Source organism: Ensifer sp. Root31, assembly GCF_001424825.1.
In the GTDB taxonomy this organism is placed as follows: domain Bacteria; phylum Pseudomonadota; class Alphaproteobacteria; order Rhizobiales; family Rhizobiaceae; genus Ensifer; species Ensifer canadensis.
Genome location: NZ_LMCO01000065.1, coordinates 171,775 through 287,117, shown reverse-complemented (window position 1 = coordinate 287,117; position 115,343 = coordinate 171,775). Strand labels below are relative to the sequence as shown.

Here is a 115,343-nt window from a genome sequence, read left to right as displayed (position 1 = left end):
GTCGAAGAGGAAAACCTGCGGGTTTCGCACGAGCGCCCGGCCGATGGCGACGCGCTGTCGCTGGCCGCCAGAGAGCTGGCTCGGCTTGCGCTCAAGCAGGTTTTCGATCTGCAGCAGCTTCGCTGTCTCAATGACCGCCTTTTCCCGTTCCGGCGCCGGAACTTTACGCATTTCGAGGCCGAAACCGATGTTGCGGGCAACGCTCATGTTTGGGTAGAGCGCATAGGATTGGAACACCATGGCGATGTCGCGATCCTTTGGGTGCATCCCGATGATCGACCGAGGCCCGATGCGGATATCGCCACCGCTCGGCTCGGCAAGGCCGGCGATGATATTGAGCAGGGTCGACTTGCCGCAGCCCGAAGAGCCGAGCAGCACGAGAAACTCGCCGCTTTCCAGCGCGATGTCGATGCCCTTCAGCGTTTCGACTTCGCCGTAGCGCTTGTGGATGTTGTGGATCTCAAGCGCGCTCATGCGATCGTCTCCTGAAGAAAGGCGGACAAGGGTTTTCCATAGCTGCGCGGCAGCGTCGAGATTGCCTCAGAGGCGATGGTGACGCCGGTGCGAAGGCAGTTTTCCAGCGGCATTCCGGCGGCAAGGGCTGCAAGGAACCCGGCGTTGAACACGTCGCCCGCGCCGATCGTGTCGATCACTTTGACCGTGGGCGCGACGATGGAGACGATGTCTCCGGTCGGGCCGAGGGCAAGGGCGCCGTTCGGCCCGCGCTTGACGACGACGATCGCGTCGGCCGGCATGTGGGACTTGAGCGCGCGCGCTGCCTCTGCCGCATCGACAAGGCCCGTCAGCGTCGTCGTCTCGACCTCGTTGAAGAGCGCGAGCCGACAGCGTTTCAGCCAGCCGATCGTCGCCGCGCAGTTGGCATCCGTCCAGCCGTCGAGCGGCCAGCCGGTGTCGAGTGCCACGGCGATGTCATGCGCCTCGGCCCAGTCGAAGACATCGTCATAGGCGGCGGTCAGCGCGTCGGTGAGGAAGGAGCCGGCAAGCAGCGCCAGACCGCCACGCAGGTGCTCGCCGTCGAGCATTGTCCGGATTTCGTCGAAATTTAAGAGCGGTAGGTGTCCACGGGTGGTGAAGAAGGTGCGCTCGCCGTCCGGATGGGTAATGCCGACCGACAGCGTCGTGCCGACGTTTTCGACCGGCCAGCCACTGGCCCGCTCGGCAAAGGCGTCTTTCAGCCAGGTGCCGAACTGGTCGTTACCGATGTTGGCGGCGATCGCATAATCGACACCGAGCGAATCCCAGGCAAGCGCGCTGTTGCCGGCGCAGCCGCCGACGCGCAGCTCATCGTGATCGACGATGACTTCGGTGCCGGCCTTTGGCCAGGGTGCGGCCGGCCCGAGGATCAGATCGACGTTGACGTTGCCGATGACGACAAGAGGACGCATGCTTCATTCGCTCCGGGTAATCTTGGTCGATCGGACCGGCGTTCCGGCATCGACGACACGCGCCTCGGCAAAGGCGATCATGAACAACTGCGCCACCGGCAGCATCGCAAAGATCGCGGCCATGCCGGCGGCCGGTTTGAAGGAAAGCGTGGTCACGCCAGCGATTGGTGCCTCGCCGGAGGCATCAAAGACGACAACCGGAGAACCGGCTTCGGCTGCGGAAACCGCCATGACGCTGACGAGGCCGGCAGTTGCATCGGCGGCGCGAAACAAGACGACGCCGACCGACGGGCCGAGCATTTCCATTGGCCCGTGCCGCAGCTGCCCGCCTTCGAGCGAGAAGCAGGGCAGCCGGGACAACTCGGTCAGACCGAGCCCGATCGCTTCGGCAAGTCCCTGAAGTTGGCGGCCGGACGTTACCACGGCGCGGACATCCGCAAGCGCTGCGAGCGCCGACGTTGTGTCGGGCGTCTGCGGTGCTTCGATCGCCTGCAGTGCCGCGGATGCGTCGTCTCCGAGGGCGGCAAGGATCGAGAGGTGCAGCGCGAAGCTGATCGTCAGGCTGCGTGTCGCGGCAAATGCCTTTTCGGTGCCACCGACCCCGACCAGCGATGGGGCGCTGCGGGCCAAGAAGGAACCCTCTTCGAGGGTCAGGCCGAAGGTGTCGCCGGTCGCCCCGTTGGTCTCGGCGAACCAGCGCAGAACTTCCGCACTTTCACCGGACTGCGATGTGACGAGGATCGTCTTGCCTTCGATCGCCAGCGGCTGGCCCAGCTGTTCGGACAGCGGCAGCGCGATAGCATCGATGCCGTGGGCCCGGTAGAGCGGTTCGAGCGCGCGACCAACCGCATGCGAGCCGCCCATTCCGAGCAGTAGCAGCTTGCCGGTCGATCTGAGCGATGCAGCGATCCTGCCGGTGAGCGCCTGTGCGGCGTGGAACGAGGCGACGGCGTCTGAAGCCTGACGGGCCATTTCACGGTCGATTGCAATGAGCCCGGCCGGGCGGTTTCTGGTATCGCTCATGGTCATCCCTTGACGCCGCCACTGGTGAGCCCGGAGATCAGGGCTTTTTGCATGATGAGGCCGATCAGCACCGGAGGCAGGGCGGCTAGCACGCCGGCGGTCGCAATCAGTCCGTAGTCGGAAACGCGGCCGCCGGCGAGATCGGCGATGGCGACCGTCAGGGTTTTTGCGCGCAGGTCCGAGGTGAACAGCAGCGCATAGAAGAATTCGTCCCAGGCAAGCAGAAAGGCAAAGAGTGCCGAGGTCGCCATCACGGGGGCGGCGAGCGGCAGGGTGATCAGCCTGAGGATCTGATCCAGCCTGGCGCCGTCGATCATGGCAGCGCTCTCGATCTCCTTGGGAATGGAATCGAAGCCGGACTTCAGCAGCCAGGTGGTGAAGGGCGCAAGGATGGTGAGATAGACGAGTGCAAGGCCGAAGACCGAATTCAACAGGCCGAGAGTGGCAAGGCCCATATAGAGCGGCACCGCAAGCGCCACCGGCGGCAGCATGTAGGTGGCGATCACCGCGTAAAGCGACCAGGAGACGGTGGGCGTGCGCGACACGGCCCAGGCCGAGGGAATGGCAACGGCGATGGCGGCAAGCGTCGCCATGCCGGCGACCTTCAGGCTGTTGAAGAGCGAAGCGACGAAGGCCGCGCCGGCGGTGTTTTCGAGCGTGGTCAGCAGCAGCCCATAGCGCGACAGATCGATCTCATCAGGCCACCAGTTGAGCGGCTTTGCCGAAAGGTCGGCCGCAGACGAGATGCTCATGACGAAGAGCCACACAACAGGCGCCAGGATGACGGCCGTCAGCAACAGGGCGCAGGCGTAGATGAAGGCAGTGAACAGTGGGCTCTGGCGTTCCATCAGGTGGCTCCCGCGGCTTTGCGCACAAGTGCGGCATAGGCGACCGCAAGTACGGTCACCAGCAGTGTGACGATCAGCGCCAGCGAGGCGCCGGACCCTGCCCGCTGAAACGAGAAAGCTTCCTGATAGACGAGGATCGACAGCGTGCGCGTGCTGTTGGCCGGGCCGCCGCGTGTCATGACCCAGATGAGGTCGAAGACCTTGAAGGCTTCGATCGTGCGCAGCACCAGCGCCACGAGCAACGGGCCGGCGAGATAGGGCATGATGACATAGCGGAAGCGGTTGAACGGGCCTGCGCCATCGACGAGCGAGGCGGCCGTGATGTCGCGCGGCACCGCCTGGAGAGCTGCAAGCGCGATCAGGGCAACGAGCGGAAAGTTCTTCCAGCAGTCGGCGACGATCAGGGCTGTCAGCGCCGAGCCAGGCTCGCCGAGCCAGGAGCGATAGCTGTCGATCAGGCCGATCTGCGTCAGGGCCGCGTTCAGTGCACCATATTCCGGATTGTAGATCAGCCGCCACAGCGTCGCGTTGACGACCGTCGGCAGCGCCCAGGGCAGGATCATCAAGGCGCGCAATGCCGTGCGGCCGCGGAATTGCTGATTGAGCAGCAGGGCCGCCAGCACGCCGATCACCATTTCGGCGGTCACCGAGACAACCGCAAACCATGTGGTCGTGACCAAGGCCCGCAGGAAGTTCGAACCGCCGAGCACCTTGGCATAGTTGTCGAGGCCGACGAAGCTGCCTTCGGTGCCGACGAGCTTTGCGTCAGTGAACGAAAGCCTGACGGTGTCGACCAACGGCCAACCGATGACAGCGATCATGACTGCGAGCAGCGGCAGCATCAGCAGCCACGCGCGTGTTGTTATCCAGGTACCGGACATGGGATGGAAACCTTTTAGGCCATCTACAGCGCCGCGCATCAGATATGACGCGCAAAGCACGCTGTAGCGCTTTAAACCTGCCGCATAATTCCTTAAGTCGATTCCGATTTAAGGAATTATGCCGTGGGCTCATGCTATTGCCGGTGAAACCGTTCCGGCAAGTCCCGGGCGGCAGGGCCACCCGGGAGGTCGAAGCCGTGGGATCAGAGACCGCTGTTTTCGGCGGCGGTCTTGAGTGCATCCTCGGCGGAGGCCTGTCCAAGCAACGCTTCCTGGATCGCCTGCTGCAGGGCTGTCGAAAGCTCCTGGTACTTCGGCGTCGTCGGGCGCGGATACATGGCGGCAAGGCCGAGCTTGGCGGCGGCGATCAGCTCTTCCTGGCCCTTGGTGACATTGGCGTCTTCATAGGACGAGGCCCAGATCGGCAGGCTCAGCTTGGCATAGGCATTCTGCGTCGGCTGCGATGTCATGTGGACGATGTACTTCCACGCTTCGTCCGGGTGCTTGCTGGTCGAGGTGATGCCGAGGCCCATCGACCCGTTGACGGCCGACACCTCGCTCTTGCCCGCAACACCCGGTGCCGGCACGACGCCGACCTTGCCGGCAACCTTGCTTTCCTTCGGGTCGTTGGCGAGGTTGTACATGTAGGTCCAGTTGAGCGCGAAGGCTGCTTCACCGTTCTGGAAGACCTTGCGAACGTCTTCCTCGAGGAATTCCTTCGAGTTCGGATTTGTCAGGCCCGAAGAATAGCTCGTGACCATGTAGTTGAGCGCGTCGAGACCGCCGCCGGACGTGAAGGCAGGCTTGCCGCCGTCGATGAACTTGCCGCCATAGGCGCTAACAAGCGTGGTGTAGTCGCAGATAGCGGCTTCGGCCTGCGACCAGCTCCAGGCGATAGGCGTTGCGAGCAACCCCTTGTCCTTGATGATCTTGGCCTGTTCCGTCAGTTCGTCCCAGGTTTTCGGCGGCGCCTTGATGCCGGCCTTCTCGAGGATTTCCTTGTTGTAGAACAGGTATTTGGTATCGAGGATCCACGGCATGCCGTAGCGCTTGGCGTCATATTCGACCGTGGTCCAGGCGCCCGGCAGCACGCCGGATTTCATCTCGTCGGTGATCCGGTCGGAGACATCGACCAGCACCTTGTTGGCGGCGTATTCGGCCGGCCAGATCACGTCGAAGAGCACGACGTCGTAACCGCCGCCGGAGCCTTGGGCCAGCACGGTCTTGTCATGCAAGCCTTCGTAAGGAACGAATTCGAGGTTCACCTTCACATCCGGGTTGGCCTTGGTGAAGGCCTCGGTCATCGCACGCACGTCGGCTTCGCTATAGGCCGCCTGCGCCATGAACAGCGCATTGAGTGTGGTTTCAGCATAGGCGTGGCCGGCAAAGGACAAGCCGAGCAAGGTTGCGCTGAGCAACGTGGTTTTAATGGATTTCAACATTCCTGCCTCCAATAACTGAGCGGTTCAGTTTTGCCGATACACCTCCCCGGTGCACCGAATATAAGAAATCCGCCCGCTTGCGGACGGCCGTCGACATATCTATCGGAGCGCTGGTGACGACCTTTGGCCATGACCTTCGTTCCCCTGGAGCTCTTTGCGGCTCTCAATTAAGTCAATTGTCTTGACTTATTTCTTGTTCAATATTCTAACAGTGTCAAGAGGGTTTTGAGGATGAATGATTTACGCCCGATCCGGGCAAAGAGCGGCACCAACCAGGAAGGGGCGAGCGCCCACAACCGTCGTGTCATGATCGACGCGTTGCGGTTGAACGGGCAGCTGTCCCGCGCCGATCTTGCCCGTGCGACGGCGCTGACGAAGCAGACGGTTTCAAACATCATCGAAGAGCTTGAGCGTGACGGGCTGGTTCAGTCGCTGGCAGTCGTTCGCAGCGGCCGGGGACAGCCGTCAACGCCCTATCGTCTGGTTGCCGAGGGCGCCTTCGCGATCGGCCTGCAGATCGACAGGCACGTCACACGCACCATCGCCGTCGACCTGGTGGGGACGGTCCTGGCGCGCCGGGAGGCCAACCTTCCGGCGGGCGGGCCGGCGACCGGCGTGAAAACCATTCTCGACCTGATCGAAAAGACCCGAAGCGACCTGGCGTCGATCGCGCCGCAATCGGAGGATCGCCTCGTCGGGCTCGGTGCGGCGATGCCCGGTCCCTTCGGTATCGACGCCGACGCTGACGATCCCTGGATGATGGCGGCGTGGCAGAATTTCCCGCTGCTCGAAACGCTTGCTGCAGGCACAGGTCTCGATGTCGGCCTGCAGAACGACTCGGCCGCTGCAGCGACGGCCGAGCGCCTGGTCGGCGCCGCCCATGGCGTCGATCACGCGATCTGCATCTATCTCGGCTACGGCCTTGGCGCGGGGCTGATCCTCAACGGCGAGCTTTATCGCGGTGCCAATGGCAATGCCGGCGAGATCGGCATGATTCTCAGCCTGCCGCGCGGTGCTGCCGAGCATGAGCGCACCCCGCTTGAATACCGCGCGTCGATCGCCTCTCTGTGCAAGCTACTCGCGCTCGATCCTGCCGATCCGGACCTCTATGCCCACATTGATGCGGCCGTGGAGAGTGAAGATATCAGGTTGCCCGGTTGGCTGGATGCGGCCGTCTACGAACTGCGCGCGGCTGTCCAGGCACTCGAAACCATCTTCGACCCGCAGACGGTGATCCTGTGCGGCGGGCTTCCGCCCGGCCTGGCGCGGCTGGTCACGGATGCGATGCAACCGCTGCTTCCGTCACTCGCCGATCGCCGTGATCGCAGTCTGCCGCGCCTGCAGGTCGGCTTCACCGATCCCTGGGCGGTCGCGATCGGCGCTGCCGCCGAGCCGATCAGCCGCACATTTGACCCGCGCTTTTCGGCAATCCTGAAGACCCGCGCCGCCGACCATTCCTGAGGCTGCTGCTTGCGGCGCGTCATCGGCGCCGATCAGGTCCCCGGCTCGTCAAGGCGTGCAAGTTCGGCATATTCGGCCGCGAGAAAGTCGAGCAGAGCCCTGACCGAGGGAAGCAGGCCGCGCCGCGATGGAAAGGCTGCGTGAATGATGCCTGATCGGGGCGCCCAGTCGGGCAGCACGTCGACCAGCGTTCCGTCCTTCAGGTCCTGCCTGACGACCATGGTCGGCAGCTGGGTGACGCCGACGCCTTTCAGGGCGGCGAGGCGCAGGGCCACCATATCTTCGGTGACAAGCCGCGGGTGATGGCGGACAATGGCATTGGCACCATCAGGACCGTCCAGACACCACTCATGCTCCTGCCGGTTGGAATTCCATGCCAGGCTCGGAAGGGCCGTGAGATCGGCGGGCTTCAGCGGTCGTGCATCCTGACCGAGCAGTCCGGGGCTGGCGACCAGGCGCTGCCCGCTTTCAGCCAGCCTCTTGATCACGAGATCGCTCTCCTCGAGCGGTGGAAAACGAACGCGGATGGCCACGTCTATGCCTTCGCGCAGCACATCCACTTGCCTATTGGTGCTTTCGAGCACCACCTCGACCTTCGGGCAGCCGGCCATGAAGCGGGCAATCATCTCGCCGACCTGGAAATAGAGGACCGAGGAGGGACAACTGACATGCACGACGCCCTGCGGTTCGGAGCGCATACGGTCGATCACCTCCTGCGCGGCTTCCGCCTCGACCAGCATCGCCACACAATGGCGATAGTACTCCCTGCCGATATCCGTCACGACGAAGTGGCGCGTCGAACGCTGAACAAGGCGGACGCCAAGCTGTTCTTCCAGCAAGCCGATGCGGCGGCTCAGCCGCGAACGCGGCATATTGAGCTTGCGCGCGGCCGCAGCAAAACCGTTCTGCTCGACGACATCGACGAAAAGCTTAAGATCGTTCAGGTCCTGCATGGCGGATGATTGTCCTATTGATAGGACACTATAGTCCGATTTGGCTGTCTACCGCCAGATTTGTCGCGAGAATATGTTCCTCCCAACGTCATCGCTTGCAAGGCGATGCACAAGGAGAAACACCAATGCGCAAGATACTCGGCATTTTTGGAAACGCCCGGCAGCACTGGGTTGGCGATGGTTTTCCGGTCCGTTCGCTGCTGTCCCATGACAGCGTCGGCGAACATGCAAGCCCGTTCCTGCTGCTCGACTATGCAGGCCCGACAGAATTTGCACCGGACAGCCGGCCGCGTGGCGTCGGCGTGCATCCGCATCGCGGCTTCGAGACGGTGACCATCGTCTATCGCGGCGAAGTGGATCATCGCGACTCGGCAGGCAATGGCGGCCATATCGGTCCCGGCGACGTGCAATGGATGACGGCCGGCGGCGGCATCCTGCACGAAGAATACCATTCCGACGCCTTCACCAAACAGGGCGGGACGCTGGAGATGGTCCAGCTCTGGGTCAACCTGCCGGCGCGCGCCAAATCCGCAAAGCCTGGTTACCAGACGCTGGTCAACGGCGACATTCCGACGGTGACGCTGCCGGAGGATGCCGGGACGTTGCGGGTGATCGCCGGCGCGTTCGACGGTCGCAATGGACCTGCGAAGACATTTACCCCGATCAATCTTTGGGACCTCCGCCTGAAACGGGGTGGCTCTCTTGCACTCGACCTGCCTGAGAGCCATTCGGTCGGCCTGGCGGTGCTACACGGCACCGTGCTGGTGAACGGCAGCGATCTGATCGGCGAAGCCCAGTTCGGCCTCCTCGGCCGCGAAGGCGGCGCCATTACGCTCGACGCCAGCTCCGATGCGACCGTTCTCGTCTTGAGCGGCGAGCCGATCGATGAACCCGTGGTCATGCACGGCCCCTTCGTGATGAACACGGTCGACGAAATCCGCCAGGCCTTCGCCGACTTCCAGAACGGGCGCTTCGGCGCTGTGTCCGAACCGGCACTTTGAGTTCTCGGGGGCTCGGAACTCCGCGCCGAGCCCATGACGGCCGATCAACGGCCAGAGCACGCGGACATGACGAAAGATGAAGGAGTCTTCACTATGGCAAAAACCTACAAGCGTCTCGACAAGGATCAGGCTGCGGTTCTGCTCGTCGACCACCAGGCGGGCCTGCTCTCGCTGGTCAGGGATATCGATCCCGACAAGTTCAAGAACAACGTCCTGGCACTCGCGGACCTCGCGAAATACTTCAAGCTGCCGACGGTTCTGACGACCAGCTTCGAGGATGGCCCGAACGGCCCGATCGTGCCGGAACTGAAGGAAATGTTCCCGGATGCACCGTTCATCCCCCGCCCCGGACAGATCAATGCTTGGGACAATGAAGACTTCGTCAAGGCGATCAAGGCCACCGGCAAGAAGCAGCTGATCATTGCCGGCGTCGTCACCGAGGTCTGCGTTGCATTCCCGGCCCTGTCCGCCCTCGAGGAAGGTTTTGACGTCTTCGTCGTCACTGACGCGTCAGGCACGTTCAACGAGATCACCCGCCATTCGGCCTGGGATCGCATGTCGCAGGCCGGTGCCCAGCTGATGACCTGGTTTGGTCTCGCCTGCGAGCTGCATCGCGATTGGCGCAACGACGTCGAGGGGCTGGGAACGCTGTTCTCCAACCATATCCCCGACTACCGCAACCTGATCAGCAGCTACACCACCACCAAGGCTTCCCGCTAATTGCGGTCTGGCAACAGGAGAATACCCATGACGAACGTCAACAATGTCGCCAACTTCAACGGCGCTCGCCCGGTCATCGATCCCGATGATGCGGTCATGCTTCTGATCGATCACCAGAGCGGGCTGTTCCAGACCGTCAACGACATGCCGATGCCGAAGCTGCGCGCCCATGCGGCGGCCCTTGCAAGCATGGCGACGCTGACGAAGATGCCTGTGATCACCACGGCGTCGGTGCCGCAGGGGCCGAACGGTCCGTTGATCCCGGAAATCCATGCGAATGCGCCGCATGCCACGTACATTGCGCGTCGCGGCGAGATCAACGCCTGGGACAATCCGGACTTCGTGGCCGCCGTCAAGGCGACGGGCCGCAAGACGCTGATCATTGCCGGCACCATCACCAGCGTCTGCATGGCATTCCCGGCCATCAGCGCCGTCCATGAAGGCTACAAGGTCTTCGCCGTCGTCGATGCTTCGGGTACCTACTCGAAAATGGCGCAGGAGATCACGCTTGCCCGCGTCGTCCAGGCGGGCGTTGTCCCGATGGACACGGCGGCCGTCGCATCCGAGCTGCAGCGCACCTGGCATCGTGACGACGCGCAGCAATGGGCCGAGATCTACACCAAGATCTTCCCGGAATATCAGTTGCTGATCGAAAGCTACCTGAAGGCACAGCAGGTCGAGAAAGAGCACGAGCAATTGGATTCAGCCCGCGGCTGAACCAGCACGCACTGAGAAAACGTCGCCGGCGGGAAAATCCCTGCCGGCGACATCTGTCGTTATTTCAGGTCGATCTGCAGTACCGTCTGCAGCAGGACGTCGGTACCGCGCGCGCATTCCTCAGGCGAGGAATATTCCGCCTCGTTGTGCGACAGCCCGTCCTTGGAAGGCACGAAGATCATGGCCGTCGGGCAGATGCCGGCGATATGGGCTGCATCGTGACCGGCACCGGAGACCACTTCGGTTGCGGAATAGCTGAGTGCCTCGGCGCTGGCACGCACTGCATCGACGATATCGGGATCGAAGACAACCGGCTGCTTCGACCAGATGTGTTTGAGCCCGATCTCGGCATCGATCGCTGCGACAGCCTGCTCCAGCGCGGCCTGCATTTGGTTCAGGCCTGCTTCCGAAGGGTGACGCATATCGATCTGCAATTGCACTGTGCCCGGCACGACATTGCGGGAATTGGGGCCGACCGTGGCAAAGCCTGTTGTCCCGACACCGGGCGAATGACGGCGGGCGATGTCGCGCACGGCAAGCACGATCTCTGAGGCCGCGACCAGCGCGTCGTCGCGCTGCGCCATCGGGGTGCTGCCCGAATGCGCCTCCGTCCCGGTAATGGAGACGTCGAACCAGCGCACGCCCTGCACGCCTGTGACGATGCCGATTTCCGTCGCCGCCGCTTCCAGGAGCGGGCCCTGCTCGATGTGGAGTTCGACATAGGCGGCAAAGCCCACATGTCCGACAGGGATTTCGCCGCGATAGCCGATCGTTTCGAGCGCCGTCTTCACGGTCGTCCCGTCCCGGTCAGTCAGGGCCTCGATCGCTTCCAGGCAGGATGCGCCGGAAAAGACGCCGGACCCCATCATCGCCGGCGAGAAGCGCGAGCCTTCCTCGTTCGTCCAGTTGACGACGGTCAGGCCATGCCGCAGCACTGTGCCGGTCTCCTTCAGCGTGCGGATCAGTTCAACCCCGGCAAGAACGCCGAGGACGCCATCGAACCTGCCGCCCTGCGGCTGGGTATCAAGGTGGCTGCCGACGGCGATAGGCGGCAGTGATGGATCTTCGCCGGGGTAGGTGGCGAAGATATTGCCGATCCCGTCGACGTCGATCGTGCAACCAAGCGAGCGGCATTCGCCGACGAACCAGTCGCGGACCTGCCGGTCCTCTTCCGTCAGTGTCAGCCGGGTGACGCCGCCCTTGTCGGTGCCACCGAAGCGAGCGGTCGTGACGATATCAGCCCATAGCCGGTCGCCGTTGATCCGGGGCATGTTGGTGCCGGCGGCCGGGGTTTTGCTTGGCTGTCCCGCCGTGGTCATTTCTGCTCTCCGGTTGCTTCAGCATTCAGGCGGTAGCGGAAATCGCAATGGGACGCGCCCTGCATCACCGTTTGCGTGCGCTCGAGCGTGATGCGCGGATCGTAGCCGGTGCAGAACACGCCGTCGCGGTTGCAGGAAAGCAGGTGGCCGATATGGCCGAGCCCCATCTCGCGATAGGTCTCGGCGTAGCGACAGCGCTTGACGTTGTAGTGGAATTCGTCGTCGGTCGCCTTCGTCACCTCGATCGTCAGGGCATCATCCTGCGTCCAGAGATCCTGCAACTCCTGGAATGTCCGCAGGTTGGTACCGCCAGGCGTTTTCGCCGCAAACGCCTTGCCGGCCTCGATCGCGGCGCGGCTGACGGCCTTGTCGAGAATAGCCTGGGCGCGCTCCTCGCCGATCTCTTCGCGCATTGCCTCATAGATCGGCGCGATAATGCCCGCCTCTATGCGTCGCCGTGCGAGAATGCCCAACTCGCCTTCCATCGCGGCGCGTGATGTCGCCGCGTCCCCGGTCTTGTCCTCGTTTGTCATGAAGATACCCTGCCTCCCTGTCCAACAGATGGTTGGTTCGATTGAGCGACAGAGTATACCGTGACCGCGGAGACAGGGTTGCAAATCCGTCCCATTCACAAGGGCTGTTGCGCAAATATTTCGCGCCCAGCTGCATTTCTCGCGGAATTATTCTTGGTCGGTTGCGGTTGGCAGCGCGGCTTGCAGGTGCCGACGCAGGGCTTGGAGCCGCATCGATCACCTCAGCCAATCGGTCATCGCTGACTGTTTGAAACGAACCATTTGTAATAGGGATTGGCCGGCTCGACCTGCATCAGCAGCTCCATGTCGCGAGCCCATTCGGCGCGGTAGCCGGCATAGGCATTGAGCGAGGCCTGGTAGAAGAGCAGCAGCCGGTTGTGCGCCTCGGCAATCGATGCTTTCGCTGCGGGGTCGGCGGCAAGGAGCGGGAGTTCCGTCCGCAGGGCGATCAGCGCCGGAAGGGTGCGCTGCAACTCGTCGGGGCGCACCCAGCTTGCATATTCGATCCGAGGCTGGTCGTCGGTCACCGGAAGTGCAGAACCCGCGTAACGTTCCAGCCCCGTGCGGTCCATCATCCAGGTCGCCAGCAGATCCGCGGGGCTGGAAATGCCGACCTCGCCGAGGGCTGCGGCAATCGAGCGCTCTTTCATCCGGTCGGCAATTCGTGTCGCGTCGAGCTGTTGCGGTTCGAGCGAGCCGATGAGCAGCATCTCGTGCAGTTCCGTCGACCAGAGCGTAGCTTCGGGGAAGGTGTCGAGGAAGCTCCTGACGAGGGAGCGGGTGTCTTCGTCGTTCTGGGTTGCGATCGGCAGCCATTGCGCGACCATGCCATTCTCAGCCAGGCGGTCGCGCGCGAGGCGGTAGAAGTCCGACGAGTAGAGATTGACGACGCCGGCCGCCGATGGCGGCGGCGGCTCCAGGGTGATGAGGTCGTAGCGTTCCTGGCTGCGCAGCAGTTCGCGGCGCCCGTCGCGCAGCCGGACCTCAAGTCGGGGATCCTTGGCTGCGTCATAATTGCCCTTGAACAGGCTTGTTGCACGCGCAACGGAGGGCAATAGCTCCGCTGCCACGCGGCGTTCCAGCCCGGGATAGGCGAGCAGCGAGCCGGCGGTAATGCCGGTTCCAAGCCCGATCACCAGCGCCGACTTCGGTTCGCCCTTGTGGATGAGGAGCGGCAACAAAGCCTGCAGCCGCATGTAGCGCAGCGACGGCATGGCATCGCCGGTGTTGGAAACACCCTGGATATAGAGCCGGCGGAAGCGGCGGTCGGCTTGCCCCTGCTCGATAACCGCGACCGTGGCGCCGAGGCCCTCTTCGTAGGAAATGATTCTACCGTCGCTGCGCGACTTCGTCAGCAGAGTGGCGAGCCGGTCCGATGGCACGAGGACCGCAAGCAAAAGCGTGAGGGCGCCGAGCACGGGCACGACCAGGCGAGAGCCGGCAAGCACGCTGCCTTTGCCCCTGAAGATTGCGACAAGGCCGATCACGGCGGCGACGACCGCCAATATGGCAAAGCTGCGGATGATGCCGAGTGCCGGGATCAGCAGAAAGCCCGTGACCAGGGTTCCTGCGATGCCGCCGAGCGTGTTGAACGCCAGCACACGGCCGGTATCGCGCCCGACATGGGCGGGGTTGACCGCAAGGCGCAACGCGACTGGAAAGGCAGCACCGAGGATCAGCGTCGGAACGAAAACGATGCTCAGCGCCGCCACGACAAACCGCGCGCTCATGCCGGCAAAGATGCTGCCCGTCATGGCTGCGACCGTAGCTTCGGCATTCGTCTGCCAGGCGGTGAGCCAGGTGCCGAGCACAGCCAGTTCGAAAAGGGCGACGAGGCCGGCGGCGGTAATCAGCAGGCCGAACGCGGTCCAGGGATCGGCAAGCCGATCGGTCCGCCGCGCAAAGAGTGCTGCGCCCAGCGCAAGGCCGGCAAGGTAGGTGGCAAGCACAACGGAGAAGGCAAAGGAGCGGGTGGAGATAAATTGCACGATCGCCTGCGACCAGGCGACCTCGTAGCCGAGCGCGACGCCGCCGGCGAGCGCGTAGAGAACAAGCGCCAGGCGAGACCCACCTTCGCCAGTGGACGATGCCGGCGATGCGTCCGGCGCGGAGACGGCGAAAGCCGAACTGCGCAAGAAGCCGATAGCAGCGGCGGTTAGCCCGAGAGCGGCGGCGGCAAGGCCGGTGGCCTGGACCCCAAGCGCTGGAATGATGACGAAGGAGACGGCGAGGCAGCCGACGATCGCGCCAAGCGTATTGGCAGCGTAGAGGCGTCCGCCTTTGGTCCCGATCCCGCCGGGAGCCGACTGCAGGCCGCGCAGAAGAACAGGCAGCGTGCCGCCCATCAGAAAGGCTGGTGTGGCGACGAGCAGGATCAGCATCCCCCACGCGACAACAGGCAAGCTCGACTCGATCGAGACGAAGAGAGGCGCGATCCGCGCCAGTGCAAATGTGGCGACAACGCCGAGCAGGGCGACGCCGGTCTCAAGCAGCGCATAGAGGCGCAAGGGACGGTGGGCACGATCACCGAAGCGACCAATGGCGAAGCTGCCGAGGGCAAGGCCGAGAAAGAAGGCGCTGACGCCGGCGCTGACCGCATGGACATCGACACCGGTGACGAGCGAGAGTTGCTTGATCCAGAGAACCTGAAAGATCAGCGCGGCCGCGCCGGAAAGGAAAAGCATGAACCCGGCCACTGCGGGGCTGATGGCAAAGGCCCGTTGCTGCATGCCCTGTCTCTCGTTAGCCCCGTCGACATCGACCGAGCGTACGGGCGCGGAACTCTTTGCGGTCAATCCGGCTCACCATAGATTCTAAATGCAAAGAAAGAAAAGGCGGCGCTCGGGTGAGCGCCGCCTTCGTCAGCTTATTGGGCGGCCGGGGCCTTTTTCATGATTTCGTCGATCTTGGCATGCACGCCTTCCTCGACCTGGTCGACCGAGAAGCTCGCTGGCTTCTGGCTCGGCGGATACTCGATGAAGGTTTCCAGGAAGGTTGCGGCCTTCATGGTGGCTATCCCTGCAAGATAGACGTTCTTCGTCCTCCAGTCGTCGTACTGGTCGGAGACGATGTCGGCCCGCTCATAGGGGTCCATGCGCAGGTTGAAGATCTTCGGCACACGCAGGCAGGTGAACGGATCCTGCCAGACGTCGAAGCCACCGGGCTTGCGCATTTCGCAGAAGACCGCTTTCCAGTTGTCCCAGCGAATGGCCACGAGCTTGGCGTCGTCGTTGAAGTAGAAGAACTCGTTGCGCGCGCCCTTCGGCTGCTCGCCTAGAAGGTAGGGAAGCTGGTTGTAGCCGTCGAGGTGAACCTTGAAGTCCTTGTCGCCGAGCTTGGTGCCCGTCAACAGCCGGTCCTTGACGTCCTTGTCACCGGCAGCGGCAAGCAAGGTCGGGAACCAGTCGAGACCGGAAACCATCTCGTTGGAAACACCGGGCTTGATCTTGCCCGGCCAGCGCACCATCGCCGGCACGCGGAAGGCGCCTTCCCAGTTGGTGTCCTTCTCGCTGCGGAACGGGGTTGTCGCCGCGTCCGGCCAGGAGAACTGATTGGGCCCGTTGTCGGTGGCGTAAACGACGATGGTGTTCTCGGCGATCTTCAGGTCGTCGAGTGCCTTCAACAGCTTGCCGACATCGTTGTCGTGCTCGATCATGCCGTCGGCATAGTCGTTGCCCGGCATGCCGCTCTGTCCCTTATATTCCGGCCGGATATGGGTGAACAGATGCATGCGCGTCGTGTTCATCCAGGTGAAGAAGGGCTTGCCTTCCTTGACCTGCTTTTCTATGAAGCCGATGGCTGCTGCCGTGGTCTCGTCGTCGATCGTTTCCATGCGCTTGGTGTTGAGTGCGCCGGTATCCTCAATCTTGCCGTCGGCGAACGAATGCAGCACGCCGCGGGGCGTGGCCGCCTTGACGAAAGGATCATTGGGATCCTTCGGCCAGTAGGGGCGCTCCGGCTCTTCCTCGGCATTGAGGTGATAGAGGTTGCCGAAGAATTCGTCGAAACCGTGCGCTGTCGGGAGGAAACGATCCTGGTCGCCCAGGTGGTTCTTGCCGAACTGGCCCGTCGCATAGCCGAGCGGCTTCAGCGCCTGGGCGATCGTTACGTCTCGGTCCTGGATGCCGACGGGCGCTCCGGGAACGCCGACCTTCGACATGCCGGTACGAAGCACCGACTGGCCGGTGATGAAAGTGGAGCGGCCGGCGGTGCAGCTGTTCTCGGCGTAGTAGTCCGTAAACATCATGCCTTCAGAGGCAAGCCGGTCGATATTGGGCGTCTTGTAGCCCATGACACCCATGGAATAGGCGCTGATGTTGGTCTGGCCGATATCGTCGCCGAAGATGACGAGGATATTGGGCTTGGCCGCATCCTGGGCCATTGCTGGCATTACCGATGCCGATAGCGTCGACATCAGCACGGTGCCCGCAAGCGCAAGCGCTTTCGGCTTGATGGACCTTCGAACTGCTGAAGCAGCCAGCAGTCCGATGGCATTCTTCATATCAATGGGCATCTCATGTCTCCTCGAGGCACGATGGATTGCTTTTAGTCAGGTAGGCAAAGTCTCGGAATGTACCGTTGAACTTTGGGTTGAAGCGGGTGTTACGGGCAAGTACGTAACAGTTACGAAGGATCGTAACGCCCGGTCCGGCAGCGCTAGCGACTGGTTGGTAAATCGGCGTCGAACGCCGGATTGAGATCGGGGAGTTCATTGGCCGGCACCGGCTCGTCGTCGAAGATTTGCTCGAGCCAGCGGCTTCTGGCTTTGCCAAGGCCGGCTCTAAGCGGCAGGAGATTCGGCTTCTGCGCCGCGTCCTGCTGGTCTCGATAAAGCGACTGCTGGTGGTTGGCGAAGGCGGCCCTTGTCTCCGGGTCGGCGAAGCGATCGAGCCACTGGGTCATTGGAACATTCCCCGTCTTGCGCGACCATGCGTCGATCGCCGCCTCGAACCGCTCTGCGTCGCCGCTGCGGCATCCCTCGTCGACGCGATGGAAAGCCGTTGCCTCGGACTGCGCCTTGCGCGTCCGTATTTCGTCAAACCATGCCTGGATACGGCCGGCCATAACGGCGGCAAAGTGGATCAGGAGCGCCAGTGCCACCACCACCAGGCCTGCGCCGACCCACCACTGCCAGTCGAATGGCGCATTCTCAGGCGGCGGGTGCGGCGGGGCAAGGGCGGTCGCATCTGCAGGTGCTGCCGCAACCGAAACCTTGGCCAACGGCGCTTCGGCCGTTTGCGTCTTGCCGAGCGACGGATTGAACCACTGTAGGCTGATTGCGGGGATCGTGTAGGTACCGGCTTTCGCGAAGACATAGGTGGCCGTGTCCTTGCGGACGCCGCCCAGGAACACGCCGCGATCCGACCTATGCTCGGAGAGCAAGGGGTCGTGGACATAGACTTTGACACCCGCGGGTGCTTCGAAGGACGGCTCCGGGATCATCATCGCCGCCAGTCCATCCGCTTCGAAGGTAACGGTGCGAACCAGAGCGTCGCCGGCACGCAGGCTTGCCGGATCACGATCAAAGACTTGCGTGATCGTCACTTTCTCGGCGGTGACGCCGGCCTTGCCGTCAGCGCCGCCGGGCACCTCCGTCACTGTCAGCCGCAGCGTCGGCAATTTCACCCGCCCTTGCGTGGTTTCGCCGGGAACGGCCGCATAACCGAACGGGATATCGACAGGCGGCAAAGTGTAGTCTCCCGCCGCCTGCGGGGCGATGACGTAGGTCTTGCGGATACCGGAGAAATCGACACCATCGATTGTCTCGTTGAGGTTCAGACCGCGATCGTCTGGCATCGTCACGATCGTGCCGGGAAGGTCGAACAGCGGAAACTGTGGCGGCGACAGAAAGTAGTTCGGCGCGAAAACGTCGACGTCGACCTCAACCTGCTGTCCGGCGTAGATCGTTCCCTTGGTGGCGAGCGTGGCGCGGGCGAATGGATCGGCTGCCAGCGCGACGTTCGCCAGCGACAGCCAGAGCGCGAAAATCCCCAGGAGAATCGCGTAGATGCGAAGCTTCATGGTTTCGCATCCTTCGCTTCGATCGCGAACTTCCTTGCCAGCAGATCGGCCGGGGAAACCTGGATATTACGCATCCACATCTCGGCGGTTTGCGGCGCTCCCGCCACCGTGCCCTCCTTGCCCTTCTTGCCCTTGTCGTCGAACTGGATCTGATCCGGATCGAGCCCGGCCGCCTCCTGCTGGGCATCCTGATCCTGCTTGTGCTTGTCTGCCTTGCGTTTCTCGGCCACTGCCAGGTTCTGCCTGGCTTCGGGCCAGTCTGGGCGGCGTTTGAGCGCCTGCTGGTAGGCGGCAATCGCCTCCTCAGCCTTGTCGAGATGCATCAGGGCGTTGCCCTGGTTATAGTAGCTTTCGGCCGTATCGCCCTGCGCAAAGGCATCGATGGCATCCTGATAGCGTCCGATACGAAAGAGGGCGACGCCCTGCCAGGCCGGGTCCTGGAAATCGCCGGCCGCTCCCTGGAAATCGCCGCGATCGATGGCCCGCTGGCCCTGCTGGTCCGGGGTGAACCAGAGATCGGCAAAGCTGCGATCGGCTGCCTCGGCCTTTACCCCTGGCAGCACCGTGCCGACGGCTATCAGATAGACCGCCCAACGGACTGTCCAGCCGCGGCGGAACCACAACGCGGCAAGGAGTGCGATCGGGATGGTCAGCCACCAGCCGGCATCGTACCAGCGCGTCAGGCCTTCGGCGGTCTTTTGCGCGAAGCTGCTCTGGATCCGCCTGATGATCCAGCGCACGTCGCTATCGTCGGGCGTGACTGTTGCGACCTGCGCTTTCGACGCCGCCTGCAATGCTTTCAGCGCATCGACGTCGAGTTTGGCACGGACCCGCGCACCCGTCGCGTCGGTGAGGAACTGGCCATCGGCCGTCTTCACCGGGCCGCCATCGGCGGTGCCGATGCCGAGCACCATCAGGTCGTTGCGGCCCTGGTATCGCGCAAAGGCGTCGAATGCCGTGCGCTCGACGCCATCGGTCATGAACAGGATCGTGCCCGGTACGGTCTCGCTGGAAAGCGCATCCTCGGCGACCTGCAGCGCCCTGCCGGTGTCTCGGCCGGTTACCGGCATGATGCTCGGCGAGAGGGCGGCCAGATAGGTCTTGATGAGGTTTGCATCGTCGGTGAGCGGCAGCACCATGTGTGCTGTGCCGGCATAGGCAAATAGGGCAGTACGCGCGCCCTTTCGCAGAGAAAGGATATCCTGCACCTTCAACTTGGCTCGCTCGAGCCGCGTCGGCGAGACATCAGTGGCGTTCATCGTTTCGGTCAGGTCGATCGCGATCGCCAGCGGCGCCGTATCCTCGACGAAGGGCGGCTTTTCACGCTGCCATGTCGGCCCGGCAGCCGCAATCGCGGCGATCGCGATCAGCACGGCCGTCAGGTGAACAGGTTGCAGCCGTCGCCTTCCGCCTTTCTCGATCAGCAGGTGGTCGAGAAGATGTGGCGCGATCATGCCCTGCCATTGTGAGCGCACGTCGGTGCGACGGCCGATCAACATCACAAGCAGGGGCGCCGCCAGCAGCGCCAGCAGCCAGAGCGGCCTGAGGAAATGGAAGTCGGCGATCATGCTCCCGCCTCCCTTTCGCGACGCCGGTCTGCGCGGGCCGACAGCAGCCACATGATTGCGTGATAGACGAGGACGAGGATCAACGCCGCGCCCAGCGGATAGTGGAACAGTTCGATGCGCGGCCGCCAGGACAGGGTCTTCTGGTTTTCCGGCGTCAACTGATCGAGAAGCTCGTAGATATTCTGCAGCGAGGCCTGGTCCTGGCCGAAGAAATATCGTCCATGTGTCGCCGTCGCGATCTGTTGCAGGACTGACGTGTCGAGCTTCTGTTCCCCTTGCGCATTGGGATCGCCGATGCCGACCGTGTGGATGACGATGTGTTTTTCGGCGGCAATGCCGGCGGCCTTGTCGGGCGGCATCTTGCTCGCGGTGTCGTTGCCATCGGTCAGTAGGATCAGCACCTTGTCCGGTGCCGTGCTTTGGTCGAACATCTTGATCGCAAGGCCGATCGCATCGCCGATCGCGGTGCGTGGACCCGCCATTCCCGGCAGGCTGTCGGCCAGCATCGCCTTGACCGTCTTGTGGTCGAGCGTGAACGGCACGAGCGGGTAGGGGGCATCGCCAAAGGCGATGAGGCCGAGACGGTCTTCGGGGCGCTTGTCGATAAAATCGGCGACGACCGTGTGCACGGCATCGACCCGGGCCTGCAGATTGCCGGCCGGATCGTGAAAGTCGCGCGTGTCCATCGATTGCGACAGGTCGATTGCCAGCATGAGATCGCGTTGCGGTTCGGTCTTTTCGATCGGCGGCTCGATATATTGCGGCCGCGCCAGTGCCAGTACGATCAGGCCCCAGCAGATCGGCGCAATCAGCTTCTGCCCAAAGTTCGACTTGGGCACGACCGATCCTTCGGTCGCGCCGATGCCCGCCGCTGCGGTGATGTCCTTGAAAAATGGGATCCGGACCGCCGCCGATTGCTCGCGATAGGCCGGAAGCAGCCACCAGATGACGGCCGGAAGTGGCAGCAGGACGAGCAGCCAGGAATGATCAAGGACGTACATGGTGCGCCTCGATCCAATATCGTGCCGCCGCAACATGGGCTTTCGCTTCGGCCTCGGGAACAGATGCCAAAACCACCGGCCCGCGGTACTCAGCCTCTTCGAAGAAATGCGCCGCGGTTGTGGGAAAGACAGGGCCACCGGAATGGGCGTCGAGGAAGCCGGTCCAGCCCTTGCCGCTCAGATTGGCGATCGTCTCGCGTGGCCAGACCGCAAGCGCCGTGCGCTTGAGAAGGGCGGGCAGGGCAGCGAGCGCATCGCCACGTGTTTGAGCAGCACCAATGCGCTGTTCTATCTGGCGAAGCTCGCCAAGCGCCTCGCGGCGGTAACGATTGAGCTCGCGGTGGCGATACCAGCGCCGGAGCGCGAAGGCGATTGCCAGCAGAACAAGTCCGGCGAGTACCGCCCAGGCCCAGGTCTGCGGCAGCATCGAGACGGGCGGTGGCAAGGCGATATCGGCAAGGCCGCGGAGCGCTGCAGCGAGGCCGGGATCGACCGCTGGCGTGGTCCCTTCCATCGCTACCGTCTCCGCTGACGCCAGGCCAACTGGCCGAGCATGGTGCGCAATTGCGGTGCAATCTCTTCCGCCGAGGAAATCGGCAGCATCGGCAGCCCCAGGTCCTCCTGCCATGCCTGAAGCGCGCGGCCGCGCTTGCGCGCGAAGCTGTCGATCGCCTCGCGGACGTTTGCATGACCGAATTGAAGCTCTGCCTGTTGCGCGCCGCCGCTGACGACGATGTCGCCCTTGCGCGGCAATTCCAGCATGAACGGGTCGTAGATCAGGATGGCGATCACGTCATTGTGCGCAGACAGCTTGAGCAGCATGTCGCGCGTTTCCAGGCCGTGGCCGTCGAAATCGCTGATGACGATGATCAGATGGTCATGCTTGGCGATGTTGGCGACGGTCGAAAGCACGAGGTCCAGTTGCTCGTCGCCTCTTGCAACTTTGGAGGTCGCGGTGAGTACGGTGTTGTGGCGAACGATGACGTCGGCAAAACGAATGACGGCCTCGCGGCTGCGATAGGGCCTGATCTCGTCGACGGTCTCATCTCCGAATACAAAGCCGCCGACCCGATCGCCAAGCGCCGTGATGCGCCAGGCGCAAAGGGCGGCCACTTCCGCCGCGGCAACCGACTTCATGGCGCGACGGCTGCCGAAGAACATGTTGATGCGCTGGTCGACGATCACAAGCGCCGGCCGATCCTTCTCCTCGTCATAAACCCGCACGACCGGTTTGCCGGTCCGCGCCGTCACCCTCCAATCGATGGTGCGGATATCGTCGCCAGGCAGGTATTCGCGAAGCTCCTCGAAGGAAAGCCCACGACCACGCATGCGCGATTCATGGCGTCCTGCCAGCAATCGCCGGACCGGCGCCTTACGCAGGAAGGTCAGGTCACGGGCTGTCGCCTCAAGGCCGACCAGTTCGTCGACGGAGGTGTAAGCGCCCGATGCCTCCACCTTCGGAGGATGGGCAATGCCTTTCGACCGGGCGAATGCGGACAGGGATATTGCCATCGGGCCTCTCCATCTCTCAGGCGACAGCGACCTGCTGCACGATCCGGTCTATGACCTGGTTGGCCGTCGTGCCGCCCGCATGGGCTTCATAGGAGAGGACGAGCCGGTGGCGGAAGACGTCGTGCACAGTCGCCTGCACGTCATCCGGCGTCACGAAGTCTCTTCCCTTCAGCCAGGCATGGGCGCGCGAGACCTTGTCGAGACCGATGACGCCGCGCGGACTGATGCCCACCTGGATCCATTTGGCCACGTCCTTGTCGAGCTTGTCCGGGTAACGTGTCGCCATAACCAGGGCTACGATATAGTCCTCGATCGCGCTCGAGACGGTCACTGCCGAGATTTCCTTGCGTGCCGTAAACACCGCATCCTGAGCCAGCTTTTCGTTGGACTTCACTTTCGAGGCGGCAGCCGTTTCTTCCGACCGCACCAGCCGCATGATCTCGGCCTCCGATTTGGCGTCGGGATAATCGACCTGGATGTGCATGAGGAAACGATCGAGCTGCGCCTCAGGCAAGGGGTAGGTGCCTTCCTGCTCGATCGGGTTTTGCGTTGCCATCACCATGAAGAGGTCGGGAAGCTCGTGACTGTCGCCACCGACAGTCACTTGCCGCTCCTCCATCGCCTCGAGCAGGGCGGACTGCACTTTCGCCGGTGCGCGGTTGACTTCGTCGGCAAGGATGAGATTGGCGAAGATCGGGCCTTGCTGAAAGCGGAACTCGCCCTTGCCGCCTTCGGTGAAATAGACCTCCGAGCCGGTGATGTCGGAGGGCAAAAGGTCCGGTGTGAACTGGATGCGTGACAGCTCGGCGTCGAGGTTCTTCGCCATGCTCTTGATGGCCCGCGTCTTGGCAAGCCCGGGCAGGCCTTCGACCAGCAGATGGCCGTTGCTCAGGAGACCGAGTAGCAGGCGTTCGATCATGCCCTGTTGACCAACGATGGCTTCGCCGATCCGCTTGCCGAGCTGTTCGATGTCGTCACGTGTACCCATTGAGATTTAGCCCCTCCCGCCGGCCCGGCGGCGCCAACCCTTGTGAACTCTCATTTGTGAACTCTGAGGGAGATTAAGGTTACATGCGGCCCGTTGGAAAGAACGTAACAGTAACGAAGCGGGCGATTGTGGTTCTCGATCAATCCACGGGCGGGGCAAACGGGCCCGAATTCGATTCGTGCGCCGTCGTAACAGTTACGTACTTTGGAGTCGGAAAGTTTGCGTCTAGACTTCGGGCTATCAGGATGGACGCGACATCCGCCCGGGAGATCGAAGCCGCATGCAAACACTATCCACAAGGCCGACCCTCGACGAAACGCCAATGGCGATCAGCGCGCGCGAGCCGATCTGGATCGAAGGCGGCACCTTCACGATGGGGTCCGACCATCATTACCCCGAAGAGAAACCGGCTCACCCGGTGAAGGTCGACGGATTCTGGATCGACGTCACGCCTGTCACCAACCGGCAGTTTGGTGCATTCGTCGAGGCGACCGGCTACGTCACCGTTGCCGAGAAGGCGCCTGACCCGAAGGAATACCCGGGTGCACTGCCGGAAATGATGCGGCCGGGGTCGGTGATTTTCGATCCGCCGAAGCGCGTCACCAGCCGTGACCCCTCGCAATGGTGGAACTTCAAGTTCGGTGCCGACTGGAAAAGGCCATATGGCCGGCAGAGCAACATTCGCGGCAAGCTCGACCATCCCGCCGTGCAGATTTCCTATGTCGATGCCATGGCCTATGCGAAATGGGCCGGCAAGGATCTGCCGACGGAAGCCGAGTGGGAGTTCGCCGCCAAGGGCGGCCTGAATGACGCGGAATATGCGTGGGGCGCCGAACTTGTTCCGGAGGGCCGCTTCATGGCCAACACCTGGCACGGTGCCTTCCCGACCGAGAACCTGCGCCCTGACGGCTTCGAGCGCACGTCGCCGGTCGCCAGCTTCCCGCCCAGCGGCTATGGCCTTTACGACATGATCGGCAATGTCTGGGAATGGACAAGCGACTACTGGTCGAGCAACCACCCGGAGCCTGCGCAAAAAAGCTGCTGCATCCCCTCCAATCCGCGCGGCGGCGGCGCTGAGGCAAGCTACGACCCACGGCAGCCGGAGATCCTGATCGCGCGGCGGGTGGTGAAGGGCGGATCGCATCTCTGCGCGCCGAACTATTGCCGTCGCTACCGCCCCGCGGCCCGTCACGCGCATGAGGAAAATGCGGCAACGACCCATATCGGCTTTCGCTGCATTCGCCGGCCGTAGACGTCTAACACCGACAGTCTTGTTTCAGTTGAGGAGGACACCCGATGATTTTGAGGGCAGGAGAGTTCGCGTCGATTGATGTGGATACGCATCGGAAGGGCTGGTGGCGGACCTTTATGGGAGTTGCGGCATCATTCGCATTGATGCTGGCCGCGCCGGCGCTTGTGGTGGCCGCTGATGCACCTCCGGCTGGCCTTCCTTCCTGGAACGACGGTGAGGCGAAATCGGCAATCATCGACTTCGTGACGCGGGTGACGACCGAAGGCGGCCCTGATTATGTCACTGAAGTGGACCGTATCGCCGTGTTTGACAACGACGGTACGCTCTGGACCGAGCAGCCGATGTATTTCCAGGGCATGTTCATCAACGATCGCATCAAGGCTATGGCCCCGGATCACCCGGAATGGAAGGACAAGGAGCCGTTCGCATCGCTGCTGAAGGGCGACATTGCCGGCGTGGCTGCGGCCGGCGAGAAAGGTCTTGTCGAGCTCGCGATGGCGACACATGCAGGGATGACGACGGACGAATTCACGAAGATCGTCAAGGATTGGTTCGCAACCGCGAAACACCCGCGTTTCGACCGGCCCTATAACGAGATTACCTACCTGCCGATGAGGGAGGTATTGGATTATCTGCGGGAAAACGGCTTCAAGACCTATATCGTTTCGGGCGGCGGCATCGAATTCATGCGGCCGATGACCGAGCAGATGTACGGGATACCGCCGGAACAGGTTGTCGGCAGCACCATAACCACCAAGTATGAACTTCAAGGTGACACCCCGGTGCTCATGCGCGAACCGAAGGTGGATTTCATCGACGATGGCCCCGGCAAGCCGGTCGGCATCAACAAGTTCATTGGTCGCCGCCCGATCTTTGTCGCCGGCAATTCCGACGGCGACTACGAGATGCTGCGGTGGGTTACCTCTGGCGCAGGGCCGAGCTTCGGGATGATCGTGCACCACACCGACGACGAGCGGGAATGGGCCTATGACCGCCAGTCGCATGTCGGCAAGCTCGACAAGGCGATGAACGAGGCGGAGCAGCGGAAATGGCTTCTCATCGACATGAAAGCCGACTGGAACAGGATCTACGCGTTCGAGAAATAGACAGTGTGCCGGGGACATCACTCGCCGCCAGCACGGCCGCGAGGGATGTCAATTATACCCGCTATTTCGATGTAAGCTGCGTGAAGGCGATGCCATCGATGTGGCCGCCTTTCAGCCGATAGACAAGCATTTGCATGACCGTCGTGTTCTGTTCGCCCTGTTGCTGGTGGGTGTAACGCACCATGCCTTGCTTCGGAGCTGCGCCGAAGCGTTCCTCCAGGGCTTCCGTGCCGTCCATCAAGGTCGGAACCGGCAGCAACAGCGGCGCGAGCGCAACGGTTGGGGTGTCACATTTATCGGCTTCGTCGGCAACTTCTTCGGTGGAGATGAATGTCACCGGTTTCTGGGCGGGCGTGGCTGCGTCAGATCTGTCGTTCGCGACGAACCAGATCCGCCGCGGCAGATCTCCGGTCGCAAGCTCGTAGCACAGCCAGCCGACCGTTATGCCCTCCACCGTCCGGCTGCGGATATTGCCTCCGAACGTGGCCTTGACCTCGTCGAGTGTCGTCTTCTCGAGCGTGATCGCAAGCGAGCCGGCATTGATGAGATTGTTGAAAGGCGTCTCGAACTGGAGTGTCTGCGCTGTCGCCGTCAGCCCACCAAGGACGAGTGAGGGCAGGCCGCTCAATTTGTCGTCGCTTGCCGCAAGCTCGGTGCTCAGCAGCGTCAGGCCGGTCGCGGCGATCCCTGCAGAAAGGAACGCTACCAAACGTCCGCAATGAGATGTCTTGTCCAAGGATCGCATGGAAATCTCTCCGTTGTACTCAGCACGCGATACGGCCTGTCGCCGAATGTCATCGCGGGCATTCTAAGCATCGCAGTATTCCGCATCGAAGTACGTAACAGTTACAATCGGCGATGAACCGCTGTGGAGAAGCGCAATATGTCAGCTGTGTCACCCCGTGGAAGCCAACTGTAGCGCAATGCCCATGCCAAGCAAGCCGTCGCGATTACGGTAAGCTGCACGTCGTTGGCCTGTGGAGTGGCGGTTGCGATTAACGTGCCCTGGCCTGGCTATCAATGCCGGATCCGACGAGGTGTCATCGGTGCGTTTTCGGGGACGGGATCGCTTCGCCGTCAAGCCAGCGGCGGCAATGTTACTGTTACGTACTTCCGGAAACGGACGGTTCCTGCGATTTTGCGGGGGCAGGAGAGGGATAGGTAGAAGTTGGTCGTTTAGCTGACCCGAGGCTGCACCCGTCAGGTAGGCATATCTCAACGAGACGCTGGCAATCAGAGTACCGGTGGCATTCCGGATCTGTACTGAGGCGCGCGAACGCTATTTTCGCGCGCAGGCGTGGCATGAAGCATCGATCGTCGTTCAAGCGGATAGAGCACAATGCCCAACGAAGCCAAACAACGGGGACTTTTGAAGCTGATGCTCAAGCTTCCGGTGTTGCGCGGCCAGTTGCAACTGCTGAGCGCCAAGAACATGCCGCTCGCCAGCCTTTGCGAGGCATATGACGAGGCAACCTCCATGCTGGATCGACAGCGTCGGCGTGATCCGCAGGATGCGTCGATGGTGGCGGAGTACGAGCTGATCTGTCTAGAGATCGAAGAAGAAGTGATTTCCATCTGCCTCTCCAGTGCAAGCAGTGAATCTAATCCATAGTGATCAGTTGTTCGTTGGTCTGGAATTTTCGGTTTCTATCACTCAGCCCCTGTAATCTTATTGGATTTCCAGTTCACTGGCCGTTTCATTTTGGGGCTGCGGCATTTGTTAGAAAAATGTTTTGTGACTGCCCTACATTTCTCTTTCCGCTCCCGGCTCTGTGATCTAGAGTTCACCTCGCATTTGCACTCTCTCTCGGGTTGTAGGTAAATGGGGGCGCGCTATGAACACAAGAGAAGACGCGGACCGAGCGGCTTACTGCCCAGTTGCCGAGCGCCCGGCGCGAGCCGAACTCGACCGTATGTTGGGCGACCCGCGCTTTCATGGGACAGAGCGACACCGCAAGCTCTTGCGATACCTGGTTGACGAGTTCTTCGCCGGTCGTTCAGCCTCGGTGAAGGCCTATACAATCGCGATCGATGTCTTCGCCCGGCCGAGTTCCTTCGACCCGGCGACCGATCCGATCGTGCGCGTCGAGGCGTCGCGGCTTCGAGCGGCCCTGGCACAATATTACGAGGCGCTTGGCGATGAAGCCGCCCTGCGCATCGAACTCCCCAAGGGCAACTACGTCCCGCTCTTCGTCAGGGCTGACGGAAAACCGTCACAAGCCGTCCTCGCTCCACCGACGATAGCGCCTGATGCCGCCGAGCCACCGCCGCCATCGCCTTCGGCCGTCGCCGTCGGGCGCCGCATCTCCATGGCGAATGTTGCCATTGCGAGCGCCGGGGTTTTGGCGATGGCTGCAGCGTTCTACGTTTCGATGGCCGACCATTTCCCGTGGAAACCGATCCTGTCCGAAAAGCCGACCGTCGTTGTCGACGTGCAGCCGCAACGGGTGAAAGACGGCGAAGAGCAGAGGAAGATTGGCGACTATCTGGTGCATGCCCTGTCGCAGTTCTCGTCGGTACGGACGCTGGCGCAGGAGCAGCCTGCCGGCATCGACGTCGCATCGGTGACAGGTTGGGTTGCACCCAGACCGGCTGTCCGCCTTGCCGGCAGCAAGGAATATAGACTGTCGATCAGCTACAGCATGGCGAACGATGCTCACGAGCTCGCCTGGCAGGTGGTGGACCCACAGAGTAGCGAGGCTTTGCGCTCCGGTGTCTCGAAGCTGCCACTAGAGAGCGGTGATGCCCACCAGATTCAACAAACGCTTCTGGTGAGACTTGCGCGCGCACTTGCGGGCGAAGACGGCGTCATCACCAGCCTGGAGGCTGCACGCCAGGTCAGTGCGCCATCCCTCGGTTATGGCTGCGTGTTGCAGGCCGATATGGCTTTGGCACGAACCGACCCCGAAAATCTCGCAAGCGCGCTTGCCTGCCTCGAGCGGTCGCTTGCCTACAATGCAAACGACGCGGATGTATCGGCAAGCCTGGCAATGATCCTGGTGGTGACGGGCGAAGCGGATACTTCGCCGATCGCTGGCAACAGGGCGTTGAAGCTGGCAGACAAGGCAGTCGCGCTCGCCCCCCAGGCAAGCCAGAGCTATGTGGCGCAGATGATGGCGCGCTTTGCGGCGGGGGATACGGAGGCGGCCTTTCTTTCAGGGCAGCGCGCCAGCGCGCTCAATCCGCTGGACGAGGCCATTCCGGCGAGGTTGGGGCTGTTGCAGTACATCTCCGGCCACTGGTCCGAAGGTGTAAGATTGGCGCGGCTGGCGGAGGCGAATGGGGAGTATGTGCATCACGATGCAGCGCTGACGCTGGCGCTCGACGCCTATCGCGGGCGCCGTTACGAGGAGGCCCTGCTTCGTGTGCGCCAGCTTGCAAACACATCGGACCTGGCCGTCAACCTGCTGCGGCTGGCCGTCGCCGGCCAGCTCGGATTGACGCAGGAGGCGGCCAGCGCTCTTGACGAGGTGCGCGCGCCGACGGGACCTGCGGATATTTCTCTTTTGGCGAAACCGGTGACAAGGAGCTATGCGCCGGAACTGGCAGCGATGATCGAAGACGGCCTCGGCAAGGCCGGTGTCCGACCGGCCGAAAATCCCTAAAGCGCGTCGCGATCTTTCAGATTCGCTTGCTGCGCTTTAAGTTCTTGTTTCTACGCAAAACCGGGGCACACTTTTGCGCGACATGCTCCACTGCATGTTTCCTTAAATCGTACCCGATTTATGGACAAAAACATGCAGCAATTCAAAGCGCTACAGCGACCTTTGCGCGTCTGAAAAGACGCGCGGCGCTGTAGGCGGCGACAAAGCCTGGCCGCCGCGCCAGGCGTTAGTTCTCGTCGGCGACGCGAATGACGAGCTTGCCGAAGTTGTGGCCCTCCAGCAGCCCGATGAAGGCTGCCGGCGCATTATCGAGGCCGTCGACGATGTCTTCCCGGTAGCGGATCTGGCCCGATGTAATCCAACCGGCCATTTCCCGATAGAAGTCGGGGCGCTGGTCGACAAATTCCCTTTGGATAAAGCCGCGAATTTGCAGGCTCTTGCTCAAGACGTCACGCATGACGAGGGGCAGGCGGTCGCCGCCCGTCTGTTCGCCGGGGCGGCTGTTGTATTGTGCGATCAATCCGCAGACGGGAATGCGGGCGAAATCATTCAGCAGCGGAAATACCGCATCCCAAACATGTCCGCCGACATTCTCGAAATAGACGTCGATCCCGCCAGGGCAGGCGGCTGCCAGTTGCTCGGGAAAATCGGCTGCGTGGTGATCGATCACCGCGTCAAAGCCGAGTTCGTCGCGAACGAAAGCGCATTTTGCGGCACCCCCTGCGATCCCGACGGCTCGCGCGCCTTTGATGCGGGCGATCTGCCCGACCACCGAACCCACAGCGCCGCTTGCCGCCGCAACCACGACTGTTTCGCCCGGCTTCGGCTTGCCGATCGTCAGCAGGCCGGAAAAGGCGGTAAAGCCGGGCATGCCCAGGACCCCGAGAGCGGTTGACAGCGGGGCCGCCGATGGGTCGAGCTTGCGCAGGGCTGCGCCATCGGAAACGGCGTAAGCCTGCCAGCCGGAATGAGAAAGCACGAAATCGCCCTCGGCGAAATCCGGGTGACGCGAGCGCACGACGCGGGCTACCGTCCCACCCTCCATCACATCGCCGATCTCGACGGGCCTGGCATAGGATTTCCCGGCATTCATGCGACCGCGCATATAGGGATCGAGCGACAGGTAGACGATCTTCAGCAGGACCTGGCCATCGGCAGGTTCCGGGATGGCGGAATGACCGATCCTGAAATTGTCTTGTGTCGGCTTGCCGTCCGGGCGGGAAGCAAGAAGGATCTGGGGGTTTTCGGAGGTCATGGCATTTCCTTTCGCCGCTGGCGCATGCGCTCTGTGGCAGCGTAGCGGGTAAGATGTTTCTGGTTGGCTACCTTCGCGGGCGTCACTCAAGACGGCAAGCCGCGACTTCTGGCCCTAGGCTCGGTGCCGAACTTTCGAAGCTTTGGCCGATAATCGAATATGACAATGGCCCAACCGTTGCCGACGGTTGGGCCATTGAACCCATTGTTGATTTCGCCGGGTTACGCCGCGTCGATCGCCTGCTTCAGGTCGGCGATAATGTCGTCAGGATGCTCGATGCCAACAGACAGTCTGACATAGCCGGGGGTGACACCGGTTCTGAGCTGGTCCACCTCGGAGAGCTGCGAGTGGGTGGTCGTAGCCGGGTGGATCGCCAGCGACCGCGCGTCACCGATGTTGGCGACGTGGTAGAGCAATTGTAGTCCGTCGATGAAGCGGCGTCCGGCCTCGCGTCCCTCCTTCAACTCGAAACCGACCAGTGCACCATAGTGGCCGTTGCGCAGGTATTTCTCGCCGCGTGCCTTGGCGTCGCCGTCCTGAAACTTCGGAAAGATCACACGCGCCACTTTTGGGTGCGCGCGGAGGAAATCCGCGACCTTGATGGCGTTTTCGCTGTGCTGGCGGATGCGCAGCGGCAAGGTTTCCAGCCCCTGAATGAACTGGAACACATTCTGCGGGCTGATGGCAGCGCCGAGGTCGCGCAGGAGAACGGCGCGGGCACGCAAGATATAGGGGTGAAAGTCGATGGCGGCGGCTTTTTCCAGCCAGGTCTTGCCCTGATAGCTCGCATCCGGCTCGTGCAGATTGGGATGGCGCTCTGCGTGTTCGTGCCACGGAAAAGTGCCGCCATCGATGATGGCGCCGCCGATGGAGGTGCCGTGTCCGCCGATATATTTCGTGGTGGAATAGACGACGATAGCGGCCCCGTGATCGAAGGGGCGGATGGTCAGGGGCGCCGCCGTGTTGTCGATAATCAGCGGAATGCCGAACCGACGGCCGATCTCGGCGACTTCGCCGATCGGGAAGACTTCGAGGCTCGGATTGGGAAGCGACTCCGCGTAATAGGCCCGTGTCCTCTCGTCGGTCGCCTTCGCAAATGCCTCCGGATCGGACGCATCGACGAAACGCACCTCGATGCCGAAACTCTTCAGCGTTGAGGCAAAGAGCGCCCAGGTCCCGCCGTAGAGCCCGGCGGCGCTGACGATATTGTCGCCGGATCGAGCAAGATTGAGCACGGCGAAGGCCGACGCCGCCTGGCCGGAGCCAAGCGCGAGGGCGGCGGCACCACCCTCGATTTCGGCGAGGCGCTGTTCGAATGCGTCCTGCGTCGGATTGGACACGCGGGTGTAGAGATGGCCGGCCGCCTCAAGCGCAAACAGCTTGTCTGCGCCATCGGTGCCCGGCAGCTGATAGGACGTCGTCTGGTAGATCGGCACGGCGACGGCGCCGCTCACCGGATCGAAACGGTAGCTGCCGCCATGAAGCGCCAGCGTTTCGGGCTGAAGCGGTCGCGACGTATCGCGCAGGCCGCTCGGAGCCTTGATTTCGACTGCAGGCTCCTCAGGCTTTTGATGGATCGTCATGGATTGCTTCCTTCAGCGTTCGAGTGGTTGCAGTGGGATGGATCAGGCCGGCACCGGCGCCTTCAGCTGCTCGACAAGATCGGCATGGTGGGCAGCGGCGACGTCGGGGTGCGACCTGAGGCGTGATTTCAGGACGTTGCGCCCGACCTCGTGGAACAGCGGGTTGAGCGGGTCCTGCGTCACGCCGCGAACCTCGGCCGCAAGTTCGGGCGGCAGATCGAGCACCGGGATGGTCGAGGCGAGGTTGGCGCCAAGGAAGAAGGCGACCGAGCGGCGATCGCCGCCGGCGGGCGGCGTGATGACGCGGTGGATATTGGCGAGCAGGTAGCCGTTCGATGCCAGTTCCAGCAGTTCACCGACATTGATGACGAAGGTGCCGCGCTTCGGCGGCGCATCGATCCAGCCACCCTTGCCGTCATCGACCTGAAGGCCGCCGACTTCATCCTGAAGCAGGATGGTTACGAAACCGCCGTCCTTGTGTGCGCCGACGCCCTGGTCGCTTTCGGTCTTGTCGCGGCCGGGATAGCGGATGATCTTCAACAGCTGGTTGGGGCCGTCGCGATAGATCGGCTCGAACACGTCGGCGCGCTGTCCGAGCGCCTCGGCGAAAACCTCGATCAGGCGGATGCCAAGTCGGGTCACCGCCTCGATCCAGGCGAGGATCGCCGGCTTCAGTTCGGGCAAGCCGTCCGGAAACTGGTTGGGGCCGACCAAGCGCTTCCACGGTGCATCGTTTGCGTGGATCGCGAGGGGCGCGCGCTCGGGTCCGAAATCCACCTGCTCGCGCCAATCCTGCGTCCCGCGGGTATATTCGAGACCTGCGCGATTGTAGCCGCGAAAGTGCGGCGACTTGCGCATTTCGATCGCCAGCTTGTCCTGTTCCGACAGTGCGAAGAAACGGCGCGAGAGATCGAGGACGCCATCGATCTGTTCCTGCGGGATGCCGTGTCCCTCAAGGTAGAAGAAGCCCACCGAGCGGGCGACGCTGCGCAAGTCTTCAAGCGCCGTCGCCCGCTCGGGATGGTCCGCCGCAAAGCGTTGCAGATCGAGAATGGGCAAGGATGAGTTGGCGTCAGTCAATGGTGGCTCCCTTCATTTTCTAGGCTGCGGCGGGTGGCGATGCCGTCCTCTCCTGTGTGAAGCCGACACGGCGCTGAAATGGCAGGCCGCAGATGCTGAGGGAAGCTTACCTGTCGGCGCCGGTTATTCAATATTGTCTATTGAAAATATAGACTAAATACGGAGCCGCAGGCGCAGAAGCATTTGGGCAACAATCCCATTTGCGAGAATTTCTATTCTGCTCCGGATTGCTGGGGGAACGCCGGCCGTCGCATTGATGCCTCATGACCGGCATTGATCACTGCGATCGCCATGCGCCGGGCGCGGTGGACAAGCGAAAAATGCGACCTCGGCCGTGGTGGAGTGTGGAGAGGGCGGCAGTTCTCTTCAGTCGCATCATTGTGGGAATGGTGTTGGCGTGCTGGGAGCAGCCAATCAGCGGCTGCTCCCAGCGGCTTCGTCAACGCAACGCAAAGCCACCGTCGGGATAGAGCGTCGAGCCGTTCATGAAACCATTCTCCATGAGGTAGATGACGGTATGCGCCACCTCGTCGGTGGTGCCGACCCGTTTCAGCAGCGCGGCCTCGGCGTAGCTCGAGAACGAGGCCTCCCTGATGGCGTCGGGCTGGCGGCGCCATAGGTCGCTATCGATCGTCCCTGGTGAAATGACGTTCACCCGGATCGGCGCCAACTCGACGGCGAGCGCCCGCCCGAGACCTTCGATCGCGGCATTGCAGGCGCCATAGGCGGCACCTTCTGCCGCCGGCCTGACGCTATAGGCGCCCGCCATCAAGGTGACGGACCCGTTCTTGTCGAGATAGGGCAGGGCGTGCTTCACCGCGTAATACTGGCCCCAGAACTTCGATCGGAAGGAGCTTTCGGCGACGTCGTCGGACGCCTTGTCGATTCGGCCGCGCGAATAGGATGCGCCGGGTGTGAAGAGATGATTGATCGGGCCGGATTGTTCGAAGAAACGGCGCAAGGAGTCCTGATCGATATTGTCGACAACGATGGCGCGGCTCTTCGGACCGAGCTTGATCGTTGCGCGCTGCAACCTTTCCGGATCGCGCCCGCCAATGACCACCTCTGCGCCAAGGTCGATGGCGCGCTCGGCAACACGCAGGCCGATACCGGAACTGCCGCCGATGATTGATACTCTCTGCTTTCTCATTCTGTCGGATCCCTGAGATGTGAATGACTGGGTGGCACTATATCCGCGATTGAAAATCGCTTATGAGAACACGTCTCGCAGTACCTGCGATTTAAATTCTGGAGTGTGCCATGCTTCCCGGCGATCATCTCAGTGCTGTCAGGGCCTTCATGCAGGCCTCGCGGTCCTCGAGCTTTTCAGAAGCTGCGGAGCGGCTCGGCCTTTCCACCTCTACGGTGGGCAAGGCGGTTTCGCGGCTCGAGGGGCGGTTGGGCGTGCGGCTCTTCCAGCGCAGCACACGTCACCTTGCGCTGACCGAAGAGGGCAGGGTGTTCCTGGAGGGTTGCGAACGCGCCGCGGCGGAACTGGCCGCCGTCGAGGCGGCGCTCGCCTCGCGCATGGAGGAGCCGGCCGGCCGGCTCAAAGTGAGCTTGCCGGAGCTGCTCGGTCGGCGCATTGCCGCGCCTAGTCTGATCGCGTTGGCAGTCGACTATCCGAAGCTGGAACTCGATATTGCCTTTACCAACCGGCTTGTGGATCTGGTCGAGGAGAATATCGATCTATGCGTGCGCGTCGGCGAGCTCGCTGGTGGGGGTGACCTGATGGTCAGGAAGCTCGGCCAGCAACGCCTGACGGTTTGCGGCGCGCCGGACTATCTGGCAAGGCACGGGACGCCGTCGCGCCCCTCGGGGCTCGCTGCGCATCTCTGCGTAACACAATCCCGAGGGCCTGTAGCCGAGAGCTGGCGGTTTACTGAGTCCGGGCAGACGAGGCACATCAACGTGCGCAGCACCCTCAGCATCGCTGATCACGCATTGATGGCGGACGCCGCCTGCCGTGGACACGGGTTGGTGCAATTGCCGGGCTGGATCGTTGCCGACGCGATCGCAGATGGTCGTCTGGCTCCCGTCCTCGAAGCCTATGCGCCGACACCTCTTCCCGTCTACGCGCTCTGGCCGCACCGGCTCGGCACGACCCCGCGCTTGCGCATCGCGGTCGACGCATTGGTCGATTGTTTTCGCGATTTCTGAAACGGCGTGGCGGATAAAGCGGTCGCGACGCAAGTCGCCCGGTCCATTCGGTCTTTCTAACCCGAGCATCATTGACTAGGTTTCGGCGATAACCGGGCCCAGATCCCGACGGGCAGATAATGAATGGCTGATACGTCCCACAAAGCGATCGACATCCGGCGAGATGACCTCCTGCGGCGCATCGCAACGGCAGCGGAGCCGATCGTTGTTCTGGACGCCGTTGCGGGCATGGGGAAATCGACGCTGTTGTCTCAGCTGGCGTCGAAGCTTCAATGTCCCATATGGCGATCGGTGCTTCCGCCTGGCGAAGACACCTTCGGCGAGGTGCTGCTCTGGGACGTGCCGTCGGACGTCCATGAGGCCGAAGTTGCTGCCGGCTGGCAGGACGGGGGCCGACGTGTCGTGATTGCCAAACGACCGCGAACCCGGCTTCTCGGCCTCGATCGGGCGATTGCCTATGGCAAGGCGCTCTGCCTCGGTACTGACGACCTCTGCTTCTCGCTCGACGAACTCGAGACATCTTATGGTAAGACCGAGGCGGCCCGGCTGCTGGCCGAAACAGGAGGATGGCCGTTTCTGGTTAGGCTGCTGGGCCGGCAATCGCGAGGCGAGGCGGCGGTCATCCGCTTTCTGGCAGACGATGTCCTGCGCGAAATGGCAGATTCCGAGCTCGTCCAGCTCAGCCTTGGCCAGCAGGCGGCAAAGCCGTTGGCCAGCGCTGCCTATCTGCAGGCAACCGGCATCGGCGGTGTGCTTGCCGCAGCCGTTGACATGGTGCTGGCCGAACGGCTCGAGGATGGCGCCCGCGTACCAGTGATCTCGGCGGCCTATTCCGCGCACGGCATGCAGACGGAAGCGATCCTTGTCTTGCAGCGCGCCGGGCTTCACGAACTGGCAGTTCGCGCCTTCGTTGCGGCCTTCGGGCGGTATTACATCTTTTTCCACGGTTCCGAGGCGTTCGACCGGGTTCTCGCCGGGTTTCCGGCCGAGCTGGCGGCGCAGAACGAAGGCATCGTGACGGCGCTTGCCTTGCAGGCGCTGAAGCGCGGCGAGGTCCTGCGCGCGCAGCGGCTGCTTGCCGATTGTTACGGATCGCGCGCCAACAATGTGCAGAAGGTGCTGAGCGACCGTGCAGCGTTCTCGGCGGCCTTCCGCTCCTTCCGCCTGGTGATGCTCATTTACGAGGATGTCGTGCTTGGCGACGACCTGCTGGAGCAATCGACCACGCTTCTGTCGGAATTTCCGCTCGACGCCGATCTGGAGCGCGGCAGCATCTACAATTCGATCCTGGAGTTCTACATCCGGCGACGGCGGTTCGCTGTCGCGCAGGACATCGCCGACCGTGCGCTCTTCCACTATGAGCGTGCTGGCGTGCCGCTCCTGTGTTTCTACATCAACCTGCACCAGGCGATGATGCATCTGATGAGCGGTGACGCGGTGCGGGCGCGCAAGAATGCTGTCGATGCCGCTGAACAGATGTCGCGCGTACCGTTCGACAGCCCCATGGACAAACGACTGCTGGCACTGCTGGAGGCCTGTGTGGAATATGAGGACGGCAAGCCCGAGCCGCTGGCGCGCTTCCTGACCTCCGAGATGGATGATTTCTCGCATGGGGAGATCTGGCCGAGCCTGATCGAATTCGCGCTTCAATACGGCAGCCAGGCGCTGAGCGAGCATTTTTCGATGATTGCGGCACGAGGCTTCCTCGATCGCTGGCGTGCCTATCAGGTCTACAACAGGCAGTTCCGCCTGATGATCGAGGTCCGGGACGCCGTCATTCTTCAAAACGGCAACCGCTGGCAGGAGGCTGCGGAAAAGCTCGCTTCCGTGCAGGCTCGCATCAACAGAACCTGGGTGGAGGCGGCCGTCGACGAACTGACCCGCCTGCAGGACCGCGACGAGATCGCGCTGGCCGTCGTCTGGCTGCGCCACATCGTCTTCGAAATGCCGGGTCGCGTCCATCTCGACCGACAGCTCTCCGCTATGGCCGGCAATCTCAACCTGACCGGCCGTCAGCGATTGTGCATCGAAGTCTGGCAGGCCTATGTCGCCCGCCGCCGGCGCAATCTGACAAGTGCGCGCTCCATCCTGCAGAAGACCTTCGAGAATGCAGCCCGGCTCGGCACCATCGCGCCACTCTCGGAGGAGCGCCAATTCCTGCGCGAGCTGACGGGCGACCGGCGCATCAGCGATTTCCTGCAGACGACGCCCACCGCGCAGCAGATCATGCGGCGCCTGCGCGATACCGGCCTGCCCAACACGACGCTCGGCGAAAAGAATGGCCTGACTCGGCGCGAGACGCGTCTGCTGCTGATGATTGCGGAGGGAGCGTCGAACAAGTTCATCGCCCATGCTTTGGGCTTGAGCGAAGCGACGGTGAAATTCCATCTCGGCAATCTCTATCGCAAGCTTGGCTGCGGTCGTCGGCGCGAAGCGATTACCGCGGCAAAGGCACTCGGCGTCATTTCCTGACCAGGTTGCAGCCGGCATGATATGCGCCATTCCTTCGTGGGCCAGAACAAAACCTATACCTTTCTTGTCAAAACCTATCCTTTCAAGCCGTTGTGCAAACGACCCTTTCGGCTTGAAACTGCCCTCGACCGCAAAAAGCGGCAGACAGGCCGGGCGATAACCGGCCGAGGGGAAAGGGTTGCCAATGGGCAATTATTACGTCGCATTGTTTGCGCGGCGCGCGGTCGGCTTCCTCATGGTGCTGTTCGTGTTGTCGCTGATGATTTTCGTCCTCGCCCGCATCGTGCCGGGCGATCCGGCGCGCATGGCGCTCGGTCCGAGCGCAACCCAGGAGCAGGTCGACCAGCTCCGGCAGCGCATGGGGCTCGATGAGCCACTGGTCACCCAGTATGTGAGCTATGTCAGCCATGCGGTGACCGGCGATCTCGGGCGCTCGATCGTATCCGATCGGGAAGTCAGCGCCGATATCGCCACCTTCCTGCCGGCGACGCTGGAGCTTGTGATCGCCACCATCGTCATCATCTTCGCAGTGGCCGTGCCACTTGGCGTATTGACGGCGCGCTACAGAAACAGCTGGATCGACAATAGCGGCCGCTTCTTCTCGCTCATCGGCGTCACCATTCCGAGCTTTCTCTTCGCGGTTACCCTGCAGATCATTGCCGCGGATCATTTCCCTTCCTGGCCCACTCTCGGCCGGGTCGATTTCCAGCTCGGCGCGCCCGCTGGCCCGACAGGCTTCCTGTTGGTCGACAGCCTGCTTGCCGGCCGCCCGGATGTGTTTCTGAGCGCGCTTCAGCATCTGGTCTTCCCGGCGCTGGCGCTGGCAATGGCCGGTATCGGCCAGATCACCCGCATCACCCGCTCGGCCATGATCGATCATCAGCGTCGCGATCATGTGCTGACGTTGAAGTCCTTCGGCGTGCCGGACCGCGTCATCGTGTTTCGCTATCTGCTGAAGCTTTCGTCGATCGCGCCATTGACGATCATGGGGCTCGAATTTGCCTCGCTGATCGGCAACGCCTTCGTCGTCGAAATGGTCTTCTCCTGGGGCGGCTTTGCCTCCTACGGTCTCGACGCCATCCTGCAGAAAGACCTCAACGCCGTCATGGCGGTGGTCCTCGTCTCGGGTATTTTCTTCATCGCCGCCAATCTCGTCATCGACCTGATCATCAGCATCCTTGATCCGCGGCTTCGCTTCAAGGAGGCCCGCTGATGCAGGATACGACCCGCCTGTCCGCCGGCTACATGACCTGGTACCGGTTCAGCCGAAATCCGGCCGCCGTGATCGGCGCGCTGATCGTGCTCTCGGTCATCGCCATGGCCATCTTCGCGCCGCTGATTGCGCGCTTTCCCGAACATGTCGGCGCCGTCGTCGACTTCCGCAACCGTCATATGCCGCCGGATGTCGACAACTGGTTCGGCACCGACAAGGCCGGTCGCGACATCTTTTCGCGCACGGTCTTCGGCTTCCGGGTGTCGCTGCTGCTCGTCATCGGCGTGCTTGGCGTGGCAGTGCCGATCGGCTCGGCGCTGGGCATGATCGCCGGTTATGCCGGCGGCCTGACGGAGCGGCTCTTAACCGGCTTTACCGATATCATGCTGGCGATCCCTCCGCTGGTGATGGCCCTGGCGATCGGCAACGTGCTTGAGCCCAATCTGGTCAATGCCATGCTGGCGATCACCCTGCTCTGGTGGACCTGGCATGCCCGCCTTGTCTATCGCGTCACGAAGTCGATCGCGGCGGAAGACTATATCGAGGCAGCGCGGCTCGCCGGCGCCAGCCACCTGCACATCCTCGCCAAGGAGATCCTGCCGAACTGCATCTCGGTCATCTCTGTGAAGACGACGCTTGATGCTGCCTTCGTCATCCTCTTCGGCGCGACGCTCTCCTTCCTCGGCCTCGGCGTGAAACCGCCGACACCGGACCTCGGCTCGATGGTTGCCGACGGCCGGCAGTTCCTGCCGGAGAAGTGGTGGGAGGTTCTGGCCCCGGGCTTTGCGATCTTCTACGCCACGCTCGGCTTCAACCTGCTCGGCGACGGGCTGCGCGACATGTTCGATGTGGAGGCCTGAGACGATGAGCACTCCTCTCCTCAAGGTCGAAGACCTCAATATCGCCTTCACCACCTATGGCCGCCGCCAGCATATCCTGAAGGATGTTTCCTTCGCGATCGGCCGGGGCGAGCGCGTGGCGCTGATCGGCGAGACCGGTTCGGGCAAGTCGGTCACCTCAAAGGCGATCCTCGGTACGCTTCCGGACAATGCCCGCATCGAAAGCGGCAACATCGAATATGACGGCAGACGGGTGCTCGATATGCCTGGCCGCGAGCGCGAAGCGCTGAAGGGCACGGCGTTCTCGATCATCATGCAGGACCCGTTGTCTTCGTTCAATCCGGTATTCCGGATCGGCCGGCACCTCGACGACGTCATGTATTACGCCGATCGGCGCGATGGCGTCCGAAGCTCGGCGAAAGACCGCAAGCAGCGCATTTTCGAGGTCCTTCGCCGCGTGCAGCTCCAGGATCCGGAACGGGTCTTCGACGCCTATCCCTCGCAGCTTTCCGGCGGCATGCGCCAGCGCGTGCTGATCGGCCTTGCGCTCCTGCATCAACCGCAACTGCTGATCGCCGATGAACCCGGCACGGCGCTTGATGTGACCACCCAGGACGAAATCCTGAAGCTGATCAACCGGCTGGTCGACAGCGAGGGCCTTTCCCTGCTGATGATCACGCACAATCTTGGTGTGGTCCGGCAAACGGCGGATCGCGTCTTCGTCATGCGTCATGGCGAGATCGTCGAAAGCGGCAATCTGCGCCAGATCTTCCAGGCGCCGCGGCAGCGCTACACGATCGATCTGATCGATGCGATCCCGCCGCTTTACGGGTCAAAGGTGGTTGATCAGCCGGTTTCGTCGAATGCGCCGATCATCACGCTCGAAGGGGCCGGGAAGGTCTATGTCGAAAAGCCCTTCCTCGGCCGCATGAAGCGCCACGAGGCGGTCAAGCCGGTGACGCTGTCGGTGCCCGAGGGCGAGATCTTTGGCCTCGCCGGCGAATCCGGTTCCGGAAAGACCACCATTGCCCGCATGGTGATGGGGCTGATTGCGCCGAGTTCCGGCACGATCAGCGTTGGCTCGCCTGCGCAGGCAAGCGCGTCGCAACGGCTGACCCAGATCGTCTATCAGAATCCCGGCACGTCGCTGAACCCCAAACGCACCGTGACGCAGACCTTGGCCGTACCGCTCAGCCATGTCGGTCTTCGCGGCAAGGCAGCGACAGTGCGGATGGAGGAACTGATGGCGCTGGTCAATCTGCCGTCCGCCCACCTCTCGAAATATCCGCACGAGCTTTCGGGCGGGCAGAAGCAGCGCGTGGCGATCGCCCGGGCGCTTGCGGCCGAGCCGAAGATCATCGTTCTCGACGAACCGACGTCGGCGCTCGACGTCTCGGTGCAGAAGCAGGTCATCGCCCTGCTGCAACGCCTCAGGGACGAGCTTGGGTTGACGTATTTCTTCATCTCCCATGACCTTTCGCTGATGCGCAATTTCTGCAGCCGCATCGCCATCATGCTGAAGGGCGAGATCGTCGAGGAGGGGCGCACGGCGGATGTCTTTGCCGACCCCAAGCATCCCTATACCCGCGCGCTCATCTCGGCGATTCCGGTGATGAGCGACGAGGAGGAAGCATTGAAACCAACGGTAAGCGTCGAGGAGAGAGCGCGCTTCCTGGTGAGATCAACGGCCTGAGGCCGAACGAGTAAACAGGGCCGAAGGCCCGCCAACAAGGAGACTGTCCGTGTATCGATTGGGAATAGATGTCGGGGGTACGAACACCGACGCCGTCATCATGGAAGGACGGAGTGTGCTGTCGGGCGTCAAGGCGTCGACGACGGAAGACGTGACGTCAGGCGTCATCGAAGCGCTGGAAGGTGCGATCGCCAAGGCCGGCATCGCTCGCTCCAAGATCAGCACCGTGATGATCGGCACGACGCATTTCACCAATGCGGTGATCGAGCGCAAGCACATCAACCATGTCGCCGCCATCCGGCTCGGCCTCCCGGCAACCGCCTGCCTGCCGCCGATGGTCGACTGGCCGAACGATCTCGCCGAGGCCGTTGGCCATCACACCTATCTCGTGCGCGGCGGCTATGAATTCGACGGCCGTGCCATCGCGCCGCTCGACGAAGAGGAACTGATCCGCATCGCCGCCGACATTCGCCTCAAGAATGTCAAGGCCGCCGCCATCACCTGCGTCTTCAGCCCCATTAACGCCGAGATGGAGCAGCGGGCCAAGGCTGTCATCGAAAAACATTGCCCTGGCCTTCCGATCGTCGTCTCCGGCGACATCGGCCGCATCGGGCTCCTCGAGCGTGAAAGCGCCGCCATCATGAACGCGAGCCTGTTGTCGCTTGCGGCCAAGACGGTGGACGCCTTCGCCAAGGCGCTGAAGGATGCCGGGCTTTCCTGCCCGTTCTTCATCACCCAGAACGACGGCACGCTGATGGCGGCTGCCACGGTCAGAAGCTTTCCTGTCCTGACCTTCGCCTCCGGCCCGACCAATTCGATGCGCGGCGCAGCCTTCCTGACCGGCCGCAAGGAGGCGATCGTCGTCGACATTGGCGGCACGACCTCCGACGTCGGCGCGTTGCACCACGGCTTCCCGCGCCAGGCGGCGACAATTGTCGACGTCGGCGGCGTGCGCACCAACTTCCGCATGCCCGATGTGTTCTCGATCGGGCTTGGCGGCGGCTCGCTGGTGCGCGAACTTGCCAATGGCGAGGTTACGGTCGGCCCGCAATCGGTCGGTTATCGCATCGCCAAGGAGGCGCTGGTCTTCGGCGGCCAGACCCTGACGACGACGGATATCGCCGTCGCACTCGGCAAGGCCGATATCGGCGATGCGTCCAAGGTCGCGCATCTCGACCGGGCGCTGGCCGAAAAGGCTCATGCCCGGATCGTGTCGATGCTGGCAAACTCGGTGGAGCGCAGCCGCGTCTCGTCCGATCCGATCCCGGTCATCGCGGTTGGCGGTGGCTCGATCCTGATGCCGGACAGGCTTGGGGATCTGGAGGTCATCCGACCTGAGAATTTCGCCGTCGCCAATGCGGTCGGTGCGGCCATCGCCCAGATCAGCGGCGAAGTCGATCGCGTCTTTGCGCTCGAAAAGGGTTTGACGCGCGAAATCTGCCTGAAGCAGGCGGAGCAGGAAGCGACGGAACGTGCGCTTTCGGCCGGCGCCATCGCCGAAACGATCCAGGTCATCGAGCGGGAGGACGTGCCGCTTGCCTATCTGCCGGGGAATGCCACCCGCATCCACGTCAAGGTTGTCGGCGAAATGGGAGGCTTCCATGGCTGAGCGTGCACTGAAGGCCCTGAACTACGATCCGTCCGATCTCTGGGTGCTCGACGAAGAGGACCTGGAGGCGCTGGAAATCGGTGCCGGTATTCTCGGCACCGGCGGCGGTGGCAACCCTTACATCGGCAAACTGCGGGCGCGACTGGCGATGCGAAGCGGCTATAGCCTGTCGATCCTGCCGCTCGACCGGCTGGCGGACGATGCGCGCTGCATCTCGCTCGGCGGGATCGGCGCACCGGTCGTTGCCTATGAGCGGCTGAAGGAAGGGCGCGAAGGCCTGCGTTGTGTTCGCGCACTCGAAGAGCATCTCGGTATCGCCATCGACGCGATCGTCTGCGAAGAAATCGGCGGCGCCAATTCGATGGAGCCGCTGATCGCGGCCGCCTTTGCCGGCCTGCCGGTCGTTGATTGCGACGGCATGGGGCGCGCCTTCCCGGAAATGCAGATGACCACCTTCTCGATCTACGGTCATCGCTCGACCCCGAGCGTCATGTGCGACCTGCACGGCAATGTCGTCCTGTTCCAGCACGCGGCATCCGAACTCTGGCACGAGCGAATGGCGCGCGCCTGCGTCGTTTCGCAAGGGGGCGCATCGACACTCGCCTCGGCGCCGATGACGGGTGCCTTCCTCAAGAAGTACTCGATCCCGCATTCCTACACCCAGGCGGTCTCGCTCGGGCGGGCAGTGCTGAAGGCGCGGCGCGAGCACGCCGATCCGGTTGCGGCCATCTGCGCCCAGGAAAACGGCCGACAGGTTTTCTCCGGCAAGATCGTCGATCTCGAACGCCATCTGCGTGGCGGTTTCGTCATCGGTGAAGCCAAGCTTGCCGGCATCGATGCCTTCAACGGCGACACCGCCTCGGTGATGATCCAGAACGAAAACCTCGTTTTCAGCCGCAACGGCGAAGTCGAAGTGTCGGTGCCGGATCTGATCATCGTTCTGGATGTCGACAGCGGCAACGCGATCACCACCGAAATGCTGCGCTACGGCCAGCGCGTCGCGATCGTGGCATTGCCCTGCCATTCGCTGCTGCGCTCGGCTGCAGCGCTTGAGGTGGTCGGCCCGAAAGCCTTCGGCTTCGACGACATCACCTTCAAGCCGATCGAGGAGATGCAGCCATGAGCGAGCGGCTCATTACCGCTGCCGACATGGAAGCGATCGCCATCGGCGGTGCCTATCTCGGCACCGGCGGCGGCGGCGATCCCTATATCGGCAAGCTGATGGCCCGAACTGCAATCGAGGCGAACGGTCCGGTTCGCGTGGTTCAGCCCGATGCCATCGCCGATGATGCGCTCTGCGTCCCCGTCTTCATGATGGGTGCGCCGACGGTAATGGTGGAAAAACTGCCACGCGGCGACGAGGCGCTGGAGGCGCTGCGCCAGCTCGAAAGGTTTCTCGGACGCAAGGCCGATGCCCTGATCTGCGTGGAAGCCGGCGGATTGAACTCGACCATCCCGTTTGCCGTGGCCGCCGCAACCGGCTTGCCGCTGATTGACGGGGACGGCATGGGCCGCGCCTTTCCCGAGCTGCAAATGGTGAGCTTTACCATGCATGACATCAGCGCCACGCCGCTGGTTCATGCCGATGACAAGGGCAACAGCTCGATCATCAATGCGGTCTCGAACCTGTGGACCGAACGGCTGGCCCGCGTCCAGGCGATCCAGATGGGCGGCGCCAGCCTTGTCGCCGCCTATCCGATGACAGGCGCGCAGATGAAGGCCGGGATCCTGCGCGGCACGCTCAGTCTCATCAAGGGTATCGGCGAGACGATCGCGGCCGAGCGCGCCGCCAAGCGCCATCCCGGCATTGCGCTTCGCGAGCAGTTCGACGGTCGGCATCTGTTTACCGGCCGCGTCGTCGATGTCGACCGGGCGACGACCGGCGGTTTTGCGCGGGGGAGGGCCCTGCTCAAGGGCATCGACGGTTTTGCCGGCCGCACCTTCGAAGTCGCGTTTCAGAACGAGTTCCTGGTTGCCCGCGGCGATGGGGGACAGGTCATCGCCTCGACGCCGGACCTCATCTGCGCGCTCGACGCCGATGGCGGGCTGCCCGTTACCACCGAGCAGTTGCGCTATGGCCTGACGGTCGAGTTCACCGGACTTCCCTGCGATCGCCAGTGGCGGACGGCCAAGGGGCTCGAACTCGCCGGCCCCGGCTACTTTGGCTACGACCATGCCTACGAGCCGGTCGAGGCGCTCAATCCGGCCGCCTAAGGGCGACTGATTCGAAAACAACGACAATCAACGAAACGGGAACTGAGACATGAAGAGAACACTGATCACAGGGCTGCTTCTGGGGCTGGTGCAGACAACGGCACTCACCGCCCCGGCCGCGGCTCAGGAGAAGGTGTCGATCGTCGTCAATGCGACGCAGGAATTCGGCACCATCGATCCCGGCAAGATCAACGACTACACGGAATACATGGCCGCCGTGAACCTCTATTCGGGCCTGACGACAGTCAACCCTGATGGCTCCGTGGTGCCGGAGCTTGCCGAAAGCTGGAGCGTTTCAGACGACGACAAGACCTATACCTTCAAGCTGAAGGAAGGTGCGACATTCCAGGATGGCACGCCGGTCAAGGCCTCCGATGTCGTCTACACCGTCAAGCGCCTGCTGGCGATCAACGAAGGCCCGTCCTACCTTTTCACCGATATCGTCGACCCGGCCAAGCTGGAGGTCGTCGACGACCGGACCGTCGAGATCGGGCTGAAGAAAGTCTACGCGCCGTTCATCAGCAACACGCCACTGATCCTTGTTCTCAACGAAAAGCTGATCAGGGAAAACAGCAAGGAAGAGTGGGGGACGGGCTATCTGGCCGATCACCCGGCCGGCGCCGGGCCTTACATGCTCTCATCCTGGCAGCGTTCTTCGCAGATGGTCGTCAATCGCTACGAGGGCTATCACGGCGGCTGGAGCAAGGGTAAGCCGATCGACGAGATCCGTTTCGTCATCACCCATGACGAAGCAACGGTGAAGGCGCTCGCGGCCAAGGGCGAACTCGGCATGTCGGCGCGCGCCCAGGCAAACGAGACCTTCGAGGCGATCGAGAAGATGCCGGGCTACAAGATCCTGCGCGGCACGACGGCAACCGGCTTCTACATCAAGATGAACACCAAGGTGCCGCCGACAGATGATATTCACGTCAGGCGTGCGATTGCGCTCGCAACCGACTATGAAACGGTGCGCAACGTCATTCATCCCGGCGAACCGATGAACGGACCGCTGGCATCCGTGTTCAAGGACGCCTATCTCAACGACCTTCCTGCACCGGAGTACAACCTGGAGAAGGCGAAGGAAGAACTCGCCAAGTCGAAATATGCCGGCAAGGGGCCGATCAAGCTCAGCCATACCTATGTCACGGGCTTGGCCTTCGAAGAAGATATGGCGCTGCTGATGCAGGCCAATCTGGAGCAGATCGGCATCGAACTCGACATCAAGCCGGAACCGTGGAACCGCATCACCGAACTGGCGGCCAAGGTCGAGACGACGCCGGCGACCACGCAGGTCTTCTACGGCCCGACCTATCCGTCACCCGACAGCGTCTTCTATGTGCAGTATCACTCCAAGGCGAAAGGCACTTGGGCCTCGATGGAATGGCTGCAGGATCCTGAGATCGACGCCCTGATTGACAAGTCACGCGAGACGCTGGACCCCGCCACGCAAAACGATCTTTATAAGGAGATACAGCGCAAGGTCGCCGATGCACAGGCCGATGTATTCCTGACGGTGGAGTCTCAGCGTTATGCAGCAAGCAAATGCCTGCAGGGTTACGCCTATATCCCGATGCAGAGCTGGGACCTGAACTTTTCGCGCTTCTGGTGGGATTGCCAGGCCGATTAAAATGAAAAGCCCTGCTTTGCGGGAGCGCGAAGCAGGGCCCTTTTCTGTGCCACCAGCGAAATTGAAGTCGACCTCGTCTGCTCAGCAGTTTCCGAGGCTGGCGCGGCTCATGAGTTCGTTGGTCAGCAGTGCGGTCTTGTCGCCGCATTCCTCGACTTCCTTAAGCAGCGCGGCGAGCGCCAGCTCGAGGCAATATTGAACACCTTCGACATTCAGTGTGCGCGAAGAATCGCGCGCGTAGGTGACAAGGCGGGCCAGCGCGAGCAGCTCCTTCTCCTTGTCTTCAGGTTCAAAGGACATGGCGATCGAAGATTGCATGATTTTCCCCAGTTCCCTACGGATCGGCCCGATCCGCTTCAACATGGCAAATCATAGCGTGACTTTTTATTGATGCGCGTGACATCAGCGTGACACACGTTGCATGGGAAATCTGCATTCTTAGGATGAAGCGACAAGTTGATTGAGCAACCGCTTCCAAAGGCTTGTAGAATTGAATGCCCAGCCTCCCGGGGCCTTCGTCTTTTGGGCGGGGGCGGAGCGCATAATGTCGAGCAGATCGAGGGCATCGAGGCGCTTTTGGTCTACCGAGCCGGTTGTGAGAAGCGCCTCTATCCGTTTCAAATCCGTGGTGGGTGGAAGGTTGGCACGCGCCACGATCGCCGACCAGTTGCGGTGCTTGTAAAAGATCTCGGCGGACGCCATCCGCAGTTGCGCGGCAGACGCCGCGTCGATCTGTTGGCGTGCGCGCAAATCTTCAAGGGTCGCCACGACATTGACCAGCGGCAGGGTCAAGGGCAGATAGCCCAGTTCCGCCGGGCCATGGAGAAGGGCGACATCGGCATCGTCCTCAAGCTCGCCCGTCGCATATTGCTGATAGATCCTGCCGACGCCGATCATGCCGAAGGTCGCGCATTCGGCGGCGCGAAGCGCGCCCATACTGGCGGCGCCGTAGATGCGCACACCCTCGGATAACGCGAACAGGATCTCCTTGTGCCACACGGGTGCGACCTGTTCGAAGTGACCGTCGACGAGCCCGATGACAGTGGCGCCGTCCTGCGTGGCGCGCAGGATGTCGCCCTGTACGGCTGGCGGGCGCAACACGATGTCGGTGTCGATGAGCGCTTGCGCGTCCGGCAAGGTCGGGCCGGCAAAGAGGATCTTCATGCGACCTCCAGCGCGCGCGACAGTGCCCTTGCGCCAAAACGGCGCTTGCGTGCTCCGTCCGGATTTTCGAGTTCCGGTACGAAGATTTTTATCACGGAGAACGGTAGCGGCGCGGCGAGTAGTGGAACCGCAACGACAGTCCCGATACCGGCGTGCTTCAGCGCTTCGAGCACGTGCTTGAGCAGCGAGTTGGCTCCGTTGCCAGCGACCGAGGCGAGGGGGTTGTGTGCGCCCGGCGCTGCCTCGAACAGTTGCTGCGTCTCGCGCGGCAGCCTGCGTGTGAAGGTTTCCGGAAAAACATCGTCGCGTGCGCCACTAATATATGTGAGACGCGATTGCGCCGCCTCTGTGATGGCGCGGATTGCGGCACGTCGCGGATCGGGATGGGCGCCATGCCCGACGGTGACGTCATGGTAACGCGGCTCTTTCGCCGCCAGAATGCCCGCATCCGCGATAACGGCGGTCAGGCATGGGATGCCGATGTCACTGGTCATGTCGAACAGGCGGAACGTCAGGCCCGCTGCAGCAATGCGGCGCGTCATGTCGTTAATGATGGGATCGTCGAGCAGATCGGCGTCGATGCAGGTGCGCAGTCGCGCCGTCAGGGACAGCAGCCGCCACAGGGTCTCGGCATCGCGTTCGATCCGCTCCAGCAGGCCGTGCAGAACTGCCTCGCTTTCGGTGTTGCCGGAGGCAAGCCCGTCCGACGACTGCCAGTAGCGGCAGCGCTCGAGCGTGCGATCGAGCAGTACCGCCTGAAGTGGAACGAAGGTCGCCTGTTGATCGAGAAGGTCGAAGCCGCGCAGCCACGCCGTTGCTTCGTCATCGTCAAGATCGGCTTCGCCGGCCGCTACAAGGCCCGGAAGGGTGAGCGCTCTTTCGCCCTTTTCCAGCAATGCACGCCGCGTCGCGTGCGTTGTTGGTGCTGACGGGTTGCAGGCGACCGCGCGCTCCAGCGCTTCCATCGCCGCCGATACCTTCGCGTCGATATCGGTGATGCCTTTGCCCTGGTTGATGACGATCGACTTCGCATTCGGCGAAACCGCGTTCCAGACGGGTATGCCGATGCTATCGAGCCCGGTCAGACGGGCAAGCCTGCTGATGCCGAATGAGGGCAACAGACGAGCGACGCGCGCGAAGGTCTCTTCGGGCGCGCAGACGCGGTCGGAGTAATGATCTGCAATGCAGGGACTGTCTGAAATCGGGCGGCTTTCGCTCGCCCGATCTGGATGTGTGGCCGAAACCATGCGCAAGCGCGCTGAGACTCAGCCGTCCATGAACCCGCCGGACACGGAGCCCGCGGAGTTTGCACGCACGGCCAAGTTGACGCCCTTGACCACCGTGGCGCCGGCATTTCTGTGCTCATTGGCCGAAGCCAGGGCGCCCGTGAGCGGATCTACAATGCGTGTGACAGTTCCCGTCCCGAGATCGGCCAGCCACAGGCCATCGTCGCCCTCAACGCCAAATACAACTACCTGAGTCGTCGTCATCATCTTTCCCCTTGTCCCTCATGTGGTGATGATACTTAGAATCCGGCCTTGCGCAGGCCTTCGCAGTAATGGGTTCGCTGCCATTCCTCGCGGAACGGAACGATTGCAATCCATTTGTCCAGGTTGAAGTCCGGGTGGACCTCAAACGTCTTGCGCACGTATTGTCCTGCCTTCTTGCGATTGCCGAGCATACCCCAACTCGCCGCGGCGAGACGATCGGCCGGGGTGGGATCGCGCATGCGCTCGATATAGTCAAGTGCTTGATCGTATTGAGAAAGTGAGTAGCAGGCGCCGGCGGCGGTCCAGAAATACTCGTCCGGAGCCATCGGGTTGAGATTGATTGCCGCTTCGATCTTGCGCAGGCCGCCATCCGGGCGCGAGGCCTGTACAAGCGTATCGGCGTAGCTGGCAATCACATTGGCATGCTGCGGGCTGAGCGCTTCGGCCCTCTCATGGAATTCGATGCTTTCGTCGAATTGCCGGCTGTAGAGTTTGACGACACCGAGCTCGCGGTAGCCCGCCGCAAGTGTATCGTCGATGGCGATCGCATCACGGGCGTGCTGTTCGGCAAGCGCCAGAAGTTCGCTGTCGCCGCGGGCAGTCAGAAGCCACTCGACGAAATAGCTTCGCGCAAGTCCACTCATCGCCGGAGCCAGATCGGCATTCTGGCTGAGTGCCTCGCGGAAGCTCTTTCGAGCACGCCGAACCTCCGGCAGGTTGAGTTGCTTGAGATAACGCTGGCCGAGCAGGTAGCTGCGATAGGAACTGCCGTTGCTTTCATAGGTCTTGCGCATGGTCTCGTTGCGCTCGACCTGACTGGCAATGGCAAACGCGATCTGTCGCGCAATCTCCTGGCGTGACCTCATCAAGCCATCGTCATCGAGCGTAAAGCGATCGGCCCAGATCACTTCGTCGTTGGCAAAGAAGATCAGCTGCGTGAACAGTGTCTGTCGGCTGCCTTCGTTCGTCAGGCGCGTATCGAGGATATAGCTGATGGCGTGTTGTTCGTAGGTGCTGGCCTTGTCCGCCTGCAGGCTGATCTGCGCTGCCGTGTAGGGCGCTATCACCGAAACCGAGCGGAGCGCGCAAAGGCCGATGGTCACGTCCTCGATCAGGGAGTGAGCAAACAGCGTGGCAGCAGCGTCGGCATTGCCGGCACCCGGCGGCAGCAGTACCACACGCGGCGGACGGGTTTCGCCCATGGTCTCCAGCAGCTGGGTGTTGGTCAAGCTAGACGGTGGTGCCGCCTTGGCGGTTGCGGCCACCAGTCCGCCGCCCGAAAGAAGGCGCGTGTCATAGTGCCGGCCCTCCAGCGTCAGGACGGTCTTGAGGATTTTGCGAACCTCGTCGTCGTCGGGGTTCTTCTCCAGAAGCTTGACGGCAGCGGACCTGACGAGCTTTCGATCCGGGCCGGTCGCAATCTCGGCCGCATTGATCAGGCACTCGCGCAGCAGGGCTGCGTGATCGGCGCGCCGTTGCTCGATCCAGTCGTGAAGCGCTCGGCCCTGCGACTTCAAATCCTTGAGAAAATCGTCACGGAATTTCTCCCCGGCCCATTGGAAGCGCGATAGCGCGTCCTGCTCGGCGTTCCGGCCGATGTCGTCGAGGTCGCTCGCAATCGAATCCGGCTGCATCCGAACAGTCGATGGCGAAAAACTGAGGAACGTGTGGCCGAGTTCTTCCTGACGCGACGTGATGCGGGAGATTGTCTTGCGCAGATTGACCAAGGCCTGGCTCGGAACGACTTCGTTCCACAAGAGCTTGGCGACTTCGTTTCGGGATTGCTCGCGATGGCCGCCGGCGATCGCCTGAGCGAGAATGAGCAGACCCTTCTCAGGGAAAGCGACATCGCAGTCGTCTTCGTCAACGAGACGTAATCGCCCGAGGGTCTGCAATCTAAATTTCATCTGGCTATCTCATCGGCAACCGGTGGCGGCTATCCATGCAGGTCTGGGGCGGGCGCAGTGCTGCCGTGGGCTGCGACTGTTTCCGCCTCGGGTGTCTGTGCGACGGCAGCCACCAGCGAGATGATTTTCTTGCGCAGGACCGGATCGGTAATCTTCAGGAAGGCCCGATTGAGCGCAATGCCCTCCTTTGACGAGACGAAGGACGAGATCTCGTTCGGCTCGCGGACATCGCCGAGGCCTGCCCTCGGGGATGCACCCTCTTCGCCTTCCTGGAAGAAGAAGCTCGGATTAACGCCGAGAACGTCGGCGATGGCTTGCAGCCGGCTGGCACCGATGCGATTCGTGCCCTTTTCGTACTTCTGGACCTGCTGGAACGTAATTCCGAGGCCGTCTGCGAGCTTTTCCTGGCTCAACCCGGCCATCAACCGACGCATCCTGACGCGGGAACCGACAAAGACATCAATCTGGCTGGGTGCTTTTGTGTTCACGTGTGTTTCCTCCGCATGTAGGCGTGACCAAATCATACATATGAGTTTGCTCGAATAAATGACTCGATGCAATCACTACGCGCCAAAACACGGATAATTGCGCTGTATGGCACGACTCATTCCCCATTGGATGGCAGGCGTTACGGCCGTTGTTACTGTTACGTACTTGCGCCCGGCCGGGGCAGCGGGTTGCTGTTGAGCAATGTGGGCCATGCCCGCCTGCAACGAAGTCCATTTCGGCAACGTCGGAGATGCGAGATGCGCGGAATAACCTTGACCTTGACGCTACTTTCCATAGCCGCTGCGCCGGCGTTGGCTGGTCCGGCCACGACGACTGCATCGGTCAATTTTCGGGCAGGCCCCGGCACCGGCTTCGACAGCATGGGGAAGATAGACGAGGGCGGACAGGTCGACGTCAAGGAATGTGACGATTCCGGCACCTGGTGCGCCGTCAGCTTTGAGGGGAAGGACGGTTTCGTCAGCGGCAAGTATCTGAACGCTGCCGATCCGAAAGCCCTTGGCTGGCCACGCGCCTACAAGACCGACAAGGGAGCGACGATCACACTCTACCAGCCACAGGTGAACGCCTGGAAGAATTTCGTCGATCTCGACGCCCTGATCGCCGCCGAATACAAGCAGTCCGACGATGCCAAGCCGATTTTCGGCGTCATCGGCGTCACCGGCAAGACCGTGACGGACAGTGGCTCGGACGAGGTCGTCGTCTCCGATATCAAGGTCAACGAGATCAACTTCTCGGTTCTCGATCGTCCGGAACTCGCCGACCTGGCACTGGAAGTCGGCAAGTTGATGCCTGTAGGCACGATAACGCTGTCGGAGGACAAGCTGACCGCGAGCCTTGCCGACTATGAGCGGCTCGGCAATGTCGAAGGGCTGAAAGCAGATCCACCGCCGATCTATGTCAGCAAGGAGCCGGCGGTGCTTGTCCAGACCGACGGCAAGGCGGTGTTTGCGCCGGTCAAGGCCGTCGAGGGTCTTTCCTTCGCCGTCAATACCAATTGGGACTTGTTCAAGCTCGACGCCGACAGCACCTACTACCTTCGCAACGAAAAGGCGTGGCTGCAGTCGAAAGACCTGTCGAGCGGCTGGCAGGCCGCAACGTCGCTGCCGAATATCTTCGGCAAGTTGCCGGATGATGACAACTGGAAGGACGCCAGGGCGGCAATCCCGCTTGCCACCGGTGAGGGCGTGACGCCAAAGGTCATCTATTCCGACAAGCCGTCAGAATTGCTCGTCTTCAACGGTGAACCGAAGCTCGAGGCGGTGCCCGGGATCGGCCTGAAGATCGCGACGAACACCGAGAGCGATGTCTTCTATCTGCCCGCGGATTCGAACTGGTACGTTCTTGTCTCCGGCCGCTGGTTCTCTGCCGCGTCGCTTGATGGTCCCTGGACCTTCGCCACGCCTAACCTTCCACAGGATTTCCAGAATATTCCGGAGGATGCCTCCTATTATACGGTCCGCTCTTCGGTTCCCGGCACCTCGGAGAATGCGGAAGCGCGACTGAAGGCGAGCATCCCCGAAAAGGCTCGCGTTTCGTTGGACGGCTCGGTCAAGGTTGACGTCGCCTATAGCGGAGACCCGAAATTCGAGAAAATCGACGGAACGTCGCTCACCTACGCCGTCAACACCAATGAGACGGTCATCAAGGTTGCCGACAAGTATTTCGTGTTGAAGGATGGAGTGTGGTTTGTCGGCGATACGCCGACCGGGCCGTTCACCGTTGCGAAGGCCGTTCCGGACGAAGTCTACACGATCCCGCCGTCGTCGCCTGTCTACAATGCCACCTATGTCCGGATCTACGAGACCGAGCCGGACGCAGTCTGGTTCGGATATACCATGGGGTATCTCGGCGCGTATCTTGCCTGGGACACGTTCGTCTACGGCACCGGCTGGTACTATGACGACTACTGGGACTACGGCTGGGCCGGTGGCGGCTATTGGCCATATTATCCGCGCCCGGTAACCTATGGCGTCGGCGCATTCTACAATCCGGCGGTAGGCACATTCGGTCGTTACGGCTACGCCTATGGCCCCTATCGCGGCATCGCTGCCGGCGCTGCCTACAATCCACGCACCGGCACCTATATCCGCGGTGCGGCAGGCTATGGACCTGCGGGTGAACGCGGCTTTGTCGCAGCCTATAATCCCCGTACCGGCAACGCTGCAATTGCTCGCGGCGGGAACAATGTTTACGGCAGCTGGGGGACGGCCGCCGTCAAGCATGGCTCGGACTTCGCCCGTATCAGCGGCGGGTCGACCGCTGGCGGCGCCGGTGCGCATTGGCGCACGTCCGATGGCAGCCACGGATTTGTCGCAGGAGGCAAGGGCGGCGACGTCTATGCCGGACGCGACGGCAATGTCTATCGCCGCGACGATGGCCAATGGCAGAAGCATACGCCCGACGGATGGCAACCGGTTCAAAAGCCATCGATTCAGGATGCGAAGAAAGCCGGCCAGCAGTTCGCGACCCAGCACCCGGATGCGGCGCAGAACCTGAACAAGCGCATAGACAATCGCGGTCAGATCGGCGACGGCAGCGCGATTGGTGACCGTGCACCCGACCATCTGGCAATCGACCGTGCGGGCCGCCAGATCGGCAATCAGCGTTCATTCGAACATCAGTCCTTCGACCAGCGGCCGTTGAATTTCCCGAGCGGCGGCGGCTTCGGAGGGGGCGGGTTCGATCGCCCCGGCGGATTTGGCGGTGGTGGCGGCGGATTTGGTGGCGGTGGCTTCCACGGCGGCGGCGGCGGATTCTCCGGCGGCGGTGGTTTTCACGGAGGTGGTGGCTTCCACGGTGGTGGTGGTTTCCGGCGCCGTTGACCGCAGAAATGTGCACCGAAAACGGAAGTTGGTATAAACGTCGGGGACTGTGTTAGCGTTTGTGCAAATGAGAACAGGAATCGATCGGCTCTCGCCGGTCGTTGGGGGTATGGTCAGCATGGTCGGTGTCAGTTCGTTGCGTGGATTCTGGGGGCCGATGGCCCGCGTTCTCGCTTTCTTGATGGTGTTCCTAGGACTTGCGTCCGCAAGCCACGCGCAGAGCCAAGGCTCCACGTCCGCTGCGGAGCCGGCCAAGGTTCAGCAACTGATCGAGCTGCTCGATGATCCGGAAGTGCGGCAATGGTTGGCCACCAAGCAGCCGGCGGCGCCCGGTGCGACCGCGCCGGCGGCAACGACATCGGCCGATGCCAAGCCGGAGCCCGGATTTGCGGCCCGCTGGACGGCTGAGATCCGCCACCATCTGACCGGCATCACCAACGCCGTGCCGCGCATTGGCCCCGAGTTCGACGCGGCGCGCATCCGCCTCGCTGGAGACATGGAAAACCATGGCTCCGCCCCGATCCTCAAGGGATTCCTCTTGATTTTGCTGGTCGGGTACGGCGCCGAATACGCGCTACGCTATCTTTTGAGGCGGACGTTGCGTTCGGCGGCCTTGACCGGGGCGGCGCGCACGATTCTGGTCAAGGTGCTGCCGCTCCTGGTGTTCGCTATTGCCACGACCGCCGTGCTCGCCGTCGCTGAGTGGCCATCGCGGCTTGAAGAAACCATCGCGCCGCTCCTGGTTGCCTGGATCGGAGCCCGCTTGCTGATCACCAATGGGGCCGCAGTAATGTCTGGTGGAGCGGTCGATGCGACCGATCCATCCGGTCGAGCCGGCTATCTCTCGCTGACGGCTGAGGATGCGCGTTTTTGGTACCGCTCGTCAGTGGCAATCATTTGTGCCGCCGCCGCCATCTGGGGTATCGGCGACGCCATGCAGGCCCTTTCTGTCGCCCCCGACGTTCGCAACCTTGTGGCTGCCGCGCTCGGTCTTATCGTGCTTGCACTTGCAATCCTCACCGTGCTGAGGAGACCAGCCGCAACCACAGGATCGCGCCGTGTGGTCGGCAACATTCTGCTGGTCTCCTTCCTGGTGCTGCTTTGGGTGCTGTGGGTGGCCGACATGAGGGTTCTGTTCTGGATCGGCCTTTACTTCATCGGCTTGCCGCCGCTCCTGCGCTTCACCAGTGCCTTTGCCCGCACGATGCTGGATGTATCGGCGGACGACGATATGCGCGTCATGCGCAATGTGCTGATCGAACGCGGCGCCAGATTGGCGATCATTGCCTTGGCGGCCGGATGGCTCGCGCTTGTCTTCCGCGTCAACGCAGCGATGATGGTCCAGGACGACGTTTTCAATCGGATTTTCCGTGGTGCGCTTGCCGGTGTCGTCATTCTGCTCGCGGCTGACTTGATATGGCAGTTGACGAAGAGCCTGATCAGCCTGCGCGTCAAGCACGCTACCGTCGAAACGACTGACCCCTCCGAACGCGCACGCAACACCCGCTTGCTGACGCTGATGCCGATCCTGCGCAATTTCCTTGCGGCCTTCATCCTCGTGGTGGCGCTGCTGATGGTGCTTTCCGGCCTTGGCGTTCAGATCGGCCCGCTGATTGCCGGCGCCGGCGTTTTTGGCGTCGCCATCGGCTTTGGTTCTCAAACCCTGGTCAAGGATGTGATCAGCGGGATCTTCTACATGATGGATGACGCTTTCCGCATTGGCGAGTACATTCAAAGCGGCAGCTACAAGGGGACGGTGGAATCCTTCAGCATACGCTCGGTGAAGCTGCGGCATCATCGCGGTCCGGTCTTCACCGTGCCGTTCGGGTCTCTTGGTGCGGTTCAGAACATGAGTCGCGACTGGGTGATCGACAAGTTTATGATCAATGTGTCCTACGAGGCCGACATCGCCAAGGTGAAGAAGGTGGTGAAGGGCATTGGCGCGGCGCTTCTCGATGATCCCGACTTGGGGCCGACGATTATCGAGACGGTGAAGATGAAGGGCGTCGAGAGCTTCGGTGACTATGGCATCACCTTGAGTTTTGCGATGACGACCAAGCCGGGACATCAGACACAGGTCCGGCGCCGGGCACAGGCGATGATCAAGGAGGCCTTTGACAAGAACGGCATCTCCTTCGCTTCGCCGACAATGCACGTGGCCGGCGACGAACAGAACGCGGCTGCGGCAGCCGCGACGCGCGATGCGATCGCCAAGAAGAATGCAGCGGCAGCGCTCGCCGAGGGTGCACCACCGGAATAGGGTTTTCTCTGGCTGGGGAGGCCATCGATGAGACGCCTCGCATTGTTTCTGCTGTTCTTCGCCGTGGCGGGGACCGGTCATCTATGGGCTCAATCGGACGAAAGCACATTCCAGCCGATCATCGCCCCGCATATGGGTGATCTCGACGTCATGGAGAAGCGGCGGCTGGTGCGGATCATCGTGCCCTTCAGCAAGACCATCTACTTCATCGATCGCGGTCGGCAGCTCGGCACGGCAGTCGAGTTCGGAACGGCGCTCGAAAAAGAGCTGAATGCCGGGCGAAAGAAGGAGATCGAAAAGATAAGGGTCGCATTCGTGCCGATGGCACGTGGGCACCTGTTGACGGCGCTCGAGGAAGGCCTTGGCGACATCGTCATGGGAAATCTCACGATCACCGAGGCACGGCTGGCCAAGGTTGACTTCACCGATCCGTTGTTCAACGAGGCCAAGGAAGTACTGGTTACGGGACCGTCGGCGCCGGCGATCGCCAATCTGGACGATCTGAGCGGCCGGGAAGTCCGGGTTCGTACGTCCAGCAGCTACCACGAGCATCTGGTCGCGCTGAGCGATGGTTTCGTCAAGGCTGGGCGCGCGCCGATCACGATCAAGGAGATGGACGACAATCTCGAAGACGAGGACATTCTCGAGATGGTGAATGCCGGCCTTTTGCCCTGGGCGGTGGTCGACAGATACAAAGGCAGCATCTGGGCTACGGTGTTCACGGATATCAAGATGCGTGACGATATCGTTGTGTCCGATCACGGACAGATTGCCTGGGCGATCCGCAAGGATAGTCCTCGGCTCAAGACCGCGCTCGATGCCTTCGTCAAGACCCACCGGGTCGGCACCACCTTCGGCAACATCCTGAAGAACACCTACTACAAGAGCGACAAGATGCTGAAGCGTGCCTATGCGCCTGAGGACATGGAGCGCTTCCAGCAGCTGGTCGAGATTTTCCGCAAGCACGGCGGTACCTATTCCTTCGACTACCTGATGCTGATGGCGCAGGGCTATCAGGAATCGCAGCTTGACCAGTCCCGGCGCAGCCCGCGCGGTGCAGTCGGCATCATGCAGCTTCTGCCGTCTACCGCCGCCGACAAGGCTGTCGGCATCCATGGCATCGACAAGGACCAGAACCTGAATGTCGAGGCCGGATCGAAGTATCTGAGGTACCTGATCGATACCTATCTCGATGACCCGGCGGTCACGCCGCGCAACCGCATGCTCTTCGCCTTCGCGGCCTATAACGCCGGCCCCGGCAATTTGCACAAGTTCCGTGCAAAGGCAAAGGACATGGGCCTCGATCCGAATTTGTGGTTCGGCAATGTCGAAAATGCCGCGGCCGCGATCGTTGGGCGCGAGACGGTTCAATATGTCAGCAATATCTACAAGTACTACGTTGCCTACGGGTTGCTGGCGGAGCAGGCTCAGGAAGCCACCACAATAAAATCCTCGGCCGCTGCCAATGCCAGTGCGCAGTAGATTTGCATCACGTCGTCTTGAGTGGCCCGAGGCGTTCCTGATGACAGAGACCCGAAAGCCAACTGGACCTGATGGTGCCGACCGGCCTATTGAATGATGCCTTCAATCAATCGGATGAAGGCATTTTTGGGCGAGTGTGAAATGTTGCGGCGACCATGACGTACGTTTTTGAGGCGCTGGATACTGGGTCACGAGCGCCTCGTCCGGGGCCGGCCCGAAGGAGGTTTTGGTGATGGTTGTATCGAGACGCGCGTTCCGTCCCTGCGGGCCATTGGTGCTGCTTGCAGTGTTGGGCCTGGCTCTGGCCGGCTGCACCACTCCGGATCTGGAGCCGATACCGGGAAGCATCACCTATGGCGGCCAGCCGAGGACGAAGCTGACGAAGGCGCCGGTGGGCAGCATGGTGCCGCATACTTTCGTGAGCGGGAACAGCTTTGTCAAAGAGACATACATTATCCAGCCGGATCGATCGCTCAGGCTTGTTCGAAGGGACTATTTCGACATACCTGTCAATTGATCCGGTTAAGGTCCGTGTGCGGCCCGAAGGCCGGCTTGCACTGCCGCTGCCGTTGACAGTGTCAAACGAAGACGCGATAGCTCGATCTGCATGAAAATCGCCTTCTACGCACCGCTGAAATCCCCCAGCCACCCCGTTCCATCCGGTGACCGGCTGATGGCGCGCCTGTTGATCGACGCGCTGCGGCAGGCGGGACATGAAGTGTGGATTGCCAGCGATTTGCGCAGCTTCATGGCGGATGCCAGCGAGGTACAATTCGCGTCGCTGGCGGCAGCCGCGGCCAGCGAAACGGAGCGTCTTCGCACGCTTTGGCAGTCCCTAACGCCACCTGATGTCTGGTTTTGCTATCACCCCTATTACAAGGCGCCGGATCTGATCGGGCCAGGGCTTGCTGCCGAGTTTTCCATTCCCTACGTCACAGCCGAGGCCTCCTACTCCTTCCGCCGCAATGAAGGCGTTCGCGCTGTTGCTCAACGGCATGTACTGCGCGCCATTGAACAGGCCGCGGTCAATATCTGCCTGACGCAGCGGGATCGCGATGGCCTGGTCGAGGCAGCACCCACCTGCCGGCAGGCGATGCTTCCCCCCTTCATCGATACGGCTCCGTTTACACGGGCATTCCGCAGTGCTGCGGATGGTTGTCGCCTCGTCACCGTGGCGATGATGCGCAGCGGCGACAAGATGGAGAGCTATCGTATGCTTGCCAGATCCCTGTCGCTGGTTGTCGATCGGCCGTGGACGATGACCGTTGTGGGTGATGGGCCGTGCCGGCAGGATGTCCACGACGTTTTTTCCACTTTGCCGGCAGACCGATTGATTTGGCTTGGCGAAAAAGATGCGAGCGACATCCCAGGCATCCTCGGTGAAAGCGCGCTTTATCTTTGGCCGGGCTGCGGTGAAGCCTATGGGCTGGCCTATCTCGAGGCACAGGCTGCCGGACTGCCTGTCGTTGCGCAGCGCACAGCGGGCGTGCCCGAGGTGGTGCGGGATGGCGAGACCGGGCTGTTGACACCCGAGGGCGACGTCGATGCCTATGCGGCAGCGATCCGCTGTCTGATCAACACCCCAGAGACCCGCCAACGGTTTGGCGAAAATGCCCGACGTTTCGTCCACGAAGAGCGGTCCTTCCCCGCCGCAGCACGGCGATTGGGCGAGATTTTCGATCAATTTCTGGAGGAGCCCGCGTGACCATTGATGCCAACTGGCACTTACTCGTCGATGAACTCGATCGCGCGCACGTGCGGGGACGAAAGGTCGACTTCTGGCTGAGGGACGACGATGCCATCGAGCCGAGTGTTCCGCTCGACCGGCTTCTGTTACTTGCCGCAAGCCATGCGGTGCCGGTGACGCTCGCCGTGCCGCCTGCGCCGGCAACCGAAGCGCTGGCGCGACGTCTCGCCGGCCTTGCCGATGTCTGCGTGACGGTGCATGGCTGGGCGCACCGCAATCATGCGCCGCCTGGCGAGAAAAAGCAGGAACTCGGTGCCCACCGGCCGCACGTCTTGATCCTCGATGAATTGCGATGCGGCGTCGAGCGTCTGCAAACGCTCTTTCCCGAACATTTCATTCCGATGCTCGTCCCGCCGTGGAACCGGATCGATCCGGCCCTGCTGCAACGACTGCCCGAGGCTGGATTTGCCGCCCTTTCGGTTTTCGGACCGGAGAAGCCGTCGCCTTTCCCGCTGGTCAACACTCATGTTGACGTCATGGATTGGCGCGGTACGCGCGGATGTCGGGACCACGGGCTTATCATTGCCGATATCGTCTCGCGCACGCGGCAGGTCAGCGGCGACATAGAGGGCAAGGAGCATCAGTCGGGCCGCACGGTCGGTCTCTTGACCCATCACCTCGTGCACGACGAGGCCGTCTGGGATTTTCTCGAGAAGCTCTTCACCGTCACGGCCGGGCACCCCGGTTGCCAGTGGCGTCAGGCGAAAGACCTCATAGATCGATGATCTGACCGTCACGGGCAGCGAACGCACCGGCAAACATGGACTGTACGTCGATTTCCATCGCGTCCAGCTGTGCGTCTGTTCGCGCGGGGTCGTGATGGAACATTGCCAAGCGCTTGACGCCGGCGGCCATCGCAAGGCGCGCGCCATGCATCCCGGTCGAATGACCAAAACCGCGAAAATGCGTCATCTCGCTTTCGAGATAAGTGCAGTCGTAGATCACCAATTCGGCGCCGGCGATGAGCTCAAGGACCGCCGGGTCGAGGATGCCGGGTTCGTGTTCGGTGTCGTAGACGAGCGCCACTGCGCGGCCGTTCCATTCGACGCGATAGCCGACGCAGCCGCCGGGATGGGTAAGGCTCGTCGTGCGGATCGTCACGCTCTCGCGCGGGGTCAGCACGTCTCCGGGCTTGAAGTCGACGCCTTCAAGGCTTGCCTGACAGATATCCGGATCGACGGGGAACCATGGCGGCCGCATGAAATCGCGGATCATTTCCTTGGTCGTCGTCAAGCCGTGCAGATGCCCCGACCAGAACCGCACCGACGACTGACACTTGTAGATTGGCTTGAAATACGGAAGGCCGATGATGTGGTCGTAGTGGCTGTGCGTAAAGAAGAGGTCGTAATTATCGACGCCTTCGGCAATCAAAGAGGCGCCCGCTTCGCGCAATCCTGATCCTGCATCGAAGAGCAACACTTCCTTGCCGCATCGAATTTCGATGCAGGATGTATTTCCCCCATAGCGCAGGAACTGCTCGCCGGATACCGGCAAACTCCCTCTTACGCCCCAGAACCGCACTCGAAAATTGTCTTCTTGCATTCCTGTTTCGGCTTCACGCTGTCCGCGCAAGCCTAGTTGCCTGCGCTTAACTGATAGACAAGCACATATGACCACCCCCCTGCAATGGCATGGGTTATTGTTTAGACATTAACCTTATCAATGCCCACAAATGACGATGGCATATTCGATGTTGTGTCGGGTGGTCCGAAGCCTTGTTGCGGGCAGTGGCCAACGGCCGTTTTGCAACAATCGTCAGGCTTTTCGGGAGCTTATCCGGCGACGTGGCCATCGCAGCTGTTGCTCCTCCTCGAGCTGATGCAGCGAATTCTTGCAATCGCCAGCGGATATGAAGCGGCACATCCCAAGCGTTGCTTCTGCCTCTACTCATGACGTTTGCGGCAGCGTCTGGTCACGATGTCACCATTTTATGCTGATGCCGATATTCCCCTCCAGCACTTGCGTTTTGTCTCCGCCGAGGTTGGTCGTGTAGTCCGCCGTCGCGAAGAGACTGGTCGATTCCGATATTTTTGCAACGAGACCACCGCCGATTTCCAAAGCGGTGCCGCCGACTTTGGTGACGATCGCGTCTGAGCCGAAGTTTATGCGCTGGTCCGCATCGAAGCCGTGCCAGATATTGGCTTTGACGTAGGGATGAAGCGTTGCCGTTTCTGTCGGAATGTCGCCTTGCAACCGAAAGCCCAAACGGCCGGTAACAGCGTCCTCGCTGTCGAAGGACGTCGTCGAGAATGCATCCTGTTGCTCGTCCAGCGAGAGATGTTGCCAAATCAACTGTGCCTGCGGTTCGAGCGTCCAGCTCTCGGTCAAGGCTATCGGATAGCCGCCCTCCAGCGATGCCGTAATGCCGGTTCCGTCAACCCCGATGCCGGTGCCGCCGTTGGAGTTCGCATCTCCGTCGAACCAGGTACCCATCAAAACGGCATCGAGATACCAGTCATTGGGGCCGATATGGGTCCAATATCCGCCGAGGCTGTTTGCGTCGACCTCGATGTCGCCGACGCTCAGATTGTTCCAGCCGAGCGCCTGGCCGGTGATGTCGCCGTCGGCGCGGACGTGGCTGAGGAAAAGACCGACGCGGTCATGATGGCCCGTATCGGTTTCCCATCCGAAAAGGTCCTGACCGGCCTGAAAGCCGAACAGGTTGCCATCGAATCCCGGCGCGACAGTTCCATCCCACTCCATTTCGGTGTTCTGGCCGAAAACACGCGCCCAACTTGTCGGCAGCGCTCCTGCGCCGTCAAGCAATGCCTGCTCGCCGCGACGTTCGTGGAACGTGCCGAGGCTGGAGAGGGCAAGATACTGGGCAACGGGCGGCACGGCCGCGTAGGTAGGCACCTCGACACGGTAGAGTGGAACGACTTCCACAGCTGTCGGCGTACCGTCTATCGTCACAACCACCACCTCGGGGGGTACTGGCGTGGCATCCTCTGAAGGGGGCGTAACGCCAGGTCCAGGCGGTACGATGACCACTTCCGGCGTCACGACCTCCGGCAGCGGGGTCGTCACCGGCGGCGAGACGATCTCTACCGGCGGGACGATCACCGGTGGTGTGACAACCGGAGGCGCAATGAGGGTGGAGCGCAGGTAAAAGTTCTCCTCCGTGCCGGCTGAAACACCGCCCTTGAAGAGAAAATATTCGCGGGCGCCGGCCGCAACCCGCCCATTGAGCCCGAACGCGCCGGCGGCCGCCGTTGCACCATTGGTAAGCTCGACCACCATGATGCCGTCCAGCAACGTCGATGCTCCGCGCCCGCCAGTGTTGGCGATACCGATGCCGGTGGTGCCGGAAGCCGTGCCCCCCGAGACGACCAGTCGGTCGGACGGCGAAGAATCGTTGCCGAGCACGGTGTTGAGCAGGAGCAGGCCGCCATTGCCGGTGTAGTTGCCGTTGACCGTGAAAGTGTCGCTCGTGCTTGCTGCGCCATTCGTGAGGTCGATGCTGCCGCTGTTGACGAGATTTGCGAATTGGCCGGCTGTGGCAGCTGATATCGCGACATTGGTGCCGCCCGCCAGAAGGGTGCTTGATGAATCGACATCAAGTGTCCCCGTTCCGGTGCCGCTGTCGCCAAGCGTCAGATTTCCATCGAAAGTCAGTACTGTGCCATTGGTGGCAGCGATGGTTTCCCAGTTCTGCAGACGAGCGACGCCGTTTGTCGTGACATTCGCGAGTGTCAGGTTGTCAATGCCAAGGCCGCCCGTGATCGCGTCCGTGCCGCCAAGATTCGCACTTGTGAGGTTGCGCAGCGTCGCGGTGTCGTTGTCAGCGCCGAGTTCGACTGTGCCCTGGATGACGCCGCCGCCATCCCAGGTAAACGTATCAGCCCCGAAACTCATCAACACGTCGCCAGCGAGGGATCCACCCGTCACGGTGACGTTGTCCGTGCCGCCGCTGACGCTGATATTGCCGCCGATCGTGCCACCGGAAAGGATGATTGTGTCGTTACCGAAGCCGGTGACGAGGTTGTTGTCGATCGCACCGCCGGACATGTCGAAGACGTTATCTGCGAGAAGCATGTTGACGCGGCCGATCCGACCGCCGGTCATGACCGCATGATCCCCGTCGTCGAAGAAATTCACGATTCTGCCACCGGACATGAAGAATGTGTCGAAGCCACCGCCTTGGTTGAGCGACTGGAGAACGCCGGCGGACATGGTGAAATCGTCGATCCCGTCACCCTGTTGCAGGTTGCCCGTGATGGTGCCGCTGTGAATCGCGACGGTGTCGGCGCCGGGGCCGAAGGTCACGGTGCCGTTTATCGTACCGGTGCCACCGGCGGGAAGCGTGAGGCTGTTGTTGCCGCCGAGGTCGCTGAGGCTGCCCGACGTACCGCTGTCGCAGACATAGACGTCGTCGCCCGCGGTAGGGGCGAACGTGCAAGCAGCGTTAGCCGTTACGTCCTGGATCAGAATGAGGCCGAGCGCGGTTGAGGCCATTAGGGCGACGCGACGCCAGGGCCGGCAAGGACAGTCCTCCGTTCGTTGGCGCCGAAAGCGCAGCAAAGAGAGGGGTATGCCGTCCGGGCGGCCTTGCGTTACAAGATGCATGATGGCCCCCCCCTGCTCCAATACGCCGTTTTCAATCCAAGGCTGATGATCGGCGATTGTTCTAGCGACATGGATAGGGCCACGGGTGCCGAGACCTGACAACCGTCAAAATTTTAGGAGGAAACTCGGACAATCGAGGATTGTTGCCAAGGCGTTACGTCCAGTTGCCAAGGTCTTTGACGGCTGATGCTGAAACCCGCTTCGCGGGCCTCTTGCGTTGCCGGGGTCGTCGCAGGTTCCCTCAACACGGGTATCGGGATTTGAAACTTTTTCTTGCGGTCTTGCGTGGAACATCTATCGACATAGCCAGTGGGTAAAAGCTCGGAGCATCGATGGCAGAGACGAGTGGAACACGATTCTACGACAGCGTGCCGCTCTTCGACGCGTTCGAAGGGGTTGCCGACGAAACGAATTACCGTGCCTTACCGGACGACTGGATGCTCGCGCTCGCCGATATCGTCAATTCAACCGGCGCGATCGCCGAGGGCCGCTACAAGACCGTGAACATGGCCGGCGCTAGCGTCATCTCCGCGCTGATGAACGGGCTTGACGAGAAATCCATGCCGTTTGTTTTCGGAGGCGACGGGGCACTGGCAGTTCTGCCAGCATCGATGGCGGAGCGCGCGAAAGCGGCGCTTGCCGCGGTGAAAACGTGGGTCCTTGAAGAACTCGGGCTCGAGTTGCGCGCGGCACTGGTGCCGGTCAGAGATATCAGGGCGGATGGCCTCGACATGCGCGTCGCCCGCTTCAAGGCGAGCGAGGAGGTTTCCTACGCCATGTTTGCCGGCGGCGGAGCAAGCTGGGCGGAAGCGGCCATGAAGGCGGGGCGTTACCAGGTGGAGGCGGCACCGCCGGGCACGCGACCCGATCTCACAGGTCTATCGTGCCGATGGAACCCAATCCAGTCACGACACGGCTCGATCGCCTCGATCATTACAGTGCCCGGCGAAAAAGGCAGCGGACCGGAATTTCAGGCGCTGATCGCCGACATCGTTGCTCTTGCCGACGAGGAAGAGCGACACGCGCATCCGGTTCCCGAGCTCGGGCCTGAACCACGCTTTTCCACTCAAGGCATCAAAGCCGAGGCGCGGGCGAGGGCGCCGCGTGGAGGGCGGCTTCTGGCGCGCCTGTGGATCACGCTGCAGACACTGGCGCTGTTCATCTGTTTTCGCATGGGTTGGAACCTCGGCACGTTCGATACGACCCGTTATCGGCGCGATCTCGCCAACAACACCGATTTCCGCAAATTCGATGACGGCCTCAAGATGACGATCGATATCAGCGCCGCGCGCCTCGCCTTGATCGAGGCGCGGCTGCGTCGGGCCGAGGCGGCCGGCGTCGGCCGCTACGGCCTGCACGAACAGGACTCTGCACTGATGACCTGCATCGTGCCCACCCCGATGAGCCGGGATCACATGCATTTCGTGGACGGAGCCTCAGGCGGCTATGCGGTTGCCGCCAGCAAGCTGAAGGCGGCCTTGGCTAGGCCTTGACGATGTGCGCGCCGGTCAGGCCGTGGCGCTGAAACACGTTGCGCGTATCGACGATAAGCGGTGAGGCGCTAGCAAGGGCGGCGTAGTCGACCTGGTCGTGGTCGGTTGCCACCAGCACGACATCGAACTGCCGGATCGACTGCTCGTCGAGCGTCACGGACCGTCTGCCCTTCAGAGCGCTGTATTCGCGCGTCGATGGGATCTCGGCGACATAGGGGTCGTGGTACTCGCACCGACCGCCGCGTTCCTCGATCAGTTCGATCAATTTCAGCGAAGGGCTTTCGCGAATATCGGGCACGTTCTTCTTGTAGGCGAGGCCGATGACAAGGACCTTCGAACGGCTGAGCGCCTTGCCCGCATGGCGATCGAGCGCCTCGGCGAGCCGGCTGACCACGTGGCGTGGCATTGCCGAATTGATCTCTCCGGCCAACTCGATGAACCGGGTGGGCAATTCGTATTCGCGCGACTTCCAGGTGAGATAGAAGGGATCGATCGGTATGCAATGCCCGCCGAGCCCTGGCCCGGGATAAAACGGCATGTAGCCGAACGGCTTGGTCTTCGCCGCCTCGATCACTTCCCAGACGTCGATGCCCATCGCCTCGAAGACAATCTTCAGCTCGTTGACGAGGGCGATGTTGACCGAGCGGAAGATGTTCTCGGTTAGCTTGACCGCTTCGGCGGTGGCGTTGGACGATACCGGTACGACCGTTTTGACCACCGCGGCATAGAAGCGTTCCATCAGGCTTGCGGCGAGCGGCCCGTCGCCTGCCACAACTTTCGGAATGCTGGTCGTCTCGTAGACCGGGTTGCCGGGGTCTTCGCGTTCGGGTGAAAAGCCGACAAAGAAATCAACGCCCGACCTGAGGCCGGTCTCCTCGAGGATCGTGCGCACGACGCCGTCGGTCGTTCCCGGGTAAGTGGTCGATTCGAGCACCACGAGCTGGCTGGCCCTGAGCGTTGCTGCAATCGCACGTGCCGTATTCTCAACGAAGGAAAGGTCGGGATCGCGGTGTTTCGTCAGGGGCGTTGGCACGCAGATGACGATGACATCGCAACTGCCCAGCTGTCCGAAATTGGTGGTGGAGCTGAAGCGCCCGGCTGTCGCCTGCTCGGCCAGCACGGCGTCCGGTACGGCTGCGATATAGGATTTGTGCGCGTCGAGCGCGACGATCTTTGCCGGGTCGATGTCGAATCCGGTCACCGAAAAGCCCGCTCGTGCCGCCGCAACTGCGAGCGGCAGGCCGACATAACCAAGTCCGATGACGCCGACATGGGCCGTGCGAGCCGAAATCGACGCCAGCAGCCTTTCGTGATGGGGTGAGGTCAATTTTCGGTTCCAGCTTTTGTGAACGGGAGGCGCCAGCCTGGCGACATGTCGTGGTTTGTTGGATAGAAACAAGGTACAAGTCAAGCGTGGCGCGGATGCCTTCCCCTGACTGCGGTGCATTGGCGTGCCATCAAATCTTCGTGTGGCCGTGGCGCGAAACAAAAAATTCGCGCGCCTCTGGAAATTGCAGAGGGCCATCAATATCTGCAGTATATAAGTGCCGCATTCCGGGTGCCTGCACGTCATCGACGCCGGAATCGGTTGGAGCATTTTCTTAACGGGCACGTATCATCATCAGCCGCCGCGAGCGAACGCCGACACATCGTCGGGCCGTTCGCCCATCGCAATTGGGCATGGTGCTGGACTGTCTGTCACGGTGAGGACGCGAAATGGGCCCGGTAAACGATAACGTATCTGAAATCCTGATCGACAAGGTCGCGGACTGGCTCATGCGGACGTCGCTCAGCGACGAGTCGCTGGAGACGATCGTCAAGGGCTTCTGCGAGCGGCTGGCAGCTGCCGGCCTGCCGTTAATGCGCGTGCACCTTTCCTTTTCCATGCTGCATCCGCTCTATGACGCGCTCGGCTTCACCTGGGCGCGCGGCAAGGGCGTCGAGGTCAGCGGCCTGCGGCACGAGGAACTCGCGCTCAATCCGGAGCGATTCCTGCGCAGCCCCTACTATTACCTGCTCAACAACAATCTCGAGCATGTCCGTCGGCGCCTCTACAAGGATACGCCGTCCGAGTTCCCGATCTTCGACGAGCTGAAGGAACAGGGGGCGACCGACTACATCGCCTTCATGCAGTCGCTCGGCGCCGATTCCGGCCACGGTATGGTCGGCTCCTGGACGACGGACCGCCACGGCGGCTTCACCGATGACGTCATCGGCGCGCTGTTGCGCCTGCAGAACCATCTCGCTGTTGCGGCCAAGATGGCCGTTCTCGGCAAGCTCGCCGACAACATGCTGACCACCTATCTCGGCTCGAGCGCCGGCCGCCGCGTGATGAGCGGGCAGGTCCGGCGCGGCGACGGCGAGACGGTGCGTGCGATCCTTGTCATGGCGGATATGCGCCGCTCGACCATGCTTGCCGAAAAGGAGGGCCGCCAATCCTATATCGAAACGCTGAACGGTTACTTCGATGCGATTGCTGCGCCGTTCAACCGCAACGGCGGCCATATCCTCAGCTTTGTCGGTGATGGTTTCCTGGCAGTCTATCCCTGCGGCCGGCACAAGGAACCTTCCGAATTTGCCGCGCGCGAGGCGTTCGGCGCGGTGCGCGCCGCAACCGCGCGCATGGAATTGCTCAATTCCGAGCGGCGCAAGCAAGGGCGTGACCCGATCGGCTATGGCGTTGGGCTTCATGTCGGCAATGTAATGTTCGGCAATGTCGGCCTTCGCGACCGGTTGACGTTCTCGGCCTTCGGCTCTGCGGTCAACGAGGTGCAGCGGCTGCAGAACCTGACGAAGAAATACGCCCACAGCGTTGTCGCCAGCGAGGCTTTCGCCAATTATTGCGGCGGCGACTGGACCGCGCTCGGGCAGGAAAAGCTGCGCGGCGTGCGCCAGAAATTCACCATTCTCTACCCAAATGAGGCAGCGCTTCTGCCAAAGCCGGATGAGCGCCTCGATGATGTTTTGCAGGATGGACTTTCGGAAGCAGAGCATGTCATGCTGCTCCATCGCAACACCCGCCCGCTGCAACCGCCGCGTGGCCTTATCGACAAGATGCTTCAGTAAGGACCTCAATGTTCCGAGCAGCCCTCATCGTCGCGAGCTTCTTCATCACTGGCGTTGCAGCAGCGCAGCCGTGGGAAACCAAGCTTTTCGACGGGTTCGAGGGAAAGGATTTCTCGCCGGACGGCGGGCTCTACTACCGGGAGAATTTCGAGCAGAGCGCGGGGACGGCCGAGTTTCAGAGCATCGTCAAGCGCAACGGTAATGGCGGACTGAAGCTGAGCGTCGTGCCGATCTGTCCGGATTCGCTCGACGGCTGCAGTGAGAGAGCGGAAATCTGGGAGAAGACGGCGCTGCGGGTGCCCTACGACCAGGGTATTTGGTACGGGTTCTCCATGAAGTTTGCCGACCCGATCCCCTCAGGCGATCATCGTTATCTCGTGGCGCAATGGAAACGCGAGATCGACCCGGGTGCTGAAGGCGATTTCAGCCCGTTCCTGGCGTTGCGCATGAACTTCGGCAAGTTGTTCGCAACTATCGAGACCAATTATATCGCGCCGGTTTCCACCGGGCCGGACGGGGTCGCCGCCGCCTGCAGGCCGGGTGAAGTGCCGGTATGGGGACGCCCGGGCGTCAACCAGATGCGCATGCTTGTGGCCGCTGATCCCGCGTGGAAGACGGATGACGGCAATCTGTTCAACGCCTGCACAGATGCGATCACGGTGAAGAACCACGGCAATCCATTGCCCGATCCGAAGTCGGGCTGGATCGATTTCGCGATTTATACGAAGCCGGGCGCCGACGGTACCGGCCATATCGAGCTCTTTGCCAATGGTAAGCCGATCATCACGGTCAAGGGCCATGTCGGGCATGCTGACAAGGGGCTCGGCCGTAATCAGTATTTCAAGTTCGGCCCCTATCGCGCGGCCGATGCGACCGACTGGACGCTCTATTATGACGATTTCCGTCGATCGCCGCGCTGCGCCGACGTGCTGCCCCAAGAAACTTGCCCTCTTCCCTGAGATTGCGACGCGACCGTAAACTATGCTGTGGTTGCAAGGGGCTAAGCTGGACAGCCCCCTGAAGCTGCGATAGTCTTTTTTAGAGGCGGCGGATACAAGGGCAATGAGGGAAGTGTGTTGTGATGACATCAGGGGCGGACCTGCTTCGAGTTGAAGGTCTGCGGATCACATTCTCGGTGCTCGGCGGTGAAGTTGAAGCCGTCAAGGAAGCGAATTTCAGAATTTTGCCAGGAAAGGTGACCGCCCTCGTCGGTGAGTCCGGTTCCGGGAAATCGGCCATCAGTCAGGCCGTCATGGGTATCCTGCCGAATGTCGCGCGGGTCGGTGGACATGTCCTGTTCAACGATCCGGCGGCCAAGGGCAAGCCGATCGACCTGCTTTCGCTGGAGCGCGAAGGTGAAGAAATACGTGCCTTGCGCGGCACCCGCATCAGCAAGATCTTCCAAGAACCGATGACGTCGCTGTCGCCGCTTCACACGATCGGCAACCAGATCTCCGAAGTCTTGAAAATTCATACGGATGCGGAAAAAGCTGAAAGGCGCGCCAGAACGGAAGAGCTTCTTGGTTATGTCGGGTTTTCGAACCCGAAGCGTGCCTATGATATGTATCCTTTCGAGCTCTCCGGCGGCATGCGCCAGCGTGCCATGATCGCCATGGCGCTGATCTGCCGACCGGCGCTGCTGATCGCCGACGAGCCGACGACTGCGCTCGATGTGACGGTGCAGGCGCAAATCCTGCAGTTGCTGCGCGAGCTGCAGGTCAAGCTCAACATGGCGATGCTGTTGATCACCCACGACCTCGGCGTGGTTGCCAATATGGCCGACGAAGTCGTGGTGATCTATCACGGCCAGATTGTCGAAGCAGGTCCGGTCGATGCGATCTTCCGCAATCCGCAGCATCCCTATCTCAAGGGCCTGATGGCCGCGGTCCCGCATTTCGACATGAAGCCGGGCGAGCGGTTGAAGGCATTGCGGGAGGTGCCGGTCAAGGCTGGGACACTGCTGGGTGCCAAGGCCTCCACTAGGGCGGTTGGCCCCGACGTTCTCCTGTCCGTACGCAACCTTTCCAAGACCTATGGAACGCGCAAGACCTCGTGGTTCGGCAAGAAGGACCCGTCTCGCCATCGCGCGGTGGACGATGTCAGCTTCGATATCCGTCGTGGCGAGTGTCTGGGTCTGGTCGGCGAGAGCGGCTGCGGCAAGACGACGGTCAGCAAGATTTTGATGCGGGCCATCACGCCTGATGGCGGCAGCGTCAGCTTCGATGACGGCGAAGGTCCGATCGACGTGCTCAAGGCGGAAGGTGATGAGCTGAAGACGCTGCGCTCGAAGATCCAGATGGTTTTTCAGGATCCGGTGTCGTCGCTCTCGCCACGCATGACTGTCAGGAATATCCTGAGCGAGCCGCTCGAAATCCACGGGCGCGGAACGGCGAAGTCGCGTGTCGAGACGGTGCGCTCGCTGCTGCAGGCCGTCGGGCTCGACCAGCGGTTCGTCAACCGCTATCCGCATAGTTTTTCCGGCGGCCAGCGCCAGCGCATCGGTATCGCGCGGGCGCTCGCTCTGGTGCCGCAACTGCTGATCTGTGACGAGCCGGTATCGGCGCTCGACGTTTCCGTCCAGGCCCAAATCCTCAATCTGCTCAAGGATCTGCAGAAGGAACTTGGGCTTACATGCCTGTTCATCTCGCACAATCTCGCGGTGGTCGACTATATGGCCGACCGGATCGCGGTGATGTGTGCGGGGCGCATCGTCGAACTCGCGCCGCGCGAAGTTCTGATGCGCAAACCGGTGCACCCCTATACGAAGTCGCTGCTCGCTGCCGTCCCCTATCCGGATCTCGATCGTCCGCTGGACTTCGATCTGCTCAAGGCCATTGAGGGGTCGGACATGCGGCGCTGGGGACCGCAGTTCAGCGACGACGGCGAGGAAGGTGCGCTTTTTCCTGCTGACCTCGGTGGCGACCACTATGTTCTCGCGCGCAAGTCAGTGGATGCAAGGGAGTTACGGCCATGATCACTCGCCGAACTGCGCTCGCCCTGCTCGCAACAGTGGCGTTTCCCAAGTACCTTCTTGCAGCGGCAAGCGAGCCGAGATTTTTCGAGGCGCTTGTCGCCGAGGGAAAGCTGCCACCCGTCAATGAACGGTTGCCGAAGACCCCGCGCGTCATCAACGTTGCGGCCATGGGACGCCAGCCAGGCAAACACGGCGGCACCGTGCAGAGCCTGATTGGCAGCGCGAAAGACATACGGTTGATGACCGTTTACGGCTACTCACGCCTGGTCGGCTACGACGAAGAACTCGAACTGCAGCCGGACGTGCTCGAAAGCTTCGAGACGGTCGAGGACCGGATCTTCACGTTCCATCTGCGCGAGGGACACAAGTGGTCGGACGGAAGCCCGCTTACGACGGACGATTTCCGCTACTGCTGGGAAGATGTTCTGCTCAACGAGAAACTGAGCCCGGCGGGCCTGCCGATGGCGCTGGTGATCGACGGCGAGGCGGCAAAGTTCGAGGTGCTCGACGAGCGGACCGTGCGCTACACCTGGTCCACGCCCAATCCCGATTTTCTGCAAAAGCTCGCCGCACCACAGCCCTTGGTGCTGGTGATGCCGGCGACGTACCTCAAGCAGTTCCACGATAAATATCAGGATGAGGACAAACTCAAGGCGCTTCTGAAGGAGCAAAGGGTCAAGAAGTGGAACCAGCTGCATATGCGCATGGCCCGTTCCTACCGCCCGGAAAATCCCGATCTGCCGACGCTTGACCCGTGGCGCAACACAACATCCTTGCCGGCCGAGCAGTTTGTCTTCGAGCGTAACGCCTTCTATCATCGGGTCGATGAGAACGGGTTGCAGCTCCCCTACATCGACAAGTTCGTGCTCAACGTCAGTTCTCCGGCGCTGATCCCGGCGAAGGCCGGCACCGGCGAGAGCGACCTGCAGGCGACAAATATCGACTTTATCGACTACACCTTCCTGAAAGATGCGGAAAAGCGCTATCCGGTAAAGGTTCTCCTCTGGAAGAAGACGCAAGGCTCACGGGTCGCGCTGCTTCCCAATCTCAATTGCTCCGATGCGGTCTGGCGGTCGTTGCTGCAGGATGTGCGCGTCCGCCGGGCGCTGTCGCTGGCGATCGATCGTTCTGAAATCAACAAGGCCGTCTTCTACGGACTGACCAAGGAGAGCGCCGACACTGTCCTGCCGGACAGCCCGCTGTTCCGGCCGGAGTTCGCCTCCGCCTGGATCGCCTACGACCCGGTGCAGGCCAATGCGTTGCTGGATGAGGCTGGCCTGACGAACCGCGGCAGCGATGGCATTCGTATTCTCCCTGACGGCCGTGCCGCTCAGATCGTCGTTGAGACCGCAGGCGAAAGCACCCTGGAGACCGATGTCCTGCAGTTGATCACCGACTACTGGCAGAAGATCGGCATTTCGCTCTTCATCCGCACGTCGCAACGCGACACCTTCCGCAGCCGTGCCGTCGGCGGTGAGATCGTCATGTCCATGTGGTTCGGACTCGACAATGGTGTGCCGACTGCGGACATGAACCCCGGCCAATTGGCGCCGACTGCGGACGATCAGCTGCAATGGCCGGTTTGGGGGCTCAACTATCTCTCGCATGGTGAGATGGGGCAGGCGCCCGATCTTCCGGCCGTCGTTGAGCTAACCGAGCTTCTGCAGCGTTGGCGGCACTCGGCCGAGGATGCCGAGCGCACCGAGGTCTGGGAGAGGATGCTGTCGATCTACACCGACCAGGTCTTCTCGATCGGCATCGTGAATGCCTCCCTGCAGCCAATTCTCGTTGCCAACAAGATCAAGAATGTCCCGGAAGCAGGGCTCTACGGATTCGATCCGACGAGCTATTTCGGCGTCTACAAACCCGATACGTTCTGGATCGAGCAGGAAGGCTGACATGCTGCGATACATCCTCTGGCGCATCGCGGCGATGGTCCCGACCTTGCTCATCATTTCAGCGCTCGTCTTCACCATCATTGAGCTGCCGCCCGGCGACTACTTCGAGAGTTACGTCGCCGAGATCAGGGCGCAGGGCGAAGGCGTCAACATGGAGCAGATCGAGGCTCTCCGGAAGGAATACGGCTTCGATCAGCCGCCGCTGCTGAGATATGTTCATTGGCTCGGCGGCATGCTGCAGGGCGATTTCGGCTACTCCTTCGAGTACGAACTGCCGGTCAGCGCCGTCGTCGGCGACAGGATGTGGCTGACGATCCTCGTCTCGTTCGTCACCATCATCTTTACCTGGCTGATCGCCTTCCCGATCGGCATCTACTCCGCGACTCACCAGTATAGCTGGGGCGATTATGGGCTGTCGCTGGTGGGGCTGATTGGCATAGCCATTCCGAACTTCATGCTGGCGCTGATCCTGATGTACTTTGCCAATATCTGGTTCGGCATCTCGATCGGCCATCTCATGGACCAGAAATATCTGGCAGAGCCCATGAGTTGGGCGAAGGCGAAATCGATCCTCGAACATATCTGGATACCGGTCATCATCGTTGGTGCGGCGGGGACCGCCGGCATGATCCGGCGTCTGCGCGCCAACCTGCTTGACGAATTGCAGAAGCAGTATGTCGTGACCGCCCGCGCAAAGGGGCTTTCGCCAATGCGTACGCTGGTCAAGTATCCGCTCAGGATGGCGCTGAACTTCTTCATCTCGGATATCGGTTCCATCCTGCCGGCGATCATTTCCGGCGCGGAAATCACCGCGATCGTGCTGTCTCTCGAAACGACCGGCCCGATGTTGATCAAGGCGTTGCAGAGCCAGGACATGTACTTGGCCGGCTCGTTCCTGATGTTCCTCGCATTTCTGACCGTCATCGGCGTGCTGATTTCCGATCTCGCGCTCGCCATTCTTGATCCTCGGATACGGCTGCAAGGCAGGAGCACCAAGTGACGTCATTCCTTCCGGCGCCCGGCGAACCGCTGCCGCACTACGTATCGACAGCACCATTCGATCCCTATTCCGTCGAAGCGATGACGGAAGAACAGGTGCGGGTTAACCAGGCTTCGCAGCTGCGGCTAATGTGGTGGAAGTTCCGCCGGCACAAGCTGGCGCTGATATCAGGCATTTTCCTGGTCGCGCTCTACCTGATGATCGCGATCTGCGAGTTCCTCGCACCCTACAATCTGCACACGCGCAATGTGGATTACATCTATGCGCCGCCGCAGTCTGTGCACCTGTTCCACGAGGGGAAGTTCGTTGGCCCGTTCGTCTACGGGCGGACGATGGAACTCGATATGGAGACGCTGAAGCGCAACTACACCGACAACCTGCAGGACGTCGAGCCGATCCGCTTCTTCTGCCGCGGTGACAGCTACCGCTTCTGGGGCCTGTTCGAAAGCAATGTGCACCTGGCATGCCCGGCAAAGGACGGTCAGCTCTTCCTGCTCGGCACCGACCGGCTCGGCCGCGATGTCCTGTCGCGCATCATCTATGGTGCGCGCATTTCGCTGACGATCGGCCTTCTCGGCATTACGGTGAGCTTCGTGCTCGGCATCGTCATCGGCGGTCTCGCCGGCTACCACGGCGGTGTCTTCGATCTCATCGTCCAGCGCATCATCGAAGTGCTGCAATCGATCCCGAGCATTCCGCTCTGGCTGTCGCTGGCCGCAATCATGCCTGCGACCTGGAGCCCGATCCTGATTTATCTGGGTATCACGATCATCCTCGGGCTTCTCGACTGGACCGGGCTTGCCCGAGCGGTGCGTTCGAAACTGCTTGCGCTGCGCGAGGAGGACTACGTTCTTGCCGCGCAATTGATGGGCGCAAAGAGCGGCCGCATCATCGGTCGACACCTGGTTCCGGGCTTCATGTCCCATCTCATCGCCACTGCGACCATTTCCATTCCAGGGATGATCCTCGGCGAAACGGCGCTGAGCTTCCTCGGATTGGGGCTGCGCCCCCCGATCACCAGCTGGGGCATCCTGCTGACGGAGGCGAAAAGCGTGAGCGTCATCGCCTTCTACCCCTGGCTGCTATTCCCAACGATCCCGGTCATTTTTGTGATTTTGGCGTTCAACTTCTTGGGAGACGGGTTGCGCGATGCCGCCGATCCCTACAAATGAGGTTCGTTTCGACGCCGGCCGCAAGCCGGCGTCGCGAGTTTTGATTCGTTTTTTCCTGAGCGAAAGGTTTCTGGCATGACGCGGCGCTTAGAAGATGCCCGGATACTCATGTACAGCCATGACACTTTCGGGCTCGGCCACCTGCGCCGATGCCGCACGATTGCGCATTCGCTGGTGGAAGATTATCGGGGTTTGAATATCCTGATCATATCGGGTGCGACGATTGCCGGCGCCTTCGATTATCGCGCGCGCGTCGATTTCGTGAAGATTCCGAGCGTCATCAAGCTGCACAACGGCGACTACACGTCTCTCGATCGCCATATCGAGTTGGACGAGACGTTGAAGATGCGCCAGTCGATCATCCGTCACACGGCGGAAACCTTCAAGCCAGACATCTTTATCGTCGACAAGGAGCCGATGGGGTTGCGAGGCGAGGTCGAGGAGACGCTCACCTATCTCAAGGCCCATGGCACGACGCTCGTTCTCGGCCTGCGCGAGGTGATGGATGCGCCGCATCTGCTCGAAGCGGAATGGAAACGCCGCGACACCATGCGCAAGATCGAGCAGTATTACGATACGATCTGGGTTTATGGGCCGCCCGACTTCTACGACCCGCTGACGGAACTCGAGGTGCCGCCCGCCGTGCGCGAGCGCATGAACTTCGTCGGCTTCCTGCAGAGGAGCGTACCGCGCGAGGAATTGCCCGGTCACAAGCCGGAAGGCGACTATATTCTCGTCACCACCGGCGGTGGCGGCGATGGTGCCGACCTGATCCACGATTTTATTCACGCCTACCAGCAGGATCCGGAGTTGACGCATAAGGCGCTTGTGGTCCTTGGCCCCTATATGCCGGTCAAGAAGCGCGAAAAGCTGATCAAAAAAGGAAGCAAGATCCCTTTCATCAAGATCATCGAGTTCGATAATCGCATGGAAGAGCTGATTGCCGGCGCCAAGGGCGTGGTGGCGATGGGCGGTTACAACACCTATTGCGAGATCCTGTCTTTCGATAAACCGGCGCTGATCGTCCCGCGGATTCAGCCGCGCGAGGAGCAACTGATCCGTGCACGTCGTGCCGCCGAGTGGGGTCTCATCGACATGCTGCTGCCCGACGAGGCGGTGGATCCCTTGCGTTTCGCCGCCGCGTTGAAGGCTTTGCCGCAACGCGCGCCGCCGTCGAAAAGTTGTGCCAACGGCCTGCGGCTCGAGGGGCTGGTGCATATCTCCGAAATCGTAGGCGGGTGGCTCGACGAGCAGTCGAGTGAGCACCTGAGTATTGTCAAGAAATCGAGCTGAAGCATTGCCAACGGACCGCAAGATTGCCGTCATTCTGAAGGGATATCCGCGCCTTTCGGAAACCTTCATTGCGCAGGAATTGCTCGGACTTGAGAAAGCGGGGCATGAGCTGGTCCTGATCGCGCTGAGGCGCCCGACCGACGGCAAGCGCCATCCCGTGCATGACGAGATCCGCGCCGACGTGCACTATCTGCCGGAGTACCTGCACGAGGAGCCATTGCGTGTCCTCAAGGGTCTGGTGCGTTCGCTGCCGAAGCCCGGATTCTGGAAGGCGCTTGGGCTGTTTGTGAAAGATCTGGGCCGGGACCTGACGCGCAATCGCTTCCGCCGTTTCGGGCAGGCGCTGGTTCTGGCATCGGAATGGCCGGGCGATCCGCGCTGGCTGCATGCCCACTTCATCCACACGCCGGCTTCCGTCACAGCTTATGCCAGCGTCATCGCCGGTACGCCCTGGACGTGCTCGGCGCATGCGAAGGATATCTGGACATCGCCCGACTGGGAGCTTTCCGAAAAGCTCGGCCGCGCGCGCTGGACGGTGACCTGCACCCGGACCGGCTACGAGCATCTGCAGAGCCTGACCTCGCAAAAGGCCAGAGTGCATCTGAGCTATCACGGCCTCGATCTCGAGCGTTTCCCGCGTTTCGACGGCGAACATTCGAGCCGCGACGGTTCCGATGAGGCAGACCCGGTGCGCATCGTCAGTGTCGGCAGGGCGGTGGGCAAGAAGGGCTACGATGTTCTCCTTCAAGCTCTAGCCCTCTTGCCTGAGGATCTTCACTGGCGCTTCGAGCATATCGGCGCCGGCGAATTGACAGCAAAGCTCAAGGTCCTGGGTAGCGAGCTCGGTATCTCGGACAGAATTGCCTGGAAGGGTGCGCTCGATCAGACCGACGTGCTCGCCCACTATCGCACCAGCGATATCTTTGCGCTCGCCTGCCGGGTGACGGCAGATGGCGACCGTGACGGACTGCCGAACGTGTTGGTCGAAGCGTCGAGCCAGCGGCTCGCCTGTGTGTCTACGGCAATCTCGGGCGTGCCGGAACTCCTGGTCGACGGAGAAAACGGTCGTATCGTGCTCTCCGAGGACGCGAAGGCACTGTCTCTCGCCTTGGAACAGCTGATCCGCGACCCAGAGGGTCGCCGCCGGCTGGGCGCTGCCGCCGAGAAACGGGTGAGGGCGCACTTTGACCACCACTCCAGCATCGAACAACTGACGACCCTGTTTGCAAACGAATGGAAAGCGGCGTGATGCGGCAGCGGCGGGTCTTCTTTTATGTCCAGCATCTGCTGGGGATCGGCCACCTCGCCCGGGCAAGCCGCATTGCCAGCGCACTTGCCGCCGATGGTTTCGACGTCACGGTTGTCACCGGAGGCACGGCCGTTCCCGGCTTTCCAAGCGCCGACCTCAAACACGTAGCCCTGCCGCCGGTTGTTGCCGGCGACAAGGGGTTCTCCGGCCTGGCGGACGAAACCGGAAATCCGGTCGATGATGACTTCAAGGACCGCCGACGGAAGATGTTGCTTGACGCTTTTCGCACCTGCGACCCGGATGTCGTGATCTTCGAGGCGTTTCCGTTCGGTCGCCGCCAGATGCGGTTTGAACTGATGCCGCTGCTCGACCTCATCGAGGCATCGAGCCCGCGCCCACTGGTGGCGACATCCCTTCGCGATATCCTGCAGGAGCGGACGAAGCCCGGCCGTGCCGAGGAGATGCTGGATCTGGTACAGGAGCATTTTGACCTTGTACTCGTGCATGGGGATCCCGCCTTCGCTCGGCTTGAAGAGACCTTCCCTTACGCGCAGGAGATCGCCGACAAGGTTGCCTATACCGGTCTGGTCGCGGGCGATCCGCCGGCGCCGCCGTTGGAGCGTTTCGATGTGCTGGTCTCGGCCGGTGGCGGCGCAGTCGGCAAGGAGCTGATTGGCGCCGGTCTGGAATCTGCGAAGCTCCTGCCGCCGGGGCTGCAATGGTGCATGATTACCGGGCCAAACCTTCCGCAGGTCGACTATGACGCATTCGAGGCCGCCGCGCCTGGCAATGTGAAGCTGTTCCGTTTCCGGCAGGATTTTGCCAGTCTGCTTTCGGGTGCGCGGCTTTCCGTCTCGCAGGCCGGCTACAATACGGTGTGTGACATCATTCGCGCCGGTTGTGCGTCGCTGCTGATCCCGTTCACGGCGGGCGGGGAAACGGAGCAATCAACGCGTGCGGTTCGACTGGAAAAGCTCGGGCTTGCCGGTGTCCTGCCGGAGAGCGAGGTAACGCCGGCCCGATTGGCGCGCGACGTTGAAACGCAGCTCGCACGGGCCAAGCCCACGATGCCGCCGCTCGACCTCGAAGGCGCCGCCCACACGGCGGCGATCCTGCGTGAGCGGCTTTCGCAAGTGGCGGTCAAACCGTCCCGATCAGCATGAACCTTGTATATTTCTTCGTCGGCAACGCACCGACGAAATCGAGCGTCGCGAGTTTCGCCTGGTCGGCGAAAGCATCGACGGACTCGACGCAGTTGATGTGCGTCGGTTCGCTGAAGTAATCGTTCGACTGCAGGAGAACACGTGTGCCTGATGGGATCAGCGCAAGCCAGCTCCGCAGATCGGCGATGTGCTCGCAACTCGTGTTGACGATCAGGTCGGCGTCGAGGCTTGCGTAGTCGATCGCATACATGTCGGCCGTGATGGCCCGGAAACGATCGGCAAAGGTCGCGTTGAGGGTGCGGGCGACAGCCTCGACGGAGGCGTCAATGTCGTAGCTCTCAGCCATTGCGATTTCGAAGCGACAATCCTCAAGCAACATCGCCGAAAGGATGCCGTACCACCCGCCGAGAACGACGATCCGCTTATAAGACTTGCCCGCCGCTTGCAGCAGCGTGTCGCGAGCCCAGAGCTTGCAGGCAACCTGCCTATGATTGAAGGCATTGGCTATATCGGCGTCAGGGTGTCTGGCAATCACCTTGGCGATGCCATCGATCAGCGGGCTTCCGGTATAGGCGGCGATACCGCGCGTCAGGTCGAAAGCGTTTTCGTACCAGTCGCTCGCAGGAGTAGGGGGATGGCTGGTGTGTTTCATGCACTCGTTGTAAGCTGGCAGACAATCGAGTGCAATATGGGCATTTTTCGTTCCCCACGCCTTGATCCGCCGCAGGGAGGCATGAGCGCCGATCTTGAAGGTGCGTTCAGGCGTCCATTGCGGTTTTCTCGCGCTCCTGCATAATCTAATAAACCGGATTCGAAACCGGATCAGATTTTTGCCGAAACGCCTTCGCGACCGGCCGCCCGTGGCAGTTCAGTCGGAAAGGACCACAAGCAAGCATATCGTGGCCGGGTATCGGTGGCTGCCCGCGCCGCAAACAACGCAGTGTTCAATAAGGTCTCGTTGCCAGAAACATGGAACCACGCCTCTCCCGCTACATTTGGACTCATACGCGCAAGGACCAGCTCTGGATCCTGTTGGTCGTGGCGTTCTCGATGGTCCCCTACTTCCTGTCCTTCGATCTGCCCAAGCAGATCGTCAACGGACCAATTCAGGGCGACGGTTTTGACAGCCCGGAAGCGACGCAGGCGTTCCTGGCGATCTCCTTTGACTTGCCCTATCTCGGGACGATCAATCTTTTTGACGGCTTCCAACTCGGTCGCGAAGGCATGTTGCTGGCCCTGAGCCTCGTGTTCCTGCTGCTGGTTGTCGTCAACGGCCTCTTCAAATTCTATATCAACACCTTCAAGGGGCGGCTCGGCGAGCGTCTCCTGCGGCGGATTCGCTTCGAGCTTGTCGATCGCGTTCTGAGGTTTCCACCGACGCATTTCAAACGGGTGAAACCGGCCGAGATCTCAACGATGATCAAGGACGAGGTGGAGCCGCTCGGCGGCTTTACCGGCGATGCCTTCGTGTCGCCCGCACTGCTTGGCGGTCAGGCGCTGACGGCGCTGATCTTCATCCTGCTACAGAGCTTCTGGCTCGGGCTGATCGCCTCTGTTATCGTCGCCGTTCAGGCGGTGATCATCCCGCGCATGCGCAAGCGGTTGCTCGTCCTTGGCCGCGAGCGCCAGCTGACTGCGCGCGAATTGTCTGGCCGGGTGAGCGAAATCGTTGACGGCATCGGCACGATCCGCGGCCACGACACCTCCAATCTCGAGCGCGCCGACATCGCGTCGCGGCTCGCGCGCATCTTCAAGATCCGCTACGACCTCTATCAGTGGAAATTCCTGGTCAAGTTCATCAACAATTTTCTCGCCCAGGTGACGCCGTTCATGTTCTATTCGATCGGCGGCTATTTCGCGCTTCAGGGCCGCCTCGATATCGGCCAGCTTGTCGCCGTCATCGGCGCCTACAAGGACCTGCCCGGGCCGCTGAAAGAGCTCATCGATTGGGACCAGGCGCGCCAGGACGTGCAGGTGAAGTACGCCCAGGTGGTCGAGCAGTTCAGCATCGAACCGCTGCTCGATCCCAAGGTCCACGCCCTCGCAGCGGCAAGTCCGGCGCCGCTGAACGGCTCGCTCGCGGCCGTCAACCTGACGGTGACCGATGATGGTGGTGTGACACTCCTCGACCACGTCTCGCTGCAGGTGCAGCCCGGCGAGGCGGTCGCACTCAAGGCCGGCGGGGAAGTTCTGGCAGAGGCCTTCGCTCGACTGATCTGGCCGGCTGGCGGTCGTGTTGTCATCGGCGGTCAGGATATACTGGAGATGCCGGAGTCGGTCACTGGCCGGCGGATTTCCTATGCCTCCTCAGACGTGTATGTGTTTCAGGGCAGCCTTGGCGACAACCTGCTCTACGGCTTGAAGCACGCGCCAATGACCGAGGTCCGGTATGAAGGCGAAAGGGCGGCCCATCGCAAGTGGGAGCTGGTCGAAGCCAAGCTTGCAGGCAATCCATCCTTCGACGTCAACAGCGATTGGGTCGATTATCAGGCAGCCGGGGCGACCGGACCAGACGATCTTCTGATCAAGATCAGGCCTGTCCTTGATGCTGTCCTCCTGACCAATGACGTTCTGGCGCTTGCCGTGCGCTCCACCATCGACCCGAACCGCAATGCGGCCTTTGCCTCTGGTATCGTCGAGATGCGCAGCGCGCTTCGGGAGCGCCTTGAACAGGAAAAGCTCAGCGATCTCGTGGTGTTCTTCGAGCCCGGCTCGTACAACATCGAAGCGACCATCGGCGAAAACTTGCTCTTCGGCACGATTACCGATCAGGTGATGTGGGACGGTGCGCTCGAGGGACACCCGTTCTTCAAGACCGTGCTTCAGCGCGTCGGCTTGCGTGACGTCTTCTACGAAATGGGGCTGGAAATCGCCGAGAACGTCGTCGAACTGTTCCGCGACCTGCCGCCGGATCACCCGTTCTTCCAGCAGTTGACATTCATGACGGCCGAAGAAATTCCTGTTTATGAGGCGTTGCTGCAAAAGGTCCGTGGGCGACCACGCGCGGACGTTGCCGAGGATGACCAAGTCAAGATCATTCGGCTGTGCTTCGGCTACATCGAGCCTCGACACCGCTTTGGTCTCCTGACCGACGAACTGATGTCCAAGATCGTAGCTGCCCGGCGCGAGTTCGACGAGGGCCTGCCGACGGACCTCGCCGGCATGATCGAGCACTATCGTCCGAACCGCTACATCGCGTCCGGCAGCATCATCGACAACGTGCTCTTCGGGCGCATCGGTCACAAGCACGCCGATGGATCGGAGAAAATCCGGGCGATCGTGCGCGATCTTTTCGAAGCCGTTGGCCTCTATAACGAGGTGCTGGCCTTCGGCTTCGAATTCAATGTCGGCGCCGGCGGCAAACGCTTGACCGCAGGCCAGCGCCAGAAGCTTGACCTGGCCCGCGCGCTCATCCGCATCTGCGACTTCTATATCTTCAACCAACCGCTGCTGGCGCTCGACCAACGGGTCCAGGAGCAGGTGGTCCGAAACGTCTTTGCGCTCTTGCGGCAGGGCGGGCGCAATCCGGCAATCGTCTGGGTGGTCGCAAATCCGGCGGTGATGGAACTGTTCGATCGTGTCGCCGTATTCGAAAATGGCCGACTGGTTCGCGACAACGAAACGGAAGTGGGGGCTAACGAAGGACCCGACTATAAGGAAATGGCATCTTGATGTAATATTAATGTCAGGGCACCAGCATAAGGTCCCGCGGCAACGCGGGAGGCAGGTCGCCCCGGCTGGATACTCGGAGAAACGGATTGTGATGTTGCTCAAGGATGAAGTCGAAATGCTGCGCCGGATAACCCTGTTTTCAGGATTGCCGCCTGCAAAATTGAAACTCCTTGCCTTCACCTCTGACCGGGTCATGTACAGCGCCGGGGAGGCCCTTTTCTATCAGGGCGATATTGGCGATGCCGCCTATGTCATTCTCTCAGGCAAGGCCGACGTGCTGGTGACGACTGCAAGCGGGCCGCTGAAGCTTGCGGAAGTGGAACAGAATTCGATCGTCGGCGAAATCGCCATTCTCTGTAACACCCCGCGCACGGCGACCGTGCGCACCACGACACCGCTGGAAGCCCTGCGCATCCGCAAGGACGACTTCCTGAAGCTGCTGGCCGACTTCCCCGAAATGGCGGTGGAAATCATGCGCGTGCTCGCTGACCGCCTCAGCCAGACGACGGCCGAACTTACGGAAGCGCGCAGCCGAAACGAGCGCATGGAAGCGTGAAATCGAACCGGCGGCGCCCGTCGTTGGCATGTCCTGGCCGCATGGAAGACCTTCGCAAAAACGATTCCGCTTGACCGGGATATGGGCTAGAGAAGCGCCATGCGTGCGATCACCTACTTCTGCAAGACCGTCCATTTCCCTGACAAGCCTGAGAAGAAGCGCTTCTTTGCGCGGCTTCAAAGCGGCGAGTGGGAGCCGTGCACATTTCAAAACATCGAGCGGCTGGTCGACGGCAACACGACCTTTGTCGATATCGGCGGCTGGATCGGCGTGACGCCCTATTGGGCAGCTCAGATAGCCGACAACGTCATTACGGTCGAACCCGACCCCGTCTGCTTCGGCATCCTCAAGGAAATGGAACCGCAGAACGAAGGGGAGGTCGCGCTGATCAATGCTGCACTTTCCGAGGATGACGTCCTGGTGCTGAACTCGGTCGGCGGATTTGGTAGCTCGGAGACCTCGGCGCTGATCGCCGACGACACGGGGCAGGCGATCAAGGCGAAAACGATCACGATTGCCGAACTGCAGTCGCTGGCGCGAACCGAGAAGCTATGCTTCAAGATCGATATCGAAGGCTACGAATACCGTTCCCTGGCCCAGTTCCGGGATATCGACCGCACGCGGACGACGGGCGTTTTGCTCGCCGTTCATCCGCAGATCCTGTTTGCGTCACTGAGCGGGCCGGCAATCGTCAGGGCATTGCGCACCGTCGTTGCCACCCTCGGGCTCGTGCGCAGCTTTCGCGGCTTCCGCCTCGACAATCCATCAGCGATATGGACTGCCCTCAAGAAATCCACCTTCCGGCGTGAATTCCGCGGGTTCGATCTACTCTTTGTTGCAAGGTCAGCGACCCGTAACGATGCGCGCTGAAGAGAAACAGTCGCTGACGTTCTGAGCCACGGCCGCAGCCAATACATGCCTTGTGGAAGCAGGACTTAGCTGAAAGGCGCTGAGTCCACGAATTAACCACGTCTGCAACAAGGTTAATTCTTGGTTTAAGAATGTTACTTCTGCTGGTATAAGCGGCTAGTTTCTATTTTCATTCCTCGGTTTTTCTGCTGTGCCATGAGAGCGGTCAGATGTCCTGGATGTATTTTGTTGGCGCAACCTATTGTATCGCTGCGCTTTTCCTGTTGGCGATGACCTATCTGGAAGGTCTGCAGGCGCACGCGCCCTGGAATGTCTATCGTGTCGCCGGCATTGTGATCTGTATTTTCTGGCCGGTGCTCATTTTCTATCTAATGTTTAAAATTGTAACGAAAAGAAAAATTCCGCAGGGGTAAAGGTATTTCTGTGATGTTTTGATGACGTATTTTTGTCTTCCTGGAGAATTTACCATACAACCAGAAAACGCCGGCGGTTAACCCATGAACTCTTCATGCGGATTATGTTTCGGTTGTGATTGACCCGTGTGAAAGTTCTGAACATGTGCGGTTTTGGCGGCTATTTCGGTTCGGTCCGGGAAGCAGAAACCCTTCTCAAGAGGATGGTGACCGCGATCGCGCATCGCGGACCGGACGAGCATGGCACATTCGTGGCGCCGGAAGCCGGCCTCGGTCATGTCAGGCTCTCGATCGTCGGGCTTGGTGACGGCCAGCAGCCAATGTCAGATGCGACGGGCGAGCTAACAATCGCCTTCAACGGCGAGATCTTCAATTATGTCGAACTACGCGAGGAACTGCGCGCCAAGGGCCGGCATTTCCGGACTTCGAGCGACACCGAAGTTATCCTCCATCTCTACGATGAGATGGGCGAGGACTGCCTGTCCGTCCTCAATGGCGACTTTGCCTTTGCAATCTGGGACGCCCGCCGCCACCGAATGATGCTCGCTCGCGATCGCATGGGCGTGCGTCCACTTTTCTATACGACCAGAGGCGGCACACTCTACTTCGCATCCGAGATCAAGGCGCTGCTTCAGGTGCCCGGCATCGTAGCCGAGATCGACCCGATCGCGCTCGACCAGATCTTCACGCTTTGGGCGCCGATCGCGCCGCGGACAGGCTTTCGTGATATCCACGAGCTGGAACCCGCAAATTTCATGATCGCCGAGCGGGGGCGTCAGACGATCAGGCCCTATTGGCGTCTCGACTATCCGGATCGCGAGGCCACTTCACGCTTCGTCAATGAAGACGAAGCCGCCGACGAATTGCGGGCGCTGTTGAGCGACGCGACGCGGATCCGCATGCGGGCCGATGTGCCGGTCGGCTCCTATCTGTCGGGCGGTCTTGATTCCTCCATCGTCGCGGCGCTGGCGGCGGGTATGGCGCCGCAAGGATTGCGCACGTTCTCCGTCACGTTCGACAGCGTCGAGCACGACGAAAGCGCCTACCAGATGCAGATGGCCGCGGCCCTCGGCACGCAGCACAGCACCGTTGCCTGCCGTGCCGGCGATATCGCCAGGGTGTTCCCGGATGTGGTACGTTTTGCTGAAAGGCCGATCATCAGGACGGCGCCGGCGCCGCTCTATCAGCTTTCGGGCCTGGTGCGCGAACAGGGGCTCAAGGTCGTACTGACCGGCGAGGGGGCCGACGAGGTCTTTGCCGGCTATGATATCTTCAAGGAAGCGCGCGTGCGTCGGTTCTGCGGGCGTCAGCCTGGCTCGCACATCCGCCCGCATCTGTTCCGCAAGCTTTATCCCTATCTCCCTGGCCTACAGCAGCAGTCGGCTGAATATCTCGCCGCGTTCTTCGGGGCGGGAGACGTTGCGCTAGACGATCCGCTCTTTTCCCATCGCCCCCGCTTCAAGAGCACGGCGGCGACGAAGATCTTCTTCTCGCCCGATCTGCGCGCCAGCCTTGCCGGCTACGACGCGGCAGAGGAGCTGGCGAGCCGTCTGCCTCAGGATTTCGGCCGCTGGCATCCCTTGCATCAGGCTCAGTATCTCGAGGGTCGGTTCCTTTTGCCCGGCTATATCCTTTCGAGCCAGGGCGACCGCATGGCGATGGCGCATGGCATCGAAGGGCGTTTCCCGTTCCTCGATCATCGGCTGGTCGAGTTTGCGTCCGGTCTGCCGCCGGAGATGAAGCTCAAGGGGCTGGTGGAAAAGCACATCCTGCGCGAGGCAACCAAGGACCTGATGCCGGAAGCGATCGGCAAGCGCACCAAGCAACCCTATCGAGCACCCGATAGCCTTTCGTTCACCGGCGTCGGTGAACTCGATTACGTCCGCGAGGCAATGAGCCAAGACAGAATTGCCGCGGGTGGTCTCTTCAACCCGAAGGCGGTCACGAAACTCTACGAAAAGTGCCAATCCCAACCGGTATCCGGCTTCCGCGACAATGCAGCGTTCGTCGGAATCCTGTCGACACAGCTATGGCTGAAGACATTCACTGGCACGAGCATCCACGCCGCCCAGGCGGCCTGAACGACTGAGGAAAGGAAAGGAAAAGACATGACGGAGACGATCAAGGACAAGGTCAGGGCCTTTGTCATCGAGAACTTCTTGTTCGGCGACACGTCCTACGACCTTGCCGACACGGCATCGCTGATCGAGAACGATATCATTGACTCCACCGGCGTGCTGGAGCTGGTCGCATTCATCGAGGATCACTACGGCATCGCCATGGCGGACGCCGATATCGTACCGGCGAACCTGGATTCGCTCGCGCGCATCTCGGCTTTCATCGAAGCCAAATCTGGCGCGACGGTAGCGGCGTAAGCGACAACGGGTGAGGTCCACGCAGATGCGGTTCGAGCAATTCCTTATCGACAACGCCGCGGCGCATGCGGCGAAAACAGCATTGATCACCGACCGCAAGCGGCTGCGGTATGACGAGTTCGATCGGCTTTCGAGCCAACTGGCGGCCTCGCTTTCCAGGAACGGTGTCAAGCGCAATGACCGCGTGCTGGTGTTCATGGACAATTGCTGGGAAGCCGCTGTTTCGATCTTTGCCGTGCTGAAGGCAGGCGCGACCTTCAGTCCGATCAATTCGTCGACCAAGGCAGACAAGCTGGCCTACATCATCGGCGATTGCGAGGCAGCCGCCATCCTCACACAGGCAAAACTGATGCCGGTCGTGGGCGATGCCCGTGCGCTTGCCGGCGATGCGATGCTGTTCGTTGCTTCCACGGCGGCGCCCAACGGCCAGGTGCCTGCGGGTGCCACCGCATTCGACACATGCCTGGAAGGCGAGCCGCAGCCGGTTGTCCACGGCGGGATCGATGTTGACCTGGCGATGCTGATCTATACCTCCGGCTCCACTGGGCGCCCGAAGGGCGTGATGATGACACATCGCAATATCGATGCGGCGTCCGGATCGATCACCACCTATCTGCGCAACCAGCACGACGACATCATCCTCAACGTCCTGCCGCTCGCCTTCGACTACGGCCTCTATCAGCTGCTGATGGCGGTCCGGCTCGGAGCGACGCTGGTTCTCGAAAAGTCCTTCGCGTTTCCGCATGCGATCTTCGAGCGCATTCGCGAGGAGGGTGTCACCGGATTTCCGCTCGTGCCGACGATGGCGGCGATGATCTTGCAGATGCGCGATCTGGAGCCGGGTTTTCTACCCAGCCTTCGCTATCTTTCCAACACTGCCGCGGCGCTGCCGCCGGCACATATTGCCCGGCTAAGAGAACTCTTTCCCGGCGCGCGGCTCTACTCGATGTACGGGCTGACGGAATGCAAGCGCTGCACTTATCTGCCGCCCGAAGAACTTGATCGTCGGCCGGGCTCCGTCGGCATCGCCATCCCCAACACCGAGGCCTTTGTGGTCGACGATGAGGGTAAGCGCGTTCCGCCGGGCGTGCCCGGCGAACTCGTCATCCGTGGCCCGCACGTCATGCAGGGCTATTGGCGCAACGATGCCTCGACCGAACGCATGCTTCGGCCGGGACCGCACCCTTGGGAGAAGGTGCTCTACACCGGCGATCTGTTTCAGGCCGATGCGGAGGGCTTCCTCTATTTCGTCGGGCGCAAGGACGATATCATCAAGACCCGCGGCGAGAAAGTTGCGCCGAAGGAAGTCGAGACGGTCCTGCATTCCCATCCAGGCATTGCGGAAGCCGTCGTGCTTGGTGTGCCCGACCCGGTTCTCGGCCACGCGATCGCGGCACTTGTCGTGCGCTCGGACCAGACGCTCAGCGACAAGGACATCATCCGTCATTGCTCGCGCCATCTGGAGGACTTCATGGTCCCGAAGGTTGTCGAATTTCGCATCGAGTTGCCGAAGACGGACACGGGTAAGGTTAGCCGCCGACTTGCGGCCGAGACGATGGAGCCTGCAGAATGAACATTCGCCCGACCCAGGACACGGCTGCGTTTTCGGCCGAAACGCTTGATATCGACCATGCGGCTGAAACCGACCGCATCGTGGCAGGGCTGCGTGAGCAGCTGCGTGGAATGAAGAAGCGCGGCCTCGTGCTAGGTCTTTCCGGCGGCATCGATTCCAGCGTGTCTGTCGCCCTGGCTGTGCGAGCTGTGGGTGCGAAGAACGTCTTTTGTCTGTTCATGCCCGAGAACGACAGCGACCCGGAAAGCCTGAGGCTCGGCCGTCTGGTCGCCGAAACCTTTGGCGTCGATGCCGTGGTTGAGGATATCGGGCCGATCTTGCAGGCAATGGGCTGCTACGAGCGTCGCGACGCCTTCATCCGCCAACTTGTTCCTGCCTACGGCGAAGGCTGGGCATCGAAGATCGTGATCGCCAACGCGCTCGAAGGTGAGGGCTACAACATCTCGTCGCTGGTGGTCCAGGATCCACAGGGCAAACAGACCAAGCTGCGCATGCCGCCGCCTGTCTATCTCGGTATCGTTGCCGCCACCAACATGAAGCAGCGCACGCGCAAGCAGATCGAATATTACCATGCCGACCGGCTGAATTTCGCCGTCCTCGGCACGCCGAACCGGCTGGAATACGACCAAGGCTTCTTCGTGAAGAACGGCGATGGCGCCGCCGACGTCAAGCCGATAGCGCATCTCTACAAATCGCAGGTCTACGCGTTGGCGGCCTCTCTCGGCATTCCCGAGGAAATCCGCCGCCGCCCGCCGACGACGGATACCTATTCGTTGGAGCAGACGCAGGAAGAGTTCTATTTCTCGCTGCCCTACGACCGCATGGATCTATGCCTTTATGGCCTCAACAACGGACTGGCGATCGAGGCGGTTGCGCAGGCTGCGGGCTTGACGGCAACGCAGGTCGATCGCGTCTGGGCGGATATTGCCGCCAAACGCAAGGCGACGCGCTACCTTCATCTCGGGCCGCGACTCGTCCAGACCGTTGAGGAGATTGCTGACTGATTGGCATAGGGTGCGATGGCCAATCCGGCCGCATCGGTCAGTCGAAGCGGCCGCCCATAAGTCGGCTCCAATGTTCGCCGGCCAACCCGTTTATAAATCCTTGCGAATGGCGGAACGCCTGAACGAGTTCGTCGTCGCGCGAGTGGATCACGGTTGACGCCATGTGCACAAAGGCGATGCGACGACCGAGCATGGCCTCAAGGAGAGCTGGCTGCGTCCGACCACGCAGACCCGCGACACCGCGCGCGGCTGCGTGGTCGATCAAACAATCGATGACGGGGCCGGCCTGTCCGGGAAGGGCGAGGATCTGCAGCACGCGGCCGATATCGCCGGAGCGAGCGTGATAGGCAAAGGCGCCGACGACGGTTCCGGTGCGCGCGGTGACGGATGCGAAGATTGCGCTACCCTGATCAGGTTTTTGCACCGCGTCTGCGAGGATGTTGTTGAGCTGCCCTTCCGCCCAATCCGGGCGCAAAGGGAATTGGGCAGTGAGCGGACCGACGAGATCGGCGAAACCGCTTCTGTCGATTTCACCAACGCGAAAATTTGCCTGTCCCGTTCCGCTTTCGGGGACGGCCGACCAGCGCCGCTCCCCGCGACCCATCCTGTTGCGATAGAAACGATCAAACGCATGCGCGAGCGGATTGACCAGCCGAGCGAGCTTGATCCGGTGCTCGGCGACGCTGAGCGTGAATGCCGATGGCCGGATGACACGCACCCAATCAAGACTGTATTGCGGCAGTACGATACCGCGCAGTTTCGTCCACATCTGAGTCGATACTTCGCTTGCGGTCTCGCTGAACGACAGATCCTGTGGACCCGCGAGGAAGGCCTTCAGCAACCGTGCACCCGCCATCGGATCGCTTTCACGATCCTCGGCCATAAGGGAGCCGCATATGGCGGCTCGCAACGGCCGACCGTTAAACGTCATCGGCAGCGCGTTAACGCCAACGAAACCGGAGATGCGGCCGTCGCCGTTGACGTGAACGAGGGGCCGAATCTCGCGATCGCAGCCAGGTGCGTCCAGGTAGAGCTGCCGCATATAGTCGACGAGCGCAGCTGGCGGCTCCGTCTGATCCTTGCAGAAAACCCTCTGGAACATTCCAGCGATCGCAGGAATGTCTGCGGGTTCAAGCGGCCGGATGTTACTCATCGTTCCTCGTCCCCGGCACCCGCCGCAACGGATGCTTGAGCAACAAGTTTCCTGACGATGGCGACGCGTGGCCGGCCTTCCACATCGGTGGCGAAGGTGACGGCCTCATAGGCCTTGGTGCGGGCGAGAAGGGCGGATGCCTGTCGATCCTGGCCAGCGCCGAACTCGAAGAGCAGCCAGCCGCCCGGTTTCAGGAAAGCCACAGCATCGCGGATGAGGCGCTGATGGATCGAGATGCCGTATGGGCCGCCATCGAAAGCTTCCCGCGGTTCGGCTTCAAGCAGGTGGGCGCTGTCACCTTCGAGCCGAGATGTCGAAATATAGGGCGGGTTGCAGACGATCATGTCGACCGAGCCCTCGAGATTGTCGTCGGCCAGCGCACCAAACAGATCGCCCTGTCGTATGGTGACGCGATCGGCGACGTTCAGGCGAGTGACGTTTCTGCGGGCCAGCGCAACGGTGCTATCGGTCAAGTCCGCACCCCAGACGCGGGCGGAAACGACATCGGCCGCAAGCCCGAGCGCCAGGTTTCCGGAGCCGCAGCACATGTCGATGACGGTTGCGCCGGATGGCCGGTCATGCAGGATCCTTGAAGCCGTGCGTCCGAGCAGCTCCGTTTCTTCTCGTGGCACCAAGACATCGGGTGCCAGTTCGAGTTCGACGTCCATGAAACGGTGCAGACGCGGCGCCTCGCCGCTTGCCTGATCATCCTGAAGGGGATTGTTGTTTTGCGGCACGGCCTCTCCTTCATGCGTCGATCGATGGCTGCACGATCCACACTACTGCAATCAGGTAAACGGAAGCTAAAATGCAATTGATGCGGGAGTGTTAACCGCGCAATCATTTCTAAGTGCTATTCTTTGCGATGATCGGAAGCGTGTGCTCGGCTGTTGCGGCAACGCCCATCCGGCATCGGACGCACATTTCGTCGGATTGTTGTCAAAGGCAGATCGGGATGGCATCGGAAGGTCTCAGAGAACCGGGCGCGCACAGACCGTTCCTGTCGATGATCATGTCCTATGCCGCCTCGGGCGGCAGCCTCATCATTGGATCCGCTGCCCAGCTTCTGACGTTCGCGATCCTCGCACGTTGGCTCGGCGTTCATGAGTTCAGTGTCTTCGTGGCGATCACGGCGGTTGCCAATATTGCCGTGCATCTCTGCGGGCTGGGGGCGATGGAGTGCCTCGTGCGCCGCGTCGCACGCGATCGGAGCATGTACTCTCGCATGCTCGGTCACAACGTCATCTTGACCGCCATCAGCGGCATCGTTCTGGTTTTGCTTGGCGCGATTGCGCTGCCGTTCTTCTTCACGCTGTCAGCTGACCCGGCTACCAACATTGCCGTGATTGCGCTGATGCTGATCACCAACATCATCTTCGTTCGCGTCATCGTGCTGACGGAGCAGATCTTTCTCGCTCACTCGAATTTCGCATCTGCCAACAAGGTTGTCGTCGGCTTCGCCATCGCCCGCACCATCGCCGCGGCGCTCGCCTGTATCGTCTTTGGCGTGGCGACCGTTGCCTCCTGGGCGGTCTGGCAGTTCGTATGCCATGTGCTTGTCGCCATCGGTTGCTGGTATGCCGTAAAGGGCCTTGGCCGGCCCGTCTATGGGATCGTGCGCGAAGAGCTGCCGCAGGGGCTCTACTTCAGCATCCCCTTCATTCTGCGCGCGGTGCGCCAGAATGCCGACCTGCTCGTCCTGAGCCTCGTTGCCTCCGCAGAAGTGATGTCGAGCTATAGCGTCGCGCGGCGCATGCTGGAGAGCAGCTATCTCTCGGTCGAGGCGCTGAACCGGTTGATTTATCCCGGTTCGGCCAAGGCAACGGCCTCCGGCCTGCACCATGCCTTCGAGCGGGTACGCAAGGTGCTCGTTGCTGCCACTTCGATCAGTATTGCGGCGGCGATCGCGGTCTTCGTGCTTGCGCCGGTCCTGCCTTACCTCTTCGGCAAGGACTATGTCTCGTTGGTGTCCTTCGTTCGAATTCTCTGCTGGGTCGTCGTGCCGATTGCCATGTGGTCGGTCGCAATGGAAGCGCTCGGAGCATCCGGGCATCACCCTGCGCGTGCCTCTGTTATGGGTCTCGGCAGCGTCCTTGGCGCTGCGTTGACAGCGTGGGCGACTTGGTATGCGCCACCTGCGGGCACGTTCATCTCCTTCTATGTGATCGAGATCGCGATGGTCATCGTTTCCTGGAGTGTCTTCCTGCGCTTCGTCCGGCGCGACAGGGAGGGAGCGGTTGAGCACGTCGTCCCGGCGAGGATGGCGCATGAAGGCTGAGCTGAGGGAACTGGAAACTGCCACAGCCATCGGGCATCGCATGCAGCACCCGGGCCGCGTGAGACCGATGGAGCTGGGCGATATCCCTGCAGTTAGCTCGCTCTTCAGCAAGATTTTCCGCAAGCGCGACATTGAGCCAAGTGGTGACCTCCGGCAGTATCTTGAAGCGGTCTTCTTCGGCAGTCCGCTTTACTCTCCCGAGCATGGCAGTATCGTCTACGATGACGGCACCATCGCCAGCGCAATCCTGGCATTGCCGATGGAATTCTCGATCCACGGTCGCCATACCGTCGGCAAGCTTCTTTGCGCGTTCATGTCAGACGGCAAGGCGGGTGCCGTTGGTGCGGCATGTCTCGCTCGTACGATGCGCTCCGCGCGCCAGGACATGTGCTTCTCGGATAATTCGTCGCCGGTGAGTGCGGACCATTGGGTTGCCGGGGGCGGGGTCGTGCTTCCGATACAAAGCCTGGAGTGGCAGCGATCGTTTCGACCGGCTACCAGCAGCGCCATTCGTGCCAGCCGTCAATTTCCGGCATTGGGTTCGAAATTGGTGCTCGGTGTCCTTGGTGCATTCGACAGGGTGTTGCGCTGGCGAAGACCATCCGTCAAACCCACCCCGGCTTCAGGATGTATGACGAAGGTGATCGGGGCCGGCGAGTTTCTCGGTTGCGCCCGACCGATGATGGAACGGTTTTCGGTCAGGCCCGTTTGGTCAACCGAGGAGTTCGATTGGCTCGTCGCGATCGCCGGTAAGAACCAAGGCCTCGGTGAAGTGCATTTCCGACAAGTAACGGCGGATGGAAGAGCGATTGGCGTTTTCCTCTTTCTTGGCAGGGCGAACAGGACTGCGACGGTTCTGAATGTGCTTTGCCAACCGGGTCGGGAGTTTGAGGTGACGGCCGAGATGTTTGCCTGCCTCGACCGCGAAGGTTACGCCCAGGCCACAGGCGCCGCACAACCATTTCTGATGAACGCGATCTCGCGCCAACGCTGGCTGACGTTCCGCCACCGTGGCTATTTCTGCATGGTAACGCGCCATGGAGATCTCAAGGACGCGGCATTGCGCAACGACCTCTATATCGGCGGTCTGGCATCCGAAAGCTGGAGCCGGTTGCTGACGGACTTCTAAGCGTCAAGGTAAACGGCTGCCGGGCCGATTAACGGAATTTTCACCGTACAACTCTAATCCTTCATTGGAGATACGAGACGCGCAAGCCGGCGATTTTTGCGTCTTGAAGCGGGCGTGAGGGATGCGGATGTATAGGCCGAACGAGCCCCGACAACAAAGGTCGCCTCAGCCAGCGCACGGTCAACGTGCGATGGTCGGCGGCGGTTCGTTGCTCAACCTTCTGCCGACAGACGACGAGGACGCGCTCCCTCCTTTTGAAGAAAAGCAAGCGCCGCGAAGAGAGCCGGAAGTCCGGCGTTCCCAGGTGGTTGCGCGGGCACAGACCGAGACGCAGCCGACGCCGCATGTCGGTGGCCTGTTCTTCCCGCGGCTTCACCTCGTCAGCCAGATCGGGGTAGACGACGGTATTCGCTGGCTGCGCGACGGTATGCTCTGGATCATCGCCGCAGTGACGATTTGCACATTTGCGGCCCTTGTCTATGCAATGACTGCGTCGCCTCGATACACCGTCTACACGGATATCGTCGTCGACCCGTCCAATCTCAACGTTGTCAGCGACGATGTTTTTACAAGCAATCCGCAGCGTGACGCGCAGCTGTTGGAGGTGGAGAGCAAACTCCGGATCCTGACGTCACGCAATGTGCTGGCGCGGGTGATCGACGAATTGCAGCTCACGCGCGATCCCGAGTTCGTCAAGCCGGCATCCTTTGCATCGCTGCGCAACCTGTTTTCATCGAAGCAGGAACAAGAGGTCAACAACGAGCTTGCAGCCATGCGCGGGCTTTCGGAGCGCGTGGAGGCGCGGCGCGAGGAGCGTTCTTTCGTCGTCGTCATGAAGGTTTGGAGCGAGGAGCCGGCAAAGGCCGTGACCCTCTCGAACGCGATCGTCGATGCCTTCGAGCAGGAGCTGTTTCAGTCGGCGGCCGAAAGTGCAGGGCGTGTCGCCAAGAACCTCAACGCCCGGCTGGACGAATTGCGCCGCAACGTGACCGATGCCGAGCGGGCGGTGGAAGATTTCCGCAGGGTCAACGGCCTGCAGTCGACCAATGGTCAATTGGTCAGCAACCAGCTTTCCGGTGAACTCAACACCCAGGTCCTGGACGCACAGCAGCGCTTCATCCAGGCGGAGACACGCTACAACCAGATGAGTGCGGCAATCGCTCAAGGGAGAACCGCCAGCGCGTCGGAGTTCGAGTCCGAAAACATGACGAACCTGCGCGAGCAGTACAACTTGCTCCAGCAGCAGATTGCCTCGATGCAGCGCACGTTCGGCGAACGGCATCCCCGTCTGGTGTCGGCTCGATCCGAGCGCGCGACGATCGAGGGTGCGCTTGCCGACGAGGCCCGGCGCATTCTGGAGCGGGCCAAGGCGGACATGGATCGCGAGCAGCAGGCGCTTGAAGCCTTGCGCGGTAAGGCAAACGTCGAGAAGTCGAATGTCTTCACCGACAATGAGTCTCAGGTGCAACTGCGCGATCTGGAGCGCGATGCCCGTGCCAAAGCGGCGATTTACGAGACGCACCTTGCGCGCGCCCAGCAAATTACCGAACAGCAGCAGATCGATACGACCAATGTGCGGGTGATCTCGCGGGCGTTGCCGCCCAACGCACGCACGTGGCCGCCACGTACGGTGACCCTGCTGGTCGCCGGCGCTATGCTCGGCCTTTTCCTTGGTGTGTCGGCAGCGATCGCCCTCGGCCTGTGGAGATATATTCGCCGCCCGCAGCCGGCGACTGCCTGACGGGAGCGCGCCAATGACGAGCGCCGCCTACGCCGAAACCAATGCCGCCGAAACGCTGCGGCTGCGTGTCGGCACCGTCCTGTTCATGACGACGTTTCTGTTCTTCTGGATATCGATCACCCCGTTCGTCGACCTGACGGGAGCAGCAGTGCTTGATCCGTCGGCCGGTAATTCGAACCGATTGAACCAGATCGTTTCTCTTTTGTTGTTTACGGGCATGCTCGGTTACGGCCTATGCCATCCGATGCGAAATATCATCCTGCAGCCGCGGCCGCTGCTTGCAGTGCTGTTTACCTGGTTCCTTTTCGTATCGGTGATCTCAGCCCACCCAATGCTTGGGATCAAGGGCACCGTTCTTGCCATCATGGTCACGGTCAATGCCAGCATCTACCTGCTGTTGCCCGCCAGCGAACGGCATTTTGCCAAAATGCTGGGCATCGGTACGCTCATCATGCTCGGCGTTGCCTATTACGGCATCGCCTTTAAGCCGATGCTCTCTATTCATCAGGCGTCAGAACTGCGCGAGCCCATGAATGCGGGTCTATGGCGCGGCCATTTCCCGCACAAGAACAGTGCGGCCGCCGCGATGGTGATCGCGGCCTTCTTCGGGCTTTTCGTCATGAATAGCTGGTCGCGATTGGCCGGGATCGCCATCGTGCTGCTGTCGTTCAACTTCCTCATCCATACCGGCGGCAAGACCTCGACCGCGATGCTGCCGGCGATCCTGTTGCTTGCCTGGATATTCGAGAAGATCCGTCTCCTGCGCATCCCGATCGTCATCGGTGGCGTCGGGCTGTTCAATCTGTTTGCCGTCGGATCAGCCGTATTCATGCCGCTCAGCGAGTTCATCACCGAACTTGGCATCGACGCGACGTTCACCAACCGGGCGGATATCTGGCGCTTCGCGTTCACCGCGCTCGCCGAGCAGCCTATCACCGGCTACGGTTTCAAGGCATTCTGGCAAACGGAAGAGCTGGTCCACAGCGGCGGAGCGATCGAGACCTGGGCGGTGGCGGCTGCCAACGGCCACAATTCCTATCTCGACATCGCCTTGATGACGGGCTTTCCCGGGCTGCTGCTCACGGTGTTGTGGATCCTCATCCTGCCGCTGCGCAATATTGCCCGCATGGCGTCCGCCGAGCAGCATTCACATCTCACGCGGCTCTTTACGCGCGTCTGGCTCTATACGATCTTCAACGCCGGCCTTGAGAGCTTGTTCTACGAGGGCGGCAACCTGCTGTGGTTCACCTTCCTGTTTTCGGTCTACGGTCTGCATTTGCAGGCCCGCGCGGTCCTTGCCTTGCCGTCTCAATCTGCCGAAAAAAGGGGCGTGGCCTATGCCTGAGTTTTTGCAAAAGGTTGACGGCCTTGTCGACCGGCTGGCAAATCGTCTGATCTGGCGCCTTGCTCAGAAGAAGCTCGCCGTTGCGACCGACGTTCCGCTCGTCTCGTTCACCTTCGACGATGTGCCTGACAGCGCCTTGCACCAGGGTGCCGAAATTCTTGAACGGCACGGCGTCCGCGGCACATTCTACATTGCCGGGGGGCTCGAAGGGCGGGTTGAGCCGGATCGAACCTTGATCACCGCTGCGGGTTGTGAGGCTCTCTCCAAGCGCGAACACGAAGTCGGCTGCCACACCTTCAGCCACAGCAAGATAAGACGTCTCACCGGGGGGGCGCTTGCGCGCGACCTCGACCGAAATGCGGACTATCTGGCAGCCAGTGGCGTCGCTGAGCCGGCAAGGAACTTTGCGTTTCCCTACAACGCCGCCTGGCCGATGGCACGCAGGGAATTGGGGCGGCGCTACCGAACGTGCCGGGCCGCAGGGGAGGCGATCAACCGCGGTGCAGTCGATCCAATGATGTTGAAGGCGGTCGAGATCCGCCAGCCCGAGGCGCACGCTCTTGCGCTGACCCGCTGGATCGATGACCTCGTCGCGCAGCTGGGATGGCTGGTCTTTTTCACGCACGACATCGCGCCACGACCGACGCCTTATGGCTGCACGCCGGAGACGTTCGAGCATCTGGTCCGCTATGCGGTCGAGAAGGGATGCACCGTCCTGCCGGTCGACAAGGCACTCGATCGGCTTGGCGGATGAGGAGAACGATGTGCTCAACACGATAGCCGCCGGCAAGCGACTTCTCGCCATCAACAACTACTTCTATCGACGCGGCGGCGCCGAAGCGGTGTTCTTCGACCATATGAAGATGTTCGCCGATATTGGCTGGGATGTCGTGCCCTTTGCCATGGAGCACGAGGACAACGAGCGCTCTGAATGGTCCAAGTATTTCGTCTCCGAAATCGAATTTGGTCGGCAAACGAGCTTTCTGCGGAAAATAGAGCAGGCGGCAAGCGTGATCTATTCGCGCGAAGGCCAGCGCAACATCGCCAGGCTGATTGACCGCGCGCGTCCGTCGGTTGCCCATGCACACAACGTCTATCACCACCTGTCGCCGGCGATCTTTTCGACGTTGAAGGCAGCGGGCGTGCCGGTTGTCATGACGGCTCACGACCTCAAACTTGCCTGTCCTTCCTACAAGATGCTGCGCGACGGCAAGATCTGCGAGGACTGTCGCGGCGGACGGGTCTACAACGTCCTGCGTCACCGCTGCGTCAAGGGCTCGGCGATCTTGAGCGGTGTCGTGCTGGCAGAAACGGTGCTGCATCGTACGCTGGGCCTCTATCGCAACAAGGTCGACCGGATCGTCGTTCCGAGCCGGTTCTACGTGGAGAAGCTTGTCGAATGGGGCTGGCCGCGTGAGCAGATGGTGCACATTCCGAACTTCGTGGATGTGGACGATTACAGCAGCGCCTGGGACGAGGGCGACTATTTCGTTTTCGCAGGCCGGCTTGCACCCGAAAAGGGCATCGCCACGCTGATCAAGGCGGCGGCACTTTCGAAACAGCGGTTGGTCGTCGCCGGTACAGGCCCCGAAGAGGCATCGCTTCGTCGGCTCGCGAGCGAGCTTAATGCAGACGCGACGTTCACCGGATATCTCTCAGGCGAGAGCCTGCACAAATTGATCGGATCATCCAGGGCACTCGTACTGCCGTCGGAATGGTACGAAAATGCGCCCATCAGCTTGCTGGAAGCCTATGCTCTGGGACGGCCGGTGGTCGGTTCAGCCGTCGGAGGCATTCCGGAAATGATCCAGGTCGGGGAAACGGGCATGACGGCAACGTCGGGAGACGCTGATGATCTGGCAAGGGCGCTGGCCGACATGACGGCTCTTGGGCCGACAGCGCGCGCCCGCATGGGCGCTGCCGGCAGGGCGTGGATATCCAGAGATTTCTCCGCCAATGCTTATCGCGACAGAACGCTTGATCTCTACGCTGCGCTCGGGGCGACCTAGTTGGCAGATTTATCCTTGCGTCATTAACCAAGGCTTGCGAATATACTTACCGCGGCATTAAATATGTTCGTTTATTGATCGAACAATTAGATATTTAACGATTTAATTACGATCTTATTAAGTATTGTTAACGTAAATGGCCTTGGGTGCGCAATCTTTGAGGCCACGCCATGGGCAGGAAGTTACGAGTCTCGCAAGTTGATCGTCGGCAACAGCCGTCGGTTTCCACTGAGATTGTACAATCTGGAATATTGGAAGGCGTCGACGGGAAGGGCGGTACTGCCCAGCGTGGAGTCCACCTCGTGCACAATCATCGCGAGCTGACAGGCAAAGATCGTCGGCTGAGCGCGCGAACCGGACGGCGGCGCGTGATGATGCTGGGCCTGCGCGGAATTCCGGATGTGCAGGGCGGCATCGAAAAGCATGTCGAGATCCTTGCCGGCAAGCTCACGAAGCACGGCTGGGACGTCGACGTGATCGGGCGGCGCCGATATCTTCCGGCATCTGTCCCCTTCAGCTGGAATGGCATTCGTGTCGTTCCTTTCTGGGCGCCGCGCCGGATGGCGCTGGAAGCCATCGTTCACACTTTCATGGGTGTTTGCTACGCGGGCTGGCAGCGTCCCGACGTGCTGCATATCCATGCGATCGGGCCAGCACTGTTCGTCCCGCTTGCGAGAATGCTCGGCCTGAAGGTGGTCGTGACCCATCATGGCTATGACTACGACCGGCAAAAATGGGGTGCTCTTGCCAAGGGTACGCTGAAGCTCGGTGAACGCCTGGGCATGCGCTTTGCAAGCGGGCGGATCGCCATTTCGAAGGATATCGCTGAGACCATGGGCGCGCGGCACAATGTGTCCATGGCCCTTGTGCCCAACGGGGTGTCGGTCACGCCGTCCAGGGGTGAGACCGGCATTCTTGCCGAGTTCGGCCTTGCGCCACGGCGGTACATTCTGCTTGCCGCACGGATCGTGCCTGAGAAGCGCCAGCTCGATCTGATCCGCGCCTATGCCAAATGTTCCAGTCCGGAGTTCCGGTTGGTTCTGGCCGGCGGTGCGGAATTCGAGACGTCCTACACCGAGGAGGTGAGAAGGCTGGCAGGTGATATCGCAGGTGTCGTTCTAACGGGCTTTCAGTCCGGTGACCGGCTTGCGGAGCTTTTCGGCAATGCGGCCCTGTTCGTTCTGCCTTCCAGCCACGAGGGCATGCCGATCGCGCTGTTGGAGGCCATGGCCTACGGCTTGCCGGTTCTTGCGAGCGATATCGTTGCCAATGTCGAGCTTGGCCTTGCACGCGACGAATATTTCCCGCTCGGCGATGTCGAGGCGCTGGCATCGGCCATGACGGCGAAGCTTGCCAATCCGCCCAGTGAAAGCGAGATGCGCGCCCGTGCGGCGCACGCCGAAGCCGCCTATAGCTGGACAAGCGTGGCGGAAAAGACCGTCGCGGTGTATAGCGCGTTGGTGGCAAAGTAGATCGCGCGCAATCGCACGGGCTGATTTTTGCCGTGTTGTGTGCGGTGCGGAGAGACAAGAACAGTATGAATATCAAACGCGCCGCTGGCCTATTTGGCTGGCTCATATTCGCCGTGATCGCCTATTCGACCCTATCACCACTCGATCTGCGCCCGCGTATGGGCACGTTCGTGCATGTCGAGCGGTTCGGCGCGTTCGGGCTGATGGGGCTGCTCTTTGCAATTGCCTATCCCCGGCGGCTCCTGCTTGTCCTCGGGCTCGTTTTGGCCACCGCCATCGGGTTCGAATTGCTGCAGGTGGTGTCGGCAGACCGTCACGCCCGGATCGGGGACCTCGCCATCAAATTGCTTGGCGGTGCATGCGGCGTGGCTTCGGGTTGGGTCCTTATCCGCAATCGGTCGCGTCTGCTGCAATTGCTGGTGCAAATAAACCAAAACTCAAAGTATCGCGGGTAGAACTGGCTGCGCCGGGACGCTTGGCTACTGCATAATTCCTTAAATCGGAATCGATTTAAGGAGAAAATTATGCAGCAGGATTCAAGCGTTACAGCGTCCTTCGCGCGTCATATTTGACGCGCGGCGCTGTAGACGCCCCGGTGATTTTGGAGGCGCGCTTGTCAGTATCCGTCATCATCAAGACGCTGAACGAAGAGAAGCGAATAGCGGCCACGATTGAAAGTGCGCTTGCTGCCCTCGGAGCGACAGGTGGCGAAGTCATCGTCGCCGACAGCGGCTCATCCGACCGAACGGTCGAGATTGCCGCGCAATATCCCGTCGTCATCGCCCAGATCAGCCCGCCGGCGCGGCCAAGCTGCGGCATTGGCCCGCAGCTTGGCTTTCAATACTCCAAAGGCGACCATCTCTGTCTGCTTGACGGAGACATGTTGCTCGACCGTGATTTTCTCGCCGTCGCCGTGGCGTTTCTCGCCGACAATCCTGAGGTTGCCGGCGTTACCGGCCATGTCCAGGAGATGCTGACGTCCAATCTCGAGTTCTCGCGTCGCGTCAATCGCAACTCGCCGGAAAACCGGATCGGATCGATCGACCGGATGAACGGCGGTGGGCTCTACCGGCGCGATGCGATCGAAGCGGTCGGTTACCTCTCCGATCGCAACCTGCATGGATACGAAGAATTCGATCTCGGCATCCGGCTGCGAAGCGCTGGATGGGGGTTGCATCGCCTTGACCGGCGTTTCGTCCAGCACTTCGGACATACTGTCAATTCCTATCGCCTGCTGGTTCGACGCTGGAAAAGCAAATATCTCTTCGGTATCGGCGAACTTCTGCGCGCGTCGCTCGGTCGGCCGTATTTCTTCCAGCTGCTGCGTGAGCTGCCCGAGCTGAAGCTCTGGTGTCTCGTCTATCTGTGGTGGGCGCTCTCGCTCTGTGTGCTTTTGTTCTCGCCGAGCCTGGCTGTCGGCCTGGGCATCGTCTTCGCTGTCCTCGCCGCAGTCATCGTGTTGATGAGCATTCGCAAAGGCAGCTTGAACATGGGGCTGTACACGGTCGTCGCCTGGTTCTTCCACGCCGCTGCACTGCCTGTCGGTTTTTTCGGGCGGCGGCGAAGACCGGAGGTTCCGATCGAGAGCAAGTTGCTTGGAGCGGTAGCTTGATGCGCCAGAGATGTCTGGCTACGGTGCTGGCGCTTGCGGTGATGTGCGTGCCTGCGCGCGCCGCGGATCAATGGGTTCCGGTGAAGGAGATCTCCCTCGAATTGCGACCAGGCAGCCCGCTCGACTTCTCGTCCATCCTGCCCAACGGCCGGATCGATGGCGGTCATAGACTGGTTGTCGGCAAGGAGGGACGTCTCGCCTATGCGAAAGCGCCGGATACGCCGGTCAGGATGTTGTGCGCCTCGCTTGCCTGGAGCCCTGCGTCCGGCGGCTTCCCCGATCATGAAGGCGCGGACCGTTATGCGCGCCAGCTGGCGATGCATGGCTACAACATCGCGCGCCTGCATTTCGTCGACGCAAGTCTGATGTTCGGGCGTGATCGGGATCTCGATTTCGACCCGGAAACGCTCGATCGGATCCAGTATCTGCTTGCGGCCCTGAAGCGCAACGGCATCCACTGGATTATCGACGGCCTGTCGTCGCCGCGTGGCGCCTATGGCGGTTTCGATGACCGCTGGGACACGGGCGGCGATGTAAAACTCATGCTACATCTGGACGATCGGACCTTTGAGCATTGGAGGCGGTTGCAGCAGGCGGTCCTCGGGCGCGTGAACCCTTACACAGGCGAAGCTCCGATCCGCGACGAGGCCCTGGCCCTGGTCATTCTGGCCAATGAGAATGGCCTGGAGTTTGAGGCGGTGGTTCATGATCGGCCCGGCCGGGCTCCCTATGACGACCGGTTGGCTCAGCCGTTCAATCTCTGGCTGAAGAAGCGTTACGGCACGACGGCGAGCCTGGCGAAGGTCTGGGGCGTGCTTGATTCCGGGGAAGTGCTTGAAACCGGCGGGATCAGGTTGCCTCGGGACCGCTATAACGACAGCCCGCGTCTGCGCGATCTTCAGGCATTCTTTGTCGAAACCGAGCGTGCCTCCACCGCACGCATGAGCAAGGTTCTGCGCGACCTTGGCTACACGGGCCTGATCACCAACTACAACAACTGGCCGTCGAGCCAGATGGCCCTCAGCAGGCGCGACCTCCAAGTCATCACGGCAAACACCTACCACGATTGGGTCGGCGGCTACACGCCGGGCAGCGAACTCCTTCAAACCAGCTCAATTGCCGATAGCGTCAACTACATCAGGATGATCGCTGCATCGCGCTGGCTCGGAAAACCGTTTGTCGTCAGCGAATACGACCACCTGTTCTGGAACCGCTACCGCTACGAGGGTGGTCTTGCCATGCCGGCCTATGCCGCCCTTCAGGGCTGGGACGCCCTTTGCCGCCACGGCCATGGACCGATCGCGCTCGCCTATGGTGAGCCGTTTCCGCATAAGCAAGCGATGCTGCCCTACGCGATCGCCCTCGATCCGGTTGCGCGCGCGGGCGAAACCCTGGCCGCCTTGCTCTATCGGCGCGGCGATGTCGCGACCTCGGATGTGACGATCCCATTTTCCGTGCGCGGCGAGGAGGATCTGACGGACGACATGCAGGCGCGCGAGCCGGAGTCTCTGACCGATCTTGCCCTGGTCGGTCGTATCGGTCTGGAACGCGCCGAGCGATTGGGTGATGCGATCGCGGTTACCCAGCCGCGGCGGGAAAGCAGCGACAATGTGCTGGCGCTGCTGCGTGCGAGCAGTAGGTTGAAGCCGGACAACGCAACGACCGTCGATGCCGGCATCTATCAAAGCAGCACCGGTGAAATCGTTCTCGATCGTTTCGCCAGGCAGCTGCGCGTAGCGACGCCGGCGACGGAAGCGATGGCGTTTGCGTCCCTGCGCGAACCGGTCGACCTCGGTGTGCTGCGGGTGGAGCGCGCCGACGGCAACGGTCTTGTCGCTCTCTCGGCGCTCGATCCTCCGGCAACCCTGTCCGACAGCCGGCGTTTCCTGTTGATCTTTGCAACCGACGCCCAGAACACGGACATGACGTTCCGTGACAGTGAAGAGAAGGTCATCGAGAGTTTTGGCCGGTTGCCGGTGTTGATCCGGCAGGGAACTGTCGATCTCTCCCTGTCGAAGACGGCGGCCAAGTGGCGCATTTCACCGGTGGGTCTTGACGGAACAGTTCACCCACCGGTCGTCGATGGCGCCGGTGCGGTTAAATTTCGCCTGAGCAACGACGGCCCGTCCGGCCCGACGACCTACTTCCTGCTGGAGTTGCGATAAGCGACGTTCGGCGAACAAGTCGGCCGTCAGGATCAATGATTGGCCACGATCTTCGGCTATCGTCATTCCTCCAAACCGTAGGAGGATGCAATGAGAACGTGGGAAGCGATGCACCCCGGCGCGCGCTGGATAGCGCCTGAAACGGACTTGCGCACCGTGGCAAGGATTATGCGTGACGAAGACATCGGCGCTCTGCCGGTCGGCGAAAACGATCGCCTCATCGGCATGGTGACGGACAGGGACATTGCGTTGCGGGCATGGGCAAACGGGCACGACGACGCTGCGTTGCTGACTGCGCGCGATGTCATGACAAGGGATATCGTCTACTGCCGCACCAGCGAAACGATCGAGGAGGCTGTTCGCCTGATGGAGAGCAAGAAGATACGGCGCCTGCCGGTGATCGATGACGAAAAGCGAATGGTCGGCATGTTGTCGCTCGGCGATATTTCGCATGCGAGCAGCCGTGAATTGACGACCGGATTGGTCAAGGCCGTCACCGCCCATCACGCATGACGTACGACTGTCCGTTTGGTTGCTGCCCTCGCCGTGTAACGGCGAGGGCGGAGATTTTCCACTGCATGTTTCCTTAAATCCTATTCGATTCAAGGATAAAAACATGCAGCCATTCAAAGCGCTACAGCGACCTTTGCGCGTCTAATATGGCGCGCGGCGCTGTAGACCTGAAGCGGTGTCATCCGCTGGCGAAAAACGTCAGAAGCGGTAGGTGATGCCTGTGCCGATCAGCCAGGGATCGAGTTTGACCTTGCCCGTCACCGTGCCGGCGCCCGGCAGGGTCGCGTTGACCTCTGGCTCGAGGAACAGTTTCTTCACGTCGAAGTTGATACCCCAGTGATCGTCGAGCTTGATGTCGACACCGGCCTGCAGGGCCACGCCGAAGGTGTTCTTGAGGTTGAAGCTGGAGAAGTCGCCCTGGGCTTTTTCATTGTAGAAGATGGTGTAGTTCACGCCGGCGCCGACATAGGGCTTGATCGTGTCGGTGAGATTGACGTGGTACTGCAGCGTCAGTGTCGGCGGCAGCAACCAGGCCTTGCCGATCTCGCCGAGACCGGCGATCGAACCGCTGCCCCTTGCGCTGTGCGGGGTCGTGCCCAGGACCAGTTCCGCCGCAAGATTGTCGGTGAAGAAGTAGGTGATATCGAGTTCGGGCACGACCGAGTTGCTGACGCCGACTTTTTCGCCGTCAAGTGACGTGCCATTCAACTGCAGCGATGCCTTGTCTTCGGGTAAAACGGCAAGCGCGCGGGCGCGGATCATCCATGGGCTCTGCTCGCTTGCAGCCGGTAGCTGAGCGGCGGCCTCGCTCGGCGCGGTAAGGTCCGCGGCTTGAGCCGCAGTGACCGAGGCCGCCAGCAAAACGAGTGCGGCGGCGGTTGGCAGGATGGAGCGAGTAGACATGATTCCGGACCCCCAGAAGAAGTTGAAAATTGCCATTCAGGGCATGCGGCGGCAGGGAATCTGCGGCCGGCGGCACTATGGGCAACTCCGCTCGACGGGAGGTTGTTCTAGATCAAGGTACTTTGTTCGTTGGTGAGGGGGTCGCTAACGGTAGATTCGTGAGTGACCGAAGCGCTCAGGCCGGCATGCGCGGAATGCTGGCAAGCAACCGCTGTGTATAGGGATGCTGGGGCGCCGTCAGGATATCGCGCGTCTTGCCGCTCTCGACCACCTGTCCCTTTTCGAGGATGACCATCTCTTCGCAAAGCGATGCGACGACACCAAGGTCGTGCGAAACGAACACCAGCGTCAGCGTTGCCGACAGCGTCTTGAACAGTTCGACGATCCGGATGCGGGTCGACAGGTCGAGAGCGCTGACGGCTTCGTCGGCAAGAATGATCTGTGGACGGGCGACGATTGCGCGCGCAATCGCGATGCGCTGGCGCTGTCCGCCGGAAAATTCGTGCGGGTAGCGTTGCATGGCATCGAGCGGCAGGCCCACAGCCTCCAGGGCTTGCGCCACCGCATCCTTGCGTGGACCGGCGATGCGCAGCGATTGCAGCGGCTCAGCGATGCGCAGCGATTGCAGCGGCTCAGCGATGATGTCGAGCACCTTCTGGCGAGGATCGAGCGACGAATAGGGGTCCTGGAACACCGGCTGCACCGCGCGCCGGTAACGGCGCATGAACGCGCCATCGGCCGGATCGAGTGCATCGTCGCCGAAGCGGATCGTGCCGCTCGTGGGCCGCTCCAGACCGAGCAGCAGCCGCAGCAGTGTCGTCTTGCCCGAACCGGACTCGCCCACCAGTCCAACGCTGGCGCCGGCGCGCACGCTGAACGACACGTCGCTCAAAATCTTGCGGTGACGGGAATAGCCGAAGTTCACATTCTGCAGGTCCAGCATCACGATCCCGTCCGTCCAAGGGCCTCGTCGAACATGCGCGCGGCATCGACAAGCGTCTGCGTATAGTCGTGCGACGGGTTGCTAAACACGTCGACAACGGCGCCCTCTTCAAGCGCGATGCCGTCGCGCAGCACCATCACACGCTCGACCACTTCGGCAACAACAGGCAGGTCATGGCTGATGAAGAGCAGCGCCATTCCCGTTTCACGCACAAGCCCGTCGAGCAGCTTGAGGATTTCGGCCTGGGTGGTGACGTCGAGCGCGGTCGTCGGCTCGTCGGCGATCAGAAGTTTTGGGCGGCAGGCAAGCGCCATGGCGATCGCAACACGTTGGCGCTGGCCGCCCGACACTTCGTGCGGATAGGCGTTGGCAATGCGCTCCGGTTGCGGCAGGGCGACCTTGTCGAGCAGGTCGAGCACTTCGCGGTCGACCGCTGAACGCGTCGCGCGTCCCTGTTCGCGCACGAGCCTGCGGCGCACCGGCTCGGCGATCTGCTTGCCGATTCTCATCAGCGGATCGAGGGCTGTCAGCGGCTCCTGAAAGACGACGGCGGTTGCGACCCCGCGCAGCCGGTTCAGGCGCTTGTCTTCAGTGCCGACCACCTCCTGGCCATCGAGCACGATCGAGCCGGTGACGGAGATGTTCGCCGGCAAAAGGCCGGTAATGGCCATAGCGGTCATCGACTTGCCCGAGCCGGATTCGCCGATCAGTCCCATTCGCTCGCCGGAGCCGATGGAGAACGACAGGTCCGAGACCAATGTCTTGCCGCTAGCGCGGACGGTCAGGCCCTGAACGGAAAGCAAGGCGCTCATCGCGATCTCCCGCGTGTCGGGTCGCCGACGTCCCGCAGGCCGTCGGCAAGCAGGTTCATGCCAATGACCAGTGCGACGAGGGCAATGCCGGGTGCAATCGCGCCGACGGGGGCGGTATAGACCGTGCCCTGTGCCTCCTGCAGCAGCCTGCCCCAGGATGCGTTCGGCGGCGGTGCGCCCAGGCCGAGATAGGAGAGCGACGCTTCCGCGATCACTGCCAGGCCGAATTGCAAGGCGAAGTTCACCGAGAGCGTCGGCCAGATGTTGGGCAGTACATGGCGCACGACGACGCCGGGCCACGAGGTGCCGGAGGTCCGGGATGCGACGATGTAGTCCTGGCGCAGCACACGCTTGGCAAGGATCCGCGTCAAGCGGGCGACGATCGCCGAAATCGCCAGGCCAAGTGCCAGGGTCGCCGACCACAGGCTAGCACTGTCGCTGGCCGCGACCACCAGCATCGCCAGCAGCAGCGTCGGGAACGCGATCAGAATATCCAGGGTGGCGGCCATGACATCGTCGAGCAGGCGCGTCGCGAAAGCGGCGAGGATGCCGAGCGTCACGCCGATCGAGGCGCCGATCGCAACAGCGCCAGTACCGACGATCAACGCCGTGCGCGCGCCGATCATGATTTGCGTCAGGTAATCGCGGCCGAGCCGATCCGTTCCGACCCAATGCAGCAGCGACGGCGCTTCGAGCCGGCCGCCGGAGGCATTGAGCGGGTCATAGGGTGTCCAGAACAGGGTGAGGAGTGCAACCGCGACATTGAGGCCGACAAGGGCAAGCCCGATGGAAAGCGACAGCGAGTGTCTGCGGGCGGGTCTACCCGTCGAAAGGTCAAGCGCGGTCATGGCGCAGCTCCTGTCGCCCGTTCGCGCAAGCGGGGATCGATCAGCCGCTGAAGCAGATCGGCGGCAAAGCCGATCAGCAGCACCAGCAGGGTGGAGATGAACAACACGCCCTGGACGTTGGGGTAATCGCGCTGTTCGATCGCCAGCAGCAGCATCGAGCCAAGGCCGGGCAGGGCGAACACCCGCTCGACCACGACCGCGCCAAGCAGGGTCGTTGCAAGCTCGATGCCCAGGATCGAGACGATCGGCACGGCGCCGTTGCGAATGCCGTGCCGGATCAGCGCCTGCGAGAAACTGGCGCCGAGCGCACGCGCCGTCCGCAGATAGTCGCTGCCGAGAACATCTTGGGTTGCGGATCGGATGTAGCGGATCAGCGAGGCGGCCATGACCAGCCCGATCGTCAGCACCGGCAGCGCGAGCGCATAGAGAACCTGGCCCTCGTTCTGCCAGCCGCGCCGGGGATAACCGCCCGACGGAAAGATCCGAAGATTGACCGCAAAGACGGTGACAAGCAGGATTCCGACCCAGAAGACCGGGATGGCGATGCCAAGCTGCGACACGGTCGATATGGCCGCGCCGTACCAGCGGTTGGCCTTGACTGCCGAAACGATCCCGAGCGGCACGGCGATCATAACGGCGAGCCCAAAGCCCAGCAGCGCCAGCGGCACCGTTACGGTTAGACGGGCGGCGATTTCCTCGATAACGGGCTTGCCGCTGACGAAGGACGTTCCGAGATCGAAGCGCGCAAGGCTGCCGACGAAGCGCAGGAACTGCTCCCAGAGCGGTAAGTTGGAGCCGACCTGTTCGCGCGCGGCCTCGATCTGCTGCTGATCGGCGCCGACGGAAAGCAGGGCGTTCGCCGGGTCGCCCGGCAGCAGGCGCAGGAGCACAAACAGCACCACCGCGGCGATCAGCAGCGACAGGATCAGGATGGCGAGGCGGCGCAGGACATAGGCGAGAATGGTCGGCTTCCTTTCGTCCGACGGGGTAATACCCGGGGCCGGAGCGCTGGCTTTTGCATAAAATCAACCGGGAGGCTACTGCATAATCCCTTAAATCCTCATCGATTTCAGGCAATGATGCAGCACGTTTCGAACGCTGATGCGTCCTTGGCGCGCCATGACTGTCGTGTTGCTTGGAAAAGATCTGACGTAGCGTTGTCGACGCAATGAATCGCCGTCAGCTGCAAGGCAAAGGGAGCCCCCAACTCGCTCGGGGGCTCCTTACATGTACGCGACTATAACGGATCGCTTGGGAAACGAGCGATCAGTTCCCGCTCTTCTTGATGTTGTAGGCGAAGAACTGTGAGTTCAGGCCGTTGACGGGGTAACCGGTGACGGCGGAACTCGAAACCACGATCTGCGGATAGAGATAAAGCCAGTTGCTTGCCGCGTCCTCGGCGATGATGCGGTTTGCCTCCGTCAGCTTGGCGGTCTGCTCGTCGGTGTTGGCCGCAGCTTCCGATTCCTTGATCAGGTCGACAACCTTCGGGTTGTTGTATCCCCAGTAGAAGTCGGGATTGCCGTAGAACACGATGTCGCGGTGGTTGACGTGTTCCTGCAGCGTCGCCTGGAAGTCATGCGCCTTGTAGACCTTGGTGTACCACTCGTTGGCGGTGATGATGTTGATTTCGACCTTGATGCCGACCTTCGCCAGTTCGCTCTGCAGGAACTGGGCAACGATCGGATGCGGATCATAGTTGGGCGTGTCAAGCTTGAACGAGAAGCCATCGGCAAAACCGGCTTCCTTCAAAAGCGCCTTGGCGCTTTCGACGTCATAGGCATCGACGCCGGTCAGGTCGACGTACCACGGATCGGTCGGCGGCACGAAGGAACCGATCAGCGTGCCGTATTCGCCCCAGATCGACTGCAGCAGCTTCTTGTCGTCGATGGCGCGGGCGATGGCCTTGCGAACCTTGACGTTGTTGAACGGCTCGACCCTGTCGTTGAACGCCAGAAGCTCCTTGGTGGTCGACTGGCCGGCGGTCACCGTGTAATCAGGATTGTCCTTGAACTGGGCGATCGAATCCGGGCTCTGGACGCTGGTGATGACATCGACGGCACCGGTCAGGAGCGCATTGTTCAGCGCAGTGGCATCGGTGAAGTACTGGAAGACGACTTCGCCATTGGTCGGCGCCGTGCCCCAGTATTTGTCATTGCGGGTCAGCGCCAGCGAGGAGCCGCGGCGCCATTCGTCCAGGCGGTAAGGGCCTGTGCCATCTTCGCCGGCGTTCAGGTCCTTCGCCGCGTCGTTGACGATCCAGACGTAGCTGAGGTTATAGGGCAGCGAGATGGAGCGGGCGGAGAGCTTGACCACCACCGTCTGGTCGTCGGGGGTCTGGATCTCGCTGATCGTCGCCAGGCTCTTCTTGCGCGAGCTCTTGGAATCCGGTGCCACGACGCGCTCGATGCTGTGCTTCACATCCTGTGCCGTCAGCGGGTCGCCGGAATGGAAGGTCACGTTCGGCCGAAGCTTGAACGTATAGGTCAGGCCGTCTTCGCTGACCGCCTGCTCGGCCACGAGGCCGGGAGCGACGTCGCCCGCGTCGGTCAGCGTGAACAGGGCCTCGTAGACATTGCCGTTGAACGCCTCGTTGATGCCCTGGCCGGCGCCGGCGGTGTTGTCCAGGTTCTGCGGTTCATAGAGCGAGCCGATGACGATGGAGGCATCCGGATCGAAGTTTGCGAACTGCGCGAGCGCTGCCGTGCTCGTTGACAGAACCATGGCCAAGGCCGCGGTGGCGAGGATCGAACGCCTGCCTTTCCGGCCCGGTCCTGAAAGTCTGCCAAAGTCGATCGTGTTGCCAGTCATTTCCCTAACTCCTGCATATATGCTCATCACGCGAGGTCGCGCTTGCCATCCGAATGTACACATCGGGCGGTTGCGGCGCATCATACAAATTCCCTACCAATTTAGTGGGAATTTTGGTTCGTTTTGTTTGGCGAAGTTGAAATTTGCACCCGCTGTTGGCATCGGCAAGCGAAGGGCGTTCCTAAAACCGGAGGGCCGCTCCCGCCGGTTCAGCGCTGCGCATATCGCTGCGACCACCGCCGCGGAATCATCAACACCAGCGTGAACAACAGACCGGAGAGGATTGTCGGGGCCCAGAGCGAGAGCTGTCCGAAGCGGTACTCGAGCATGGCGCCGACGATCGCCCCGCCAAGCATGCCGATCCAGGGCACGATCTGGATCGTCCATTGTATGTTGCCTGTGCCGATGATCCACCGGCCCAAGCCACGGCCGAAGCGGGACAGGGCGCCCGTTACATAGGTGAGACTGATCGGCAGGCCCTCGATATGCTCGACAGAGGCGTTCACGACGCCCATGGCAAGGACGATGAGATAGAAGCGCAGTTCGTTCGGCAGGTGGTCGCCACCGGCGGCGGTAAGGGCGAGGGTGACGGTGACGCCGAAAAGAACGCCGCCCGCACGAAACCTGCTTGAAACGATCGTTCCCATGGCATTGCCGACAACGAAGACCGCGAGCGAGCCGAGAAGGATGAGCGACCGCAGGATGTTGCCTTCGGCGACGGCTGTCGCGGCTCGTGTCGTGTTGCCGCTCATGAAAGAGACGAAGTCGCCGACTGTCAGCAGGCCGATGGCGTCGGTCATTCCGGCCAGAAAGGAAATGAGCGCGACCACGAGAAGCGCGGTCCCGGTTCGCTGGCGCCGCACGATCCGGCGCCTCCGCTGAAACGTCATGATGGTATCCTGCAGGGTTTTGCTGGGGCCGTTAAGTGATGTCGGTGAACAGGTGGCATTTGACCGCTTCGCTTTACTGTCAGCATTTCAGACTGAACCAATGGACGCGAGTCGGTGGCCGCTTGTCCACAGTCCACGGTCCGATTGGATCCACAATTTCATCCTGTGCCGGCAAAAGGATTCGACAGTTGCGGCATTCTGATATATCGCATGATTAATCGTTTAATCACCGATAACGGAAACCACGGCCTTGGCGCGTTCCGGACCAAAACTGACGAGGATTGCCAGAGCACTGGGCGTCTCCGCGGCGACGGTCTCCAACGCGCTCTCCGGTAAGGGGCGTGTCTCTGCCGAAATGGCCGAAAAGATCCGCGCGACGGCCGCCGAACTCGGTTATGTGCCGAGCCTCGCGGGCAGGGCGCTGCGCACCGGCCGCACCGCCGTCATCGGTCTGGTGCTTCCCGATATCGCCAATCCGCTCTTCCCGCAGATCGCGCAGGCAATCGAACTGGCTGCCTCTTCGGCCGGTTACGGCGTTCTGATCGCCGACTCCCGTGGGGACGTCACCACCCAGACCAAGGCCATCGAGCGGCTGATTGATCGCGATGTCGACGGCATGGTCATCGTGCCGCGGCGAGGGACCCGCATCGCCGATGTCGGCTGTCCCGTGGCGGTCATCGATACGCCGTCCACGCCAGGCAATACTGTTGCCGCCGACCATTGGGGCGGGGGCCGCCAGATCGCCGAGCATCTGAAAGCGCTCGGCCACCGGAGCGTGCTCGTCATCGGCAACAATCCGGCCTCCAACGTGCAGAATGACCGCATCGGCGGCATTCGCTCGGCGCTTGCCGAGGACGCATTCGTCGAAACCCTGTGGATCGAACCGCTCGAGCGCGAGCAGGGCAAGGGCTGTCCGCTCGGCCTTGCCGAGAAGGTCGCGCAAGGTTTTACCGCCTTTGCCTGCGTCTCCGATCTTCATGCGCTGAGGGCGCTGACCGAACTGCAGCGCGCCGGCATCAACGTTCCGGAGAGAGCAAGTGTTACCGGCTTTGACGATCTCATTTGGTCGCCTGTGGTAACGCCGGCACTGACCACGGCGCGCATGGACATGACGCGGATCGCCGCGATTGCCGTCGAAGCACTTGTAAAAGCGATCGGCGAGCGCGACCCGACCGATGCCGCCATCGGCGCACCGGTGACCGCCGCTAACGCCGAGGTGCCGATGCAGCTGGTCGTGCGCCAGTCGAGCGCCGCGCCGCCTAGAACACAGTTCCAGCCTGCCCAGACGATCGCCAACGCAAGTACGATTGCCGACGCCAGAACCTCAGCCCCCGAAGGAGAACACCAGCCATGAAGAAGATCCTGCTCGCCTCCAGCGCGCTTTTACTCGTCGCTGCACATGCCGCTTCCGCCCAGGAAAAGACGCTGACCATTTCCGTCTACGGTTTTGCCCAGGACGCTTTCAAGGAACTGGTCTACACGCCCTTCGAAGCCAAATGCGGCTGCAAGCTGGTCGTCGAGACCGGCAACAGCGTTGAGCGCCTCGCAAAGATGGAGGCCAACAAGGCAAGTCCGGTCGTCGATATGGCCGTCGTCTCCATGGCTGACGCTCTTTCGGCCTCGCGCGCCGGCCTGATCGAAAAGATCGACAACACGAAGCTCACGAACTTCAACAAGCTCTACGACCTTGCCAAGGACCCGAACGGCGACGGCATGAGCGTCGGCTACACCTTTTACGCAACGTCGATCGTCTACCGATCCGACAAGATGGAAGTGAACTCCTGGGCCGACCTGCTCGACGAGAAGAATGCCAGCCATGTCGCCTTCCCGAACGTCACCACAAACCAGGGCCCGCCAGCGCTCTACATGGTCGGTGAGGCGATCGGCAAGAATACGCC

The 115,343-nt window shown here is 61.6% G+C and carries 95 protein-coding genes (2 of these 95 only partly in view); 54 read left to right on the top strand and 41 right to left on the bottom strand.

Features of this window, described 5'->3' with window-relative positions; genetic code table 11:
* The 6 genes from ugpC to ASD00_RS34230 form a co-directional block, all read right to left on the bottom strand.
* A protein-coding gene (gene ugpC / locus ASD00_RS34255; protein ID WP_025428474.1) for a sn-glycerol-3-phosphate ABC transporter ATP-binding protein UgpC crosses the window boundary here: on the bottom strand, nucleotides 1–474 show its beginning. Its footprint begins 612 nt before the window's first position; only the first 474 of its 1,086 coding nucleotides appear in the window; it begins with the start codon at nucleotides 472–474; its stop codon lies beyond the left edge, outside the window.
* Nucleotides 471–1,406: a carbohydrate kinase family protein gene (locus ASD00_RS34250; RefSeq protein ID WP_025428475.1), complete on the bottom strand. Its 936-nt coding sequence runs from the start codon at nucleotides 1,404–1,406 to the stop codon at nucleotides 471–473. Before ASD00_RS34250 ends, ugpC begins: the two co-directional genes overlap by 4 nt.
* Before the next feature lie 3 nt (nucleotides 1,407–1,409).
* Entirely contained in the window at nucleotides 1,410–2,435 is a 1,026-nt protein-coding gene (locus ASD00_RS34245) for an aminotransferase (protein WP_025428476.1), read from the bottom strand.
* Entirely contained in the window at nucleotides 2,432–3,277 is an 846-nt protein-coding gene (locus ASD00_RS34240; protein ID WP_025428477.1) for a carbohydrate ABC transporter permease, read from the bottom strand. The genes ASD00_RS34245 and ASD00_RS34240 overlap by 4 nt, the downstream gene beginning before the upstream one ends.
* Entirely contained in the window at nucleotides 3,277–4,158 is an 882-nt protein-coding gene (locus tag ASD00_RS34235; RefSeq protein ID WP_025428478.1) for a sugar ABC transporter permease, read from the bottom strand. The genes ASD00_RS34240 and ASD00_RS34235 overlap by 1 nt, the downstream gene beginning before the upstream one ends.
* A 203-nt stretch (nucleotides 4,159–4,361) precedes the next feature.
* Nucleotides 4,362–5,600, bottom strand: coding sequence for an extracellular solute-binding protein (locus ASD00_RS34230; protein ID WP_025428479.1), 1,239 nt, complete (start codon nucleotides 5,598–5,600; stop codon nucleotides 4,362–4,364).
* A 231-nt stretch (nucleotides 5,601–5,831) separates the two neighbouring features.
* Here ASD00_RS34230 and ASD00_RS34225 point away from each other — a divergent pair, with 231 nt between their 5' ends.
* On the top strand, nucleotides 5,832–7,061 hold the full coding sequence (locus ASD00_RS34225) for an ROK family transcriptional regulator (RefSeq protein ID WP_025428480.1): 1,230 nt from the start codon (nucleotides 5,832–5,834) through the stop codon (nucleotides 7,059–7,061).
* 32 nt (nucleotides 7,062–7,093) lie between these two features.
* On the opposite strand, the gene ASD00_RS34220 is transcribed toward ASD00_RS34225, so the two are convergent.
* A complete protein-coding gene (locus ASD00_RS34220; RefSeq protein ID WP_057211361.1) occupies nucleotides 7,094–8,014 on the bottom strand; it encodes a LysR family transcriptional regulator in 921 nt (306 codons plus the stop codon).
* 125 nt (nucleotides 8,015–8,139) lie between these two features.
* Here ASD00_RS34220 and ASD00_RS34215 point away from each other — a divergent pair, with 125 nt between their 5' ends.
* The 3 genes from ASD00_RS34215 to ASD00_RS34205 all read left to right on the top strand — a co-directional run bounded on the left by ASD00_RS34215 (nucleotide 8,140) and on the right by ASD00_RS34205 (nucleotide 10,452).
* Nucleotides 8,140–9,015, top strand: a complete 876-nt coding sequence (locus ASD00_RS34215; RefSeq protein ID WP_057211359.1) for a pirin family protein — start codon at nucleotides 8,140–8,142, stop codon at nucleotides 9,013–9,015.
* Nucleotides 9,016–9,108: 93 nt separating this feature from the next.
* Nucleotides 9,109–9,735, top strand: coding sequence for an isochorismate family cysteine hydrolase YcaC (gene ycaC, locus ASD00_RS34210; RefSeq protein WP_025428483.1), 627 nt, complete (start codon nucleotides 9,109–9,111; stop codon nucleotides 9,733–9,735).
* A 27-nt stretch (nucleotides 9,736–9,762) separates the two neighbouring features.
* Nucleotides 9,763–10,452: an isochorismatase family protein gene (locus ASD00_RS34205; RefSeq protein WP_025428484.1), complete on the top strand. Its 690-nt coding sequence runs from the start codon at nucleotides 9,763–9,765 to the stop codon at nucleotides 10,450–10,452.
* A gap of 59 nt (nucleotides 10,453–10,511) precedes the next feature.
* Here ASD00_RS34205 and ASD00_RS34200 read toward each other — a convergent pair whose 3' ends face one another.
* The 10 genes from ASD00_RS34200 to ASD00_RS34155 form a co-directional block, all read right to left on the bottom strand.
* Nucleotides 10,512–11,771, bottom strand: a complete 1,260-nt coding sequence (locus ASD00_RS34200) for a Zn-dependent hydrolase (protein ID WP_038577813.1) — start codon at nucleotides 11,769–11,771, stop codon at nucleotides 10,512–10,514.
* Nucleotides 11,768–12,304, bottom strand: coding sequence for an L-2-amino-thiazoline-4-carboxylic acid hydrolase (locus ASD00_RS34195; RefSeq protein ID WP_025428485.1), 537 nt, complete (start codon nucleotides 12,302–12,304; stop codon nucleotides 11,768–11,770). Before ASD00_RS34195 ends, ASD00_RS34200 begins: the two co-directional genes overlap by 4 nt.
* 233 nt (nucleotides 12,305–12,537) lie before the next feature.
* Nucleotides 12,538–15,099 carry a fused MFS/spermidine synthase gene (locus ASD00_RS34190; protein ID WP_234907894.1) on the bottom strand — a complete coding sequence of 854 codons (2,562 nt, stop codon included), beginning with the start codon at nucleotides 15,097–15,099 and terminating at the stop codon, nucleotides 12,538–12,540.
* 71 nt (nucleotides 15,100–15,170) lie between these two features.
* Entirely contained in the window at nucleotides 15,171–16,718 is a 1,548-nt protein-coding gene (locus ASD00_RS34185) for an arylsulfatase (RefSeq protein ID WP_057211407.1), read from the bottom strand.
* Between the two features lie 242 nt (nucleotides 16,719–16,960).
* Nucleotides 16,961–18,325, bottom strand: coding sequence for a BatD family protein (locus ASD00_RS34180; RefSeq protein ID WP_063963376.1), 1,365 nt, complete (start codon nucleotides 18,323–18,325; stop codon nucleotides 16,961–16,963).
* A complete protein-coding gene (locus ASD00_RS34175) occupies nucleotides 18,322–19,893 on the bottom strand; it encodes a VWA domain-containing protein (protein WP_057211356.1) in 1,572 nt (523 codons plus the stop codon). The genes ASD00_RS34180 and ASD00_RS34175 overlap by 4 nt, the downstream gene beginning before the upstream one ends.
* Nucleotides 19,890–20,894: a VWA domain-containing protein gene (locus ASD00_RS34170; protein ID WP_057211354.1), complete on the bottom strand. Its 1,005-nt coding sequence runs from the start codon at nucleotides 20,892–20,894 to the stop codon at nucleotides 19,890–19,892. The genes ASD00_RS34175 and ASD00_RS34170 overlap by 4 nt, the downstream gene beginning before the upstream one ends.
* The gene (locus ASD00_RS34165) at nucleotides 20,881–21,408 is read right to left on the bottom strand and encodes a DUF4381 domain-containing protein (RefSeq protein ID WP_057211353.1); all 528 of its coding nucleotides are present in this window, start codon (nucleotides 21,406–21,408) and stop codon (nucleotides 20,881–20,883) included. Before ASD00_RS34165 ends, ASD00_RS34170 begins: the two co-directional genes overlap by 14 nt.
* Nucleotides 21,409–21,410: 2 nt before the next feature.
* Nucleotides 21,411–22,406, bottom strand: coding sequence for a DUF58 domain-containing protein (locus ASD00_RS34160; protein WP_057211351.1), 996 nt, complete (start codon nucleotides 22,404–22,406; stop codon nucleotides 21,411–21,413).
* Between the two features lie 16 nt (nucleotides 22,407–22,422).
* Nucleotides 22,423–23,394 (bottom strand): MoxR family ATPase, encoded by a 972-nt coding sequence (locus tag ASD00_RS34155; protein WP_057211349.1) that lies wholly within the window; start codon nucleotides 23,392–23,394, stop codon nucleotides 22,423–22,425.
* A 322-nt stretch (nucleotides 23,395–23,716) separates the two neighbouring features.
* Between ASD00_RS34155 and ASD00_RS34150 the strand changes: the two genes are divergently transcribed.
* Nucleotides 23,717–24,646 (top strand): formylglycine-generating enzyme family protein, encoded by a 930-nt coding sequence (locus ASD00_RS34150; protein ID WP_057211348.1) that lies wholly within the window; start codon nucleotides 23,717–23,719, stop codon nucleotides 24,644–24,646.
* A gap of 143 nt (nucleotides 24,647–24,789) precedes the next feature.
* Nucleotides 24,790–25,752, top strand: a complete 963-nt coding sequence (locus ASD00_RS34145; RefSeq protein ID WP_057211405.1) for an HAD family hydrolase — start codon at nucleotides 24,790–24,792, stop codon at nucleotides 25,750–25,752.
* Nucleotides 25,753–25,813: 61 nt separating this feature from the next.
* On the opposite strand, the gene ASD00_RS34140 is transcribed toward ASD00_RS34145, so the two are convergent.
* Nucleotides 25,814–26,497 (bottom strand): hypothetical protein, encoded by a 684-nt coding sequence (locus ASD00_RS34140; RefSeq protein ID WP_057211346.1) that lies wholly within the window; start codon nucleotides 26,495–26,497, stop codon nucleotides 25,814–25,816.
* 594 nt (nucleotides 26,498–27,091) lie between these two features.
* Here ASD00_RS34140 and ASD00_RS34135 point away from each other — a divergent pair.
* Nucleotides 27,092–27,364: a hypothetical protein gene (locus tag ASD00_RS34135; protein ID WP_057211345.1), complete on the top strand. Its 273-nt coding sequence runs from the start codon at nucleotides 27,092–27,094 to the stop codon at nucleotides 27,362–27,364.
* Between the two features lie 223 nt (nucleotides 27,365–27,587).
* Entirely contained in the window at nucleotides 27,588–29,357 is a 1,770-nt protein-coding gene (locus tag ASD00_RS34130) for a hypothetical protein (RefSeq protein WP_128090382.1), read from the top strand.
* Between the two features lie 226 nt (nucleotides 29,358–29,583).
* Here ASD00_RS34130 and ASD00_RS34125 read toward each other — a convergent pair whose 3' ends face one another.
* The 4 genes from ASD00_RS34125 to ASD00_RS34110 all read right to left on the bottom strand — a co-directional run bounded on the left by ASD00_RS34125 (nucleotide 29,584) and on the right by ASD00_RS34110 (nucleotide 34,425).
* On the bottom strand, nucleotides 29,584–30,612 hold the full coding sequence (locus ASD00_RS34125; protein ID WP_057211341.1) for an NADP-dependent oxidoreductase: 1,029 nt from the start codon (nucleotides 30,610–30,612) through the stop codon (nucleotides 29,584–29,586).
* 221 nt (nucleotides 30,613–30,833) lie between these two features.
* Entirely contained in the window at nucleotides 30,834–32,195 is a 1,362-nt protein-coding gene (locus tag ASD00_RS34120) for an O-acetylhomoserine aminocarboxypropyltransferase/cysteine synthase family protein (RefSeq protein WP_081788924.1), read from the bottom strand.
* A gap of 42 nt (nucleotides 32,196–32,237) precedes the next feature.
* A complete protein-coding gene (locus tag ASD00_RS34115; protein ID WP_057211339.1) occupies nucleotides 32,238–33,275 on the bottom strand; it encodes a 2-oxoglutarate and iron-dependent oxygenase domain-containing protein in 1,038 nt (345 codons plus the stop codon).
* Between the two features lie 439 nt (nucleotides 33,276–33,714).
* Nucleotides 33,715–34,425 (bottom strand): SDR family oxidoreductase, encoded by a 711-nt coding sequence (locus ASD00_RS34110; RefSeq protein WP_057211337.1) that lies wholly within the window; start codon nucleotides 34,423–34,425, stop codon nucleotides 33,715–33,717.
* Between the two features lie 110 nt (nucleotides 34,426–34,535).
* On the opposite strand from ASD00_RS34110, the gene ASD00_RS34105 reads away from it, so the two are divergent.
* The 9 genes from ASD00_RS34105 to ASD00_RS34065 all read left to right on the top strand — a co-directional run bounded on the left by ASD00_RS34105 (nucleotide 34,536) and on the right by ASD00_RS34065 (nucleotide 47,102).
* Nucleotides 34,536–35,435, top strand: coding sequence for a LysR family transcriptional regulator (locus ASD00_RS34105; protein ID WP_057211335.1), 900 nt, complete (start codon nucleotides 34,536–34,538; stop codon nucleotides 35,433–35,435).
* Between the two features lie 123 nt (nucleotides 35,436–35,558).
* Nucleotides 35,559–37,907 carry a LuxR family transcriptional regulator gene (locus ASD00_RS34100; protein ID WP_082523809.1) on the top strand — a complete coding sequence of 783 codons (2,349 nt, stop codon included), beginning with the start codon at nucleotides 35,559–35,561 and terminating at the stop codon, nucleotides 37,905–37,907.
* A 184-nt stretch (nucleotides 37,908–38,091) separates the two neighbouring features.
* Nucleotides 38,092–39,120: an ABC transporter permease gene (locus ASD00_RS34095; protein ID WP_025428504.1), complete on the top strand. Its 1,029-nt coding sequence runs from the start codon at nucleotides 38,092–38,094 to the stop codon at nucleotides 39,118–39,120.
* The gene (locus ASD00_RS34090; protein WP_025428505.1) at nucleotides 39,120–39,980 is read left to right on the top strand and encodes an ABC transporter permease; all 861 of its coding nucleotides are present in this window, start codon (nucleotides 39,120–39,122) and stop codon (nucleotides 39,978–39,980) included. The genes ASD00_RS34095 and ASD00_RS34090 overlap by 1 nt, the downstream gene beginning before the upstream one ends.
* A gap of 4 nt (nucleotides 39,981–39,984) precedes the next feature.
* Entirely contained in the window at nucleotides 39,985–41,652 is a 1,668-nt protein-coding gene (locus ASD00_RS34085; protein ID WP_025428506.1) for an ABC transporter ATP-binding protein, read from the top strand.
* A 49-nt stretch (nucleotides 41,653–41,701) separates the two neighbouring features.
* Nucleotides 41,702–43,261, top strand: coding sequence for a hydantoinase/oxoprolinase family protein (locus ASD00_RS34080; protein ID WP_057211333.1), 1,560 nt, complete (start codon nucleotides 41,702–41,704; stop codon nucleotides 43,259–43,261).
* Nucleotides 43,254–44,384 carry a DUF917 domain-containing protein gene (locus tag ASD00_RS34075; protein ID WP_025428508.1) on the top strand — a complete coding sequence of 377 codons (1,131 nt, stop codon included), beginning with the start codon at nucleotides 43,254–43,256 and terminating at the stop codon, nucleotides 44,382–44,384. Before ASD00_RS34080 ends, ASD00_RS34075 begins: the two co-directional genes overlap by 8 nt.
* Nucleotides 44,381–45,475 carry a DUF917 domain-containing protein gene (locus ASD00_RS34070; protein WP_025428509.1) on the top strand — a complete coding sequence of 365 codons (1,095 nt, stop codon included), beginning with the start codon at nucleotides 44,381–44,383 and terminating at the stop codon, nucleotides 45,473–45,475. Before ASD00_RS34075 ends, ASD00_RS34070 begins: the two co-directional genes overlap by 4 nt.
* A gap of 49 nt (nucleotides 45,476–45,524) precedes the next feature.
* Nucleotides 45,525–47,102 (top strand): ABC transporter substrate-binding protein, encoded by a 1,578-nt coding sequence (locus tag ASD00_RS34065; protein ID WP_057211331.1) that lies wholly within the window; start codon nucleotides 45,525–45,527, stop codon nucleotides 47,100–47,102.
* 81 nt (nucleotides 47,103–47,183) lie between these two features.
* Here ASD00_RS34065 and ASD00_RS34060 read toward each other — a convergent pair whose 3' ends face one another.
* The 6 genes from ASD00_RS34060 to ASD00_RS34035 form a co-directional block, all read right to left on the bottom strand.
* Nucleotides 47,184–47,465 carry a hypothetical protein gene (locus ASD00_RS34060; protein ID WP_128090383.1) on the bottom strand — a complete coding sequence of 94 codons (282 nt, stop codon included), beginning with the start codon at nucleotides 47,463–47,465 and terminating at the stop codon, nucleotides 47,184–47,186.
* A gap of 75 nt (nucleotides 47,466–47,540) precedes the next feature.
* Nucleotides 47,541–48,266, bottom strand: a complete 726-nt coding sequence (locus tag ASD00_RS34055; protein ID WP_025428512.1) for a TfuA-like protein — start codon at nucleotides 48,264–48,266, stop codon at nucleotides 47,541–47,543.
* Complete coding sequence (locus ASD00_RS34050; RefSeq protein ID WP_082523808.1) at nucleotides 48,263–49,513, bottom strand: YcaO-like family protein; 1,251 nt, start codon at nucleotides 49,511–49,513, stop codon at nucleotides 48,263–48,265. The genes ASD00_RS34055 and ASD00_RS34050 overlap by 4 nt, the downstream gene beginning before the upstream one ends.
* An 18-nt stretch (nucleotides 49,514–49,531) precedes the next feature.
* Complete coding sequence (locus ASD00_RS34045; protein ID WP_025428514.1) at nucleotides 49,532–49,756, bottom strand: hypothetical protein; 225 nt, start codon at nucleotides 49,754–49,756, stop codon at nucleotides 49,532–49,534.
* 35 nt (nucleotides 49,757–49,791) lie between these two features.
* Nucleotides 49,792–51,663, bottom strand: coding sequence for a hypothetical protein (locus ASD00_RS34040; protein ID WP_063963375.1), 1,872 nt, complete (start codon nucleotides 51,661–51,663; stop codon nucleotides 49,792–49,794).
* A 29-nt stretch (nucleotides 51,664–51,692) separates the two neighbouring features.
* Nucleotides 51,693–52,151, bottom strand: coding sequence for a helix-turn-helix transcriptional regulator (locus tag ASD00_RS34035; protein ID WP_025428516.1), 459 nt, complete (start codon nucleotides 52,149–52,151; stop codon nucleotides 51,693–51,695).
* 258 nt (nucleotides 52,152–52,409) lie between these two features.
* Here ASD00_RS34035 and ASD00_RS34030 point away from each other — a divergent pair, with 258 nt between their 5' ends.
* From ASD00_RS34030 to ASD00_RS34005, 6 genes are all read left to right on the top strand, one after another.
* A complete protein-coding gene (locus tag ASD00_RS34030) occupies nucleotides 52,410–54,995 on the top strand; it encodes an SH3 domain-containing protein (protein WP_057211327.1) in 2,586 nt (861 codons plus the stop codon).
* A 181-nt stretch (nucleotides 54,996–55,176) separates the two neighbouring features.
* A complete protein-coding gene (locus ASD00_RS34025) occupies nucleotides 55,177–57,255 on the top strand; it encodes a mechanosensitive ion channel family protein (protein WP_234907897.1) in 2,079 nt (692 codons plus the stop codon).
* Between the two features lie 27 nt (nucleotides 57,256–57,282).
* Complete coding sequence (locus tag ASD00_RS34020) at nucleotides 57,283–58,737, top strand: lytic transglycosylase F (protein ID WP_057211325.1); 1,455 nt, start codon at nucleotides 57,283–57,285, stop codon at nucleotides 58,735–58,737.
* Nucleotides 58,738–58,969: 232 nt separating this feature from the next.
* Nucleotides 58,970–59,254, top strand: a complete 285-nt coding sequence (locus ASD00_RS34015; RefSeq protein WP_051509226.1) for a hypothetical protein — start codon at nucleotides 58,970–58,972, stop codon at nucleotides 59,252–59,254.
* 90 nt (nucleotides 59,255–59,344) lie between these two features.
* Nucleotides 59,345–60,442, top strand: coding sequence for a glycosyltransferase family 4 protein (locus tag ASD00_RS34010; RefSeq protein ID WP_057211323.1), 1,098 nt, complete (start codon nucleotides 59,345–59,347; stop codon nucleotides 60,440–60,442).
* Complete coding sequence (locus tag ASD00_RS34005) at nucleotides 60,439–61,209, top strand: polysaccharide deacetylase family protein (protein ID WP_057211321.1); 771 nt, start codon at nucleotides 60,439–60,441, stop codon at nucleotides 61,207–61,209. Before ASD00_RS34010 ends, ASD00_RS34005 begins: the two co-directional genes overlap by 4 nt.
* Here ASD00_RS34005 and ASD00_RS34000 read toward each other — a convergent pair.
* Both ASD00_RS34000 and ASD00_RS33995 read right to left on the bottom strand, forming a co-directional pair.
* Complete coding sequence (locus tag ASD00_RS34000; RefSeq protein ID WP_025428523.1) at nucleotides 61,196–62,026, bottom strand: MBL fold metallo-hydrolase; 831 nt, start codon at nucleotides 62,024–62,026, stop codon at nucleotides 61,196–61,198. The two genes, ASD00_RS34005 and ASD00_RS34000, sit on opposite strands and share 14 nt — an antisense overlap.
* Before the next feature lie 378 nt (nucleotides 62,027–62,404).
* The gene (locus ASD00_RS33995) at nucleotides 62,405–64,939 is read right to left on the bottom strand and encodes an autotransporter outer membrane beta-barrel domain-containing protein (protein ID WP_057211319.1); all 2,535 of its coding nucleotides are present in this window, start codon (nucleotides 64,937–64,939) and stop codon (nucleotides 62,405–62,407) included.
* A 443-nt stretch (nucleotides 64,940–65,382) separates the two neighbouring features.
* Between ASD00_RS33995 and ASD00_RS33990 the strand changes: the two genes are divergently transcribed.
* Nucleotides 65,383–66,543, top strand: coding sequence for a DUF3095 domain-containing protein (locus ASD00_RS33990; RefSeq protein ID WP_057211317.1), 1,161 nt, complete (start codon nucleotides 65,383–65,385; stop codon nucleotides 66,541–66,543).
* Here ASD00_RS33990 and ASD00_RS33985 read toward each other — a convergent pair.
* The gene (locus ASD00_RS33985; protein WP_057211314.1) at nucleotides 66,533–67,870 is read right to left on the bottom strand and encodes a nucleotide sugar dehydrogenase; all 1,338 of its coding nucleotides are present in this window, start codon (nucleotides 67,868–67,870) and stop codon (nucleotides 66,533–66,535) included. The genes ASD00_RS33990 and ASD00_RS33985 overlap by 11 nt on opposite strands.
* A gap of 389 nt (nucleotides 67,871–68,259) precedes the next feature.
* Here ASD00_RS33985 and ASD00_RS33980 point away from each other — a divergent pair, with 389 nt between their 5' ends.
* The 9 genes from ASD00_RS33980 (at nucleotide 68,260) to ASD00_RS33940 (ending at nucleotide 80,358) form a co-directional block, all read left to right on the top strand.
* The gene (locus ASD00_RS33980) at nucleotides 68,260–69,609 is read left to right on the top strand and encodes an adenylate/guanylate cyclase domain-containing protein (RefSeq protein WP_025428527.1); all 1,350 of its coding nucleotides are present in this window, start codon (nucleotides 68,260–68,262) and stop codon (nucleotides 69,607–69,609) included.
* 8 nt (nucleotides 69,610–69,617) lie between these two features.
* Complete coding sequence (locus tag ASD00_RS33975; RefSeq protein WP_082523806.1) at nucleotides 69,618–70,568, top strand: polysaccharide lyase; 951 nt, start codon at nucleotides 69,618–69,620, stop codon at nucleotides 70,566–70,568.
* Between the two features lie 122 nt (nucleotides 70,569–70,690).
* Nucleotides 70,691–72,583, top strand: a complete 1,893-nt coding sequence (locus ASD00_RS33970) for an ABC transporter ATP-binding protein (RefSeq protein WP_025428529.1) — start codon at nucleotides 70,691–70,693, stop codon at nucleotides 72,581–72,583.
* A complete protein-coding gene (locus ASD00_RS33965; RefSeq protein ID WP_025428530.1) occupies nucleotides 72,580–74,481 on the top strand; it encodes an ABC transporter substrate-binding protein in 1,902 nt (633 codons plus the stop codon). The genes ASD00_RS33970 and ASD00_RS33965 overlap by 4 nt, the downstream gene beginning before the upstream one ends.
* 1 nt (nucleotide 74,482) lies before the next feature.
* The gene (locus ASD00_RS33960) at nucleotides 74,483–75,481 is read left to right on the top strand and encodes an ABC transporter permease (RefSeq protein WP_025428531.1); all 999 of its coding nucleotides are present in this window, start codon (nucleotides 74,483–74,485) and stop codon (nucleotides 75,479–75,481) included.
* Entirely contained in the window at nucleotides 75,478–76,653 is a 1,176-nt protein-coding gene (locus ASD00_RS33955) for an ABC transporter permease (RefSeq protein ID WP_025428532.1), read from the top strand. Before ASD00_RS33960 ends, ASD00_RS33955 begins: the two co-directional genes overlap by 4 nt.
* Nucleotides 76,654–76,728: 75 nt before the next feature.
* Entirely contained in the window at nucleotides 76,729–77,946 is a 1,218-nt protein-coding gene (locus ASD00_RS33950) for a glycosyltransferase family protein (protein ID WP_025428533.1), read from the top strand.
* Between the two features lie 4 nt (nucleotides 77,947–77,950).
* A complete protein-coding gene (locus tag ASD00_RS33945) occupies nucleotides 77,951–79,195 on the top strand; it encodes a glycosyltransferase family 4 protein (RefSeq protein ID WP_025428534.1) in 1,245 nt (414 codons plus the stop codon).
* A complete protein-coding gene (locus ASD00_RS33940; protein WP_128090385.1) occupies nucleotides 79,195–80,358 on the top strand; it encodes a glycosyltransferase in 1,164 nt (387 codons plus the stop codon). The genes ASD00_RS33945 and ASD00_RS33940 overlap by 1 nt, the downstream gene beginning before the upstream one ends.
* Here the strand turns inward: ASD00_RS33940 and ASD00_RS33935 are convergent.
* On the bottom strand, nucleotides 80,336–81,010 hold the full coding sequence (locus ASD00_RS33935; protein ID WP_025428536.1) for a hypothetical protein: 675 nt from the start codon (nucleotides 81,008–81,010) through the stop codon (nucleotides 80,336–80,338). The two genes, ASD00_RS33940 and ASD00_RS33935, sit on opposite strands and share 23 nt — an antisense overlap.
* 317 nt (nucleotides 81,011–81,327) lie before the next feature.
* Here ASD00_RS33935 and ASD00_RS33930 point away from each other — a divergent pair, with 317 nt between their 5' ends.
* The 8 genes from ASD00_RS33930 (at nucleotide 81,328) to nadE (ending at nucleotide 90,821) form a co-directional block, all read left to right on the top strand.
* Entirely contained in the window at nucleotides 81,328–84,030 is a 2,703-nt protein-coding gene (locus ASD00_RS33930; RefSeq protein ID WP_057211311.1) for an ABC transporter ATP-binding protein, read from the top strand.
* A 91-nt stretch (nucleotides 84,031–84,121) separates the two neighbouring features.
* Complete coding sequence (locus ASD00_RS33925) at nucleotides 84,122–84,586, top strand: Crp/Fnr family transcriptional regulator (RefSeq protein WP_025428538.1); 465 nt, start codon at nucleotides 84,122–84,124, stop codon at nucleotides 84,584–84,586.
* 99 nt (nucleotides 84,587–84,685) lie between these two features.
* Entirely contained in the window at nucleotides 84,686–85,456 is a 771-nt protein-coding gene (locus tag ASD00_RS33920; protein WP_057211309.1) for an FkbM family methyltransferase, read from the top strand.
* 209 nt (nucleotides 85,457–85,665) lie between these two features.
* On the top strand, nucleotides 85,666–85,869 hold the full coding sequence (locus tag ASD00_RS33915; RefSeq protein ID WP_025428540.1) for a hypothetical protein: 204 nt from the start codon (nucleotides 85,666–85,668) through the stop codon (nucleotides 85,867–85,869).
* A 143-nt stretch (nucleotides 85,870–86,012) separates the two neighbouring features.
* Nucleotides 86,013–87,950, top strand: a complete 1,938-nt coding sequence (asnB, locus tag ASD00_RS33910) for an asparagine synthase (glutamine-hydrolyzing) (RefSeq protein ID WP_025428541.1) — start codon at nucleotides 86,013–86,015, stop codon at nucleotides 87,948–87,950.
* A 27-nt stretch (nucleotides 87,951–87,977) separates the two neighbouring features.
* Nucleotides 87,978–88,244, top strand: coding sequence for an acyl carrier protein (locus ASD00_RS33905; RefSeq protein ID WP_025428542.1), 267 nt, complete (start codon nucleotides 87,978–87,980; stop codon nucleotides 88,242–88,244).
* Nucleotides 88,245–88,269: 25 nt separating this feature from the next.
* The gene (locus ASD00_RS33900) at nucleotides 88,270–89,817 is read left to right on the top strand and encodes a class I adenylate-forming enzyme family protein (RefSeq protein ID WP_025428543.1); all 1,548 of its coding nucleotides are present in this window, start codon (nucleotides 88,270–88,272) and stop codon (nucleotides 89,815–89,817) included.
* Nucleotides 89,814–90,821, top strand: a complete 1,008-nt coding sequence (nadE, locus tag ASD00_RS33895) for an NAD(+) synthase (protein ID WP_057211307.1) — start codon at nucleotides 89,814–89,816, stop codon at nucleotides 90,819–90,821. Before ASD00_RS33900 ends, nadE begins: the two co-directional genes overlap by 4 nt.
* A gap of 37 nt (nucleotides 90,822–90,858) precedes the next feature.
* Here the strand turns inward: nadE and ASD00_RS33890 are convergent, their stop codons facing one another.
* Both ASD00_RS33890 and ASD00_RS33885 read right to left on the bottom strand, forming a co-directional pair.
* On the bottom strand, nucleotides 90,859–91,974 hold the full coding sequence (locus tag ASD00_RS33890) for a hypothetical protein (RefSeq protein WP_025428545.1): 1,116 nt from the start codon (nucleotides 91,972–91,974) through the stop codon (nucleotides 90,859–90,861).
* Nucleotides 91,971–92,642, bottom strand: a complete 672-nt coding sequence (locus tag ASD00_RS33885; protein ID WP_081789000.1) for a HemK/PrmC family methyltransferase — start codon at nucleotides 92,640–92,642, stop codon at nucleotides 91,971–91,973. The genes ASD00_RS33890 and ASD00_RS33885 overlap by 4 nt, the downstream gene beginning before the upstream one ends.
* A 287-nt stretch (nucleotides 92,643–92,929) precedes the next feature.
* Here ASD00_RS33885 and ASD00_RS33880 point away from each other — a divergent pair, with 287 nt between their 5' ends.
* The 11 genes from ASD00_RS33880 to ASD00_RS33830 all read left to right on the top strand — a co-directional run bounded on the left by ASD00_RS33880 (nucleotide 92,930) and on the right by ASD00_RS33830 (nucleotide 106,238).
* On the top strand, nucleotides 92,930–94,252 hold the full coding sequence (locus ASD00_RS33880; protein ID WP_057211303.1) for a lipopolysaccharide biosynthesis protein: 1,323 nt from the start codon (nucleotides 92,930–92,932) through the stop codon (nucleotides 94,250–94,252).
* 40 nt (nucleotides 94,253–94,292) lie between these two features.
* A complete protein-coding gene (locus ASD00_RS33875; RefSeq protein ID WP_225906307.1) occupies nucleotides 94,293–95,381 on the top strand; it encodes a GNAT family N-acetyltransferase in 1,089 nt (362 codons plus the stop codon).
* A gap of 127 nt (nucleotides 95,382–95,508) precedes the next feature.
* Complete coding sequence (locus ASD00_RS33870) at nucleotides 95,509–97,122, top strand: GumC family protein (protein ID WP_057211299.1); 1,614 nt, start codon at nucleotides 95,509–95,511, stop codon at nucleotides 97,120–97,122.
* A 13-nt stretch (nucleotides 97,123–97,135) separates the two neighbouring features.
* Nucleotides 97,136–98,467, top strand: coding sequence for an O-antigen ligase (locus ASD00_RS33865; protein WP_057211297.1), 1,332 nt, complete (start codon nucleotides 97,136–97,138; stop codon nucleotides 98,465–98,467).
* Complete coding sequence (locus ASD00_RS33860; RefSeq protein WP_057211295.1) at nucleotides 98,460–99,221, top strand: polysaccharide deacetylase family protein; 762 nt, start codon at nucleotides 98,460–98,462, stop codon at nucleotides 99,219–99,221. Before ASD00_RS33865 ends, ASD00_RS33860 begins: the two co-directional genes overlap by 8 nt.
* 10 nt (nucleotides 99,222–99,231) lie before the next feature.
* Nucleotides 99,232–100,476 (top strand): glycosyltransferase family 4 protein, encoded by a 1,245-nt coding sequence (locus ASD00_RS33855; RefSeq protein ID WP_244496179.1) that lies wholly within the window; start codon nucleotides 99,232–99,234, stop codon nucleotides 100,474–100,476.
* 371 nt (nucleotides 100,477–100,847) lie between these two features.
* The gene (locus ASD00_RS33850; protein WP_225906306.1) at nucleotides 100,848–101,948 is read left to right on the top strand and encodes a glycosyltransferase family 4 protein; all 1,101 of its coding nucleotides are present in this window, start codon (nucleotides 100,848–100,850) and stop codon (nucleotides 101,946–101,948) included.
* A 65-nt stretch (nucleotides 101,949–102,013) separates the two neighbouring features.
* Nucleotides 102,014–102,403 carry a VanZ family protein gene (locus ASD00_RS33845; RefSeq protein WP_025428554.1) on the top strand — a complete coding sequence of 130 codons (390 nt, stop codon included), beginning with the start codon at nucleotides 102,014–102,016 and terminating at the stop codon, nucleotides 102,401–102,403.
* A 158-nt stretch (nucleotides 102,404–102,561) separates the two neighbouring features.
* Nucleotides 102,562–103,560 (top strand): glycosyltransferase, encoded by a 999-nt coding sequence (locus tag ASD00_RS33840; RefSeq protein WP_025428555.1) that lies wholly within the window; start codon nucleotides 102,562–102,564, stop codon nucleotides 103,558–103,560.
* Entirely contained in the window at nucleotides 103,560–105,725 is a 2,166-nt protein-coding gene (locus ASD00_RS33835; RefSeq protein WP_057211293.1) for a hypothetical protein, read from the top strand. Before ASD00_RS33840 ends, ASD00_RS33835 begins: the two co-directional genes overlap by 1 nt.
* 90 nt (nucleotides 105,726–105,815) lie before the next feature.
* Nucleotides 105,816–106,238: a CBS domain-containing protein gene (locus tag ASD00_RS33830; RefSeq protein ID WP_025428557.1), complete on the top strand. Its 423-nt coding sequence runs from the start codon at nucleotides 105,816–105,818 to the stop codon at nucleotides 106,236–106,238.
* Nucleotides 106,239–106,436: 198 nt separating this feature from the next.
* Here the strand turns inward: ASD00_RS33830 and ASD00_RS33825 are convergent, their stop codons facing one another.
* The 7 genes from ASD00_RS33825 to ASD00_RS33795 all read right to left on the bottom strand — a co-directional run bounded on the left by ASD00_RS33825 (nucleotide 106,437) and on the right by ASD00_RS33795 (nucleotide 113,445).
* Nucleotides 106,437–107,141, bottom strand: a complete 705-nt coding sequence (locus tag ASD00_RS33825) for an OmpW family protein (protein WP_025428558.1) — start codon at nucleotides 107,139–107,141, stop codon at nucleotides 106,437–106,439.
* A 175-nt stretch (nucleotides 107,142–107,316) separates the two neighbouring features.
* Complete coding sequence (locus ASD00_RS33820) at nucleotides 107,317–108,090, bottom strand: ATP-binding cassette domain-containing protein (protein WP_057211292.1); 774 nt, start codon at nucleotides 108,088–108,090, stop codon at nucleotides 107,317–107,319.
* Nucleotides 108,084–108,896, bottom strand: coding sequence for an ABC transporter ATP-binding protein (locus tag ASD00_RS33815; protein WP_025428560.1), 813 nt, complete (start codon nucleotides 108,894–108,896; stop codon nucleotides 108,084–108,086). The genes ASD00_RS33820 and ASD00_RS33815 overlap by 7 nt, the downstream gene beginning before the upstream one ends.
* Nucleotides 108,893–109,744 carry an ABC transporter permease gene (locus tag ASD00_RS33810; RefSeq protein ID WP_057211290.1) on the bottom strand — a complete coding sequence of 284 codons (852 nt, stop codon included), beginning with the start codon at nucleotides 109,742–109,744 and terminating at the stop codon, nucleotides 108,893–108,895. Before ASD00_RS33810 ends, ASD00_RS33815 begins: the two co-directional genes overlap by 4 nt.
* Complete coding sequence (locus ASD00_RS33805; RefSeq protein WP_256435857.1) at nucleotides 109,741–110,691, bottom strand: ABC transporter permease; 951 nt, start codon at nucleotides 110,689–110,691, stop codon at nucleotides 109,741–109,743. Before ASD00_RS33805 ends, ASD00_RS33810 begins: the two co-directional genes overlap by 4 nt.
* Nucleotides 110,692–111,010: 319 nt before the next feature.
* Nucleotides 111,011–112,555 carry an ABC transporter substrate-binding protein gene (locus ASD00_RS33800; protein WP_057211286.1) on the bottom strand — a complete coding sequence of 515 codons (1,545 nt, stop codon included), beginning with the start codon at nucleotides 112,553–112,555 and terminating at the stop codon, nucleotides 111,011–111,013.
* Between the two features lie 209 nt (nucleotides 112,556–112,764).
* Entirely contained in the window at nucleotides 112,765–113,445 is a 681-nt protein-coding gene (locus ASD00_RS33795) for a YoaK family protein (protein WP_025428564.1), read from the bottom strand.
* Between the two features lie 250 nt (nucleotides 113,446–113,695).
* Here ASD00_RS33795 and ASD00_RS33790 point away from each other — a divergent pair, with 250 nt between their 5' ends.
* Both ASD00_RS33790 and ASD00_RS33785 read left to right on the top strand, forming a co-directional pair.
* Nucleotides 113,696–114,799, top strand: a complete 1,104-nt coding sequence (locus ASD00_RS33790; protein WP_082523803.1) for a LacI family DNA-binding transcriptional regulator — start codon at nucleotides 113,696–113,698, stop codon at nucleotides 114,797–114,799.
* Nucleotides 114,796–115,343, top strand: the 5' portion of a protein-coding gene (locus ASD00_RS33785; RefSeq protein WP_025428566.1) for an ABC transporter substrate-binding protein. It continues 475 nt past the right edge of the window; the window shows 548 of its 1,023 coding nt (coding positions 1–548); the start codon lies at nucleotides 114,796–114,798; its stop codon lies beyond the right edge, outside the window. The genes ASD00_RS33790 and ASD00_RS33785 overlap by 4 nt, the downstream gene beginning before the upstream one ends.

Coding starts and splice junctions, on each gene's coding strand:
- ASD00_RS34010 (WP_057211323.1), top strand. CDS start 59,345: ATGAAAATCGCCTTCTACGCACCGCTGAAATCCCCCAGCCACCCCGTT.
- ycaC (WP_025428483.1), top strand. CDS start 9,109: ATGGCAAAAACCTACAAGCGTCTCGACAAGGATCAGGCTGCGGTTCTG.
- ASD00_RS33935 (WP_025428536.1), bottom strand. CDS start 81,010: ATGAAACACACCAGCCATCCCCCTACTCCTGCGAGCGACTGGTACGAA.
- ASD00_RS34050 (WP_082523808.1), bottom strand. CDS start 49,513: ATGGTTTCGGCCACACATCCAGATCGGGCGAGCGAAAGCCGCCCGATT.
- ASD00_RS34200 (WP_038577813.1), bottom strand. CDS start 11,771: ATGACCACGGCGGGACAGCCAAGCAAAACCCCGGCCGCCGGCACCAAC.
- ASD00_RS34090 (WP_025428505.1), top strand. CDS start 39,120: ATGCAGGATACGACCCGCCTGTCCGCCGGCTACATGACCTGGTACCGG.
- ASD00_RS34100 (WP_082523809.1), top strand. CDS start 35,559: ATGGCTGATACGTCCCACAAAGCGATCGACATCCGGCGAGATGACCTC.
- ASD00_RS33835 (WP_057211293.1), top strand. CDS start 103,560: ATGCGCCAGAGATGTCTGGCTACGGTGCTGGCGCTTGCGGTGATGTGC.
- ASD00_RS34075 (WP_025428508.1), top strand. CDS start 43,254: ATGGCTGAGCGTGCACTGAAGGCCCTGAACTACGATCCGTCCGATCTC.
- ASD00_RS33995 (WP_057211319.1), bottom strand. CDS start 64,939: ATGGCCTCAACCGCGCTCGGCCTCATTCTGATCCAGGACGTAACGGCT.
- ASD00_RS33970 (WP_025428529.1), top strand. CDS start 70,691: ATGACATCAGGGGCGGACCTGCTTCGAGTTGAAGGTCTGCGGATCACA.
- ASD00_RS33990 (WP_057211317.1), top strand. CDS start 65,383: ATGGCAGAGACGAGTGGAACACGATTCTACGACAGCGTGCCGCTCTTC.
- ASD00_RS33905 (WP_025428542.1), top strand. CDS start 87,978: ATGACGGAGACGATCAAGGACAAGGTCAGGGCCTTTGTCATCGAGAAC.
- ASD00_RS33795 (WP_025428564.1), bottom strand. CDS start 113,445: ATGACGTTTCAGCGGAGGCGCCGGATCGTGCGGCGCCAGCGAACCGGG.
- ASD00_RS33950 (WP_025428533.1), top strand. CDS start 76,729: ATGACGCGGCGCTTAGAAGATGCCCGGATACTCATGTACAGCCATGAC.
- ASD00_RS34060 (WP_128090383.1), bottom strand. CDS start 47,465: ATGTTGAAGCGGATCGGGCCGATCCGTAGGGAACTGGGGAAAATCATG.
- ASD00_RS34245 (WP_025428476.1), bottom strand. CDS start 2,435: ATGACCATGAGCGATACCAGAAACCGCCCGGCCGGGCTCATTGCAATC.
- ASD00_RS33885 (WP_081789000.1), bottom strand. CDS start 92,642: ATGGACGTCGAACTCGAACTGGCACCCGATGTCTTGGTGCCACGAGAA.
- ASD00_RS34160 (WP_057211351.1), bottom strand. CDS start 22,406: ATGGCAATATCCCTGTCCGCATTCGCCCGGTCGAAAGGCATTGCCCAT.
- ASD00_RS33850 (WP_225906306.1), top strand. CDS start 100,848: ATGATGCTGGGCCTGCGCGGAATTCCGGATGTGCAGGGCGGCATCGAA.
- ASD00_RS34105 (WP_057211335.1), top strand. CDS start 34,536: ATGCTTCCCGGCGATCATCTCAGTGCTGTCAGGGCCTTCATGCAGGCC.
- ASD00_RS34215 (WP_057211359.1), top strand. CDS start 8,140: ATGCGCAAGATACTCGGCATTTTTGGAAACGCCCGGCAGCACTGGGTT.
- ASD00_RS33940 (WP_128090385.1), top strand. CDS start 79,195: ATGCGGCAGCGGCGGGTCTTCTTTTATGTCCAGCATCTGCTGGGGATC.
- ASD00_RS34180 (WP_063963376.1), bottom strand. CDS start 18,325: ATGAAGCTTCGCATCTACGCGATTCTCCTGGGGATTTTCGCGCTCTGG.
- ASD00_RS33900 (WP_025428543.1), top strand. CDS start 88,270: ATGCGGTTCGAGCAATTCCTTATCGACAACGCCGCGGCGCATGCGGCG.
- ASD00_RS33965 (WP_025428530.1), top strand. CDS start 72,580: ATGATCACTCGCCGAACTGCGCTCGCCCTGCTCGCAACAGTGGCGTTT.
- ASD00_RS34015 (WP_051509226.1), top strand. CDS start 58,970: ATGGTTGTATCGAGACGCGCGTTCCGTCCCTGCGGGCCATTGGTGCTG.
- ASD00_RS33830 (WP_025428557.1), top strand. CDS start 105,816: ATGAGAACGTGGGAAGCGATGCACCCCGGCGCGCGCTGGATAGCGCCT.
- ASD00_RS33865 (WP_057211297.1), top strand. CDS start 97,136: ATGACGAGCGCCGCCTACGCCGAAACCAATGCCGCCGAAACGCTGCGG.
- ASD00_RS33890 (WP_025428545.1), bottom strand. CDS start 91,974: ATGAGTAACATCCGGCCGCTTGAACCCGCAGACATTCCTGCGATCGCT.
- ASD00_RS33920 (WP_057211309.1), top strand. CDS start 84,686: ATGCGTGCGATCACCTACTTCTGCAAGACCGTCCATTTCCCTGACAAG.
- ASD00_RS34250 (WP_025428475.1), bottom strand. CDS start 1,406: ATGCGTCCTCTTGTCGTCATCGGCAACGTCAACGTCGATCTGATCCTC.
- ASD00_RS34120 (WP_081788924.1), bottom strand. CDS start 32,195: ATGACGATCCATCAAAAGCCTGAGGAGCCTGCAGTCGAAATCAAGGCT.
- ASD00_RS34030 (WP_057211327.1), top strand. CDS start 52,410: ATGCGCGGAATAACCTTGACCTTGACGCTACTTTCCATAGCCGCTGCG.
- ASD00_RS34085 (WP_025428506.1), top strand. CDS start 39,985: ATGAGCACTCCTCTCCTCAAGGTCGAAGACCTCAATATCGCCTTCACC.
- ASD00_RS34095 (WP_025428504.1), top strand. CDS start 38,092: ATGGGCAATTATTACGTCGCATTGTTTGCGCGGCGCGCGGTCGGCTTC.
- ASD00_RS33915 (WP_025428540.1), top strand. CDS start 85,666: ATGTCCTGGATGTATTTTGTTGGCGCAACCTATTGTATCGCTGCGCTT.
- ASD00_RS34185 (WP_057211407.1), bottom strand. CDS start 16,718: ATGTCGACGCTATCGGCATCGGTAATGCCAGCAATGGCCCAGGATGCG.
- ASD00_RS34055 (WP_025428512.1), bottom strand. CDS start 48,266: ATGAAGATCCTCTTTGCCGGCCCGACCTTGCCGGACGCGCAAGCGCTC.
- ASD00_RS33980 (WP_025428527.1), top strand. CDS start 68,260: ATGGGCCCGGTAAACGATAACGTATCTGAAATCCTGATCGACAAGGTC.
- ASD00_RS33845 (WP_025428554.1), top strand. CDS start 102,014: ATGAATATCAAACGCGCCGCTGGCCTATTTGGCTGGCTCATATTCGCC.
- ASD00_RS34155 (WP_057211349.1), bottom strand. CDS start 23,394: ATGGGTACACGTGACGACATCGAACAGCTCGGCAAGCGGATCGGCGAA.
- ASD00_RS34130 (WP_128090382.1), top strand. CDS start 27,588: ATGAACACAAGAGAAGACGCGGACCGAGCGGCTTACTGCCCAGTTGCC.
- ASD00_RS34175 (WP_057211356.1), bottom strand. CDS start 19,893: ATGATCGCCGACTTCCATTTCCTCAGGCCGCTCTGGCTGCTGGCGCTG.
- asnB (WP_025428541.1), top strand. CDS start 86,013: ATGTGCGGTTTTGGCGGCTATTTCGGTTCGGTCCGGGAAGCAGAAACC.
- ASD00_RS34040 (WP_063963375.1), bottom strand. CDS start 51,663: ATGAAATTTAGATTGCAGACCCTCGGGCGATTACGTCTCGTTGACGAA.
- ASD00_RS34205 (WP_025428484.1), top strand. CDS start 9,763: ATGACGAACGTCAACAATGTCGCCAACTTCAACGGCGCTCGCCCGGTC.
- ASD00_RS33925 (WP_025428538.1), top strand. CDS start 84,122: ATGTTGCTCAAGGATGAAGTCGAAATGCTGCGCCGGATAACCCTGTTT.
- ASD00_RS34220 (WP_057211361.1), bottom strand. CDS start 8,014: ATGCAGGACCTGAACGATCTTAAGCTTTTCGTCGATGTCGTCGAGCAG.
- ASD00_RS34195 (WP_025428485.1), bottom strand. CDS start 12,304: ATGACAAACGAGGACAAGACCGGGGACGCGGCGACATCACGCGCCGCG.
- ASD00_RS33870 (WP_057211299.1), top strand. CDS start 95,509: ATGTATAGGCCGAACGAGCCCCGACAACAAAGGTCGCCTCAGCCAGCG.
- ASD00_RS34070 (WP_025428509.1), top strand. CDS start 44,381: ATGAGCGAGCGGCTCATTACCGCTGCCGACATGGAAGCGATCGCCATC.
- ASD00_RS34025 (WP_234907897.1), top strand. CDS start 55,177: ATGGTGTTCCTAGGACTTGCGTCCGCAAGCCACGCGCAGAGCCAAGGC.
- ASD00_RS34065 (WP_057211331.1), top strand. CDS start 45,525: ATGAAGAGAACACTGATCACAGGGCTGCTTCTGGGGCTGGTGCAGACA.
- ASD00_RS34165 (WP_057211353.1), bottom strand. CDS start 21,408: ATGGAAGGGACCACGCCAGCGGTCGATCCCGGCCTCGCTGCAGCGCTC.
- ASD00_RS34225 (WP_025428480.1), top strand. CDS start 5,832: ATGAATGATTTACGCCCGATCCGGGCAAAGAGCGGCACCAACCAGGAA.
- ASD00_RS33860 (WP_057211295.1), top strand. CDS start 98,460: ATGCCTGAGTTTTTGCAAAAGGTTGACGGCCTTGTCGACCGGCTGGCA.
- ASD00_RS34230 (WP_025428479.1), bottom strand. CDS start 5,600: ATGTTGAAATCCATTAAAACCACGTTGCTCAGCGCAACCTTGCTCGGC.
- ASD00_RS33875 (WP_225906307.1), top strand. CDS start 94,293: ATGCAGCACCCGGGCCGCGTGAGACCGATGGAGCTGGGCGATATCCCT.
- ASD00_RS33930 (WP_057211311.1), top strand. CDS start 81,328: ATGGAACCACGCCTCTCCCGCTACATTTGGACTCATACGCGCAAGGAC.
- ASD00_RS34045 (WP_025428514.1), bottom strand. CDS start 49,756: ATGACGACGACTCAGGTAGTTGTATTTGGCGTTGAGGGCGACGATGGC.
- ASD00_RS33815 (WP_025428560.1), bottom strand. CDS start 108,896: ATGAGCGCCTTGCTTTCCGTTCAGGGCCTGACCGTCCGCGCTAGCGGC.
- ASD00_RS34110 (WP_057211337.1), bottom strand. CDS start 34,425: ATGAGAAAGCAGAGAGTATCAATCATCGGCGGCAGTTCCGGTATCGGC.
- ASD00_RS33975 (WP_082523806.1), top strand. CDS start 69,618: ATGTTCCGAGCAGCCCTCATCGTCGCGAGCTTCTTCATCACTGGCGTT.
- ASD00_RS34140 (WP_057211346.1), bottom strand. CDS start 26,497: ATGCGATCCTTGGACAAGACATCTCATTGCGGACGTTTGGTAGCGTTC.
- ASD00_RS34240 (WP_025428477.1), bottom strand. CDS start 3,277: ATGGAACGCCAGAGCCCACTGTTCACTGCCTTCATCTACGCCTGCGCC.
- ASD00_RS34170 (WP_057211354.1), bottom strand. CDS start 20,894: ATGTACGTCCTTGATCATTCCTGGCTGCTCGTCCTGCTGCCACTTCCG.
- ASD00_RS33825 (WP_025428558.1), bottom strand. CDS start 107,141: ATGTCTACTCGCTCCATCCTGCCAACCGCCGCCGCACTCGTTTTGCTG.
- ASD00_RS34125 (WP_057211341.1), bottom strand. CDS start 30,612: ATGACCTCCGAAAACCCCCAGATCCTTCTTGCTTCCCGCCCGGACGGC.
- ASD00_RS33880 (WP_057211303.1), top strand. CDS start 92,930: ATGGCATCGGAAGGTCTCAGAGAACCGGGCGCGCACAGACCGTTCCTG.
- ASD00_RS34135 (WP_057211345.1), top strand. CDS start 27,092: ATGCCCAACGAAGCCAAACAACGGGGACTTTTGAAGCTGATGCTCAAG.
- ASD00_RS33960 (WP_025428531.1), top strand. CDS start 74,483: ATGCTGCGATACATCCTCTGGCGCATCGCGGCGATGGTCCCGACCTTG.
- ASD00_RS34000 (WP_025428523.1), bottom strand. CDS start 62,026: ATGCAAGAAGACAATTTTCGAGTGCGGTTCTGGGGCGTAAGAGGGAGT.
- ASD00_RS34020 (WP_057211325.1), top strand. CDS start 57,283: ATGAGACGCCTCGCATTGTTTCTGCTGTTCTTCGCCGTGGCGGGGACC.
- ASD00_RS34235 (WP_025428478.1), bottom strand. CDS start 4,158: ATGTCCGGTACCTGGATAACAACACGCGCGTGGCTGCTGATGCTGCCG.
- nadE (WP_057211307.1), top strand. CDS start 89,814: ATGAACATTCGCCCGACCCAGGACACGGCTGCGTTTTCGGCCGAAACG.
- ASD00_RS34150 (WP_057211348.1), top strand. CDS start 23,717: ATGGCGATCAGCGCGCGCGAGCCGATCTGGATCGAAGGCGGCACCTTC.
- ASD00_RS33810 (WP_057211290.1), bottom strand. CDS start 109,744: ATGACCGCGCTTGACCTTTCGACGGGTAGACCCGCCCGCAGACACTCG.
- ASD00_RS33800 (WP_057211286.1), bottom strand. CDS start 112,555: ATGACTGGCAACACGATCGACTTTGGCAGACTTTCAGGACCGGGCCGG.
- ASD00_RS34145 (WP_057211405.1), top strand. CDS start 24,790: ATGCTGGCCGCGCCGGCGCTTGTGGTGGCCGCTGATGCACCTCCGGCT.